The sequence below is a fragment of the Streptomyces doebereineriae genome (assembly GCF_031845645.1).
GTDB classification, from domain to species: Bacteria; Actinomycetota; Actinomycetes; order Streptomycetales; family Streptomycetaceae; genus Streptomyces; species Streptomyces canus.
Genome location: NZ_JAVREZ010000018.1, coordinates 1 through 114,836 on the forward strand (window position 1 = coordinate 1; position 114,836 = coordinate 114,836).

Here is a 114,836-nt window from a genome sequence, read left to right on the forward strand (position 1 = left end):
CCAGCACCCTGGCGGGCGGCGGCGCCCACGAGCCGATCACCCTGGGCATCTACCACTACATCGGCAACAACAACCAGCAGTGGAACGCCATCATGGCCACCGCCGTCGTGGCCTCCCTGCCCGCCGCGGTCATCCTCGTCCTCGCCCAGCGCTACGTCGCCGCCGGCGTGACCGCCGGCGCCGTCAAGGACTGAGCCCCTCACCCGCCACAACGAACCGGCCAGTTGTCGGTCGGCTGCTGGCCCCCCTGCTCCAGAAACGAGTCACGCCACCATGACCGCCGCCCCGACCGGCCCGCCCTTCTCCGTCCACGACATCCCCTTCAGTACGCAGGGAAGTTGGTTCGGCATCTCTCCCGTGCTCGCGGAGAAGACGCGCGCCGAGGACCTCCACCTCGTCTCGCACCAGAACGGCATGCACGCCGTCCTGCGCCTCGTCCCCCTCGACGCGGCGACGGGCGACCGCGCCGAGACCCGTGTCGAGGCGACACCGGGCCTGCTCACCTGGACCGGCGCGCACGGGCACATCGACCTCGCCTACGAGTCGCCGGACACCATTCGCGTGCACGGCGTAGGGCTGAGCCTGCGCGTCACCGCGGCGGCGAAAGCCCTGACCCCCTTCAGCGGGACCTACCTCTACCGCGACCCGGTGGATAACGCGCATGTGTTCACCTCCTACGAGACGGGGCGCCGCTACCGGATCACCGTGCTGTCCGGCACGGTTGCCGACGTGTCCGGTTCCCAGTCCCTGGGCGGCGGGGAGCGCGGTCTCACGGTCACCGCCGCGGCCGACGGCTCGTGGGAGGTGGCGGTCGAGGAACTCGACAGTGCGCGACTGCCTTTCCGCTCGTCGGCGGCGTTCGGCGAGGTCATCAAGGCCGCGCGGCAGTCGTTCGCCGAGTTCGTCGACACGGTCGCCCCGTGGCGTTCGGCCGCCACCCCGGCCGCCGAACTCGCTGCCTATGTGGTGTGGTCGGCGACCGTGCGTCCGACGGGTCTGGTCACCCGGCCGGCCGTGCTGATGTCCAAGCACTGGATGGACAAGGTGTGGAGCTGGGACCACTGCTTCAACGCCCTTGCCCTGGCCCCCGGTTGCCCCGGGCTCTCCTGGGACCAGTTCTCGCTGCACTTCGACCACCAGGACGACAGCGGCGCGCTGCCCGACTCCGTCACCCACTCCGAGGTCCTCTACAACTTCGTCAAACCCCCTATCCACGGCTGGGCCTTCGGCCACCTGCGCCGACGGCTCCCCGAGCCGCTCACTCCGGCGCAACTGACCGAGGCGTACGACAGACTGACCCGCTGGACGGACTTCTGGCTCACGGCACGCCGCGCCCCCGGCGCCGTGCTGCCCCACTACCAGCACGGCAACGACAGCGGCTGGGACAACGCCACCACCTTCGACCCCGGACACGTGGCCGTCAGCGCCGACCTCTCCGCCCTGCTGATCCTCCAGCTCGACGAACTGGCCCGGCTGGCCGGCGAACTGGGCTTCCCGGACGACGCCCGGCGCCGCACCGAGACAGCCGACGCCATCCAGGTGGCCCTGCTGGACGAGCTGTGGGACGGCACACGGTTCCTGAGCCGCCCGGCCCACGGCGGAGCCCCCTCCCACAGCGCCAGCCTGCTCGACCTGATGCCGATCGTGCTCGGCGACCGCCTGCCCGACAAAGTCCGCGACCGGCTCGCCGAACAGATCGAGGCCCACCTCACCGCGTTCGGCCTGGCGACCGAACACCCCGACTCCCCTCACTACGAGCCCGACGGCTACTGGCGCGGCCCGATCTGGGCCCCCGCCACCGTCCTCATCGAGGACGGCCTGCGCCGCGCCGGGCACGAACGCCTCGCGGACGAGATCAGCGCCCGCTTCCGAACCCTGTGCGAAATCTCCGGATTCGCCGAGAACTTCGACGCCCTGACCGGTCAGGGCCTGCGCGACCGCGCCTACACCTGGACCGCCAGCAGCTATCTGCTGCTGGCCCGCGACCACCTTCGCCGCGCGGACACCGGAACCGCCCCCACCGTCGCCTGACCCGCGAACGACATCCCACCCAGACGTCCGGCACGGGGGCCGGCGCAGCACCAACCAGCCGCCCAACTCTGAAGGGACACGAGTACATGCCAAGAATCGGGCAAAGACGCTCGACCACGGGACGCCTTCTCCACGGCATCGCCAAGTCGCTGCTCTCGCTGACCGTCATAGCCGGCGCCACCACCGTGATGGCGACGCCGGCCTCCGCAGCCACCCCCACCCTCACCGTCGACCTGGGCACCAGCACCGGAGCCTTCCGCGGCGGTGCCTCCGGGGCGCTGTACGGCCTGTCCGCCCCGGAAGTACCGACGAACAACCTCATCGAGGGGATGGGGCTGCAGACCACCAACACCAAGTACCAGGACGGACAGCAGCACACCGGTTCGGACGCCCTGGAGGTCGCCAAGCCCTTCGTGGACAGCGGCGGCAAGGACGTCTTCATCTACATGACGGACGTGTACCGCAGGTGGCCGTACGAGCGGGCCAGCTACGCCGAGTACCAGGCGAACATGAAGGCCCAGGTCGAGCAGGCGATGGCCAGCCCGTACAAGGACCGGATCGTCTTCGTGCCGTACAACGAGCCCGACGGCAACTGGTTCACGGGCCTGCGCACCAACGGAGGGTCGCAGGCCGCGTTCAACGCCGAGTGGAAGCAGACCTACGACTTCATCAAGGGCATCTGGCCCGCGGCGCGTCTGGCCGGGCCCAACAACTCCAGCTACACCAGCTCCGCCCTCAACAGCTTCCTCGTCTACTGCAAGGCCAACAGCTGCCTGCCCGACGTGGTGACCTGGCACACCCTGGGCAGTCCGGCGGCCGTACGCAGCACGGTCGACAACTACCGCGCGCTGGAGACCGCGGCGGGGATCACCACACCGCTGCCGATCAATCTCAACGAGTACGCCTACCGGTACCACCTCACGGACCCCGGTCAGATGGTGCAGTGGATCGCGGCCATCGAGGACGAGAAGGTCGACGGCAACCTGCCGTACTGGAACATCAACGGCCACCTCGGCGACTCCGCCGCCGGCCAGAACATCCCCAACGCCCAGTGGTGGCTGTACAACTGGTACAGCTCCATGAGCGGCAATACCGTCAAGGTCACCGGCGCCGCGAACAACGACGCGTACACCCTCCAGGGCCTGGCGAGCCTCGACACGGCCAAGAAGCAGGCCCGTGTCATCCTCGCCGGGGGCGGCACCAGCGGTGATTCCAACACGGTCATCCAGAACATCCCCTCCTCGGTCTTTGGCAGCACCGTGCACGTGAGCGTGTTCCAGGACCGCTACAGCGGCTACATCGGCGCGGCGGCGACCCCGACCCGGCTCTCCGACGCCGATGTCGCCGTGGGCTCCGACGGCTCGATCACCCTCCCCATCACCCTCGACGCGATGTCCGCCTACCAGGTGATCGTCTCCCCTGGCGGCACCGGCAGCACCACCGCCTCCGACAGCACCTGGTCGGCGTCGTACGAGGCCGAGAACGCCACCCTCAGCGGCAGCGGCTACAACATCAACACCGAGGGCACCACCGGCAACGTCGCCAAGTTCGCCACCTCGGGCACCAAGGACGTCGGCGGTCTGCGCACCGGCTCCACCACGGTGATCTCCTTCCCCGTCTCCGTTCCCACCACCGGTGACTACAACCTGTCGGTGTTCGGCAACAGTTCCACCACGTCGAGCAGCGTCAAGGGCCCGACGAACGTGTACGCACGGGTCGACGGCGGCGCCTCGACCCGGATCGACATTCCGGTGGGCTTCCAGTGGGTGGTGTGGGGTCACGACGACGCCACGGTGCACCTCACCGCGGGCAGCCACACCATCACCCTGGCCACCACCGGTGACAACGGCGCGGCGACGATCGGCGACGCCATCATCGACAAGATCGACCTGCAGTACAAGGACGCCGCCGTCCAGGGAACCACGCTCCACGAGGCCGAGCAGGCCGTTCTGTCCGACAGCGGCACCGCCACCTACACCTCCCAGGGCCAGTCCGGGGCCGGTGCGGTGAACCTGACGAGCGGCAAGTCCGCGACGTTCTGGGTCTACTCCGCCCGGGACGGATACGCCGACCTGGCATCCCGCTTCCGTAACACCGGCCAGGCCACCCTGACCGTCAACGGACTCACCGCCGACGACCAGACGCTCTCCGGCGCGACGCCCACCGCCTGGTCCACCTCCACCAACCGGGTCTACCTGAACTCCGGCATCAACAAGGTCAAGGTGACCGGCACCAGCGGCACCCTGGCCCTGGACGACGTGGCCGTCACCCCGTTCAGCGCCACCGACGCCGTCACCACCGGCAACGTCGTCACCTACCAGGCCGAGAACGGCACCCTCACAGGCACCGCGGCCGCCGACACCACCTACAGCCAGGCCAACGGCGGCGTCGTCGCCGGCATCGGCAACGGAACCGCCAACTCCCTTACCCTCAATGTCGACGCACCCACGGCCGGCACCTACGCCATGACCGCGCGCTACGCCAACAACGAGATGCTGACCCCCTACTACGGCAACCCCGACATCATGGTCGAGCACGCCGACGTCAGCGTGAACGGCGGCTCCGCCAAGCGCGTCAACTTCGCCAGCACCCTGCACTGGAACCAGTTCGCCACCCACACCGTGCCTGTGACCCTCGCCAAGGGCGCCAACACGGTCAAGTTCACCGCCTCGCAGCTCTACAACTACGACGGCACCACCATCGGCCTGGTCTACTCCGGCGGCGGCAGCGACGTCGGAAAGGCCCTGCGCTCCAGCTCCGCGCCCCATCTCGACGAAGTCTCCTTCGCCCCGCAGAACCCGCATATCGGCGCCTCGACCGGCTTCTCCTCCACGGCCGTCGCCCAGCACAGCTCGCTCTGCCTCGAAGACCCCGGCCAGTCCACCGCCGACGGCACCCAGTACCAGCAGAACACCTGCGGCACCGGCCAGGAACAGGTCTTCGACTTCCACCCCGTCAGCGGCACCACCGACACCTACACCGTCGTCAACCACTCCAGCGGCAAGTGCCTCGACATCTCCGCCTACTCCACCGCCAACGGGGCCGCCGTCCAGCAGTGGACCTGCCACGGAGGCACCAACCAGCGGTTCAAGCTGAACGCGGTGACCGCGCTCGGCAACAGCCACGACTACCAGCTCGTCGCCGTGAACAGCGGCAAGTGCGTCGACGTCAGCACCATCTCCACGGCACCCGGAGCCCTCGTCCACCAGTGGACATGCGACGCGGCGAGCGCCCTGACCACCAAGAAGAACCAGATCTGGCGGCTCACCGGCAAGGACTGAGCGGCAGCGGATCCCGCTGAGACTCCGGCACACGTCGACAGAACAAGCCCCGCTCTCCTGCAGGGCCCCGAGAGAGGGCCACGCCACACGGTCGTGGCCCTCTCCGCGTGCGTACCAGAGTCCCCAGCCCCGCGGACCACCTGGAGAGTTGTCTCTGACGGCGCGTCTACGTGACTGTGAGGGCATGCGACTCGCCTGGATCGGATGTCTGACGCCCAGACGAACGCGTCCCGCCGAGCATCCAGTCGCAGCACACTCATGTCCACGGCCTTCTGGCTGGTCTCACATCCTTTGAGTTGCACGATACAACCTTGACAGTTGCTTCGTACAACTCCATGATGACGTCATGACAGCACAGGACGAGGCTCTTGATGCGATCCACGAGGCGATCATCCTGTTCTCCCGCAATTCCCGGGTGCGGGCGAACAACATGTACGACGACTTGCCCTTCGTCGCGTACACGATGCTGTCGTACGTGCGCACCTTCCCCCTCCCTACCGCCTCCGACCTTGCGGAGCGGTACGGCCTGGAGAAGTCCACGGTCAGCCGTCAGCTGTCCCAGTTGGAGGAGGACGGCCTGCTGCGCCGGGTGGCCCATCCGTCGCGGCCCAGGACCAAGTTGCTGGAACTCACCGACACCGGCCGCGCCCGCCTGGCGCGCGTCAGGCAGCTCCAGCGCAAGGGGCTCGAGGAGCGGCTCGGCCAGTGGCCGGACGAGGACGTCGAGACGTTCAGCCGCCTGCTCCACCGGTTCGTCACGGAACTCGACTGACGTCCAGGGTCCCCTCCCTGAACATCACTTGCGGCGCCGGACCGGTGCAGCCGCTCGTACTCCACAGCCCGATGCACGCAGGGGGCTCGGTCTCGCATGCCCGCCCGGCAGCAAGGAGTGATCCATGACCGTCTCGTCCGTCTCCGCGATAGAGGAAGAGGAACGGCGCATCGACGCCGCGCTGGATCTGGAGAATCACAACAGGGACAGCGTGTACAACGTTCCGGGCTACCGGCCGGTGCGCAGGGAACTGGCCCACGCTCCGGTCCGGGTGAGCGGTGAACTGCCTGCCGACCTGGACGGCGCGTACCTGCGCAACGGCACCAACTCCCAGTTCGACAACGGCCGTATCCGGCTTCACGCCTTCTCGGGCGCCGGAATGATCCACCAGATCCAGATCTCCTCGGGCAGTGCCACGTATTCCAATTCCTACGTCCGCACTCCTCGGTTCGAGGCCGAGCGTGCGGCCGGCCGGGAGTCGTACCCGGAGTTCTCCGACCTGGTCTCCGGCAGGCCGGGCGCGGACCGGATCGCCCTGACGGAGGAGAAGATCCGCCAAGGTTTGATCCCCGCCCTCGGCCCCCTCGAACGGACCCCGGGCTCGACGTCGGTCCGGTACCACCACGGGCGCCTGTACTGCCTTCAGGAAACGGGTTACGCGTTCGTTCTCGACACGCGCGTCGAGGACGGCCGTCTGATCGTGGACGGCCGCGGCCGGCTGGAGACGTGGGCGGGGGAATGGGAAGGCCCGTTCTCCGCGCACCCGCGCATCAACCCGGACAACGGCGACGTGTACAACCTCAGCGTCGAGCCGTCCGGACAGATCATCGCCGGACTGCTCCACAAGGGAGAACTCGCGGCACAGCAGGTCGTGCACCGGCAGACGCCGGACACGGGCGAGATGGGCTGGCTGCACGACTTCTTCCTGACCGAGAACCACCTCGTGTTCGCCGACATCTCCGTCCGCCGGGATCCCGGCGGACTGCTCGGCCCCGAAGGCAGCGTCTTCCGCCACGATGCCGGCCACCGGCTGCGGTGGGGCGTTCTCCCCCGCGACTTCGGACCGGACACCGAGGTGCGCTGGTTCACCACCGGCCAGGCCGGCACCGTCTGGCACGTCATCAACGCCTGGGAGCGCCAAGGCCCGCGCGGCTCGCGGGAGATCGTGCTCTACTCCCCAGTCTTCCCGTCCTATCCGTCGAGCGTTGCGATCCACACCCCTGAGGAACCGCCCGCCCAGGTCAGGACCTGGGTGCTGGACCTGGACACCGGGGAGGTCACCGACGACCGGCTGCTGATCGACCACGGTTACGAGCGGCCCAGCCTCAATCTGAACCACGTCGGACGGACCAGCCGCTACTGCTACCTGCTCGACGAGCACGGTGACGGCTATATGGGCAAGGGGGTCCTCAAGTACGACCTCGTCGAGGAGAAGGAAATCGGCTACCTCGACTACGGCGACATGTACGGCGGTGAGGCCCTGTTCGTTCCCAGGCCCACGGCGAGCAGCGAGGACGACGGCTACCTCCTCGACCTGCTGATGGATGACCACCGCGCCGAACTCGTCGTCATCGATGCCCGGACCATGACCGAACTGGCACGGCTGCATCTGCCGCAGCGGGTGCCGTTCGGTGTCCACGCCGGCTGGCTGGACAGTGCGGAGATCGCCGCCCTCGCCTCGTAGCCGGCGAGCACGAGACATCGCCGACGACCGCCCCCGCAGGATGAGATGAACGGAGAGCCGCATGCGACTCGGCACGCACACCCACCGGTTGAGCCAAGGCCAGGGCCCGGGAGGGCCGGCGTGGACGTCGGACCGGTGGTGAGCGCCGTGCGGCTGTACGCCGAGGACCTTCGCCCCGGAGTCGTGTTCGACCTGGGCAGCGCCAAGGTCTCCAAGGAGGAGATCCTCGATTTCGGCCGTCGATTCGACCCGCTGCCGCTGCACACGGATGAGGCCGCGGCGGCCGCAAGCCGTTTCGGGGGCATCATCGCCAGCGGTTTCCACACCCTGGCGGTCCTGCAACGCCTCCTGGTGGACGCGGTCTTCTCCCGCGCCGCCGTCATCGCCGGTCGGGAGATCACATCCCTGCGCATGCGGGCGCCGGTCCACCCCGGGGACGTGCTGCACGGCTCGATGGAGATCGTGGAGGTACGCCCCCGCCACGACGGCACCGCCGTCGTCCGCAGCCGGGGCGCCCTCACAAACGACTCCGGCACCGTCGTCCTGGAACTCCAGGGAGAAACGCTCTGGGAACACCGCCCACCGGGCGGGAGAGAAGGCCGCACGGTTTGACACCCAGGACCCCCCGCCGGCCGCTCGCGACCGCACCGAGTGCCGCCGAAGGCCTCACAGACCCCCGAGAAGACACTGAGCGGAGACGGACATGCACGTCGGCGTGCACATCAACCGGTTCGACCACCCCGAGGGCGGTCGTGCCTTGGCGGCAGAGCTGGCCGCCGCGGGAGCGGCGGCGGAGGCTGCCGGCGTCAACCGGCTGTCGGTGATGGACCACTACTTCCAGATGGAGTTCAACGGCGGCGCCGAGGCACCCATGCTGGAGGCCTACACGGCCCTCGCCTATCTGGCCGCCCACACCTCCACGGTGCGACTGGGCGCCCTGGTCACCGGAGTGACGTACCGCCACCCCGGATTGCTCGCCAAGATCGCCACCACGCTCGACGTCCTCTCCGGCGGCCGGGCCACCCTGGGCATCGGAGCGGCCTGGTACGACCGTGAGCACCACGGCCTGGGCGTGCCCTACCCGCCGCTCGCCGAGCGGTTCGAACGGCTGGAGGAGACCCTGCGGATCTGCCTGCAGATGTGGGACCCGGACGACAACGGGCCCTTCGAAGGCCGCTACTACCAGCTCGCCGAAACCCTGTGCGTGCCGCCGCCGGTCAGCAGCCCGCACCCGGAGATCATGATCGGCGGCGGTGGGGAGAAGAAGACACTGCGGCTCGTCGCCCGGTACGGCGACGCCTGCAATCTGTTCGCCACCTCACTCGAAGACGTCGCACACAAGCTCGACGTACTGCGCGGCCACTGCGACGAGGCAGACCGCGACTACAACTCCATCCGCCGGACGATCACGTACTCAGGAGCGGCCGCCACCGAGGAGAACCTGGACGGCTTCACCCACGACATCGAACCGTACGCCGAGCTCGGCATCGACACGGTCATCATCTCGCCGCATCTGGGCGCCACGTCGCGGTGGATGGAGACCTTCGCAGCTCCGGCCGTACGGCGACTGACCGAACTAGGCTGAAGCGGCCCGAGAAGCGGCCGTCCTATCCCTCTCGGACGGCCGGTCCAGGGCCGGGAGCGCGCCCCGGCAGAGCCTCTTGCCGCGCCAGTCCGAGCGCGTCGGTCAGATCGACCGGGACACCACACCTGTCAGCGCACTGGCCACTGTCGAGCGAGTCACCGGCGGACAAGCCGGCCAAGGATGCCGCCGAGGTCGAGGGACGGGCCGACGCACTCCTGCGGCAGGTCCGCATTCACATTGAATCTGCAGAATCCGCGACTTGATGAGCACTGGCACCTGCGGAAACGGTTGACTACGCCGACCGGGCCGACCGTGCAGAAGCCGCCGTGAACCATCGTCCTGCCCCGTCCGTGACAACGACGCGAACAGCGGGCGGCGCGAAGCCGGCCGGATCCGGTGAGGACACGCGCACGTGAGCCTACCCCTGAAGACCTGAGCGCCAAGGCGACGCACTGCCCGTCACCCCACGCCTCGCCCTCGACATCTCCAAAGCGATCGTGGGGGATCGACTTCACTGACCAGTCGGGTCTTGCCATCGGATATCGAGCCGGTCGCGCAGGATGTCGTGGTCGTCGCCTGTACGGAGGCTGGACGCTGGAGTGGGCTGGGCGTCAGTGGCGAATGCCGGCGGCCACCAGGTCCGCGACGACGGCCTGGGGGTGGGGGCCGGTGACCAGGGCCTCGCCCACGAGGACCGCGTCCGCGCCGTGGTCGGCGTAGGCGATGAGGTCCCGCGGGCCGCGTACCGCGGAGGCCGCGACCTTCACGATGTGATCCGGGATCGCGGGGACCACTCGGGTGAAGGTGTCCCGGTCGACGTGAAGGGTCTTCAGGTCGCGGGCGTTGACTCCGATGACGCGGGCACCGGCGTCGACGGCGCGGGCTGCCTCCTGCTGGTCGTGTACCTCGACGAGCGGGGTCAGGCCGATGGCGTGGGCCTGCTCGATCAGCGCGACCAGGGTTGGTTGGTCCAGGGAGGCCACGATCAACAGGGCCAGGTCGGCGCCGTGGGCGCGAGCCTCCCACAGTTGGTAGGCGGTGACGATGAAGTCCTTGCGCAGCAGTGGTGTGTCTACGGCGGCGCGGACGGCCGCAAGGTCGGACAGGAAGCCTTTGAAGCGGCGCTGTTCGGTCAGGACCGAGATCGCTGCTGCGCCGCCGGCCGCGTACTGGGAGGCCAGCGCGGCCGGGTCGGCGATCGCGGCGAGCGCGCCCTTGGCCGGGCTGGACCGCTTGACCTCGCAGATCACGCGGACGCAGTCGCCGCGCAGGGCGGCCACGCCGTCCTTCGCCTGAGGCGCGAGGGCGGCGAGTTCCTTGAGCTCGTCGAGGGGCACCTTGCCCATGCGCTCTTGAAGATCCTCGCGGACCCCGGCGACGATCTCGGCGAGTACGTTCAAGGTTCAGCCTCTCCTGTGCATGCCGCCGACAAGGCGGCGGGAAAGTCGATCGTGCGGTACGAGGCGCATGCTACCGGCGGCCGCAATTGCGCCCGCCGTGTGTCTCGCGTACGCGAGCCCTTCGTCAGCCGACTCACTGAGGATCCGCCATGTCCGTCTGAGAAGCCGGGGCAATCCGGCACGTCGGGGGCGGGACATCATCTCCTTGTCGGTGATGAAGGGGGCTGGCCGATGCGAGTGGTGTCGGCGGCTTGCTGGAGGAAGAGGCGGCGGCGTTGGCGCGCGAGAGGCGGATGCCGCCCTTGTTGCCGGCGGCGCGGACGTTGATGGGGGCCGCGCGGGGGGCGTTGAGGCCACCCACGGCATCGCACCGAACGTCTGGTGGCGGCACCTCTACCTCATGCTCGATTCCGTGCCGAGCGGGCCCACCCGCTGCCGGAACCGCCCATGACCCCCAGCCAGGTCTACGCCGCCATGCTCCGCCTCGGCGGCACCGGCGCCTGCACAGCGACCTGACCGCAGCGGCGGACGGCTCTCCGCGATCACGTGGCCCTCGTTGGTGTTCCCGGCAGGATGGAGGCCCCAGACGCGGTGGCCGCCGCACCGGCCCCGTTCGGGGCGGCTGCGCCGACGGCTACGCTCGGCGCCGAGGAAGGCACGCGTCGAGGCTGAGGATCCGTCATGACCACTCACACCGCCCAGGCCGGCGCCGCGACGGTCTCGCAGCGGTTGGCCCGTTGGGTCACCGACCTGCGGTTCGAGGACTTGCCCGAGGATGTAGTTGATCGGACGCAGATGCTGATACTCGACCAGTTGGGGCTGCAGATACGCGGTGCGACCCTGCCCAATGTGCAGCCGGTGCGGCGCTTGTCCGAGCTGGCGCCCGGACCTGATCAGTCCACCGTCACCGGTGCGGAGCGGCGCACCTCGCCCGCCCAAGCGGCGTGGGTGAACGGAACGCTCGGCTCGGCGTGTGAGTTCGACGACGCCCACGAGCTGGCCTGGCACACTTCCTCGGCTGTGGTTCCCGCCGCGCTTGCCCTGACTGAGCGCGATGGCGCGTCGGGCCGGGACCTGCTGGTCGCGGTCGTCGCCGGGGTGCAGGTGATGTGTCTGCTGGGGGCGGTGGCCAGCCAGGGCATGCTCCGCACCGGGTGGCACGGTTCCAAGGTCATGGGTGTATTCGGCGCCGCCGCCGCGGCAGGAAAGGTGCTGGACCTGGACGCGGAGCAGTTGGCCCACGCTTTCGGCATCGCGGCCAGTGACGCGGGCGGGACCATGGAATACGACCGCTCGGGCGGTGAGGTCAAGCGCCTGCACGCGGGAGTGGCGTCCCGCTCGGGCACCGAGGCGGCGCTGCTGGCCCAGGCGGGCCTGACCGGTCCGGCCGCGATCCTCGAAGGTGATCGTGGGATCTTCGCCATGTTCGCCGGCACCGCCGACACCGCCCCGCTGGAGCGCGGCTGGGACCGCTGGCACATCCTGGACACCGTCTTCCGCTTCTATCCGACGGTGGGCACCATCCACGCCCCCCTTGACCTGGTCAAACAGTTGCGCGCCGAGCACGGCATCGAGGACTGGCGCACCGTCACCACGATCCGGGTCGGCCTGGCGGATGTCGTCGTCGGACACGGCGCCCACATCACCCGCCCCACCGACGCGATCTCCGCACAGTTCTCACTGGCCTTCAGCACCGCCCTGCAGCTCGTCACCGGCCGCAACGCCCCCCAGGACTACATGGATCCCCGGCGATGGAACGATCCGGAGATTCTGGCGGCGGCGGACCTGGTGCAGCCGTACGCCATCGCCATTCCCGCGGGGGACTCGTTTCTCAGTTCCCGGGTCGAGATCACGCTGCACGACGGGCGTTCGTTCGAGCGCTACCAGGCGGGCTTCACCGGCCACCCGGCCCGCCCGGCGACCAGGGCGGACGTCACCGCCAAGTTCCGCGACAACACCGGCGGCGTCATAAGCGATGCCAGGGCCCAGGCCGTGATCGACGCCGTGTGCGGGCTGGCCGGCACCGGCCAAGTCCGCAGCCTCGCCGCGCTGCTGGCCATGTAACGCGCAAGTGCCACCGCAGACCCCCCGAGGCAGAACGCACGCCGCGGGGAGGCCTTGGTGGTGGGCGATCGATGGCGTCGTGCCTGCTACGGCGACACCGTGATGGCCCGGCCCGGGCAGACGAAGGCGGCCTGTTGGACGTCTGGTACCAGTTCGTCGGACGGTTGGGCGTCCAGCAGTACGACGATGCCGTCCTCCTCGCGCTGGTCGAAGACCTCCTCAACGGCCAGCACGCACTGCCCTGACCCCACGCACTTGTCCTGGTCGACCGCTATCCGCATGTGTCTTCCTCGCTCCTTTGTCGCCGTCTCACTGCTGCCGGAACCGGCCGTCACGACGGAGTCACCACTCAACCGGCAACTCGTAGACGCCGTAGATCAGCCCGTCCCGCTTGAACTGCACCTCGTCCAGGCCGATGGCCAGGCGCAGGGTGGGGATCCGGCGGTAGAGGGTGCCGTAGACGACCTGCAGTTCCAGGCGGGCCAGCGGCTGGCCCAGACACTGGTGCGGGCCGAAGCCGAACGCCTGGTGCCGTCGGGCGTCACGGTGGATGTCCAGCCGGTCGGGTTCGGGGAAGAACTCGGGGTCCCGGTTGCCGATGTCATTGGCCAACACGATGCCCTCGCCCGCGCCGATCGTCTGGCCCGCGATGTCGATGTCCTCAAGGGCGATGCGCCGCCGCCCGGAGTGGACGATGTGCAGGTACCGCAGCAGTTCCTCGACCGCCCCGGCCACCAGCTTCGGACCCTCGGTGGCCCGCAACTCGGCGAGCTGGTAGGGGTGTTCGAGCAGCGCCAGCGTGCCGAGCGTGATCATGTTGGCTGTGGTCTCGTGCCCGGCGATCAGCAGCAGGAAGCCCATGGAGGCAAGTTCCTGGCGGGTGATGGCGCCGGTGGCGACCTGCTCGGACGCCAGCCTGGACAGCATGTCGTCGCCAGGGTGGAGTAGCTTGTCGCCGACCAGCTGCTCCAGGTATTCGACCATCCGGCGCTGGGCTTCAAGCATCTTCTCGGGTGCCAGGCCCCGCTCGGTCAGGGCGGCCGTGTTGCTTTGGAAGAAATCGTGGTCGGCGTACGGGACGCCGAGCAGTTCGCTGATGGCGATCGACGGCAGCGCCAGAGCCAGGGTCTGGACCAGATCCGTCGGACACGGACCAGCCAGCATGTCGTCGATCAGGCGGTCGGTGATCTTCTGGATCGTCGGGCGCATGGCCTCCATCCGCCGAGCGGTGAAGGAGCCGGTCACCATGCGACGTATCCGGGAGTGCTCCTCGCCGTCCATGGTGAGGAAGGTCCTGGTCTTGTCCCGGGTGTCGCGAATGCTCTCGGATATGTGCGGGAACCCCGCGCGGCGGCTGTCCGCGCTGACCCGCGGGTCCGCCAGCAGGTCCCGCAGATCGTTGAACCGGGTGACCAGCCACGGGGTACTGCCGTCCCACAGCCGTACCCGGCTCAGCGGCGCCTGGTCCTGCAGCCGCCGCAGCTCAGGCGGAGGGTCGAACGGGCAGCCGTCCGCCCTGGGCATCGGAAACGACGGTACCTCGGCGGCTCCCCCGCCCGATATCTCCGCCACTGTGTTCGCCATGTCCATCCTCCCGATCTCGTACCGCCCGATCCACCCGACGATCGCGCCGCGCGGGCAGCCGACCCGGACGCGCGGGCATCCTCCAACACAGGGCCGCCGACAAGTAGTTGCCTCAGCCACCCAGTTGATCCTGCGGACCTTAGCCCTTCCGGATCGCCCCTGCCCACGCCCGACCGGAGCAGCCGATGACCGGGCCGTCACCTATCGGCAAATTCCAGGTTGAACCGGGCGCCGTGCGGCAATCGCGCGCGACAGTGCCCGGCGTGGTCAGCTCAAGGACGCACGGAACCCCGATCACTTCGTGAAGGCTTCCGCGCGGTCGAATCCGTGCAGCAGCCGCTCGTGCCGCTCAGTGACGGCATCCCTGAACTCGGGGTGGGTCAGGATGTACGGCTCGTCGGCGACGACCGCCTCCAGCACGCGCAGGCCCACCTCAAAGGGATCCATTCCGGCAGGATTCGCCGACTGCCCGCTCACATCCGACGGCGGGGTGTCGGAGTCCGGCAACCCCCGCACGGGGCGCGAGGTGCGCCACAGCCGCGACCGGACACCGCCGGGGCACAGAACGCTGACACCGATCTGCTCCTCGGCGAGCTCGGCACGCAGCACCTCGGAGAGCCCCACGACGGCAAACTTGGTTGCGCAGTACGGCGCCAGCGCCGCCATACCGACCAGCCCTCCCATCGAGGAGGTGGTGACGATATGGCCGCCGCCCGCCGCCCGCATGGCGTCAAGGAAGGTATGCACCCCGTTGTAGACGCCGGTCAGATTGATGCCGATCATGCGATCCCACACCGCGGGGCCTATTTCCTCGAAGCGCATGCCGAAGGTGCTCGCACCGGCGTTGTTCACCAGCAGCTGCACCGGGCCCATCTCCTCGGACACCCGGCCGGCCGCACGGGCCCACCCCTCTCGGTCCGTGACATCGAGCGGAACCGCAAGAACGTCAGCGCCGGCATCCGTCAACTGCGCTGCAGAATCCCCCAGCTCGCGTTCGTCAATGTCCGAGAGCACGATCCGCATGCCCGCCTGCGCACACGCGCGGGCAATTCCCAGTCCGATCCCACCAGCCGATCCCGTGATGAAGGCGATCTTTCCCGACAGCTCATCCATGCGCTCATCCGCTCCGTTCGTTCACGCGCCCGCTCCCACGGGTCGAGGGCCTTGCTCCAGTGAGTGTGGCGGCCCCCTCGGCGGCGAGGTTGAGCGCGATGTCGATGATCATGTCCTCCTGGCCGCCGACGAGCCGCCGTCGGCCGCATTCCATGAGGATGTCGCGGACGTCGACGCCGTATCGCGCCGCAGCGTTCTCCGCGTGCCGCAGGAACGACGAGTAGACGCCGGCGTAGCCGAGGGTTAGGGTCTCGCGGTCCACGCGCACTGGGCGGTCCTGGAGCGGGCGGACGATGTTGTCGGCGGCGTCCTGCAGCTTGAACAGGTCGCACCCGTGATTGAAGTCCGACAGGTTGGCGACCGCGACGAACGCCTCGATCGGGCAGTTGCCCGCACCGGCACCATGGCCGGCCAGGGAGGCGTCGACGCGGTGGACGCCGTTCTCGACCGCGACGACCGAGTTGGCGACCGAGAGCGAGAGGTTCTCGTGGGCGTGGATGCCGATCTCGGTGGCCGGGTCGAGGACGTCACGGTAGGCGCACACTCGGGCGGCGACGTCGTTCATGGTCAGCCGGCCGCCGGAGTCGGTGACGTAGACGCAGTGGGCGCCGTATGACTCCATGAGCTTGGCCTGCTGCGCGAGTTCCTTCGGCGGCGCCATGTGGGAGAGCATCAGGAAGCCGGAGACGTCCATGCCCATCTCGCGCGCTGCGGCGATGTGCTGGGCGGAGATGTCGGCCTCGGTGCAGTGCGTGGCGACTCGCACGGAGCGCACACCCAGGTCCCACGCCTGCTTCACCTCGCGGATGGTGCCGACGCCGGGCAGCAGCAGCGTGGTGAGCCGGGCGTTCCGGAGCACGGATGCGGCCGCCTCGATCCACTCCCAGTCGGTGTGGGAGCCGGGCCCGTAGTTCACCGACCCGCCGGCGAGGCCGTCGCCGTGGGCGACCTCGATGGCGTCGACTCCGGCCTCGTCCAGGGCGACGACGATGCGCTTGACGGCCTCGGGGGTGATCCGGTGGCGCACGGCGTGCATGCCGTCGCGCAGAGTGACGTCTGGATGAATATCCGCGTGGTGCTCACTTGGCCTCCTTGGCGGCGGCGATGCGTAGCGCGACCTGGATACCGGCGGAGGTCATGATGTCGAGGTTCCCGGCGTACGCCGGGAGGTAGTGCGCGGCGCCCTCGACCTCGAGGAACACCGACACCTGATGGGTCGGCCGCTCCGCGGGATCCGGGTGATCTGGACCTGCTGCTTGAGCCGGTAGCCCGGGACGTAGACGGCCACGTCGGCGACCATCTTCTCCACCGAGCGCAGGATCTCCTCATGCACCGCCATGTCGGGGGTGTTCACCAGGGCGAAGACGGTGTCGCGCATGATGAGCGGCGGCTCGGCGGGGTTGAGGACGATGATCGCCTTGCCTCGCTGGGCGCCGCCTACCTGGACGATGGCGGCCGAGGTGGTCTCGGTGAACTCGTCGATGTTGGCCCGGGTGCCGGGGCCGGCGCTCTTGGAGGCGATCGAGGCGACGATCTCGGCGTAGGGCACCGGGACGACGCGGCTGATGGCCGCGACGACCGGGATCGTCGCCTGGCCGCCGCAGGTCACCATGTTCACGTTCGGGGCGTCGAGGTGCGCATCGAGGTTGACCGCGGGGATGACATAGGGCCCGATGGCCGCCGGCGTCAGGTCGATGAGGCGCTTGCCGAACGGCTGGAGCCTGCGCGCGTTGTGCTCGTGCGCCTTGGCCGACGTCGCGTCGAAGACGATGTCCATCTCGTCGAACTCCGGCAGGTCGATGAGGCCGTCGACACCTTCGGGGGTCGTGGCGAAACCGAACCGCTTCGCCCGCGCGAGCCCGTCCGACTCGGGGTCGATGCCGACCATGGCACCCATCTCCAGGCGCCCACTGGTGCGCATCACCTTGATCATCAGGTCGGTGCCGATGTTGCCCGACCCGATGATGGCGACCTTCGCCTTCCCGCTCTTGCTCATCTTCTCGCTCTCGCTCGACTGCTTGGTGGACTTCACTTGCCGAAGTGAACGCAGACCCTGCCCAGCCCGGTGAGGGTGGCGGTGACGGTGGCACCTGGCTCGACCGGGCACATGGGGCCGAGGGCCCCGGACAGCACGACCTGGCCGGCTCTCAGCGGCTCACCGAACTCGCGGGCCTGCCGCGCGAGCCAGACAACGGCGTTGATCGGATCGCCCAGGCAGGCCTCGCCCGAGCCGGTGGAGACGACCTCGCCGTCGATCGTCATCTCCATGCCCACCTCCTTGGGCTCGGCCTCGGCGAGGGTCCTGCGGAGCGGACCGAGGACGTACGCGCCGGCGGAGGCGTTGTCGGCGACGGTGTCACCGAAGCTGATGTCCCAGTTCGCGACCCGGCTGCCGCAGATCTCCAGCGCCGGCACGGCGTAGTCGATCGCGGCTCTGACCTGCTCGGCGTCGAGCGGGCCGTCGGCAAGGTCGTCCTTGAGCACGAACGCGACCTCGGCCTCGACGCGCGGCTGGAGCACCGAGTCGTACGGCACGGTGTCGCCGCCGGAGTAGGCCATGTCGTCGTAGAGGATCCCGAAGTCGGGCTGGTCGACGCCGAGCTGCTGCTGGACGGCCGCGGAGGTGAGTCCGATCTTGCGGCCTACGACGGTCGCACCGGCGGCGATGCGCTCGGCTGAGAGCCTCAGCTCGGCCTCGCGGTAGAGGAGGTCCTCCACGTCGCTGCGGGTGAGCGCCGCCAGCCCGGTCTCGTCCAGGGTGAGGGGCATGGCTTGACTCCGTTCATGCGCCACTGCCACTCGCGCCAGAAGGCGCGGATCTGCTCCTCGTCGTCGTGGCGGGCGCGTCGGCCCATGCCAGCGGATCTGCTCCTCGTCGTCGTGGCGGGCGCGTCGGCCCATGCCACGGGAGATGTCGCTCCACTCGACGCCGCCGCTCCGGAAGCCCTGCTGGCAGGATTCCAGGGCTTCGAGGTCGTCAGCGAGTCGGCCAGACGCTCCAGCGCCGCGGCCCGTAGCTCGGGGAGCAGGCTGGCCCAACCGCCGGGTGCGTCCACCGCACGACGGGCGGCCGCGACAGCCCGGTCCACATCGGTTTCGGTGGCCTCGGGGACGCTGCCGATAATCCGTTCCGTCACCGGCGAGACGACCTCGATGCGACGTGACGGGATGGCCGGGGACACCCAGCCGTCGAGGAGGAGGGTGTCATGGTGCTGGCTCGTCACCGCGATGCCTTTCTGGACGGGACGGGATCAGGAGTGGGAATAGTGGCGAACGCCGCCGTCCTCGTCGACCGCACTGAGGGCGCCGCGGTCGACGAGGACGTCGAGGTGGGAGCCGATCTCGATCACGGCCAGGCCGCGGTGGACGATGTCGAGGTCGTCGAGGTGCAGCTTCCGGCGGGTCCAGGGCAGCGTCGAGGCGACCTCGCGGCCCGTGCGGGCGCCGGCGCGCACGGCGTTCAGGGTGCGCTCCAGCCGCTCGTCGTGGTGACGGAGCAGCTCCTTGACGCGGCCTTGTGTGCTGGCCAGGACCTCGCCGTGCGCGGGCAGCAGCGTCGCGTCGGGCTGGGCGAGGAGCTGCTGGAGGGAGTGCAGATAGCTCCCGAGCGGGAGCTCCTCGGGCAGGGACTCGAACCTGACGGATGGTGTGATGTGCGGGAGCGGCCGCGACCGCGAGGGAATCCTCCTCTCCTCTGCCCAGGGTGACGCTGAGGCCGAGCTCGTGCCGCAGCTGAATGGCGAGGTAGTAGTGGTCGAGGTGGGAGTGGGTGACATGGACGGCGCTGATGTCCGCGAGGCAATGGCCGATGGCTGCCAGTCCGTCGACCAGCGCTCGGTGGCACACCGGGTCCGCCTAGCCACCGTCGATGAGCACGACGCCGTCGGCGTCCTCGACGACGTAGACATTGGTGGCCCGCAGTGCGGGGTCCGGGATCGGCAGAGGCAGGCGGAAGACGCCGTCGGCGACCGGGCAGGGGCCCGACTCGGCCCAGCTCACCGGCCCTGCCACTCGGGCACGCGCTTCTCGGCGAAGGCCCGGGCGCCCTCCTTGGCGTCCTCCGAGGCGAAGACCGGCTCGACGATCTTTGCCTGACGGCCCCAGAGATCGTCGGCGGGCCAGCCACGGGACTCGGTGATGACCCGCTTGGACGCGAGGGTGGCGAGTGGGCCGTTGGCGGCGACCTTGCTCGCCAGCTCGTGGGCGGCGTCGAGGGCTCCGCCGTCCTCGGTGAGGACGTTGACCAGCCCGAGCTGGTGGGCGCGCTCCGCGTCGAGGAGATCCCCGGTGAGCGCGAGCTGCATGGCGACGTTGGCCGGGATCTTCTGTGGCAGCCGGAAGAGGCCGCCTGCTGCGGCGATGAGTCCACGTTTGACCTCGGGGATACCGAGCTTCGCCCCTCGGCCCGCGGTCACCATGTCGCAGGCGAGGACGACCTCGCAGCCCCCGGCCAGGGCGTAGCCCTCCACGGCCGCGATCAGCGGCTTGGCCGGCGGGCGTCTGGTCAGGCCCGCGAAGCCGCGGCCCGGCAGCGACGGGCGCTCGCCGCGCAGAAATCCCTTGAGGTCCATACCGGCGCAGAAGTTCCCGTCGGCGCCGGTGATGACTCCGACGGCGAGGTCGTCGCGGGCGTCGAGTTCGTCGAGCGCCTCGGCACAAGCCACCGAGACGGCCATGGTGACGGCATTGCGGGCCTCGGGGCGGTTGATGACGATCGTCATGATCCGATCGGTGATGTCGACGAGCACCTCTCTCATGCCGGAGACAGTAGGGAGGCCCCGCGCTTCCGCCGCCGGTCCGTTCCACCATCCGGCACCAGGTTCTCCCAGCCCGATCCGCCGACCGATTTCGAGCGTCGTTCCGGGCGCCGATTCGGCGGGCGGCTGGAGAGCCGGCGTCCCTCATGCGCCGCCCGGACGCAGCCCGCAGCCGCCCGGTGATCCGGGCCCCAGCCGGTATCTGCTCGATCAGCTCGGTGAACGACCATCGTGGACAGGCCGTCTCACTGCACCACCAGAGCGCTTGTGCAAGACGAACTCCAGCCCGCTCTCCGCGTAGGGCAGATCATGTGGCCGGGTGGTCATCCAGCCCTTCACCCGGGAGGCGAAGTCCGCGCAAGCCTGGCAGGCCCAGGCCGAGGCATCCGCCGTGGCCAGGTGGACCCGGCGCCCACCCTCCCCGCACCGCTCGACCCGCATGACGGACACCCGTCGAAGTCCAGCAGCAACGTCGCATCGTTGACCAAGCCCGTGGCTCCCAAACGATCATTCTGCGTAGAGAACAGAAATGATCACCCAGGACCACGGGCGTCCTGCGCCCATGGCCCACCAACAGTCCTACCCATCAAATGCCGTGACTGCCAGTCAGTGCACACGAAAGGCACACCGCTCAAGTTCGACGACCCGCCAGGGAGGCTCAGTGGGCGGGCCGGGAGGGGGGCTTTCAGGTACGAAAGGCTGCGTTGCAGATCTGAGAGCCAAGAGCGCGGCGAGCCCGGCAGCACCGGCGCCTGTCATCACGACGAGGAGCTCAGTAGTAAATGGGACCGGGAACTCCTCCGCCGACCGCGACGGCGCCGTCAGCCGTCAGCCGTCAGCCGAGGTGGAATCGCGCGAAGTCGTCAGCCGAGGGCGAGCCGCGCCGGACCGAAGAAGGCCGGCGGGCCTTCTTCCATATCGATCCCGTGGAAGCGGTGTGGGCAGACAGGTGGGCCTGATGTGGCGGACGGGCCTCGGGTTCACTCCCCACCGGACGGGGCTGGCCGGAATGCGGCCTTAGGGAGAACTCTTCGGTTCCCGTCGGTCCTGAGGAGGGGCCCCCTAGCGGTCTCCCGGCTCGCAAGACATCTGTCTATGCGTGGTCGGCGTCACTCGCGAATCCGGCCAGCACGAGCGCGATCGCGGCGTCCACCTCGGCCGTGAACATCCCGTGCGGCGCAGCCTCTTGGGGCAGCCATCGCATGACTGCGCCCTGGAAGACGTCGTAGAGCACGTCCACGGCCAGGGCGGGATCGGCAGAGGGTGTCGGTGTGTTGTCCGGCCGCTCTTGCAGGCAGTCACGCAGCCAATCACGCAGTTCCGCGGAGAGCTGCGAGCGGTGGGGTGATACGCCGTATCCGCGCAGCAGTCCGGTTGTCATCTGCCGGGTCTCGTCCCAGTTTCGCTCCGCCGTGAGGGCCAGCTCATGGAAATAGGCCCGGACTCGGTCAGCGGCAGAGGTGATGCGGTCGACGTCGCGCACCAGGGCGAAGGCCGATTCCCCGCCTCGCACTGCCCACTCAGTGGCGATGTCGGACTTCGCAGGGAAGTGATTGAACGCGGTCCGCCGTGACACCCCGGCTTCTGCCGCGATCTCGTCCATTGTGGCGGCGTCGTAGCCGCGCGAAGCGAACACCTTGATCGCTGCCGCGTAGACGCGCTCCCGGTTGGCCTGGGCATTGCGCGTCCTCCCGTCCTGCTTCTCGCCCTCCGTCTGCCTCATCTGGACATTGTTGCACTTCCGTGCAACCATCGAGTTAGTTGCACTTGAGTGCAACTAGATTCGAGGGAGAACGCATCATGGACAAGGTCAACGGTTGGGTGGACATACATGCGCATTTCACCCCACCGACCACGGCGGAGGAGCGTGAGACCCAGTGGCGACAGCTGAGGGATGCGCACCTCCTGGCGCCCGAGCCTTACCACTGGCGACCTGAGACGATGCTCGCCACGATGGATCGCCTGGGCGTCGCCGTGCAGATGCTCAGCCCGGTACCCGTCGATTCCCCACTGCCGCAGCTGCGCGCCTGGAACGACTACGGCGCCCAGCTCGTCGCCGACCACCCTGGCCGCTTCGGCCTGCTCGCCGGCCTACCCACCGACGACCCGGACGCGGCTCTGGCCGAGATCGCGCGCGGCGACACGGAAACACACCCCGACGGCTACCTGCTGACCACCCGTCGGTCAGGTGTCCCGCTCGGAGACCCGCGTCTGGCGCCGGTGTGGGAGGAGCTCGACCGGCGCTCGGCCGCCCTGTTCATCCATCCGAGCGCCGTGCCGCCTCCGTTCCGGCAAACCTCTGTCCTGGTCGAATTGCCCTTCGAGACCACCCGGACCGTCGTGGACCTCCTCTACACCGGATTCTTCCGCCGGTACCCCCGCCTCACGGTCGTCCTCGCCCACTGCGGCGGCGCCCTGCCCGCGCTCTCCGGTCGCCTCGGACTGCTCGGTGCGGAGGAGTACGTATTCAACCCACTGGGCCTGACTGCCGATGACATCCGCACCGACCTGGCGAAGCTCTACCTCGACACCGCCGCGTCCGGCACAGACGCCAACCTCGCCGCAGCAGTCACGATGGTGCCCCGCGACAATCTCGTCTACGGCGCCGACGCCGGAGTCCCCTGCTCGAACGAGAACAACATGAAGCGCAACATCGACGCGCTCCGGAACTCCCACGTCCTCACGCCGCGAGAAGTCGATGCACTCGGCCACCGCGCCTTCGACCTCTTCCCCGCAGCCGAGCAGCGCCACCGCGACGCCATCGCAGCAGCCTGACTTGAACCGCACCCGCGACCGGGAGCAGCTACGCCCTATCTGAGAGACAAACTCAAGCAGCGCAGCGCCGACGAATGGTTCGCCCTCCTCGCCACAGCCGGCCTGCCCTGCGGCCCCATCACCGCGGTCAAAGACGGTGGTGATGGGGCCGGAAGATTCGGCCTCGCCGCCGTGGTCGAGGTCGGCGAGGACACCGACATGGTCCTGTCCATCCGCCATCCGATCTCCCTCTCCGGCACCCCCAGCCGCTACTGCTGCCACCACCCACCGCACAGGCCATGGAGCCCGGACCATGCCGCCGGATCGTGCCAACCCGGCAGCCAAGGGGTCAGGAACAGGACCGGCTAGATCAGAGAGACCGTCGACGCCAAGGCCAGATTCCTCCAGGAATAGCTGGCGCAATGACGCCCGCGGACAGGGCGCAGGACGCTGCGGTCGCAGTGCCGCTGCGTGTCGTGCTCGGCACCCGGGACACCATCACCCCGCTGGCCTCGTCCGCCGAGCACTTCAACGACGTCCCGGTACCGAGGCCCGTGACCTGGATGTCGTGGAATTCCCCGCGGACCACTTCGAACTCGTCGAGCAGCACCGCGACGAGGTCGGGCGCCTGGTGGCGGAGTGGTTCGACCGGCACCTCACAGCCGGCCCGGAAAGTTCGTGATCGGCTGGTCGTCGTGATCGACGGTGCCGCGTCCGGTGCCGACCGGACAACTCATCTCTGGTGCGAACGGAACGGCCTCGGCGAGGGAGCCCTCGCCGAGGCGTTCACCGGATCTCGACACCCGTTCCGCTGATCATGATGCCGCTTCCGCTTTCGGGCGGGATGTCGATCGTGATCGTTGACGGCCGCCCCATCTCCAGACCTTGTTCGATGGTTATCCGGGCTGGCGGGGACACCAGCGACAGGGCTCTCAGGTATCCGCCGAAGGCCGCTGCGGCAGCGCCCGTCGCGGGGTCTTCGTAGAGGCCGCCCGGGGGGAAGGGGTTGCGCGAGTGGAATCGCGAGTCGGACTCGCGCCAGATGAGTTGGACCGTGGTCCAGTCGCACCTGGCCATCACCGCTCCGAGCGCGTTGAAGTCGTAGTGCAGATCGGTGAGCAACTGCCTGGCTCGCACTGCGATCACCGGGTGGAGGTTTCCGGCGCTCGCGATGCGCGGTGGGAGCGTCTCGTCGAGGTCGTCGCGGCTCCACCCGAGCGCGGCGAGAGCCTCGTCCAGGTCCGCGTCGACGAAAGACGTCACCTGCGGCGGGACACTGCGGAACATGGCGGCGAAGCCATGCCCCGACTTCACCATGTCGACGACGACCTGGCCGGCTCGTGTTTCGAGGATCAGCCGGCCTTCCCCGTGCCGTTCGGCATGGGCGACAGCGAGAGCGATCGTCGCATGGCCGCAGAAGGCGACTTCGGCGAGCGGGGAGAAGTACCTGATGCGGCGATGATGAGTTGGCCCGTCGTCGAAGAGGAAGGCGGACTCGGAGTAGCCGACCTCAGCGGCGATCGCCTGCATCGCCTCGTCGTCGAGGCCGTCCGCCGTGAGAACGACTCCGGCCGGGTTTCCGCCGTCGGCACCGTTCGTGAACGATGCGTACCGCAAGACATCGACAGGGTTCTGGCGAGCAGTCACAGTGATCCGATCGTTGAGAGGTTGTGGTTCGTCAGTTGCACGGCCCCGTGCTTGGGATGGGCGTGCTTCAGGACCGGACGGCAATCGCTTGCATCTCGATCTTGATGCCCGGGATGGCGAATGAGGTGACGACCGTCGTTCGGGCGGGACCGGGAACCGGCCAGACCGCGGTGTACACCTCGTTCCATTCGTTGTGGTCTTCGGCTCGTCCGATGTACGCCTCGACCCGAAGGACGGAGGCGGCGGAACCGCCCGCCTCGGTCACGAAGGACAGCAGCTGCGCAAGCGCCGCCTGTGCCTGGTCGCGGAAGGACGGAGGCGGCACGTCCTGGAAGATGGCCGGGTCAACAATCCCGGAGGTGACGATGAGGTCCCCGGCACGTACGGCACCCGGGAGGTGCGGTGCCTGTCCGGTGATGTGAGTCAGGTCAGCCATGCTGAATGATCTCCGTTCGTCGTTGCAGTGGTCAGTAGGTCAGAACGCGAGGTCGGTGTGGTGTGGCCAGCCCTTCGGCGCCCCACTTTTCGCGCATCGCGTGCGTCAGCGGCCGTTGGTGCCGCTATTCGTTGTGGCGGTGTCCTTCGGTACGGCGGGCCTGCCTCACGGTGGTGCGCGAGAATCTGGGCGCGGGCGCGGGGCTGTGGCCCCCGCTCTGTGGCAGATGCACCTAGCGCGCACGAAGATGGGGGTCGGCCACCGCTTCGCTCCAGGTGAGCACGGGAACAGCGCATGCGTCTGTTCCCTCGAACACCGCGTCCCACTCGCCACGGGTACGTGAGCGGAACCGGGCGGTGAACGCACTGCGCATGCTGGGCCAGCCGACGCGGTCGTACTGGCGGCCGGCCCAGTGGGGCAGGTCCAGCAGCCTGACCAACTCGGCGTAGAACTGGGGTTCCAGCGCGCCGACGCTGTACCAGCGGTCGTCCAGCGTCTGGTAGACGCTGTAGAACGGCGCGCCGCCGTCGAGGAGGTTCGTGCCCGCTTCGTCGCTCCAGCTGTTTTCCCTGCGCTTCTCCCAGATCATGGCGGCGAGATGGGTGACGCCGTCCACGATGGCCGCGTCCACGACCTGGCCCTCGCCGGTGGCACGGGCGTGGTGAAGGGCGGCCAGGACGCCGACGAGGAGGTAGAGGGAGCCTCCGCCGAAGTCGCCGAGCAGGTTGAGCGGAATCTGCGGCGGCCCTCCCGGGCTGCCGATCGCCGCCAGTGTCCCGGTGAGGGCGATGTAGTTGATGTCGTGGCCGGCGGTCGAGGCGCGCGGGCCGGATTGTCCCCATCCGGTCATGCGGCCGTAAACGATGCGCGGATTGCGGCAAAGGACCGCGTCCGGTCCCAGGCCGAGCCGCTCCATCACACCGGGCCGGTAGCCCTCGAGGAGGATGTCCGCCCGCTCGGCCATCCGCAAGACCGCCTCGGCGCCTTGTGAGTCCTTCAGGTCCACAACGATCGAACTCCGACCTCGGTCGAGCCCGTCGGTGACCGGGGAGGGCCGAGGCCGCTCCACCCGCACGACATCGGCGCCGAGTTCCGCGAGGAACATCGCTGCCATCGGAGCGGGTCCGAGTCCTGCCAGTTCGACGACGCGTACACCGGCCAGCGGACCGCCAGATGGCTGCGGGGCGTCTGTCTCGAACAGGGCGTTGCTTACGGGCATATCGGTTTCCTCGACATGGTGGGAGGTGCGGTCATGCAGAGCCGTTGCAGGTCGCGCCAGGCGATCGGGCGGAGCCAGCCGTGGACGTCCGGCGCGGCACCGGTCCGCAGATCGAGCAGCGCCTGCCGCAGCGCCATGGAGACGGGGCCGGCGGCGCCATTGCCGATCGTCCATGATCCGTCGGTGGACCTGACCTCACCGACTGGGATGATGATTGCTGCGGTGCCGCACGCGAAGACCTCGGAGGCCGAGCCGTCTTCGTTACCACGTCAGCGCGCGAGCATGCGACTGATGACGAGTCGCTGGATCTGGTTGGTGCCCTCGAAAATCTGCATGATCTTGGCCTCCCGCATATAGCGCTCGACGGGGTAGTCCTGTGTGTAGCCGGCTCCGCCGAGGACCTGGACGGCGTCGGTGGTGACCTTCATGGCGGCGTCGGTTGCCACGAGCTTGGCGACCGACGCCTGGCGGCTGTACGGTCGTCCGCTGTCGCGGCGACGGGCGGCATCGAGGTAGGTGGCACGTGCCGAGTCGACCGCCGCGGCCATATCCGCCAGCAGGAACCCGAGTCCTTGGTGATCGATGATCCGGCGGCCGAACGTAGTGCGCTCGTTGGCGTACTCGACGGCGGTGTCGAGGGCGGCCTGCCCCAGCCCCGTGGCACACGCAGCGATGCCGAGGCGGCCGGAGTCCAGGGCGCTGAAGGCGATGCCCAGGCCCTGGCCCTCGGCACCGATCAACCGTTCGGCTTCCAGCTCTGCGCCGTCCCAGTAGGCGGTGGTGGTCGGGATGGCGTGCAGGCCCATCTTCTGCTCGGGAGGGCCGAAGGCGAGCCGGTCGTGGCTGCCAGGGGCGAGGAATCAGGAGATGCCCTGCGGGCCGACCCCGGTGCGCGCGAACAGCGCGTAGAAGCCGGCTCTACCGCCGTGTGTGATCCACGACTTGGTACCGGAGATGGTGTAACCGTTGGTGAACTTGACGGCTTGGCAGGTCAGCGCGGCGGCATCGGAGCCGGCGTGCGGTTCCGACAGGCTGTAGCCGCCGATGAGGCGGCCGTCGAGCATCTGTGGCAGCCACCGTTCACGTTGCTCGGCGGTGCCGTAGCGGTCGAGGGGGAAGCAGGCGAGGGTGTGGACGCTGGTGGCGACGGCCACCGCGGCCCAGCGTGCGGCGAGTTCCTCCAGGACCTGGAGATACACCTCGTACGGCTGACCACCGCCCCCGAACTCCTCGGAGTAGGGCAGGCCGAGCAGACCCGCGTCGGCCAGGACCTTGAACACCCCTTCCGGATACGTCTCGTCCCGCTCGTGTCGGTCGACGTGGGTTGCGAGGTGCCGGTCCGCGATGGCCCGGGTCAGGTCCAGCAGGTCCTCGGCTTCCCGGCTGGGCAGGATCCGGTCGGGGGTCACGACGTCGCTCCCTGGATGGTGTGCGGCTGGGCGGTTGCTCTGTTGCCCGGCCCGACCGGGCTGCGTCCCGAGACGAGGGCTTCCCATGCGGCTCGGGCCTCGGCGCGGTACCGGACGGCGCCGGCGAGTTTGATGTCCTCGTAGCCGCGTACGAGGCCGGGCAGTGCCGCGAGCGCGGCAACCTCTTCGCTGTTCTCCGGTGTGAGGTGGGCGAGCGCTGTGCGCATGAGGTCGCGGTACTCGACGATGAGTTGCCGTTCGACGCGGCGCACCGCGGCGTAGCCGAAGACGTCGAAGGGGGTGCCACGCAGCCCTCGGGTCGCGTGCAACGCGCGGAAGACCAGAGTGGCGGTGCGGCGCAGCCGGATCTTGCGCTTGACGCCGAGGGCGCGCAGGACCGGCGGGTGCAGCAGGACGGACACGCGCGCATCAGGGCCGAACTCCCGGTCACGCCGGGACTTTTCCGCGCGGTCCAGGTGGAGTCGCGCCACCTCGTACTCGTCCTTGTAGGCCATCAGTTTGTGCAGGTTCTCGGCGTAGGCCACAGCGATCGGGGCGGCGGCGGCGCCGGCCCTCGCAGTGGCCTCCGTGCTGACATACCGCACGTCCTCGGCGTACGTGTGGGCGTAACCGGCGTTCTGGAACAACGTCAGGTCCGCGATGCGCGTGGCCAGCATCTGGCGCAGTTTCCCGTCGTCGGGGGTCGCGTGCGCGGCGAGCGCGGCGGACGCCTCGTCCACCGCCACCACCGCCACGGCCGGAGGGACGACCGCCGCGAGAGTCGCCTTCCTGTCGACGACCGCGGCCCGACCCCAGCGGAACGCCATGAGGTTCGTCTCCACCGCGGCGCCGTTGAGCCGGATGGCCTGCTCCACTGCCCCGGCGCTGACCGTGAGGCAGCCGTGCTGGAAAGCGGCGCCCACCAGGACCATGTTGGCCGGCATGTGGTCGCCGAACAGGGCCTCGGACAAGGCGAGCGCGTCGAGGTACACATTGGGGCCGCTGGTCGCCTCCTCGATACGGGTCACCGCGTCGTCGGGGGACCCGGGTACCGCGAGCTGGTTGGTGACCATGGCGGCACTCGGGACGAGCGCGGTGTTGACGACGGCAACGCATCGGCTCGGGTGTGCTGTCGCCAGATGGTTCTCCGTGGCCACTCCGAGCAGGTCGAAGCCGATCAGGACGTCGGCGGTGGCCCGGGAGGCGCGTACGGCGCCGGAGATTGGACTCCTGGAGATGCGCAGGTCACTGACCACGGGCCCGCCTTTCTGCGCCAACCCGATCTGCTCCAGGCCGGCGGAGTACCTGTTGTCGAGGTGCGCGGCCATCTGCAGGATCTGCGAGACGGTCACGACACCTGTGCCGCCGATGCCCGGCATGCGCAGCAGTACCTCGTCCTCATCCGCGAAGCGAGGGGCTGGCTCGACGAGTTCGACGGGCAGTGCAGGGGGTTCGAGCCGGCGCGTGCGCTTCGGCTCGATCAGCAGGAAGGACGGGCAGTCCCCCTTCAGACAGCTGAAGTCGGAGTTGCAAGAGGACTGGTGGATGCGCGTCTTGCGGCCGAACTCGGTGGAGACCGGCTGCACGGACAGGCACGTCGACTTGTCACCGCAGTCGCCGCAACCCTCGCAGACGCGCTCGTTGACGACGACCCGCTCGGTCGGGATCGGCAGCTTGCCGCGCTTGCGCAGCCGACGTTCCTCTGCCGCGCAGCGATCGTCGTGGATCAGTACGGTGACGCCGTCCACCGCACTGAGTTCGGCCTCCACGACGGGCAGTTCGTCGCGGTGCCGGACGGAGGCGATCGGGTCGAGCCGCAGCCCTCGGTACGCACCGGTGTCATCCGTCGTGATGACGACCCGGCGTACGCCTTCGAGGGCGAGCCAGCGGGTGAGCACCGGAACGTCGAGCCGTCCCTCGGCGCGCTGGCCACCGGTCATGGCGACCGCGTCGTTGTACAGCAGTTTGTACGTCATGGTCACCCCGGCGGCCACCGCGGCCCTGACAGCCAGCGAGCCGGAGTGGTGGAACGTTCCGTCACCGAGGTTCTGTACAAAGTGCCGGTCGGAGGTGAACGGCGCCAGCCCGATCCACTGTGCGCCCTCGCCGCCCATCTGCGTCAGGCCGATCTGCCTGCCGCGCCCCTTCCCCTCCAGAGCGATCATCGCGTGGCAGCCGATGCCCACGCCGACCAGCGTGTCGTCAGAGGTGCGGGTGGAGATGTTGTGCGGGCATCCCGAGCAGAAGAACGGCGTGCGTGCCGCCACCAGGGGAAGCGCGAGCCGGGACGGCCGACGCGGCGCGAGCGCCTTCAGGTGCACGGCGGCGGCTCGCGGCATGCGGTCCCCGCCCACATGGGCGGCCACCGCTCGCGCCACCTCCTCGGCCCCCAGGGCGCCGCGCGCGGTCAGCAGCGGTCGCCCGGTTTCGTCGAAGCGCCCCACGACGACCGGGGCCCCGGACCGCCCGTACAGCGCTTCCTTGAGTCGGCCCTCGATGAACGGGATCTTGTCCTCGACCACCAGGACTTCCTTCAGGCCCTCGGTGAGCGCCGCCAGATCGGCCGCGTCCAGCGGGAACGGCATGCCGATCCTGATCAGCCGCAGGCCCAGGTGCTCCATCTCCGGCTCGCCGATCCCCAGGTCGCGCAGGGCCCGCACGGTGATGGCGTACTGCATCCCCGAGGCGAGGATGCCGTGTGTGGCGTGGGCCGCGTCGAAGGTGACCCTGTTGAGGCGGGCCGAGCGAGCGTACTCGCGGGCCAGGCCGAGCCGACGGGTCAGCATGTCGTGTTCGGCGTCGACGGCCTTGGGCCCCACGAGCGCGCCGCCGATGGTGCGCGTGCCCGCCGCCGGCTCGGGGATCTGTCCCACCAGCCCCGCGACGTCCACCGTGGCAGAGGCGTCGGCGAGGTCGGCGACGATCTTCAAGCCGGTCCACAGTCCGCTGGTCCGTGACATCGCCACGGCGTGCAGGCCGTAGGCCACGATGTCCGCCACGGAGCCCGGGGCGAGCAGCGGCATCGACAGGCTCTGTGCCATCGGCTCGCAGGAACTCGGCACCGTCGAGGATTTGCTCGCCGGATCGTCACCGATCCAGGCGACGGCGCCGCCGAGCGGGCTGGTCCCGGCCAGCGTGCCATGCCGGATCGCGTCCGCGGCCCGGTCCAGTCCGGGGTTCTTGCCGTACCAGAAACCCGTGACGCCTTCATGCCGACGGCCCGGCAACTGATCGAGGAGTTGCGTCCCGGCCACGGCGGTGGCGGCGAGCTCCTCGTTCAACCCTGGCTGGAAGACCACACCCGCAGGCTTGAGATACCGGGCCGCGCGGTTCATCTCCAGATCGAGCGTGCCGAGCGGCGATCCCTGATACCCCGAGACGAACACACGGGTGTCGAGTCCGCGGGCGGCGTCCAGACGCCTCTGCTCCAGGGCGAGCCGTACCAGCGCATGGACTCCGGACATCATCACAAGGCCGTCCGTGGCCGTGTACCTGTCGTCCAGGGACACGGGAGTGGGTTCGATACGCAACGGAACCTCCCTCATCAGAGGCGCGAAGGACCGGTCACGCGACGAGACGACCGGGGAACGCGCCCAGCACACCAAGATCGCGTCAGTCGACGCAAGTACCTGTAGACAGATCGATGGCAATACGCAAATAGTTGGCGCAAGAGCCGCTCTAGGCGCTGATAAGTTGCGGCATGGTGGGTGAACCGGAGGGTGTCCAATGGCAGCGGAAATCGACGAAACCGACAGACTGCTGCTCCGCCTGCTGCGCGCGGACGGCCGCCGGACGTACTCCGAGATGGCCCCGGAGGTGGGGTTGTCGGTCGCCGCTGTGAAGCGCCGGGTCGATCGGCTCCGCGACATCGGGATCATCACCGGATTCACCGTGCAGGTCGACTACGCCCGGCTGGGGTGGGGCATCGAGGCATTCATCGAGCTGTCCTTCCTCGGAAGCACAACTGTTGACGCGATGGTGGACAGCGCCAGCGCGATGCCCGAGGTCCAGGCCGTGCACACGATCGCCGGCGACCCCGACGCCCTCGTCCTGCTGCGAGTCCGTGACATCGCACACCTTCAGCAGGTGATCGACGCCTTCCGCCGTGGTGGAAAGGTCACAAGCACCAAGACCCTGATGGTCCTGGGGTCATGGTCTCGGGACTCCTGAACCATCCACGGTGAAAGCGGTGCAGTGACCGATCATCTTGTTGCGGGCGACTTCCAAGGTCGCGAACAGGATGGTGGTGCCGGCGCGGACGTGGCCGTCCAGGTTCCCACCCACCGCACGCACCGCGCGGTGTGTGCGGTGGGCCCGGATCTCGCGCCACCTCAGCGACCGGCTCATCGGACCCCCTCATATGCGCGCGGCGCCCTCACCTGGCCTTCGCCGCAGGTCAGTTCAGCGTGCTCAGAGGGTAGGCGCACAGATCGCCTGCTCGACGCGTCAGAACGCACTCACAGCAGTGGGGCCCGCGCAGCCTCACATCCGGGCTCCGCACGTCGACCTCACAGCCCGGCGCGGTCGGGTCGAAACCATGCTCGACCAGCCAGCGAACCCCCAGCAGGCTTCGCAACGACCACCACGCGCGGATCACATCAGGGCCGACGTCGGCTCCGTAGCCGGTGACGACATCGCCGAGGTGCTCCTCGTGTCCGAGCGTCAAGGTGGCGAGGTCGAACAGGGCAGCACCCTGGCCCGCTTCGGACCAGTCGATGATGCCGGTGCCGTCCGGCCGGACCTTGCTGACGCGGTCGGCAAGCGGGAGGGTGCCGCCGTTCGGGGCCCGCAGCGTGGAGCCGAGGTCGGCGCCGTGATGTCGAACGGCCGCGCTCCAACGTACCGGCGGCCGCCAGGCGTTCGGCATCGGCGGGAATCAGGTCCTCTCCGGGCAGTACGGATACGGCGGGAGCCGCGCCGCCCGGACGGGGCGCGGGGGATCCGGTCACCGGTGGTGAGGGCGACCGTTGTGGCCGCAGTCTTCCCCGCCTCGGCCTGATGCTCCACCGGAGCCGACACCGCCGCCGGGCCCGACGGCCCATGCGACCGTTCCTGGCGCGGCGACGGTGCCGGCCGCCACGTCTGGGGGTACGGGGTCATCCCCCATCTGACGGATATGTGAAAGGCCTGCTCCTTCAAGATGCGGCCTACGCGCCCGGAACTGATGGACCGTCAACTAGTCTATGAAGGGAGGCCTTCGGGCCATCGGGGGCCGGTCAGGTCAGGAGCTCGATCGCGTCGTACGACACGCCGGCGCTGAGGTAGGCGGTGCCGCCGGAGCCGCTGACGATGTCGAGGGTCACCTCCTGGTAGGCGTCAGGGGACTTGACCCAGGCGCTCGCCGGGACGGCGTAGCTGTAGGTGTGGTTGTTGCCCCGGTAGGAGCCGACGGTCAGGGATCGGGTCGTGGGCTCCTTGGCGGGCGCGGGGAGGGCCGAGACCCAGTCGTTGACCCGGACTCGCGGCCTGCCGTTCGCGAACGCCGTGGTGATGCCGATGTTGAGGGTGTGGCCGGAGGCCAGCTGCTGGGCGGTGAGCTTGAAGCGGATCTTCAGACTGTTGTTGATGTCCACCCACTGATAGCAGGGGAAGTCGTCGACCTTCGAGGTGCCCACGGTGTGGGCGGCACCGGCCCAGGGCCTGGCCCGGGTGTCGGAGGGGTGCATGGTGGTCATCAGCGAGGCGTTCTTGAAGCCGCGTGGTGTGCCGCTGAAGTCACCGATACGCCAGATGGCCGGCTTCCTGCTCGGGTCCGCGCCGATCGTCAGGGTGTGGAGCGGGGTCGTCCGCCCTGCGGTGACCGTGACACGTGTGGTGTGCACCGCCAGTTCTTCCTTGTAGACGGTGAGCTTGTAGGTGCCGGGCAGCATGTACGGGGACTTGAAACGCCCGGTGGCAGGGTCCGCCTCGATCCAGTACTGCGCGTCGGCGCTGGAGAACCCGACGGTGTATGCGTACGCCGAGTCCCGCCCGGCGATGCCGACACCTGCGACCCGCCCGCGTCCGCTCCGGCCGACCCAGCCGGCCAGGCCCAGGCCGTCAACCCAGGAGGTGTCGATACGGTCGTGGCGCAGCGCGGGCGAGGGCGCAGAGCCGTCGGTGAAGGCCAGCACGTACGGGCCCTGGAGGCCGAAGCGCATCGGCTCGGTCTGGTTCTCGCCGTAGTAGAGGATCTCGTAGAGGCCGGCGCCGTCCTCGTAGTGGTGGCGCATGAGAGAGCGGTAGAACGGGCCGCCGGACGCCTTCTCGTGGTTGCTGCGCACCATCCACATGCCGACCTTGCCGTCGCTCCAGCCGACGTGGTCGTAATCGATGACACGCTGGTTGGAGTAGTGCTTGGAGCGGGTGGTGCCGTTGGGCTTGCGGCGGACGTCCTGTGCCTCGATCACGGTGTCGGTGCGGGCGTCCCAGGAGTCGGGCAGGTTGTTGGGGAACAGTCCGGGCCTGACGCGGACGATGTAGCGGGTGGCGGTGATGGAGGAGTCCGCCTTGTTCGTCCACATGTAGACGTTGTTCTCACCCCGGCGGGCGGCGTAGTAGTGGTGCATCGTGCCGTGCACGACCGTGACCAGGATCGTGCCGCCGGTCTTGCGGATGCTCACGGACGACGTTCCCAGGCCCGTCTCGACGTGCGAGTTCCGATTGCCGTAGCCCTGGTACTCGGTGCCCTTGTACATGAGCGAGGTCAGGTCGCCGTTGCGGCGGTCGACCTTGAAGACGAGGCCGGCGCCGGTGGTGACCACGTACACGCGCCCGTCGTCGCGGTATCCGAAGGCCGCGGCGGCCGCGTCGGCGCCTGTGACGAGCGGCCCGGCGATCGCCGCGCCCCCGGCGAGGGCGAGGCCGCCGACGGCGGTTCGGCCGAGGACGGTCCGGCGGGTCAGGTGTCGGCGGGCGTGCTGAGGCATGGGTGTTCCGTTCGTGAGTTCGGGAGTTCGTTGTTCGGTGTTCGTGCATGAGGGGATCCCGACCCGGCGGGATCCAGGCGTACAAGGGTGAGCGCGTCGGGCGCTCAGAGGGCGGCGCGCAGGTGGCTCGGGGCGTCCGAGGTGGCGGGTCCGTTGTCGAAGGCCGGGGCGGTGCGCCTGACCCGCTTGCAGTCGGAGGGGTGTCCGCCGGGGATGGTGTGGGTGGTGGCGGCTTACGCGCCCAGGCGGAGCGAGCCGGACGGCCGTACGGTCTGGTGCTGGGCGCGCTTGCCGAACGCGGACAGCCAGGTGGTGACCGTCCTCTCGGGGACGGTCACCGTCAGGGCCCCGGCGGCGGGGACGGCCACGTCGCCGCGGTCGAAGGTCACCCGCAGTCCGCCGTCGGCGGTGAAGGCCATGTCGTCCAGGACGGCGGCGCGGGAGGCCGCGTCGGTGAAGACGTCATCGAGGGTGGCGGCGTCCACGCCCTCACGCCCCTTGAGCCGCGCCTTCAACGCGGTGACGAAGGCATCCCGGGAGCCGTCGGCGACGAGTCCGAGAGCCGCGCGGTACGCGCCGGCCCTCCCGTCGTACCAGTACGTCCTGGCCGACAGCCCGGACCCGGCGGCGCTCCGGTCCAGGGTGGTGAGCCGGACGCCGAGGACGTCACCGGAGGCGACCAGGAAGCGGTGGCTGATGTCGAGCTCGATGCCTTCCCCGCCGTCCAGGCCGTTCGCGCACGCCGTCGAGCGGAAGGTGGCCAGACGCCGCTCCACGTCCTTCTTCATCGCGGCCGTCATCGCTTCCGCGCCGGGCACGTCCGGATAGCTCGTCGCGAAGGGGCAGGAGCTGTTCTCGCTGTTGTCGCTGACAATGCGCAGCCCTTTGATCTTCGATGGGTCGACGCCGTGGACACGCGAGGACGCGGTGCTCGAACCGGACCGTGCGCTGACGGTCGCGGTGTCCGGGACAGTGGAGGAGGCGGACGCGTAGCTCGCGGTGAGGGCGAGGGCACCGAGGACCATGAGAGTCGGGACCAGAGTGTGAGTGCGCATGGGACCAGAACCTGTCTGAGGGGTTGGTGGGACGCCGTCGACGGCGCGTCGCGGTCGTTCTGGTCACCGATCGTTCAGGTGAGAGGCGTTTTTCAGCGACCCACGCGGGCGCACTGAACAATCCAGGCCCTGGATTCCTGCCGCGATTTCGGGCATTTCGGCCACCCCGGGGGCTGGTGGAGCTGTGCGCGACTGCCGGGGACGGTGGCCGGGAGACGCCGGACGCCTCCCGGCCATGGTGAGGTGTCCCCGGCCGCCCGGTCAGCGCTGGAAGGGCATGGTCCAGCAGTTGGACGTGGCCGGTTCGCCCTCCAGACGGTCGGTGAGCCAGGAGATCGCCGTTCCCTGGTCGGTGAGGAGGGGGGCGAGGTGGTTGGTCAGGATCCTGTCGCCCAGGTTGGGAAGCTCGATGGCGTCGTAGGTGATGTTGCCGCCCTTGCGGCACCAGTCCAGGGCCAGCTGGCGGGCCTGGGCGTGCGGAACGATGTCGTCCTGGACGCCGGTGGCCACCCGGACCGGGCCGACCGGCTTCAGCGTCCCGATGCGCTGGTCGTCGAGGACGGCCTGGGCGCGGGGTTCGGCTGCGATGATCTCGGCGACGGACTTGCCGCTGGTCGTCCACGCCGTGCTCCGGGTGAAGCCGTAGCGGACGACGGACTCGCCGACGCACATGGTCGACGCGTCGGCGAGGGCCTTGCGCCCGGCGTCGTTGAGGTTCGCCGCGGCGAGGCTGCGCATCTCGGGGTAGGACTGGACGAAGCCGTTGATCGCCCAGCCCAGGGCGCTGACCAGGGCGCTCCCGTCGATGCCCTTCATGACGGCGGTCAGGTCGGCGGGCGGCGCGCCCGCGTAGGTGCCCGCCAGGTGGACGTCGGGCGCGTAGGTGGGCTGGAGTTCGGCCGCCGCCGCGGTGGCGCCGCCGCCCTCGCTGTAGCCGTACAGGCCGATGCCGGAGCCGGAGGTGAGGGACGTGCCGGGGAGGGCGCGCGCCGCACGGACGGCGTCCAGCACGGCGTGCCCTTCGTCCAGGCGGTTGACGTAGGTGTGCAGCCGGTCGGTGGCACCCAGGCCGGCGTAGTCGGTGACGACGACGGCCACTCCGGCGGCGAGGAGACGGTAGACCGCCAGGTTGTCGTAGCCGACGGACAGGGTCTCCCCGCTGACGGTGAGCGGGTGTTCCAGGGCGTACGAGGGCGCGCACTGGTCGCCCTGGCCCATGGTTCCGGAGGCCACTGCCACCAGCGGGCGGGGTCCGTCGCCCTTCCATTGTGCCGACGGCTCGATGTAGGTGCCGGTCACCGCGACGGCCTGGCCGCTGGAGTCGGTGGACTTGTACATCAGGCGGGTGGCGGTGCCCGGCAGGGGGCGGCCGTCGAGGCCGGGCAGCGAGAGCCCCAGGGGGAGGGGTTCCTGACGGATCAGGGTGCCGTTGGCGGCGGGTAGTTGGGCCGGCGGGTTGTAGAAGGCCGGGATGGTGACGCCCCGGGACACGACGGGTTCGGTCCCGGTGGCGTCGGCCGGGGTCGCGGTGATGCAGATGCCGGCCGCGGTGGCGATCGCGGCGGCGGTCAGGCGGTTGAGCGTGGGACGCGGACGGCTTCTATAGCGGCTCAAGTTCACTCCTCGCGCTGCTTCGTTGCAGTTGCGCGAAAAACTAGCAGTGGTAGTTACCTCTGGTAACGATGAGTGGGTTACGGTCCAGTAACTATGTGCCGGCGCAAATGTGAGTCGGCGCTGCTCGGCGGAGACCGAGGTGGCGTAGATCGGTCACGTACTTGGCGTTGTGTTTCCGGCAGGCCCGCAGGGCGGTCTCGAAGCGGATGAATCAGGTGTCGTGGCCCTCGACGCGGTGGATGGTGCGGCCGGCGTCGATGAGCCAGTCGACGAAGGTGTCGAGCGGGAGGCCGTCGTCGTGGGGTGGACGCGTTGTACGTTCGGTAGCCGCCGGTATGGCCCGCGCCGAGAGTGTTGACGGCCCGGGCGATGGAGTCGACGGGCAGACCTTCGCAGTGGGCACGCGGGCAGTTCCCCTGATCGTCGGTGTGGTAGAAGCAGGCCGTGCGATGCCGGTGGTGACGAGGCTGAACAGCAGGCGGGTGAACAGGTCGGGCACCTTCAGCTGACCGGCGTGGCGGCGGTGGGCGAGCAGCATGCCCGAGGGCAGAGGGCTTCGAGGCGGTCGCCGTAGCGGTCCTTGAGCCGGGGGGGCAGGTCCTTGCGGATCTCCGACAGCAGGCCGTTCTCCACGCTGAACGGCTCGGTCTCGACCAGGAAGTCGCGGGGGATCTCGTACGACTCCAACTCGGCCTGTCGTGCGACCAGTTGCAGCGATTCGCGCAGCACCCAACTGAGCTCGTCCCGGTTCGCGGCCCGCCTCACCGCCTCCTCGGTGGGCACGATCACGGCGAGCAGGTAGTCGCGTTCGCTGTTGCCGTAGATGTAGATCTGCCGGACGAGCGAGCCGGTGACGAAGACGCGCTCCAGTCGGGAAAGGATGACGAACTCGCCCTGGGGCCGATTCAGGACGTTGTCGCGGCGGTCGAGGTATGCGAGCTGGTCCGGTCCTGTCTCGGCCATGGTGTCGCCGGTCCGGTAGAAGCCGTCCTCGCCGAAGACCGCGGCCGTCGCCTCGGGGCGCTTGTAGTACCCGGGAGTGATGGTCTCGGTCCTGAGCAGCAACTCGCCTCGCGGGTACGGCCGGTCCGTGCTGAGGTAGCCGAGTTCGGGCACGTCGACGAGCCTGTACTCGGTCGCCAAGGGCCGAGTCGATGAGGACGACACCGGTCTCGGTCGTCCCGTACCCGTCGCGCAGGGGCAACTCCAGGCAGGACTCGACGAACCGCTTCAGCTCCGGCGAGAGCGGCGCGCTGCCGCACGACACCTCTCGCACCCGGTCGCCGAGAAGGCGCTCGCGCAGATCCTCCTTCACCGTGGTCTCCAGAGCCCCGGTGCCGGTGAACTCGCCGACTCGCGCGACCAACTCGCTCTGGTACTCCTGGAAGAGCATGTCGCAGATGCGCGGCACCAGCAGCAGCCGGGTCGGACGGGCCGGCCCTCGAACAGGGACGACATGTCGCTCTTCGTGGTGCAGCAGGCGGTGCCGCCGTGTCCCAGCGTGCTGTAGAGCAGTGCGCGACCCGCCGTATGACTCAGGGGGAGGTAGTTCATGGTGGGGGAGGGCGCTTCCCGTGCCGGGAACCAGCCCGCCCAGATCCGCCGGAGCATGCGCTCGACCCTGGCGAGGGAGTCGACCGCGGTCGGGCGGGCGTCCGCCCGTACCGAGTCGTCGACACCATCCGGCCCCCATGGCGGAGACCTGACAGCTTGCCGACGGTCCCGCCCGGCGGTCGACACGCCCGCCACCGGGACCGGTTCGAGGGCCGGCCCGGCGACGGGCGGTGCAGGCGGTGAGGGTCAGGTCAGGTCAGCGTCCACTGCTGGTTGGTCTGGCCGTTGCAGGTCCACAGGACGAGCTTGGTGCCGTTGGCGGTCGCCGCTTCCGCGGCGTCGAGGCACAGTCCCGACAGGTCGTTGGTGATCGTGCTGTCGGAGTGGACGGTCCACTTCTGGTTGGTGCCGCCGGTGCAGTCCCAGATGATGACCTTGGTGCCGTTGGCGGTGCCGTTGTTGTCGGCGTCCAGGCACTTGTTGCCGTAGACGACGAGCTCGCCGCGCGAGGTCTGCGTGAAGGTCTCGTTCCGGCCGCCGAAGCATTCCCACAGGATGGCCTGGGAGCCGTCGGTGATGGTGTTCTTCTCCAGTCCGGCGCAGCGGTTGGAGGCGGCGCCGACGAGGGCGACGCCGGTGGTGCCGGGGATGCTCTGGACACGGATCGCGTCGATGTCGGGCGCGGTGGCGCCGGAGAGGGCCGCGAAGCGCACGGTGTTGGTGCCCTTGGCCAGGTGCGCCAGTACGGACACGGTCCGGTACGTGGAGGCCGAGCCTGTCGGCGGGAAGGAGACCACGGACGTGTACTGGCCGTTGACCTGGATGGTCGCCTTACGGGTCGTGCTGCCGCTGTTGGCGTAGGTGATGTCCACCAGCTTGGTGCCGGCCGCGCCGGTCGTGACCGCACCGAAGGCGGGTGTGGTGGCCGTGGTGGTGTCCTCGTACGTCGACCCGGACGCCTCCGTGCCGGAGACGGTGAGCAGGACGGCGGCGTCGCCCGCGAGCGCCAGCAGACGCTGAAGGTCGGCGGTCGCTACCCGGTAGGCGTTACCCAGCTTCAGCACCTTGCACGGATACTCGCCCCGCCTCGCCAGACCGTGGCCGGCGCTCTCCCGAGCAAGGCACCCTGTCGATCATGGCTGGCGGTGAACCTAGCGCGTACGCGAGGGTCCGGCCGCTCACCCCCGACGACTGTGCCCCTGGCCGATGTAGACGGCCGGGGCACAAGCATGTCCCGAAGGGTGGCGCAGCAATGAAACCTCTGTTCCCCCATCCGCCGAGGCGACCGCGCCCGGCTTCAAGGCCGCTGCATGCTCTGTCGTGCTCGCTCCCGGTGAACCGGGATCATGCCGTGTACTGACGTCGAGTAGATCCACGGCCGTTCGACCAGGCGCGGCCGAAACTGATGCGTTCGGCTCCCACCCCCCACCAGTGGTCGGACCTCAGAACTGCACGTCGGCCAAGAAGTCGTCACACAGCGGCGATCATGCCAGGCCGAACCAGTGGCGCGGGGAGGGTCCTTCGGACTGGGCCGACGGCCCGCCGTGGGGAGTTTCGGCGGGCCGTCGGCGAGTCGGTCGTTCGGTCAGGGGGCGATGTCCCACTGCTGGCAGGTGTTGTCGAGCTCCTGCCACTGGCGGACCGCGGTGCCGTTGGCCGTTCCGCAGCTCTTCACGTCGAGCACCATGCCGGTGTAGGCGTTGCTGATGGTGTAGTGACTGCCGACGGCGGTGACGTCCCACTGCTGGCAGAGGTTGCCGAGCGAGGCCCACAGCTGGACGGCCGTGCCGTTGGTCCGCGCGCAGCTCTTGTCGTCCAGAACTGTGCCGCTGTTGACGTTGGTGATCGTGTAGTGGCCGTTGCCCGCGCTGGTGAACTTCCACTGCTGGCAGGTGTTGCCGAGCGGGGCCCACTGGTCGATCAAGGTGCCGTTGGTGGTGCCGCAGTTGATGGCGTCGAGGACCTTGGAGCTGTTCACGTTGGTCAGCTGGTAGGCGGTGCCGGTGACCGGGAAGGTCGCGGTCGGGGTGGTGTAGCCGACGGAGGTGACGTTGGCCTGTACGGCGTTGTCGGTGGCGTCGGACGGGTAGCCGGAGGTCATGACGCCCTCGAAGAAGGATCCGGCCGAACCGTTGCTGTTGTCACCGCCGGTGCCCAGGACGATGGCGCCCTCCAGGCTCATCGGGGTGTATCCGCCGAGGTTGGGCAGGGCGCCGTCGTACCAGGTGGTCAGGCTGCCCGATTGGGCGTTGCCACCCTTGATGGCGTAGGTGGTCTTGCCGTTGTTCTTCTCCAGGGCGGTGACGAACTCACTGGAGTTGCCCTTGTTGCTCGAGTTGGCGCCGTTGCCTCCGAAGAAGAGCCCGTTCTCCAGGTCCGCCTCGACCCAGGGGCCCGATCCGGCGCCGGAACACGAGAACCAGCACTCCGTGCCGAAGTTGATCGCGTCCATGTGGCCGTTACCGGTGTCGTTGCCGGACGTCTCGGCGTTGCCGTAGTCGAAGCAGCACCGGTTGTTGACGTGGTGGCCGCTGGTCACCATGTAGGCGCCCTCGGGGGAGCTGCCGGTGGCGATGCCCGTGGTGCTGTTGTCGCGGTAGCCGACGCCGGCGTTCACCCAGATGCCGTACGCCTTGTGGCCGCCGACCGTGACCGGCAGGGCGTCGGCGATCGCGCCGACGTCCTGTCCGCCGTTGCCGCCCGGCCCCTCGATGGTCAGGTCGTTGTGGTTCGAGCTCTGGTCGTAGATCTCGGTGATGATGCAGGTCGTACCGGAGCAGAAGGAGTCCTGGGCCGCCGCGTTGGCGTAGCCGCCGGTGCTGAGGACGCCGATGTTCGTGGTGGCGGAGTCCGAGGCGCGCTTGACCTGGTAGAGAGAGCCGTTGTAGGAGGCGTAGAGCGCCCGCGTGGTGCTGTGCGCCGCGGCGCAGGGCGTCCCGGCCGAGGCGTAGATGTCGCAGGGCAGCGACGAGGCGGCCTGGGCCGTGCCCGCGGTGCCGATGGCACCGGCCAGGATGCCGGCGAGTAGTGCGAGGACCGCGCCCACCACCCTCAGCCGGAATCCTTTCAGATGTCTGGCTATCACTGTGAACCTCTTCCGTCTTGGGTCCTTCTCTGGCCCAGCGCCGCGTGCGCAGGGAGCAAGGGGGACGTCGACCCGCTCAGCAAGGGGATTGTGAGCGCTAACAATTGGAGTTCTCGGATGCCGCCACTCATCCGAGCTGTATGGGACGGGGATACGGTCGGCCTGCCGGACGGTCCCTTGGAGCTGGACCGGGGCGTTGTGACTGCACCGTTCTCGCGAGGTCGATGATGATCGACCGGTCTCGCGACTCCGTCTTTTTACGCCGGGATGAACAGCCGGTCAACACTGTTGAACAGTCAAAAGTGTGGAAACAAAGGTCATGCACTCCTATGGCTCCGATGCCCGGTCGGCAACGACCCCACTGCGCCAGGAGCGACGGATGAGCAGGTCAGTGAGGTTCTGCGGGGCCTGACAACGCGGTTAAGGAATCCGAAAGAGAGCGGTTGGAGCGCCTTGCCCCTCGGAATGTGTGCGCTAACACTTCCCCACGACGCGCCCCTCCCATCGGAGAAGGCGCCGGATCGGATACATGATGATGCGTGAGGAGGTGGAGCACGGAAGCGGATCGTGCACCGGTGATGGCGGACGTGGCCCGGGTCCCGGGCGTCTCGCACCAGACCGTCTCACGGGTCCCCAACGACCACCCGAACGTGCGGCCGACCACCCGGGACCGTGTCCTCGCCGCCGTCCGCGAACTCGGCTACCGCCCCAACGCCGCCGCCCGCACCCTGGCGTCCCGCCGCACCCGCACCCTGGGCGTGATCAGCTTCAACACCACGCTGTACGACCCGGCTTGCATGCTCTGCGGCATCAACAGGCGGCCAGACAGCACGAGTACTTCGTCACCGTGGCCGCGATCGGCACGCTCGACCGGCGTTCTGTGCTGGACGCCGTCGACCGGCTTCGGGACCAGAACGTGGCGGGAATCATCGTCATCGCGCCGCAGACCGCCGTGGTCGGCGCACTGGCGAACGTGCCGTCGGAGGTGCCCCTGGTCGCGGTCGGCTGCGGCACCCACACCGCCCTGGCCTCGGTCGCCGTGGACAACGAGGCGGGTGCCGAACTCGCCACCTCCTACCTGCTCGACCTCGGCCATCGCACGGTGCACCACCTGGTCGGGCCGCGCTCCTGGCTCGACGCGCAGGAACCCCGAGGCCGGATGGCGCAACATCACCCAGTACAACCTGTCGCTGCCCTGGTCGACAACCCGCTGTTCGAGACGTCGATGCGGATCGAGCACCGCACCAACGCCGCCGAGCAGGCCATGGCCGCCGCGCGCAACCTGCTGCACCCCGGACAGGCACGGCCGTTCACCCCGGTCCCGTACTTCTGGTCCGACCAGCACGAGACAAAGATCCAGGCATTCGGCTACCTCCGCGGCCACGACACAAAGCCCATCTATCCCGATCTTCGCGCAGCGGCCACACGTACAACCGAGATCCGCTACGCATGGGGCCGTCCCATCGACCAGGTCTTCCTTGTCCGTGCCACCGAGCCAGCAGAGCCTTGGGCGGTTGCCACCGTCGAGGGAGCCGTCGGGGCCTCCGCGATCTGGTGGGAGGGCTGGGCCTGGCAACGGCCGATGCCGGGAACCCAGTGCCCTCGCCCCACGGGCCCTGAGCGTCGGGCCCATGTCCACTGGCAGCTCTTGCACAGGCGGTGGCGTTCACCTGGCCTACGAAGCGGGAGAAATACCAGTTCAGAAGCGGTTCGTCGGTCGTGCGTCCAGCCTGGCCGACGCCCAGCGCGCCAAGCGAGCTTCATGCGGGACGGCCTACCTCTCCTCCTCGAGTTGGTACATCCGGCTGTGCGCGCCTCGGATTCCGGTGACCGTCACGCTGCTACTCGGACGGCAGGTCAGCTTTGGAGCGGCTGCGGAATGATGCGAACGGAAACCCGCTCGGCTCTATGACGGGTGCGCCCGGCGACTCCGGCGGCGTAATGGCGCCGCTCGGGTCGACGAGCTGGAGTCTGCTCGGCTCAAATGTCTGCGCGGTGGGGCAGCGGTTGCACAGGCGGAGCTGACGGAACCCTCACGGGTAGCCGGGTGCTGGGAACAGGCGGAAAAACCATCAACGCCCGTCGAGTACCGGCCACTGTGCCGGCTGGCGCCTTGGTCGCGCTACGGCGTTGGTCCACCGCGTTTCCGAGGCTGCTGCTGTGCGCCGGGTGCGCCACGACTGTACCCCCTGAAGCGGCCTGTCAATGCGGAGGTCATAGTGAAGGCCGACCGTTCCCGCTGGTCAAGGGGTTGCGCCAGAAGCAGGCCATCACGTTTGAGTAACGCAAGGCAGCGGGCGGGACGGACGGCTCACACGGCCGCCCGGCGCGGAATCGCCTTTTCGGCAGAGATATTGACGCTCGGCGGGCCTGGCCATATTTTCAGCCATTGAACGAAGAATCGAACTCTGTGCGAAATCTCGGACGCTCGAGTGATTGAGGCACGGCACCCTCATGGAACCGCATAAAGGCGGACCTCGGGCCGACGCCGTCTCTTTTGGTGAGCCCCCGCGTCCCCAAAAAAGGCCGGTTCGCACGCCGGGCCCAGAAATCACAAAAGCTAACGCCAGGACGGTTGACGCCACCGTGGCCAGACCCTAAATTCTGATCGATTTTCCGAACTTTGTTCGAAATGTCGGCCATGTCAGGTACTCCCGCACGTCACCTCGGAGCACAAGATGAGCGCAAACCCCCAGTTGTCCCGTCGCACCCTCCTGGGTATGACCGCCGCCGTCCCCCTCGCCCTGACCCTCGGCGCGGGCACCGCCCACGCCGCCGACTCGGCGTACGCGATGGTCTACTTCACAGAGACGAACAACCGCGGCAGCGGCACCGACTACAACCTGCACCTGGCCGTCAGCCCCGACGGGCTTGAGTGGACACCGCTCAACCAGAACAACCCCGTGGCCACCCCCACCGAGGGCGCCCTCGGCCTGCGCGACCCGTTCGTCCTGCGCAAGCAGGACGGCACGTTCGTCGTGCTCGCCACCGACCTCAAGGGCACCAACTGGAGCTACAACAGCCAGTACATCCACGTCTGGGACTCCGCCGACCTGCGCACCTTCACCGGCTACCGGCGGATGAAGCTGCACGACATGGAAACCCACAGCTGGGCACCCGAGTCGTTCTGGGACGCAGGCCGCGGCCAGTACGCGGTCATCTACTCCTCGGTGAACTCCAGCGGCCACAACGTGATCATGGTCAATTACACCAGCGACTTCGTCACCGCCTCCGCCCCGCAGGTGTTCTTCGACCCCGGATACGAAGTCATCGACGGGGACATGGCCCTGGGCGTCAACGGCTACAACTACCTGTTCTTCAAAAAGGTCGACAAGCTGGTCGCAGCCCGATCCACCACCCTCGACCCCGGCAGCTTCACCGAGTTCAGCACCAACGAAGGCGCCTCACACAACGGCAACACCGAAGCCCCGACGATCGTCAAGTCCCTGGCGTCCAACACCTGGTACCTGTGGGGCGACAACTACAGGCCCAACGGCGTCTTCTACGCCTGGCAGTCCACCGACCTCGCCTCGGCCACCTGGACCCCCCTCGACCAGAAGACCTACACCCAGCCGGTCAACTCCAAGCACTGCGGCATCACGCCGATCACCACGACCGAGTACAACAGCCTCCTCGCCAAGTGGGGCACCCCGGCCTGGAACCGGCTCAAGTCCTACAACTACCCCAACCGCTACGTCCGCCACTCCAGCTTTGTGGGCCAGATCGATGAGTACCCGATCACGCCGTACACGGACTCGCTGTGGACCCTGGTCCCCGGACTCGCCGACAGCTCCGGGGTCTCCTTCCGTTCGGTCAACTACCCGACCCGTTACCTCCGGCACATCAACTACGGGCTCCAACTGGACGTGAACGACAGCACCTCGCAGTTCGCCGCCGACGCGACCTTCTACCGCGAAGCGGGCCTGGCGGACGCAAGCTGGGCGTCGTTCCGGTCGTACAACTACCCGACCCGCTACATCCGCCACTCGAACTTCATGCTGCGCATCGACCCGATCACCACGACCACGGGCCGACAGGACGCCACCTTCCGGGTCGGGTACTGACCATGGAAGGCACCCCTGTCCCGTAGTACACCTCCGCGCGGAACCGGGCCGGACGCGTCACCGTACGCGTCCTCGCCCCCGACGTCTGCCCCGCTGGCCAGGCAGACGTCGGCGCCGCTGTCTACCGAGCCGGCCGTCACCACCAGCCAGATCGGGGTCATCCCGCCGTCGGTGGGCCGGGCGTCCTGGAACAGTTGCTCCGACAGCATCGACTTCGACGTCGAGATGCAGCAAACGGACGCTCTGGTCTCCTCCGGCATGGCGGCAGCGGGCTACCAGAACGTCAACCTCGACGACGGCTGGTGGCAAGGCGACCTCACCGACGACGGCACCATCGCCGCGACGAGGCCCTGTGGTCGGCGGCATGGAGGCCGTCGCCGACCACAGCCACAGCAAGGGCCTGCTTGCCTGCATCTACACCGATGCCGGCAAGCAGGCCCTTGCTGTGGCTACTACTACCCCACCACCCGACCCGCGGCCCCCAGCACCGGTATGGAGGGCCACTACCAGCAGAACCTGGAGATCTTCCAGGTTGGGGCTTCGAATAGGCCGCGACTGCCGTCACCGGCCGGAAGCCGGTGCTGTGGTTGTGCGAGTGGGGCGCCGGACTGCCGTGGAACTGGGCACCCGGTCACGAAGTACCAGCAGAGCGAAGCGGTGATGGCTCCGAGCAACGAGCAGCTCAGCAGCGACGGGTTCCTCGAGGTGGAGGACCGGACGGTCCCGGGTCCGCAGGGTGAGTCCGGCCTCTCACTGCTCATCTGCCGACCGACAGCAGCCGCCGGGCCGCACCCGGTCATCGACGGCATCCTGGACTGAGCGCAGGCGCTGGACGCGGTCATGGTGTCGGTGAGTAGCGGCCGGCGCCGGAGCCCGCACCAGGCGCCGGTGGTCGACGTCTACGCCGGTCTGCTGTGGACGGCGGAGCACGCCGAGGTGATCGGCGTGACGCCGAGCGCATCGTAGTCGCCGACTCCAGTGCGGGCGGCGGCCTGACCGCCGTCTTGGCGCTACTCACCCGGGATGGGCAAGGCGACAGCCGATCGGTCAGGTCCTGATGTGCCTCATCATGGACGACCGCAACGACACCCCGTCCACCCACCAGATGACGGATCTCAGCGTGTGGGACCGGTCGGCCGACGAGACCGCTCAGACCGCGCTGCTGAGCGAGCGGCGTGGCGGAGCGGACGTACCCGCGCATCCGGCACCCGCGCGCGCCTCGGATTTGTCGGGGCTGCCGCGGGCCTTCCTCGATGTCGGAGATGTCGGATCGGCGGAGACACCCCGCGACGAGACCGTCGCGTACGCCTCACGCATCTGGCAGGCAGGAGGCGCTGACGGTGGACAAGGGCGGCCTCCGGCTGCCGTACGGCAGCCGGAGGCCGTTCTGCCCGTCGAGCCCCGCCCACCGCGAGGCCGCCCTGCGCATCACGGGCGCGCCGGCCGAGCAGTACGCGGGCCACCCGGCGGTGGCGATGTGGCACGTCCACAACGAGTACGGCTGCCACAGCAACGCCTGCTACTGCGACACCAGCGCGACGGCGTTCCGAGACTGGCTGCGGGGCGGGGAAGTACGACAACCTGACCGCGCTGAACGACGCCTGGAGCACCACCTTTCGAAGCCAAGTCACCCGGCACACCGAAGTCGCCTTCGCCGGCGCCATCAGCGGCAGGCACAACCTGATGGCCACCGTGATCTGCCATGTTGGGGCCGGCGTGCGAGCACGCGGCTGTCCTCGGCGGCCGGGAGAGGAAGGATCCAGCCGTGGCGCTTCTTGGTGCCACCCATGTGGTAGCTCCCCGACGCCGGAAGCTGGTAGGCCCTGGAACGGGAAGGATCGGTCGTCAGACCTGCATGTAACCGCCTCCGGAGGCGCACTGGTCCAGGTAGAAGGCCCACTCGTTGCGGTCACTGAACTTGCCGAAGCAGGCCCACGTACTGCGGGTGCCGCCCAGGGGTGAGAGCCGGGGGACGGGGCTGAAGCCCGGTCGCTGCCCCCAGGACGGCACCACGCGCTGCAGGACTGCGCGCCTGCCGGGGAATTGGGTGTCAGCGGGTCGATCCCCGGCCCGTGGCCGGTGCTGTGCGAGAGGTGGCCGGGTGTCTCGGGGGGACCCGTGACGGCGGCTCCGCCCGGTGCCTGGTCATCACGTACGTGACCACTCGAAGCTGGCGGCGGTGTCACAGGTGCGCTGTTCGAGCAGGGCGCCGTTTACGGTCGAGGCGCCGACGACGGTGACGCACTTGCCGCTGTGGCGGGCCTTGAGCTGGTGGTATCCGTCGCCCATGTCGACCCACTGGAACATCTGGTTGGCGCCGGTGCCGCAGGGGTACTGGATGAGGGCGGCGCCGTCGGCGGTGGACCTGCCCGCCACGTCCAGGCACTTGCCACTGTTGAGGCTCTCGATATGGACGTAGCCGTTGCCCATGTCGGCGAAGCGCCACTGCTGCCAGGGCTTGCCGTTCGAGGTGTATTGGCCAACCTTCGCGCCGTCGTCGGTGTTGGGCAGCTGGACGTCCATGACCTTGCCGCTGTTGCGGTTGGTCACCCGGTAGTACGTCACTACGGGTTCGCCGGACGGAACGGTCAGCGCGGTGCCCGTGGCCACCGGGACGCCGAGGTTCGGAGATCCGTCCGCGTTCCACGTGATCTTCTGGATCCGCGTGGAGCGGGTGGTGTAGCAGCCGTCGGTGGACGCGGGGTTGGCGTGGTAAACGATCCAGTCCTCGGTGCCGTCGGGGGACTTGAAGAAACCGTTGTGGCCCGGACCGTACACGCTGTTCGCGTCATTGCGCTGGAAGACAGGCTCCGAACTCTTCACCCAGTTACTCGCGACCAACGGGTCGCCGCCGGTGAGGGTGAGCATGCCCAGCTTGTAGTCGGGCGTCGAGCACAGGCTCGCCGAATAGGTGATGAACGTCTTCCCGTCGTGCTGCAACGCGACCGGGCCCTCGTTCATCTTGGTGCCCACTGTCTCCCAGGAGTAGGTCGGGGAGGAGATCTGCGTACGAGATCCGGTCACGGTCCACGGATCGCTCAACGCGACGATGAAGGTGCCCACGGTGCCTTGGGTCCGCAGCGGCGTCGGCACTCCCGACCAGATGAGGTACAGCTGGCCGTTGATGGTGACCACGCTGCCGTCGATGCCCCACCAGTCGTTCGCACCGAAGACCATGCCCTTGTACGTGTACGGTCCGAGCGGGTCCAGGCCGGCGCTCTCCAGCACGTGCACGCGCTGGTCGTTGGCGGCACCCGTACCGGCGGAGTAGTAGATGTACCAGCGCTTGCCGTTGGGGCCGTCGAGCAGGTGCATCTCCGGAGCCCAGATGGAGTGGTCACGGCCCGTGGCGTGGTCGCTGAACACCGGCACCGGCGAGGCCTGCTTCAGCGCCTCGATGGTGGGCGCTTTCCGCATCGTCAGCGGCCCGCTGTACGGCGTCGTCATCAGGTAGTAGTTGCCGTTGTAGTAGGTCATGTACGGGTCCGCACCGGAACTGTTGAGCGCGTTGGTGAACGTCGCCGTGGCCGCCTGCGCACCGGACGCGGCCACCACCGTCCCGACCGTCACACCGCCGATGACAACGGCGAGCGCCGTCAGCGTGGCCCACAGCCGGCAAACGGGAGAAGAACGTCTCCACACCTGCATGCCTGAAATGGTCATGTCTTTAATCCCGGTTCGCGTCGAGGAGCGTGAGTGTCGTGTTCGGGTGAATGCGAGGCCATACAGGGCGGTACACCCGGGCACCGTCGGCCCCGACATGGCGTGAGACATGGGTCGCGTTTTCGCCGCTCGTGCGGCCGAGGAGGCGGCGAGGAGGGCTCAACGGGCCCCATTTTGTTCGACATTCCGGATACCGTCCGGTGAGTCGGCCAGACGCTATAGGGGGCCGCGAGAAGGTGTCAAGACGCCGGACCAACTTGGCCGTGCGCGTCGGTGACGAGCTCGGCAAGGGGCCGGTAACTCGATCCGGACGGCCACGAGTCGCCGTGTCCTCGCTGGTCACCGGACGGGGTGGCCCAGGGCGAAGGTCCGCTCAACGTCGTTCAGGCCGTCGTGGATTCCGGGTGCGTGCGCCCGGAAGGCGAAGTGAGCGGCGTCGAGAAGAGGAAGTCCGCGGAGTCCGACGGACAGTGCTCGGGGACGCCCCGCACGACGCGGTCCACGATGTCGTACGAGTACAGGTGGCCGGTGCCGGTGCCCCGCAGGGCCTGGAGAATCCAGATAGTCGAACAGCCGTGGAATGTGCCGATCTCCACCACCGTCTTCGGTCGGGTTTCGGGCAGCAGGGTTGGGTGACCTCTGCCTCGACGGCCTGCATGACCGTACAGACGGCGGCATGCGGCCACCATCTGCGGATGAGCGTCACGCCTTCGCTCGTACCGCGTCGTCCACGGGACGGTCCCCCACCGCCGAAACCGGCAACCGAGACCGCCTGTCCCGCCGCGAGCGGGTACTCGCGGCGGGACGGGCGCTTCCGGTGCGGCTCAGCCGAGGGTGAGGACGGTGACGGAGTAGGCCGGCACCGAGCTGACGCCACTGATGGATGCCGTGCTCGGAGTGATCTTGTCGGGGTCGGAGATGGAGTTGGTGTCGGTGCCGCTCGCGGAGGACAGGGTGGTGGCGGTGCCGGTGGACGGCAGGGTGCCGGCGCCGGAGAGATTGACGTTGACGGTCTGGGCCGCGGAGGACGGGTTGACCAGCGTGATGTAGATCTTGCCGGTCGAGGAGTCATTCGTCACCACGCTGTTGACGGTGTCGGTGCCCGCGAAGGAGGAGGGAAGGACCTGGTCGCCGTGGCTGTCGGCCAGCATCTTCTGCACGTAGTAGCTCGGTGAGACGTAGCTGTTCAGCGCGTTGAAGCCGATGAGGTTGGTGCCCCATTTGTAGCTGCTGACGTGTGTCCGGCTGGTGACGCTCGACCGTTCGTCGGCCGGGGACGGCCTGGCCACCAAGTCGTACTGGTACGAAGGCGCCGCCCAGCAGTACCGGACGTCTGCCGGGCTCATCGCTGACGGCTCGCGGGACGCCTTCGTCGCGGCCGTGGAGAAGGCCCTGGGGCACCGGGAGGGGGTCACCGCCGACTCCCTCGACTCGTCGCTCGGCGACCGGGAGTACCGCGATACCTACCTGGACGACATGAGCTTCACCTCCGACGGAGGCCTGAAGGTGGACTTCGACCGGGACACCGTCGGCGTCGCCGCGGCCGGCCGTATCTCCGTCACGCTCCCCAAGGCGACCGTCACTCCGTTCCTGTCCGACTTCGGAGGCCGGGCCCAGCGCCAGACCGTCGACCCGGACGGCAAGCTCGACCTCGGTGCCACCGACACATCCACCCAGACGGTCACCGCGCAGCCGGACCCGGGCACGGACTCCACGGACTGCTCCGAGGTCAGCATCGCCCTGACCTTCGACGACGGTCCCGCCGTCCCCTACACCGGAACGCTGCTGAAGTACCTCGCCCAGTACAAGGCACGCGCCACCTTCTTCGTCGTCGGCCAGAACGTCGCCCTGCACCCGGAGGTCGTACGGGCCGAGGCGCAGTCCGGCCACGAGGTGGGCGACCACTCCTGGAACCACCCGGTCCTCACCAACCTGAGCTCGGCCCAGGTCCGCTCCCAACTGGACCGCACCAACGCGGCGATCAAGGCGGCCACGGGCAAGGAACCGACGCTGTTCCGCCCGCCGTACGGGGCGATCGACGGCAAGGTCCGGGCGGTCACCAGCCTCTCCCCGGCGCTGTGGACCATGGACACCGAGGACTGGAAGTACCCGGACGCCGCGAAGGTCGCGCAGAGCGTCATCAGCACGGCCAAGCGCAACGACGTCATCCTGATCCACGACATCCACCCCACCTCGGTCGCCGCCGTTCCCGAGATCCTGCGCACCCTCACCGCCCAGGGCTACCACTTCGTCACGGTCAGCCACCTGCGCGCGACACTCTGAGCCGCGGCAGCCTCGACCGGCGCCACTGGAGGACCTGCCCGACCACTCCGGAGATCAAGGACCCCAGCGGGACCGACCGCGCTCTCGTGACGCTCAGGACCCCGGGCGAGGGGGAAGGCCGCACAGGAGCGCCATCAGGACGGCCGGGCGACCCCTCCGCCAATGCGCTCTGAACCAGGCCGGGCAAAGGCGACGAGACGAGAGTTGCACGACACAGCCTTGACAGTTGCTTCGTACAACTCCATGATGGCGCCATGCCTGCACGGGACGAACCCCTCGACGTGATCCACGAGGCGATCATCCTGTTCTCCCGCAATGCCAAAGCGCGGGCGAACAACATGTACGACGACCTGTCCTTCGTCGCGTACACGATGCTGTCGTACGTGGGCTCCGTCCCCCAGCCGACCGCCTCCGACCTGGCGGAGCGGTACGGCCTGGAGAAGTCGACCGTCAGCCGACAGCTGTCCCGGCTGGAGGAAGACGGCCTGTTGCGCCGGGTGGCCCATCCGTCGCGGCCCAGGACCAAGTTGCTGGAACTCACCGACACCGGTCACGCCCGCCTGGCCCGCGTCAGGCAGCACCAGCGCAAGGGGCTCGAGGAGCGGCTCGGCCGGTGGCCGGACGAGGACGTCGAGGCGTTCGGCCGTCTGCTCCGGCGGTTCGTCACCGAACTCGACTGATGTCCGGCCGCGCCCGTCCGGCGGAGGAGGTCAGGGCGGCCATCAGCGACTGCACGAGGAGACGAACGGAGACCCGCATGCGACTAGACATGTACATCCACGGGTTCACCCCGCACCAGGGCCTGGCCGGGCCCGGTCTCGCGCCGGGCATGCCGGGTCATGGCCGCGAGGTCGCAGGGCCCGCGCCGCAACGGCGGTGAGTACCGTGCTCTTTGCCGAGGACCTTCGACCGGGGACCGTGTTCGAGCTCGGCAGCACCAAGGTCTCCAAAGAGGAGATCCTCGATTTCGGCCGCCGATTCGACCCCCTCCCCCTCCACACGGACGAAGGCGCGGCAGCCACGAGCCGTTTCGGGGGCCTCATCGCCAGCGGATTCCACACCGCGGCCCTCCTGCAGCGTCTCCTGGTGGACGCGGTGTTCTCGCGCGCCGCCCTGATCGCCGGCCGGGAGCTCGGCCCCCTGCGCATGCGGGCGCCGGTGAGGCCCGGTGACGTGCTGCACGGCAGGATGGAGATCGTGGAGGTCCGTCCCCGCGACGACGGCACCGCCGTCGTGCGCAGCCGGGGCACCCTCACCAACGGCTCCGGCACCGTCGTCATGGAGGTCCAGGGCGAGACGCTCTGGGAGCACCGGCCGGCGGGCGGGAGTGAAGGCGGGGCGGCGTGATGGGCCGGCATGCCCCCGGTGGACGCGACGGGTCGGGCGCCCCTGTGCCGTCCTGGTCGGCCCGCCGTCGAGCAGATGGGCGACCTTGGCCACGGCCGCTCGGTCACGAGAGGGCGAAGGCGTGCGCGGCACGACGTCGTAACTCATACTCCGGAGCGGCCGCCACCGAAGAGGACCTGGACACCTTCAGCCGTGACGTCGAGCCCTACGGCAAGCTCGGCATCGACACGGTGATCATCTCGCCGCACCTGGGCCCCACATCGCAGTAATGGAGACCTTCGCCGCCCCGGCCATACGACGACTGGCCGAACTGGGCTGAAGCGGCTCTGGAAGCCGGCCGCCTCCTCGCAGGCGGTCGGCCCTGCACGTGACACCGGCGCGGATGCCCGAGGCCATGGAACGGGCCCAGCGGACACGGCTCGGCATCCCGCTGCTGACAGCCGACGACTGCATCCACGGCCACTCCTTCTGGCCGGGCGCGACCATCTTCCCGACCCAGCTGGGCATGGCATGCACCTGGGATCCCTCCCTGGTGCACCGGGTCGCCCGAGCGTCCGCGACCGAGATCGCGACAACCGGCATCCACGGGACGTTCTCCCCGGTGCTGTGCATCACCCGGGACCTGCGCTGGGGCCGGATCAACGAGACGTTCGGCGAGGACCCGTTCCTGATCGGCGAACTGGGCCGGCGATGGTGCGCGGATACCAGGGTGAGGGCCTGAGCGACCCGACAGCCGTCCTGGCATACGCCAAGCACTTCGCGGGCTACTCCGAAACCCTGGGCGGCCGCGACGCCAGCGAAGCCGATCTCAGCCCCCGCAAGCTGCGCTCGTGGTTCCTGCCCCCGTTCGAGCAAGCGGCCCGGGCCGGCTGCCGCGGCTTCATGCTGGGCTACCAGTCGATCGACGGCGTGCCCATCACCGCGAATGAGTGGCTGATCAACGACGTGCTCAAGGGCGAGTGGGGTTTCACCGGCACGCTGGTGACCGACTGGGACAACGTCGGCCGGATGGTCTACGACCAGCGCACCTGCGCCGATTACGCCGAGGCGGCGGCGGTCGCCGTCAACTCCGGCAACGACCTCATCATGGCCACGCCACAGTTCTTCGAGGGGGCGCAGGAGGCAGTCGCCCGCGGACTGGTCGAGGAGAAGCAGATCGATGACGCGGTACGGCGGGTTCTGCGGCTGAAGTTCGAACTCGGACTCTTCGAGGACCCCCGTGCCCCCGACCCCGAGCGGCAGGCGCAGGTGATCGGCTGCCGAGAACACGCCGGCCTGAATCTCGAGACCGCCCGACGTTCGCTGGTGCTGCTGCGCAACGAGGGGACACTGCCCCTCGACGGCGGGCTGACCGCGGACGCAACCGGACGCGCCGCAAGCCAGGGCACCCCGCGGACGATCGCGGTCATCGGCCCCAACGCCGACAGCCCGGAGGCCATGCTCGGTGACTGGGCGGGCGCCACCGGCCAGGTCCCGTGGATGCCCGGAGGTCACCCACGGGAGTTGGTGGAGACGGTGCTGGACGGCCTGCGCGCCGTCGCCCCCGCCGACTGGGCGATCACGTACGCCCGCGGAGCCGACATCGAAAGCCCCGCCTTCGACCCCGAACAGTGGGTCGTCGGGCCCGACGGCCAGCCGCAGCCCCCCGTTTTCACCCCTGCCCCGGTCGACGAGGCACAGCTTCGGGAGGCCATCGCCGCCGCAGAGGCCGCCGACTACGCCGTCGTGGTCGTGGGGGACACCATCGCCCTGACGGGCGAGGTGCGCTCCACGGCCACCCTCGACCTCCAGGGAGGCCAGATCGCGCTGCTGGACGCGGTCGCCGCCACCGGCACCCCCATGATCGTGATACTGATCCAGTCCAAACCGAGCACCCTGCCGGACTCGGCTCTGAACGCGGCAGCACTCATCGAGGCGTTCAACCCGGGCATGCGCGGCGGCCGCGCCATCGCCGAACTCCTCCTCGGCCTCACCGAACCCAGCGGCCGGCTCCCGGTCTCCTTCGCCCGCCACGTCGGACAGCAACCGGTCTTCTACAACCAGGTGCGCGGCCAGCACGGCGACCGCTACGCCGATCTCACCCAGGACCCGCTGTTCGCGTGCGGTGAAGGTCTCAGCTACACCACCGTCACCTACTCCGACCTCACCGTGCGGGAGGAGGACGTCCCCGGCGACGGCACCGTCGACGCCACGGTGCGGCTCACCAACAGCGGCAGCCGCCCGGCACTGGAAACGGTCCAGGCATACATCAGCGACCTGACGACCAGCGTCACCTGGGCCGAGCAGGAGCTGAAGGGTTTCACCCAGGTCGAAATCCCTCCCGGCCAAAGCCTGGAGGTCACCATCAGCATCCCTGCCTCGCAGTGCTCACTCGTCACCGCCGACAACCGGCGCGTAGTCGAACCAGGCGAGTTCGCCCTCCGCGTGGGCCCCAGCTCACGACGGGAGCAGCAGCTGAGCACGGGGTTCCGCATCCGGGCCTGAAGACCACCGCCCAGCCCCTAGGCACCGCTGGGCGGGGCCCCTGTCTGACATACCGAAAGGCACACGTGTGTCCGCTACACCCCGCGATCCGCACTACCCCGTCGTGCACCTGCGCCCGCCCGTCAACTGGATCAACGACCCCAACGGGCTGGTCTTCCACGACGGCCACTACCACGTCTTCTACCAGTACAACCCGTACGGAGCGACCCACGCGAACATGCACTGGGGCCACTTCCGCAGCCCTGACCTGCTGACCTGGGAGCCGCTGCCGATCGCCCTGGCCCCGACCCCCGCTGGCGTGGACGCCGACGGCTGCTTCTCCGGCAACGCCGTCTCCGAAGGCGACCGCCTCGTCGCCTTCTACTCCGCGCACCGCGAGGACCGCTCGCCCCAGCACCAGCCGGTCACCTGCGCCGTCTCCCACGACGACGGCCGGACCTTCAGCCCGCGGGGCGAACTGCTCATCCCCGAGCTGCCCGAGGACTGCACCATGTACCGCGACCCGTACGTCTGGCGGGACCGCGACGGCTGGCGGATGCTGGTCGGCGCCGCCCTCGCGGACGGCCGCGGCGCAGCCCTCCTGTACGACTCGCCCAACCTGGAGACCTGGACCTACCGGGGGCCCTTCGCGGCCCGCGAGAAGGAGCCCATCAGTGGCATCAGCCTGAACACCGGCGAGGGCTGGGAATGCCCCCAGTACCTCCCCGCGGCCTCGGGACCCGGCGCCCTCATCGTCAGCGCCTGGAACCTCGACGACGGCCCGCAATGCGTCGAGGCCCTCATAGGTGAGGAACACGGCGACGTCTTCGAAGCCGGCCCGCCCGTACTCGTCGACCACGGCCCCGACTGCTACGCACCCGCCCTGCTGCGCGCGCCAGGCAATCGGTGGCTGCTCTGGGGCTGGTCAGGGGAAGCCCGCGACGAAGCCTGGGCCGTCGCAGACAGATGGTCCGGCGTCCTCACTCTGCCCCGCGAGATCCATGTCGACGACGGCACGCTGCGCCAGCAGCCCGCCACCGAACTGCTCGCCCTGCGTGGCGGGCACATCATCCACGCCACAGGTGCGACGCACGACCTGCAGCCGGTGGACCTCGGCAGCGTGAGCCGCGCCTTCGACCTGACGGCGCGCCTGGAGCCGACCGGCAACGCCTGTCTGCGGCTGCTCACCATCCCGGACGGCTCCGAGTACCTCGACATCCGCCTCGATGTCGATGCGGGCGAACTGGTCGTCGACCGTGACCACGCCTCACTGGACCCCCGGGCCCGCAGCGGCTCCTACCGGATGCCCTGCCCAGCCGACCGACCCATCGACCTGCGCGTGGTCGTCGACCACTCCATCGCCGAAATCTTCCTGACCACCACCGGACAGGTCCTCACCCTGCGCTTCTACCCAACAAGACAGGGTGCGTGGCGACTTCAGGCCCACAGCACGCCGGGTACGCCCCTCAACTACGCGATCGACGTGTGGGAGCTGCACCCGCTCGTGATCAAGGAGCCGAGCCCCGGCGTCGCAACGCCGGCGCCAACGTCGCCATAGGGGCTGGCTCTGCCCCCGATACTCCCCCTTATTGGCGGGCGCCAGAGGCTTCGCCAGTCCAGTGCGGGGCTTCGGCCCCGCCGCACGAAACCCTGGGACCCCGATGCCCACCTTCGCGAACAGCACATGCTCTGAATCAAGGCGACGACCTGACGCACTCAAGACGGGACCGCCGCCAGATGGCACCTGTTCACGGACTCGTGCCCTCGGCCACGGGTGTGGGCTCCCCTCCCGGACGCTCAAGTTGCCGTCAGCGTGCGCCTTCGGAGGCGGTGCCGCGGCCCCAGAGTTCGGCCACGATCGTGAGACTGAACGGCTGGCCACAGGGTGCGAGACCTCAGGGAGCCGCAGGTCACGTCCGCGCCGTCGGACAGGCGGAGCCACTTCGAACTGACCGCAGCGCGTCTCCTACGGCAGGGAACGGGTGAGCCACACCAGTTCGCCACTGTCTTCGGTCGAGACGTGGTCGCGCTGGAACCCAAGCTTTTCGAGGACGCGAAACGATGGCGCGTTCCAGGGACGCACCGTCGACCAGAGCCTTTTCCGCCCAGTCGCGAACGCCGCGTCGAGCACCGCGGACGCCGCCTCGGTGGCATAGCCCTGTCCGTGCACGTGCCGGAACAGCTCGTAGGCGATCTCCGGCTCGTCAACGGAAGCCCGACCGACAGTGAGCCCGCAATACCCGATGAAGTCGCCCACATCGCGGCGGATGACGGGCAGCAGAGCGATCCCTGTCAGTGCCGACGCAGCGCGCTGATTCTCTATCATCCGCCGGTTGTCCTCGATCGACGGCATGCCACCACCCCGTTCGGCGACGAGCACACGATGGGCGTCGACATCGGCCTCGGTCCACGGACGCAACGTCAGCCGAGCGGTATCGAGTTGAAGCGTCATCGGCGAATACGGCATGACGACACTCTATCGACGCCGCTCCCGAAGCCGGAGCAACTGAGACGGACGGCTGTGGTCTGTCTCAACCGAGCCCACGCACCTCACCAAATCCAGTTCACGCAGGTCAGCGGGACGCATCAAAAGCAAGCGGGTTGAATTCGTAGCCGCCGTGAGTGCCCACCGTCGCCGACCAGTACAGGCCGGATAATTCCGCTGCCCGCGGTACGAGGCGAACTCCCGCACCGGACACACGTCCTCGACCCGAGCGGACGCCCTCACAGCAAACCACCCGCCAGCCGCGTCCCCAACCTCACAGGGCAATACATCTAGCTCCTCAGAAGTGGGTGGCGACCCCGAAGACTCGGCGGAGTTGAGCCATGTCATGTCGATCGCGGTCCGTGGGCTCGTATCCCTGATGGAAGTAGACCTGCTGCTCGGCAGACAGACACGGGACATCCATCCCCTCGATGGTCCCCGTCAAGAAGCACGAGGAGGGATAGACGAAAGGACCCTCCGGTTCGGGTGACGCCTGCACCGCCGAGCCGTCACCTCCAAAGACGAGAGGATGAAGGTCGATCTCTCGGCCATCCGGAGCCGTGACGACGAATCGAATGGGCCTCCAGCTCAGGCTCTCCACGAAACCCGCCTCAAAGAGAGCTGCCACCACAGCAGCCTCCTGGTCCTGCCGATGCATCAGGTCCAAGTCGCGATGGTCTCGGGTCTGTTCGCCGATCAGAGCATCGATCCCCCATCCTCCACCGATCCAGACATCTACCTCTGCCCGTCGCAGCAGAGCCAGGACAGACAAAACGTCTTCAGCCGTCATCACGCGACGCAGGCTAGAACCGATCACCTCGGACAGCGAACGAATTCCTCAACGGCTGCCAAGCCCGGTCAGGACCGTCCTCCCGAGCCAACAAGGAAACTGCCACCTTCACTGAGAACGCTGGAGGCCAGCGTCTCAGCATCCTGACGGAGCCAGCTCAGGGCCCACCGACCCCGACATGATCGACGAGACGCGTCCCCGGAACCGGTGAACCGGTAGCTGAGACGACCTCCCAGACGCCCCTATGACGGGGGGACAGCGCATGCCCGTGGCTCGCCTGCCATCAGCGTGCGGACGCGGCCCCCGTCTATGCCGGACCCGCGCCGGAGCAAGCCGACGGGGTCCTCAGGTGTCACGAGCGATCACAGGCGAGTCACCAACCCCGCGACGCACTCACGTCACAGGGCTCTGACCTGGACTTACGCGCTCACCTTGGATCAACTGGACGCCCGTGGATGGTTTCTACGACATGTGCCATGTGGTACCGCGGCCCACTCGCTAGCACCACGTACCCCTCATCAAGATCCGGACCAGGTGCGGACCTACCCAGCCTGGCACTCGACGTTTCCACTCTTTATCGCAGGTCAGGAGCGAGGTCAGGCGTGTACCACCAGCAGACCAAGTATCTGCTGGGCCGAACGCGCACCACGCGCAGGCGCAACACCTTGTCCTTGCCCGCAGAGCCGAGTGGCAAAGCCGGGTCGGCCTGTCACTCAGTTCGCCTACCGCGCAACGGCCCTGAGCCGATCAGCCCCACGATGTCCGAGTTCAACGGAGTGTAGTCAGCACCAAGTCAGCACGGGAGGGGTGAGCACAGGTGATGACGTGGGCTTTTAGCCAGCACCAAACCAGCACGGGAGTCAGCACCACACCGTCAAATCACCCTGAACTGCGCGTCCCGGACGGCACTCGTTTCGACCACCATCGCTCCCCTGAACCGCCTTTCCACGAGCCGGCATGGTGGCCGCACGCATAGCGAACCCTCGAACTATGTTGCCCCGCCACATGTGCGCCTGACCTGCGGATTCCTACGGTGTGGCGACACGCAAACGTCCCCGTCACACCCCAGGAAGTGGTGCCGATGTCGTCGCCCGCAACCGCTCCACCGGCCCCGAACAACCTCAAGCGCATCGTCGCCGCCAGCCTCATCGGCACCACCATCGAGTGGTACGACTTCTTCCTCTACGGCTCCGCGGCCGCCCTGGTCTTCAACAAGCTGTTCTTTCCCGACTCCGACCCGCTCGTCGGCACGCTGCTGTCCTTCCTGACGTATGCCGTCGGATTCGCCGCCCGTCCGCTCGGTGCCCTGGTGTTCGGGCACTACGGCGACCGGCTCGGACGCAAGAAGCTGCTGGTGCTGAGCCTGCTGCTGATGGGCGGGGCGACCTTCGCGATCGGGCTGCTGCCCACGCACGCGACCGTCGGCACGGCCGCTCCCGTGCTGCTGACCGTGCTGCGCCTGGTCCAGGGCTTCGCGCTCGGCGGGGAGTGGGGCGGAGCCGTACTTCTCGTGTCCGAGCACGGGGACGCGCGGCGGCGCGGCTTCTGGGCCTCGTGGCCGCAGACCGGCGCGCCGGCCGGACAACTCCTCGCGACGGGTGTGCTGTCACTGCTGACCGCCGTACTGTCGGACGCCGCGTTCGGCAGCTGGGGCTGGCGGATTCCCTTCCTGCTCTCCGGCGTCCTGGTGTTCGTCGGCCTGTGGATACGGCTGTCCGTCGACGAATCCCCCGTGTTCAAGCAGGCGTTGGCGCAGGCGGAGGCCCGCAAGGCGGCGCGGGACGGCGCGCCGGAGAAGCTGCCGATCGTCTCCGTGCTGCGCCACCACTGGCGCGACGTGCTGGTCGCGATGGGCGCACGCATGGCGGAGAACATCAGCTACTACGTCATCACCGCGTTCATCCTCGTCTACGCCACCACATCGGCCGGAGTCTCCAAGCAGACCGCCCTCAACTCGGTGCTGATCGCCTCGGCCGTGCACTTCGCGGTGATCCCCGCCTGGGGAGCCCTGTCGGACCGCGTCGGCCGGCGCCCCGTGTACCTGCTCGGCGCGGTCGGCGTGGGGCTGTGGATGTTCCCCTTCTTCTGGCTCATCGACACCGGCGGCTTCGGCAACATGATCCTCGCGGTGACCGTGGGACTCGTCATGCACGGCGCCATGTACGCGCCCCAAGCGGCCTTCTTCTCGGAGATGTTCGCGACCCGGATGCGGTACTCCGGTGCCTCCATCGGCGCTCAGTTCGCCTCCGTTGCCGCAGGTGCCCCGGCACCTCTCATCGCCACCGCTCTCCTCTCCGACTACGGCAGCTCCACCCCGATCGCCCTGTACGTCATCGCCGCGGCCGTCCTGACGGTCGTCGCCGTGGGTGTCGCCAAGGAGACGCGCCACCGGGACCTGGCCGACGCCGAGTCGGCCACCGAGCCGGAGCCCGCGGCCAAGTCCTCCGCCGCGGACGCCCGGACCGCCTGAATCCCGGGCGGTGCCCGACCCCGCCGGCCCCCGTACGCGCTGCGTGCGGGGGTCAGTGCCGCGTCGGCGCCGACAACCGGTGCAGCCTCAGCGCGAGTTGGATCTCCAACGCGCGGGCGGGGCTCTGCCAGTCCTCACCGAGCAGGCGGCCCACACGCTCCAGGCGCTGGGCCACGGTGTTCACATGGACGTGCAGTTCGTCCTTGGTGCGGGCCGGGCTCATCCCGCACGCGAAGTAGGCGTCGAGGGTGCGCAGGAGATCGGTGCCCCGCCGGTCGTCGTACGCGACGACCTGACCGATGGTCCGGTCGACGAAGCCCGCGATGTCCCGGTCACCGGCGAGGAGCAGCCCGAGGAATCCGAAGTCCTCGGCGGCGGCACCGTCCCCCGAGCGGCCCAGGAGGCGCAGCGCGTCTAGGCAGCGGCGGCCCTCCTCGTAGGCCGCGGCCACGGCGTCCAGGTGGACGGCGAGATCGCGGACCGGGGCCGAGGCGCCCACGGTCACCGCCTCGTGGACGGCTGTTCCGAGGTGTCCGGCGGTGCGGCGGGCCAGTTCGGTGGCCGTGTCCCCGGCGGTGAGGGGCAGCAGCAGGACGGTGCCGCCGTCGCGGGCGGCGGCCAGGCCGTGCCGGGTGGCGGCGAGGTGGGAGGCCGCGGACCACAGGCGTCTGCGGGCGGCCGCCTCCTGGTCGGCGTCGGCCGCGGTGGCGTCGAGACGGGCGGCCAGCACGATGTGGGTGGCGTCGAGATCGGCGTCCAGCCGGACGGCACGTTCGCGCAGCAGACGGGGATCGCGGTCGCGCGCGTCGAGCAGGTCGTCCAGGAGTTCGCCGCGCACCCGCTGTTCGGCCTCGGCGGCGGAACGCCTGGCCAGCAGGAGCAGAGAGGTGACCATCGCGGCGCGTTCCAGGGTGCGCTGGTCGACGGGGTCGAGTCCGGGGTGGCCGCGCATCACGAGGGCACCCAGGAGTTCGCCGCCGGCGGCGACCGCGGCGATCCAGTCGTCCTTGTGCCGCACGGCGTGGCCTTCGGCCCGGGAGGCCTCCAGCGCCTCGGTGGGTGCGACCTCGGAGAACTCGACCGTGCCGTCGAGGATTTCGGAGACGGCCGCGGCCACGTCGTGCACCCCGCCGCCACGCAGCACCAGTTCGGCGAGCCGGTCGTGGACGTCGGAGGCGCGCTCGATGACGCCGCTGTGATCCCGGATGATCTCGTTGGCCCGCTCCAGCTCGGTCAGGGCCGAGCGGGTCTCGGTGAGCAGGTTCGCGGTGTCGATGGCGGCCGCGGCCAGCGCGGCGAAGGAACCGAGGAGCGCGATCTGCTCCCGCTCGAAGACCCGGGCACGCCGATCCGCCGCGAACAGCACCCCGATGACGTGGTGCCCCAGCGTCAGCGGCACGCCGAGGATGGCGACCAGGCCCTCATCGCGTACGCCCGCGTCGATGGTGAGGGTGTGCTGGAAGCGGTCGTCCTTGAAATAGTCGTCGGTGACATAGGGACGGGCGGTCTGGGCGACCAGTCCGCCGAGCCCCTCGCCCATACCGAGCCGCAGCTGCTGGAAGCGGGCGGCGACCGAGCCCTCGGTGACCCGCATGTAGGTGTCGCCCCGCGCCGGGTCGTTCAGGCTGAGGTAGGCCACGTCCGTGCCGAGCAGGGACCGGGCGCGCTGCACGATGGCCCGCAGCACGGCGTCCAGGTCTCTGAGCCCGGCCAGGTCATGGGCGGTCTCGAACAGGGCGGACAGCTCGGCCTCCCGCCTGCGCCGGCCCTCCAGCTCGGAGCGCACCCGCAGGGCGACCGCCTTGGCCGCTTCGAGCGCGGCGATCCGCTCGGCCGGCCTTCCCTCGGCGCGGGCGATCAGCACCGGCTGCTCGTAGGCGTCGGCGGACGCGCCCCTGGCGAGCAGCTCGAGGAAGGGTGCCTCGGCACTGCCGGCGGGGAGCTCGGCGGACTGCAGATGATCGCTGGACATGCCCACAGGATTGCTCATCGCACGCTCACCCCGTCAGGCCTGTGGAAAACTCCGGGCGGGGCGGCGTGCGGCCGGATGCCGGTCAGTGCGCGGTCCAGCCGCCGTCGAGGACGAGCGACGTTCCGGTGACGAAGGACGCCGGCGGGCCGCACAGGTACGCCACGGCCTCGGCGACCTCCTCCGGCTCGATGAGCCGCTTCAGCGCGCTGTCCTGGAGCAGCACCTCGGACACCACCCGCTCCTCTGGGATGCCGTGCGCAAGGGCCTGGTCGGTGATCTGCCGCTCGACCAGTGGGGTACGCACATAGGCCGGGTTCACACAGTTCGAGGTCACTCCGTGGGGGGCGCCTTCGAGGGCGGCCGTCTTGGACAGACCCTCCAGACCGTGTTTGGCGGCCACATAGGCCGCTTTGTAGGCCGAGGCCCGCAGGCCGTGGACCGAGGACACGTTGACGATCCGCCCCCACCCCTGCCCGTACATGTGCGGCAGGGCGCCGCGGATCAGGCGGAACGGCGCCTCCAGCATCACGGTGAGCACCGTGTGGAACACCTCGGGCGGGAACTCCTCGATGGGGCGCACCAGTTGGAGGCCGGCGTTGTTGACGAGGACGTCGGTGCCCGCGGCGGCGTGCTCGGCGGCGTCCAGGTCGGTGAGGTCGAGGACCAGCGGTTCGACAGTGCCCGCCAGCCCCGCGGACCGCTCGGCGAGCGCGTCCAGACCGGCCGCGTCCCGGTCGACCGCTCTCACCTTGGCTCCGGCCGCCGCGAGCCGCAGCGCACAGGCGCGGCCGATGCCGCCGGCCGCGCCGGTGACGAGGGCGGTGCGGCCGCCGAGGTCGAGCGTGGAGGCGTGGGGGCCCGGGAGGGCGCTGCTAGCGGTCATGCTCCGATCCTAGGGAGCGCCCGACCCTCACCACATGTGGTCACACCCCATACTTCACTCGGAACTCGTAGAGTCGAACCATGTGGGTGCGTCGGTCAGCGCCTGCTTGATCCGCTGCAGCCCGAACTCGTTCAGTTCCGGGAGGGCGTCCACCGCGAACCACCCCACCTCCAGCGACTCGTCGTCGTTGACCCGCGCCTCGCCGCCGACGGCCCGGCAACGGAACGAGATGTCCATGTACTGGCAGGTGTCGCCGTTGTCGTACGTCACGGGCTTGAGCGCCTGGACGACGATCACCCGCTCGACGACGCAGTGCACTCCTGTCTCCTCCTCGACCTCCCGCACGGCACAGGCAGCGGGCTGCTCCCCCGGTTCCGGGATGCCTCCGATCAGCGACCACTTGCGGTTGTCCGAGCGGCGGTTGAGCAGCACTCTGCCCTCGTCGTCGAGGACGACGGCACTGACGCCGGGGAGCCAGAGCAGTTCATGACCGATGGACCGGCGCAGGGTGCGGATGAAGTCAGGAGTAGCCATGTCTCCGACCCTAGCCGCGACGCCCTCGCACTCCGGCGCCGATCGCCCAGCCGAGACCGCCCGCGGCGACCAGCACAAGGGCCATTTCGGGCAGGATGCCCCACCGGGTCGCCGGGGTCTGTGTCGACCGCAGCGGCACCTTCTGCACCAGCGAGTCGGCCACGAACATCCCGGTCCTCTGAGTGATCTTCCCGTCCGGCATGATGATCGCGCTGACGCCGCTGGTCACCGGCACGGTGACAGTCCGGCTGTGCTCCACGGCACGCACCCGGGACATGGCGAGCTGCTGGTAGGTCATCTCGCTGCGGTCGAAGGTCGCGTTGTTGCTCGGCACGGAGATCAACTGCGCGCCATCGGTGACCTCGGAGCGCACGGCCCAGTCGAACGCGGCCTCGTAGCAGGTGACCAGACCGACCTTGGCGTTGGCCATCTGGAACACGCCCGGCTTGGTGCCCCGGCTGAAGTCCTGGTGGACCATGGTGGTCCAGTTCTTGTTGATCGCGCCGACGAGGGAGCGCAGCGGAAGGTACTCGCCGAACGGCTGGATCTGCCGCTTGTCGTAGGTGTCGGTGGGGCCCTTGGCCGGGTCCCACAGGATCTGCTCGTTGTAGAGCTTGCCGTCCCGTTCGACGACGCCGCCGACGGAGATCGGCGCGTCGATGGCCTTGGCCGCCTGCTCGATGACCACGGCCGCGTCCGCGTCGGTGAAGGGGTCGACGTCGGAGGAGTTCTCCGGCCACAGCACGATGTCGGGCTTCGCGATCTTGCCGGCCTTCACCTCGGCGGCCAGCCGCTCGGTCTCGCGCGCGTGGTAGTCGAGCACGGCCCGCCGCTGGGCGTTGAACTCCAGCCCCGCGCGCGGCACGTTGCCCTGGATGGCCGCAACGGTGACGGTGCCGTCCTCGGCCTTGTCGCTCACCAGCGTCCGGGCCGCGAGCGCCCCGACCACCGGGACGGCCACGCTCAGCAGGGCCACGGCCGCGGCCGGACGTCGTACGGCACCGGTCCCCCGCCGCTCCACGACCAGCCGAACGATCTCGTACAGGCCGAACCCGCACAGGACGACGGCGAAGCCCAGGACGGGCGTGCCGCCCACCGCGGCGAGCGGCAGGAAGACGCCGTCCGCCTGTCCGAACGCGATCTTGCCCCAGGGAAAGCCGTTGAACGGCGCACGCGCGCGTGCCGCTTCTCCGGCGATCCACACGGCCGCCGCCCACACCGGCGAGCCTGGCAGCTTCGACACCGCGGCGACGCCGACGCCGACCAGCGCGACGAAGACCGCCTCGACCGCGACAAGCGCGATCCAGGGCACGGGGCCGACCTCCACACCGGTCCACACCAGCAGCGGCAGCAGGAAGCCCAGGCCGAAGAGGTAGCCGAGACCGAAGGCCGCCTTCCAGCCGCGGCCCCGCAGCACCCAGCCGAAGACGGCGAAGGCGGGCAGGGCCAGCCACCACAGGGTGCGTGGCGGGAAACTGACGTACAGCAGCACTCCGGAGAGCGCCGCGGCGGCGGCCGGGACGAGACGGCGGAGCCGGGCGGCCCAGCGGGAGGCGCGCGCGGACTGCGGTTCCAGCTGGTCCGACTCGTCCACGGAAGTTGCGGTGACGGTCACTCCGGGAGTGTACGGCCGTTGACCTTGGCGTCGACAGCGCGGTCCGCGTGGTGACCGTGGCCCGTGGCCGGGCGCTGAACCGTGAGGTGGCCGGGCAACCCCGCGCAACTCGTCCACAAATCACCCATCAGCCGTTACCGTGTGCCGGAGTCCCTGTCGTACGGGCCGATTGCGGGCGGGCGGCGAGGACCACAGGTCGGGGGACCGGGGTTTCGGGGGGCGGGGTGGGTTCCACGGGGATGACGTCTGTGGCCGGTTCTACGGAGGACGGCGACAGACGAAACGTTTCCGACGCGGTGGGCGTGCTGGTGCTCGGAGCCAGTACCACCTGGTCGCTGATCACCGCCGCCGCGCACGACGGCCGTCCGGAGGGCGTCCTGCTCGCCTTGCTGGCCGTGGCCGCGGGGTATGCCGCCGGTCGGATCTCGGGGGCGCTGCTGCCGGTCGCCGCCCCCTGCGCCGCCGCGTTGACCGGACTGGGCCTGGCGGTGGGGCTCCCCCACCTCACGCCGGGCCCCGAGATCGTCGCACCGCTCGGTCACGCGGGCGCCATGGCCGCCCTGCTGACGCTCGCCACCGGCGCCGCGTGCTGCGCCGCCTGGACCACCGGATCGCCCGCCCTGCGGCTCCTCCTGCGTCTGATGGCCGTCGGCATCGCGGCGGCCTCGGCCGCCCTGGGGTCGACTTCCGGGTTGGTCACCTGTGGGGCGGTGCTGCTGTGCTCCCTCGCGGCGGGCCAGATGAACCACCGCGGTCCGGGCATCGCCGGTCTCCTCCTCGCCGCGACCGCGGTGACCGGCCTGACCTGGGCGGTGGCCGGGAACGCGGTACCGGAGGGACTCGCCGAGTCGCTGCGCGGCCGGCTCACCCCGCACCGCATCGGCCTGTGGCACGACGCTCTGGGCCTGGCCCGCGAGAACACCGCCCTCGGGGTGGGACCGGGCCGCTTCGGTGAGCTCAGCACGACGGCGGCCCAGTCACTGCTGCCCGACGGCAAACCTCACTCGGCACCGCTTCAGATGGCCGCCGAGCAGGGGCTGGTCGGGGTACTTCTGCTGGGGGCGGCCTTCTGCTGGCTGCTGTACGCGTTGTGGCGCTCTCCCCGCCCCACGCCTGTCGTCCTCACCGCGGGCGCGGCCCTGACGGCGCTGGCGGCGATCGCCGCGGTCGGCAACGCGCTGAGCTTCACGATGGTGTCGGTGGGCGCGGGGCTCCTGGCGGGTCTGGCGACGGCCCACCCGCTCACCGAGGAACCGGCCCCGAAGTGACCGATCGGCCTGTGCTCAGGCTCGCGGAGCCGTGGCGCCGGGCCGCAGCCGGTCGCGGATGACGCGTACGGCGGACTCCGCGTCGTCCACGGTGATCGTGAACGTATGCCCGTCCCACAGTTGGAGGACCACACCCTCGCCACGGCGTACGACGACTGCGGTCCCCTTCTCGGGGCGCCACCGGTAGCCCCAGCCGCCCCACTGGCGCGGGTTGACGTGGGGGGCGAACTCGGCACCGGCGACGTGCGCCAGCGGGATCCGCCGGCGCGGCACGCCGATGTGGCCGCAGCGCACCTCCAGGCACTCCATGTCGACCTTGAGGGCGACATGGACGAAGCCGAGCGTGAGGAAGAGGACCAGCAGCCCGGCCGCGATGCAGCCGACCACGGACATGACCAGCGGGGCGACGCCCGAGGTCCACGCCGAGTCGACGGCGAGCTCGACGCCGAGCGCCACGATCGCGGCGCCGCCGAGCGCCAGCAGCCACTGGACCCGGTTGGAGGCTCGTCCGGTCCAGACGTCGGTGTGGTGCGAGGTCTGCTCGCCGTGGGGGTGGTCCCTCATGCCTACGAGGTTACTCAGGTTTCGCCATGCGGCTACCTCGTCGCGCAGAGTGACTGCTCCGGGTGGGGCTCTCCGGCCGCCCGCAGCGGTCAGCGAGCGGGTATCGCCGTGTACAGGAGCCGGCCTTCCGCGTAGGCCAGGGCGGGCGTGGGCAGGGCGCTTCCCTCGCGTCCGCTCAGCAGCACCGTGAGGGTGCCGGTGGCCGCGGCCTCGGGCGCGGGCTGCTCGCCGATCCGGCGCAGCGCCTGGGCGGCGACCGCTCCGGCGGAGCCGTGCAGGACGAGCGGCGGACGGCCGGGACGCTGGACGGCGGCGCGGATGCGCTCGGCGACCAGTTCGTAGTGGGTGCAGCCCAGGACGACGGTTGTCACGTCCTCGGGGGTCAGGGCGGCGGCCGCGGCGACGGCGGCGTCGATGGCGGCCTCGTCGGCGTGCTCCACCGCCTCGGCGAGGCCGTGGCAGGGCACCTCGGTGGCCGGTACCCCGTCGGCGAACTCGTCGAGGAGGCCGCGCTGGTAAGGGCTGCCGGTGGTGGCGGGCGTCGCCCAGATGGCGAAGGGGCCGCCGCCGGACGCCGCGGGCTTGATCGCGGGGACCGTGCCGATGACCGGTAGATCCGGCTCGAGGCGGGCGCGCAGGGCGGTCAGGGCGTGCACGGTGGCGGTGTTGCAGCCGATGATCAGGGCCTCGGGACCATGGGCGGCGGCGGCCTCGGCGAGGGTCAGAGCGCGCCCGATGATGTCGTCCGGCGTCCGGGGGCCCCACGGCATGCCGTCGGGGTCGAGGGAGAGCACGAGATCGGCGTCGGGGCGCAGTCGCCGTACCGCGGCGGTGGCCGCCAGCAGGCCGATTCCGGAGTCCAGGAGCGCGATCTTCACCCGGCCACGATAGACGATGTGCCCTTGAGCGCCTGTGTCGTGGGGCAGACTGCGCGCGTGAGCGCCATCGCGTGGACCGCCGCCGTATCCCTCGCCGCCTGGCTGTGGCTGCTGCTCTGCCAGGGCTTCTTCTGGCGCACGGATGTCAGACTCCCGCCGGAGCGGGATCCGCAGGCCTGGCCCTCGGTGGGTGTGGTGGTGCCTGCTCGCGACGAGGCCGAGGTGCTGCCCGCGAGCCTTCCTTCTCTCCTGGCCCAGGACTATCCGGGCCGGGTGGAGGTCTTCCTCGTCGACGACGGCAGCACGGACGGCACCGGGGAGCTGGCCCGCGAGCTGGCGCGCCTTCGGGGCGGGCTGCCGTTGACCGTGTCCTCGCCGGGCGAGCCGCCGCCGGGATGGACGGGCAAGCTCTGGGCGGTGCGCCACGGTATCGGCCTGGCACGCGCGCGTGAACCCGAGTACCTGCTGCTGACGGACGCCGACATCGCCCACGAGCCGGACAGCCTGCGGCGGCTGGTGGCCGCCGCGCACGCCGGGGGCTTCGACGTCGTCTCGCAGATGGCCCGGCTGCGGGTGGAGAGCCTGTGGGAGCGGCTCGTGGTGCCGGCGTTCGTCTACTTCTTCGCGCAGCTGTATCCGTTCCGCCGGATCGGCAGGAAGGGGGCTCGTACGGCTGCCGCGGCGGGCGGCTGCGTCCTGCTGCGCGCCGAAACCGCCGAGCGTGCGCGGATCCCGGACGCCATCCGGCAGGCCGTCATCGACGACGTGGCCCTCGCGCGAGCCGTCAAGGGCGGGGGCGGCCACATCTGGCTGGGCCTCGCCGAGCGGGTGGACAGCGTGCGCCCCTATCCCCGGCTGCACGACCTGTGGCGGATGGTCTCGCGCAGCGCCTACGCCCAGCTCCGCCACAACCCCCTGGTGCTGCTCGCAACGGTGGCCGGGCTCGCGCTGGTCTATCTGGTGCCGCCCGTCGCCGTCCTCACGGGTCTGGCTGCGGGGAGTACGGCGACCGTGGTGCCCGGTGTTCTCGCGTGGCTGGTCATGACGGGGACGTACGTCCCGATGCTCCGCTACTACCGGCAGCCGCTGTGGCTCGCTCCTCTGCTGCCGTTCACCGCGTTCCTCTATCTCCTGATGACGGTCGACTCGGCGGTGCAGCACTACAGGGGGCGCGGCGCGGCCTGGAAGGGCCGGACCTACGCGCGCCCGGACGCCGTCGCGGGCGAGGAGGGGTGAGGCCTCATTTTCGGCCCGGAGTCCAGTTCATGCCCCAGCCGTAGACGTGGTCCACCGTCCGCTGCGGGCTCACCCCACGGTCGGGCACCAGATAGCGGGCCTCGCGCTGGACGACCAGGTCGTCGCCGGTGTTGGTGATCAAGGCCAGTGCGCACACCGTCGAGGGCACCGTGCACTCGTCGAGGGAGAAGTCGATCGGGGCGCCGTACTGCGGCTGAAGGGTGACCGTGGCGTGCAGGTCGGCGAAGGAACGGGCCCCCTCGTAGATGGTCACGAAGACCAGGATGCGCCGGAAGTCCCGCTTGTGGTCGAGGTTCACGGTGAGGTTCTCGCCGCTCGCGAGGGCGCCGGTGCGGTCGTCGCCGTCGAGGTGGATGTACGGCGGCTGGTGCAGGGCTCCATAGGCGTTGCCCAGCGCCTGTACGACCCCCTTGCGGCCGTCGGCGAGCTCGTAGAGGGCGCACAGATCGAGGTCGAGGTCGGCGTGCATGGCCACCGCGCGACCGCGCTTGCTGCCCCAGCCCGAGAACTGTTTGCGTACCTGCCAGTTGAGATTCACGCGCATCGCGCCCGAGGTGCCGCCCTGTTTGGCGAGGGAGACCGAAGGAGCCGACTTGGTCAGGGTGACTTTGGAGAGGCGGACCGGTTGCGCAGCGGGAGCGGGCGGCTGGGCCATGGGGGCTGCCTGCTGGGGTTCCTCCACGGTGATACCGAAGTCCGTTGCCAGACCTTCCAGTCCGCTGTCGTAGCCCTGACCGACGGCGCGGAACTTCCAAGCGCCCTGACGGCGATAGAACTCCCCAAGAACGAAAGCGGTTTCCACAGTCGCACCCGCGCTGTCGAACCGCGCCGCCACCGTGCCCTGAGCGGCGTCCCGTACTTCGATATAGAGGTCCGGGATTTGAGCGAAGGTCCCGCCGTCCGTCGAGGCGGCGAGTACGACGGTCTCCACCGACGGCTCCACGCGCGCGAGGTCGACGACCAGCGTGTCGGTCACCCGGCCGCCGTCTGTCCGTTTGCCCTCGTGGCGGACCGCTCCGGAGGAGTGCTGCGGCTGGTTGTAGAAGACGAAGTCGGCGTCGGAGCGGACCTTTCCGCCGACGAGCAGCAGGGCCGAGGCATCCGCGTCGGGGACTCCCGGTCCCGAGCGCCAGCCCAATTCGACGCGCAGTGCCGTCGTGGGCACCGGAGCGTTCGACCCTTTCGACATTGACATGTCCGCCCCCATCAGGTGTCGGCAGTCCAGGACGCGCCCCGGCGGCCCTTCGAGTTCTACCCGCTCAACCTATTCCCCCGGGACAGCGAACTCCCATCCCACGGACAGGAAGATCGCCGGTCAACCGCCGGTAACCCGCCGGGAACTCGGCCTTTACACGGATCGGACCTGGATTGGCGTCCTTTTTTGCCGAGTTCGCTCGCATTGGGGATCCCACGTCACAGCGGACACGGAAAACAACCCTCTTATCGGTCTCCCCAACCAGCACATCGTGGGCTTAACTTATGTGCCATGACCTCCCCCCGCTCCACTTATGGCGGCGGCTACTACTCCGCCTCCTTCCCGGACACTCCGATCTACGACTCGCTCGTGGCCGAGCGGGGCACCCCGCAGATCGCCCCGATCCGGGTCCCTGCCGCGTACGACGTCCCGGCAAGCAACCTGCCCGCGCTGTCGTCCGGACTGCCCGCTCTTCCCGCGGGTCCCTCCTACTCCTCCTACGGCTACCCGCAGGCGCAGCAGCCCTCTCCGCTGCAGCAGGCGCCCGGGGCGTACATCCCGCAGCAGGCGGCCGCGCCTCGCGGTTATCCCGGGCCGCAACAGCAGCAGCAGCCGCGTCCGGCCGGTCCCGGCATGGGCACGGGCTACGAGGCGATGCGCCCCGCGGCTCCCCGGCCCGCTCCGGCGGCTCCCTACCAGGACCCGTACAACAACCAGCAGTACCGCGGGTACTGATTCCCCTCCCGGGCTGTCGGTGCCACCTGGCACGATGGCCTCATGGGGAATGCGCAGCTGCTGTCGATCCACGTCCATCCGGTCAAGGCGTTCCGGGGTCTGACACCCCGGGAGGCCGAGGTGGAGCCCTGGGGGCTGGCCGGAGACCGGCGCTGGGCCCTGGTCGACGACGGGGGAAAGGTCGTCACACAACGCCAGCAGCCGCGCCTCGCGCTGGCCGCCGCCGAGCTGCTGCCCGGCGGCGGCGTCGTTCTGTCCGCGCCCGGCATGGATCCACTGACCGTGCCGGTCCCCGCGTCGGCCGAGACCATCACGCTGGATCTCTTCGGGGACAAGATCGAAGGGGTACCCGCCGCCGACGCGGCCGCGCACGCGTGGTGCAGCGAGTACCTCGGCGCTCGGACCCGCCTCGTCCACATGGACGATCCCGCCACCCGCCGCCCGGTCGAACCCGAGTACGCGCTGCCGGGTGAGACCGTCACCTTCGCCGACGGATATCCGCTGCTGCTCGTCTCCGCGGCCTCCCTCGACGCCCTCAACGCCCTGATCTCCGAAGGCCGGCACGCGGCCGAGGGCCCCCTGCCCATGAACCGTTTCCGGCCGAACGTCGTCGTGGGCGGCACCGACGCCTGGGCCGAGGACGACTGGAAGCTCCTCGCGATCGGGGACGTGACCTTCCGGGTGGCCAAGATGTGCGGGCGATGCGTGGTGACCACCACCGACCAGGCCGCCGCCGTCCGCGGCAAGGAGCCCCTGCACACCCTGGGCCGGCACCGCCGCTTCGGCAGCAAGCTCGTCTTCGGACAGAATCTGGTGCCCCGGTCCCGCGGCACGATCCGGGTCGGCGACCCGGTCAGGATTCTCGAATAGGCGGGCAGTGGGTCGGCGCGGCGGCGGTGGACAAAGTTCCGTCAAAGATCGACCCGGGCCCCGGCCACGGGAACACCGCCCGGGGGCCTGCACGTTGGGACTTTCATGAGGAGTTCATGAGAGGACCCGGCCGCAGGTGATTTCGCTCTCTCTTCGGCCGGTCCCGCGCGTGAACGACTCCGCCTGGGGTTATCACGGAGCGGGAAGGGGGTGCGGACGGTGCGAGCGATCAGCGGACTCTGGCGTTGGCGGCGCAACCCGCTGCGCCGTGGGACAGACCTGGCCGAGGCCTGGGTGGGCCTGCTGGCCCTGCTGCTGATCCTGGTCGTCGGACCGGTGATCGGGTCCGTCACCGGGGGTGTGGCCCAGGACGCGCTGCAGCGGTCGGTCCGTGAGCAGCAGGAATCCCGTCGGCTGGTGACGGCGACCGTGATCCGCAAACTGGACCGCTCGCCGCTGGACGCCGACCCCGAGGCCGCCTCGGGCCGGGATGTGCGCAGCCGGGTGGTGGCCGACTGGACCGCGCCGGACGGCACCCCGCACAAGGGCACGGTGATGGCCGCCCTCCAGACCCCGCACCGCGGCGACCACTTCAGCCTGTGGACGGACCTTCACGGACGCATAGCGGCCCGGCCGCTGGACTCCGCGACCGCCACCACCCATGCCGTCCTCGCGGGCACAGGAGCGGCACTGCTGACCGCGGGCCTGATCGAGGGCGGCAGGCGGCTCGCCGTCTGGCGCATGGTCCGTCGCCGGTACGCCCGTTGGGACCAGGCCTGGGACCGCGCGGGCCCGGACTGGGGCCGGGCCGGCACCGGCAGCTGACGGCCTTACGGCTCTGGTCAACCCATCACCCGCGCGCACGCTACGGTGGACCGGCCGAGGTTCTTCGGCAGCACAAACGCGCGTACGTCGAGGTGGGGGCACAGCAACGCCATGGCACAGGGCACGGTCCAGGTGACGCACACCGGTACATCGCGGTGGCGGCGCCGCACGGGTGAGTACGCGTCCCTCGCCGCCGCCCTGGAGGCCGCGGCCGACGGCGACGTGCTCACGGTCGCGCCCGGCACCTACCGGGAGAACCTGGTCGTGCAGCGGGCGGTGACCCTGCGCGGCCCCGAAGGTTCGCCCGGTTCCGTGCGCATCGCGCCCCTGGACGGGGTGCCGTTGACGGTCCGCGCCTCCGCCGTGGTGCAGGATCTGCACGTGGAGGGCCAGGACGCCGCCGCGCCCGCCCTGCTCGTCGAGGAGGGCACCCCGGAGCTCGCCGACATCCGGGTCGTCACCCGGTCCGCGGCCGGCATCGAGGTCCGCGGCGGAGCCCGCCCGACCGTGCGGCGCTGCACCGTCGACAACCCGGCCGGCATCGGCATCGCCGTACTGGACGGCGCGGGCGGAGTCTTCGAGGAGTGCGAGATCGTGGCGGCCGGCCAGTCCGGCATCGCGGTGCGTGGGGGCGCCCACCCCCGCCTGGAGCGCTGCCGGGTCCACCACACCTCCGGCGCGGGACTGTCGGCCACCGGCGAGAACTCCGCGCTGGAGGCCGTGGGTTGCGAGGTCTACGAGGTCCGCGGCAGCGGCGTGCAGATCACCGGCCGGGCCACCGCCCACCTCACCGACTGCGATGTGCACCGCACCACCGGAGACGGCGTCACGCTCGACACCGACGCCGTGCTGACCCTCGCCGACTGCCGTATCCACGACATCCCGGAGAACGCGGTCGACCTGCGCTCCCGCTCGGTGCTCACCCTGACCCGCACGACGGTCCGTCAGTTCGGGCGCAACGGCCTTTCGGTGTGGGATCCGGGCACGCGCGTGGACGCCAACCAGTGCGAGATCTTCGACAGCACCGGCGACTACCCGGCCGTCTGGGTCAGCGACGGCGCCACCGCCGTACTGGACTCCTGCCGGGTGCACGACGTGCCGGACGCCCTGTTCGTCCTGGACCGCGGCTCCCGTGCGGACGTCGTCGACAGCGACATCTCCCAGGTCCGCAACACGGCCGTGTCGGTGAGCGACGGCGCCACCGCGCAACTAGACGACTGCCGGATCCGGGATGCGGCGACCGGCGCCTGGTTCCGCGACCACGGCAGCGGCGGCACCCTCAACAACTGCACCGTGGACGCCACCCAGACCGGCGTGATCGTCACCAAGGGCGCCGACCCGACGATCGAGCGCTGCACGGTCGAGTCCCCCGCCGAGGCGGGCTTCTACGTGTCGGCGGGCGGCCGCGGCAGCTTCCTGAACTGCCGGGTGACGGGCAGCGGCGGGTACGGCTTCCATGTGATAGACGGCTGCCGTACGACGCTCAAGAAGTGCCGCACCGAGCGCTGCGCGCGCGGGGGCTACGAGTTCGCGGACGCCCCGGACGCGGCCGCCGGCGCGGGTCCTGTCGTCGAGGACTGCACCAGCGACGAGAGCGGGGGGCTGACCCCGCCCGCGGCCCACGAGACCGCCGTACAGACCGAGTCCCGATCGACCGGCCTGCTGGGTGCGATCCCCGGGCAGCGGATCACCGAGCAGGAGCCGCTGGTCGTCCCCGCGGAGCCGGAGAAGCCCTCGCGCACCTCGAAGGCCGTTCTCGGCGAACTCGACGCGCTGGTGGGCCTGGACAGCGTCAAGCGCGAGGTGCGAGCGCTCACCGACATGATCGAGGTGGGCCGGCGCCGCCAGCAGGCGGGCCTCAAGGCGGCGTCCGTCAAGCGCCACCTGGTCTTCACCGGCTCCCCCGGCACCGGCAAGACGACGGTCGCCCGGCTCTACGGCGAGATCCTCGCCTCCCTCGGTGTCCTGGAGAAGGGCCATCTCGTCGAGGTGTCCCGCGTCGACCTGGTCGGCGAGCACATCGGTTCCACCGCGATCCGCACCCAGGAGGCCTTCGACAAGGCGCGCGGCGGAGTGCTGTTCATCGACGAGGCGTACGCGCTGTCGCCGGAGGACTCGGGCCGGGACTTCGGCAAGGAAGCCATCGACACGCTGGTGAAGCTGATGGAGGACCACCGGGACGCGGTCGTGGTGATCGTCGCGGGCTACACCGCCGAGATGGAGCGGTTCCTGTCGGTCAACCCCGGTGTGGCCTCCCGCTTCTCACGGACCATCACCTTCAGCGACTACAACCCCGAGGAACTCCTCAGCATCGTGGAGCAGCAGGCCGAGGAGCACGAGTACCGGCTGGCGCCGGGTGCCGCGGAGGCTCTGCAGAAGTACTTCACGGTGCTGCCCAAGGGCCCCGCCTTCGGCAACGGCCGTACCGCGCGCCAGACCTTCGAGGCGATGGTGGAGCGGCACGCGAGCCGGGTCGCCCACGTGGACGACCCGACCACGGACGACCTGACCCTGCTCTACGCCGAGGATCTGCCCGAGTCGTCCTGAGACCGCGGACCCGGTACGTCCGGCTGCAACCGGCCCAGCAGTTTCGCCCGTTCCTCGGCGAAGACCGGGTCGGCCTGGTAGTCGGAGTGGCCCAGGATCTGCGCGGGCAGCGGATGCAGATCGGTACGGCCGTAGGCGAGGGGGTCCTTCAAGGGTTCCCGGTCCACCTCGGGGCCGCAGTCGCCGGGCAGCCGCACCGGGCCGCCGATGGGGTCGGTGAGCCGGTAGAGGTTGCGCCAGCAGTCCACGTCGTGGTGCAGCGCGGTGAGCGCGGCCGGACCGAAGTGGGCCGGGAACCAGCGGCCGTAGAGACGCTCCAGCGGAGAGCCGTAGGTCAGCAGGGCGACCCGCTTGCGGACGGCCGGCTCCAGCTGCCAGGCCGCCGCGGCCGCGAGCACGCTCCCCTGGGAGTGGCCGGAGATGACCAGTCGGCCGCGCGTGGCCCGGGTCCAGGTGGCGATCCGCCAGGTCAGGTCCGGTACGGCGCGCTCGGCGTAGCAGGGCGGGGCGAAGGGGTGGGCGGCGCGCGGCCAGAAGGTGCCCACGTCCCAGAGGATGCCGATGGTCCGGCGCGCGGAGGGGTCCTTGTAGGCACGGCGGCCCCAGGTGACGAACAGGATGAAGCCGAGTCCGATCAGCCAGGAGCCGAGGGCCTGCGCGGTCTCCGCGGCGCTCTCGACGAAGGCGTACGCCCCCTCGGCGGCCTTGCCCGGTGTCTTGCGGGAGGTCAGGGCGCCCACGAGCGCTCCGGCGCCCAGGAGCAGGGTGCTGGCCGACGTCACCCCGATCAGACGGGGCCCCCGGTCCGTCAGCGCCGCCATCGCACGGGTGCGGGCGATACGGCGGGTCCGTGCCGCGTCCTTGGGCTCTGCGGGGTACTCGCTCTCCACCGTGCCCAGTTGGGCCCGGCCGGAGCGCAAGGTGCGCCGGCCGAGCCAGGCGCAGTGCCCCAGCAGCACGACGAGGACCAGCGGGATCACGGAGGCCTGCCAGGTCAGCAGGACCGGCGGCCCGAGGATGGTCGCGCCGGTGCCGTCCAGCCAGTCCGCCACGCGCTGCGACACGCCGCCGGACATCACACCGCCGAGGGCGCAGGCCAGCATCGCCACGGCCGGTCCGCCGAGGCCCCGCATCGCGGAGCGGGGGTCGGGATGCGTGCGGTACAGCAGGTGGGCGACGGCGGCAAGGGCGATGATCAGCAGGCCCTGCACGAAGGCGATGCCGCCGAAGGTGGCGTCCCCCGACAGCCTGCCGTGCGACTCCCACCCGGGCCGCGCCCACCCGGCGTACACCGCGGCGAGGGCGAGCAGGACAAGCGCGGCGAGCGGCAGACGTCGTACGAGGTGCTCGTCGAGGTGCCGGTCGAGATACCTCTCGCTGCGGCCGCGACGGCACACCACCCAGACGACGGCGACCCCGCCGGCGACGAGACCGGTCTCCAGGATCCGGCCGAGCGTGTCGAGCAGTGCGGGGCCGCCCGGTGCGCGGTCGAAGCGGGCCGCCGTCGAGCTGACCGCCGCGGCGATCGTCAGCAGGCCCGCAGCGGTGTGCGCGGCCCGCAGACGGGCGACCAGGCGGCGGCCGTACCAGAAGCCGGGCCGGCCGAGCGCGGTGCGGCCGTTGTCCTCCTCCGGGTCGCCCTCGCGGGACATGGGCTGTTGGGACTCGTAGGCGCTCCAGGTGCGATGGGACAGGTACCAGAGGAGGCCGGTGAGCGCGGCCGGGACCAGGGCCGCGAGGGCGAGGCGGCGGCCCGGCCTGCTCCACCAGCCGCCGTCCGACACGTCGGGCGACAGGAAGCCCAGCCAGGAGTGCGACTCGGCACACGCGCGCGTGCCCGCGCACTGCCAGGCCGCGAGGTCCAGGGCGACCTCGCAGGCGGCGGCGACCAGCAGAACGGTCAAGGTCAGACCGGCGAGTCGTACCAGGAGGCCGTAGAGGCGCACGGTCCTTTTGCGGCCGCGTGCGGTGGGGCGCATCCAGTGGGCGAGGTTGACCACCATGAACGGCAGCAACAGCAGCCACAGGGCACGGGTGCCGTTGCCGGAGGTGAGGTTGCACCAGACGTACGCCTCGGGCACCGGGCCGGTGCGGCCGTCGCGCGGTCCTTTCTCGGCGTCGACGTCGTCGGCGCGCCGGAAGACGGCCGCGATGTCGTCGCCGGTGATCCGCACCGTGCGCGGATCGTCGAGCATCTTCTCCGGCGTGGTGCCGCCCACTCCGTGGACCAGGAGTTCCAGGGCGGTTCCGGATTCTTCTGGCCGGGCGGCCGAGCCGTCCCCGCCCATGGTCGTGACAGGTTCCACTGTGGTCGCACTTCCCCCGTGACGCGCTCTCGGCATCTGTCCGTGCGGACACCAGGATCTCCGGTCTGCGCGGTGCGCACACCCCTCGTCACGGAATCTCCCCGATCCGGGTGACAGCCGGCGCCCGGGTGTCACCCCGCTGGCAGGAGCGCGACGGGGCGGTCGGTGGCACTTCCCGCCGGGGCCCGTGCGAGTATGGGACGTCCCGCGCACCAGGGTCGGGCAAAATGTGCTTGTGGGAGAGGGTGCGCAGGGCATGTCGGACGGCAGGCGAAAGGACCGGAGCGTACGTGAGTGAGAATCAGAACCTCCTCGCGGAGCAGCGGCGCGCCCTGATCCTGGACGAGGTCCGGCGCCGAGGCGGGGTGCGCGTCAACGAGCTGACCCGCAAGCTCGGCGTGTCGGACATGACGGTGCGGCGTGATCTGGACGCCCTGGCCCGCCAGGGTGTGCTGGAGAAGGTGCACGGCGGCGCCGTCCCGGTGGTCGAGGCGAGCACCCATGAGCCGGGCTTCGAGGCGAAGTCGGGTCTGGAGCTGACCGCCAAGGAGGACATCGCGCGGTCGGCGGCGGAGCTGGTGGCCCCGGGCACCGCGATCGCGCTGTCGGGCGGTACGACGACGTACGCGCTGGCCCATCATCTGCTCGATGTGCCCGATCTGACCGTCGTCACGAACTCGGTGCGGGTCGCCGACGTGTTCCACGCGGCGCAGCGCACCACGGGCCCCCGTCAGGGCGCGGCGACCGTCGTGCTGACCGGCGGTGTGCGCACCCCGTCCGACTCGCTGGTGGGCCCGGTGGCGGACCAGGCGATCGGGGCGCTCCACTTCGACGTGCTCTTCCTCGGTGTGCACGGCATATCGGTCGAGGCCGGACTGTCGACGCCGAACCTCGCGGAGGCGGAGACCAACCGGCGGCTCGTGCAGTCGGCGCGACGGGTCGTGGTGGTCGCCGACCACACCAAGTGGGGCACGGTGGGTCTGAGCTCGTTCGCCTCGCTGGAGCAGGTCGACACGCTGGTCACGGACGCGGGGCTGCCTGCCGGGGCGCGCGCGGAGGTCTCCGAGCATCTGCGGCGGCTGGTCGTGGCCGGTGAGTCCGTTGACGGTACAGACAGCTGACTGAGCGTCAGTTAGGGTGACACTTCCCGTTCGCCACCTGGGGGGTGTGTCCATGGTTCACCAACTGCGTGAGGTGGGGCTCGACTTCATCGGGACCGCGCCGGTACGGCTGGTGTTCGCTCAGCAGATGTCCGCCCCGCCGGAGGCCGTTCACCGGGCGCTCGCCGAGGACGTACCGGGGTGGGAGGAATGGTTCTCCGCGGTGACGCTGGCCCGTTCGACCGGGGACGGCTCGACCCGGGAGATCCACCTCAAGGGCGGCGGGCGCTTCCAGGAGACGGTCCTCGCGGCGAAGGCCCCCGAGCTGTACGCCTACCGCGTCGACGTGGCCAACGCTCCCGGTGCCCGCGCCATCGCCGAGGAGTGGCGGCTCACTCCCGCCGGGGCGGGCACCCATGTGCGCTGGACGTTCGCCGTGGACGGCACGGCGGCCTTCCGTGTCGTAGCAAAGCTCGGGCGCGCCGGCCTGGGGCGGGCCTTCCGGGACGCGGTCCGGACACTGGACCGACGGCTCGCGGCGCAGGGGTCCTAGCGGGGGCGTCCCCCAGGGCCCCGGCCCGGCTCGCTTGCCGGTGACGGACCGCGCAAGGCCGTCGGGAACCGCCTGCACCTCACCAGGCGGCCAGCGACCGATCAGCTGTGTGAACGACCCTGTGGTTCAGTACAACTAGGACCTGCCGGAAGAGACCTGGCCGGGCCAGACCCCCGTCTCCAGCAGTGAGGCGATCGCCGTTGTGTACGGCTCGATGTCCAGGCCTTGCTCGGCCAGCCACGCGTCCGAGTAGTACTTGTCCAGGTACCGGTCGCCGGGGTCGCAGAGCAGGGTGACGACGCTCCCCCGGCGTCCTTCGGCCACCATCTCGGCGATGATCTTCAGAGCGCTCCACAGTCCGGTGCCGGTCGAGCCGCCCGCCCTGCGGCCGATGGTCCGCTCCAGTGCGCGGACGGCGGCCACGCTGGCCGCGTCCGGGACCTTCATCATGCGGTCGATCGCCCCGGGCACGAAGCTGGGCTCCATGCGCGGCCGGCCGATGCCCTCGATGCGCGAGCCGCAGTCGCACGTGACGTCCGGATCGCCGGTGGTCCAGCCCTCGAAGAAACAGGAGTTCTCCGGATCGGCCACACAGATGCGGGTGTCGTGCTGCATGTAGTGGACGTACCGGGCGATGGTCGCCGAGGTGCCTCCGGTGCCGGCCGTGGCGACGATCCACGCGGGCTCCGGGAAACGCTCCAACTCCAGTTGGCGGAAGATGGATTCGGCGATGTTGTTGTTGCCGCGCCAGTCCGTGGCCCGTTCCGCGTAGGTGAACTGGTCCATGTAGTGGCCCCCGGTCTCCACCGCGAGGCGGGCGGACTCCTCGTACATCGTGCGCGGGTCGTCGACGAAGTGGCACCGGCCGCCGTGGAACTCGATGAGGCGGATCTTCTCGGTGCTCGTCGTGCGCGGCATGACCGCGATGAAGGGCACGCCGATCAGCTTGGCGAAGTACGCCTCGGACACGGCCGTGGAGCCGCTGGACGCCTCGATCACCGGGCGGCCCGGTCGGATCCAGCCATTGCACAGGCCGTAGAGGAAGAGCGAGCGGGCGAGCCGGTGCTTGAGACTGCCGGTCGGGTGGGTCGACTCGTCCTTGAGATACAGGTCGATGCCCCACATCTCCGGGAGCGGGAAGCGCAGAAGGTGGGTGTCGGCCGAGCGGTTGGAGTCGGCCTGGACCTTGCGGACGGCTTCTTTGAGCCAGCCGCGATAGGCGGTGTCGCTGCGGTCTATATCGAGGGTTTCGCCGGTCCGGGTCTGCTGAGGGGTGCTCACGGCGGGCTCCTAACACTTCGCGCCGACGGCGCGTCGCGCGGCCGATGGTTCGATCATAGACACCTTCCGCACGCTTCTCACCTGCATAAACACACCTTTGAGAGCCTCAAAGACACCCTGGGGTCACCACGGAACGCGACCAAGGGGGCGCATTCGAACGAGTGCTCCGGGCGCCCCGGGCGAGATGTCATGCGCACTGGTGCTGGACGCCCGTGGCGGGCAGACTGCACCGGACGGGACGGACGTCTCGCACGGGGGCGCACACTGGATCACGACAGGAGCCGGCTCTCTCGGCCCACACGGGAGCGACGGGCCGGCACACCGACGCGCACAAGGGGGCGGGGCGGCATGGCGGAGCCGGAGTTCACGGCTACGGGCGTGCGGATCGGGAAGAGGTTGCGCTCGCTCACCCGGGCCGGTCAGGTCCGGATCAACGACGGCAGACTGGAACTGCTCACCAGTTACGGCAGCGAGATCGACAGCGCACCCGTACAGGCGGTGCGCGCCTCCAAGCCCTGGTTCGCGGCGGACGACCGGGCCCTCGCGGACCTCAACGGCAACCGGTATCTGCTGACCCTGGGCGATCACGACCCCGCTCCGGGCGAGCCGGGGCCGCCCGCCGCACGCCGGTTCATCGAGGCCGTACGCAGGGCTGCCGGGCGTAGCGGCTGAATCACCGCGAGTTGCGGTACCGCACCTCCTGAGTCACGCTGATCTCACATCACTCTGGGTTAACCGGCGATCACGCTGCGAACCAGCCCGCCGGGCACGACAGCAGGCGGCCGTTGCACGCAGGCACCTGCTGGATCGATCCGAACTCCGTGTTCTTCCGGACCTCACGTCGGGGAGTCGCAGCCGTGATCAGTTATCCGAGCAGGCACTGCACGGTGGAGCTTCAAGCCCTGCCGTCGCGGATCGGCCAGGTCCGCAGAATCCTTTCCGCGCAGTTGCGGTACTGGCATATGGATCCCCTCATAGACCGGGCCGTGCTCGGTGTGACGGAGCTTTTGACCAACGTCCACCGCCATGCCCAGCCCGACAAGACGTGCACCGTGGAGATCGAGCTGTTGCTCGACCGGCTCACGGTCTCGGTGCACGACCACGACCCGCGTCTGCCGGTCGTGGCCGACATCAAGGACACCGAGCCGCTCGCCACGTGCGGGCGAGGGCTCGCGATGGTCGCCGCGGTCAGCGAGAGCTGGGGCGTTCGGCCGGACGGCGAGTCGGGGAAGGCCGTGTGGTTCACCCTGCCGACACCCTCCGCCGCGCGGCCACAGCGGCGAACCGTCCTGGACAAGACCGCGCTCAGGTACGCCGAGGTGCGGGTCGACGGCCGCAGGCCCGAACACGCTCCCGCCCGGTCCGCCGTTGCCGGCTGACCGGGCGGTGACGACTCCTCTTTACGCTCGTTCGCCCGCGGGGCGCTTTCAGCCGGTGCGGGGTCGACGATCGTGCTCGGTCCTTCGGCCTTGCACGGGTTCGTCGTCCCGGCACCGGCGCGCCCCTCCGGCTCACTCGCGGCCGGCGCGCCGGCGCAGTGGGCATGGATGGCCCGTCACTCGGTGGCGATCGCCCGCAGTACATCCAGACGGGCCGCGCGCCGGGCCGGGCGCAGGCCTGCGAGGGCTCCCGCGGCGAGGCCCACCAGGGCCACCACCGCGAGTTGCAGGGGTGGCATCGCGAAGGCGAAGGCGCTGTCGCTCGCGCCGTCCGAGGCCTTGACCAGGACCCAGCCGAGGAAGGCGCCGAGGGCGAGTCCGCCGACCGTGCCGAACGCGGCGACCAGGACGGACTCCCAGCGGACCATGGCGCGGAGCTGGGACCGGGTCTGGCCCACGGCCCTCAGCAGACCCAGTTCCCGGGTGCGCTCGTGGATCGCCAGGGTCAGCGTGTTGGCGATGCCCAGCAGGGCGATGAGGACCGCGAGGGCGAGCAGCGCGTAGACGAGCGTGAGCATCATGTCGATGCCGCCGGCCGAGGACTGCGCGTACTCGTCGCGGGTCTGCACCTCGGGATCGCCGTACCGCGCCGCCACCTTCTCCACCGCCGCCTTGCCCGCGCCGGTGCTCACACCGTCCTTGAAGGAGACCGCGACGAGCGTGTCGGAGTCCTGCGTGCGGTGCGGGGCCCAGGCGGCGCGGGTGATGACGTAGTCCCCCGCCAGCTCGGACTGCCCGTAGACCGCGCGGACCGTGAAGGTGTCCTTCGCGCCGTCGGTGAAGGTGAGCCGGGCCTTGTCGCCGGTGGTGAGGCCCTGCTTCTCCGCTTCCTTCCCGGTGATGGCGATGCCGTCGGTGCCGAGGTCGCTCAGGGAGCCCCGCACCGTGCCGAGGTCGAAGGTGCGCTGCAGTGCGAGCGGGTCGGTGACGGTCAACGCGCGCCCCTTGCCGTCGACTTCCGCGACACCGCGACCGAGGCCCACGGCCGTGTCCACCTCGGGCAGTTGCTGGACCGCTCCGGCGAGCCGCGGGCTGAGGCCGCTGCCGCCCGCGCCGAACGACGGGGTGCTGACGGCGACATCACCCGCGAAGGACCGGGACACGGTCTGGTCCATGGTGGCCTTCAGGGACGCTCCGAACACCGTGAACAGGGAGACCACAGACACGCCGATCATCAGTGCGCTCGCGGTGGCGGCCGTTCGCCTGGGACTGCGCAGGGCGTTGCGCCGGGCGAGGGAGCCGGTGACTCCGCGGAGCCGGTCGAGGGGGCCACCGATGACCCGTACGGCTGTCGTGGAGGCGACCGGGCCGAGGACCACGAACGCGGCCAGGGCCGTTACGGAACCGGCTCCCGCGAGCCAGATGGACGGCGAGACCAGGACACCGGTGAGCGTCACGGCCACCGCGAGTGCCGCCAGTCCCCCGCCGATGACCGCTCGGACACGGGATGCGCCCGACTGGTCGACGGCCGTCTCGCGCAGTGCGGCGAGCGGCGCGGTGCGGCCCGCGCGTACCGCGGGCAGCAGCGCGGAGCCCAAGCAGACGATGATGCCGACCGCCAGCGGCAGCACCATCGACAGCACACCGATCACCAAGTCGCCCTCGGGGAAGGGGAATCCGATCGCCGGGAACAATGCCTGGAGCCCGGCGGCGATGCCGATGCCGCCCGCGAGGCCCGCGGCCGACGCGGTCACCGCGACCACGCTCGCCTCGGTCAGGGTGGATGCGGTGACCTGACGGCGGGAGGCACCGAGAGCCCGCAACAGGGCGTTCTCACGGGTGCGTTGGGCGACGACGATCGCGAAGGTGTTGTGGATGGAGAAGGTGGCGACCAGGAGGGCCACGCCCGAGAAGACCAGCAGGAAGGTCGTGAAGATGTCCAGGAACTGGCTGGAGATCATATCGGTGTTCTCTTCGGTCGACTCCTGACCGGTGATCGCCTCGACACCCCTGGGCAGCACGGGAGTCAAGCGGTCGACCAGCTCCTGCTGACCGACGCCCGGACCCGCGCGCACCTGGATGCTCGACGCCTCCCCGGGACCGGCCGTGAGGTACTTCTCGGCGTCGGACAGGGTCATGCCGGTGAAGGTCACCTGGGCCATGCCGTCCTCGCCGCCGAAGGTCGCGAGGCCGACGATCGTCACCTCGACCGGGTCGGGAGTACGCAGGATCGTCGTATCGCCGAGCTTCAGATCGCCCCGGTCGGCGGTGCCGCGGTTGACGACGACCTCGCCGGACTTCTCCGGCGCACGGCCTTCGGCGAGTCGGTAAGGGTTGAGCTCGGGGTCGTCGATCCAGTTGCCGGCCAGGGTGGGTGGGCCCTGGCCGCCGATGGGCTTGCCGTCGGCGCCGATCAACTGGCCCGCCCCCTGGATGTCGGGGGCGGCCGCCGCGACACCGGGGACCTGCTCGACGGTCTTGACCAGGTCGGTGTCGACCGGCTCGCGCACCCCCTCGCTCTCCCCCGGCGTGGTGATGGCCTCGGCACTGCGGACCACGGCGTCGGTGCCGCTGGTCGCGTTGCCGAACATGGTGTCGAAGCCGGCGCGGAGCGTGTCGCCCATGACCAGCGTCCCGGCGAGGAACGCCACGCCGAGGAACACCGCGAGGAAGGTCCCGGCGAAGCGCCGCTTGTGGGCGCGCAGGGAAGTCATGCTCAGCCGTACGGAGGCGTTCATGAGGGCACCTCGAAGGCCTTCAGGCGGTCCAGGACCCGGTCGGCGGTGGGGGATTCCATACGGTCCACCAGGCGCCCGTCGGCGAGGAAGACGACCTCGTCGGCGTGGGCGGCGGCGACCGGATCGTGGGTGACCATGACGACCGTGCGGGCTGTCCGGCGCACGGTCCTGCCGAGGAGGCCGAGGACCTCGCCGCCGGAGCGGGAGTCGAGGTTCCCGGTGGGCTCGTCGGCGAAGACGACGTCCGGACGGCCGGCGAACGCCCGGGCCACGGCGACGCGTTGCTGCTGTCCGCCGGACAGCTCGGCCGGCCGGTGCCGGAGCCGGTCACGCAGGCCGACGACCTCGATCAGCGCGTCGATCCACTCCGGATCACCCTTGCCTCCCGCTAGGTCCAGGGGCAGCCTGATGTTCTCCTCGACGGTCAGCGTCGGCACCAGGTTGAACGCCTGGAAGACGAAGCCGACGCGGTCCCGGCGCAGCAGGGTCAGACGGCGGTCGTCGAGCGAGCCGAGGTCGGTGTCGCCGATGTAGGAGGCGCCCTCGGTGAGCGTGTCGAGGCCGGCCGCGCAGTGCATGAGGGTGGACTTGCCGGAGCCCGAGGGCCCCATGATCGCGGTGAAGCGGCCGGCCGGAAAGTCGACGCTCACCCCGTCCAGGGCCCGCACCCCGGTGTCGCCGCTGCCGTACACCTTCACGGCGTCGACGACCCGGGCGGCCGGCAGCGTCCTCGTCGAGGCGGTCGTGGCGGTCATGCCGCACCGCCCTTGCCCGCCGTACGGCCGAACTGCTCGTCCAGGACGGACAGCCGGCGCCAGTACTCGTCCTCGTCGATCTCACCCGAGGCGAAGCGGCGGCCGAGCATGGCGATCGGTGAGTCGCCGGAGGGGCCGGCGTCGGCCATGGCGCGCCACGGTCCGCGGCGGCCGCGCCAGACGGTGCGGCGCAGGACGGTGACGACGCCGAGCACGACGGCCGCCCAGATCAGCGGGAAGAAGAGGATCCACGGGCCGGGTCCGCCGTCCCAGTGCGCGAGTGTCTGCATCTTGAGTCATCTCCTTGGTGGGGTCTTGTCGTGATGACTCGAGACTGGCTCCGGAGAGGGGGCCGGGTCGTCGTACGGGCAGCGGCTGTGCGGGTACTTCCCGGGGAGTACGAGAAGGCCTCGACTTCTGTAACTACTAGTATGTACAGTGCGTGCATGAGCACCTCGGACCGACTGATCGAGTCCACCCGTGAGCTCCTGTGGGAGCGGGGCTATGTGGGGACCAGCCCCAAGGCGATCCTGGAGCGCGCGGGTGCCGGACAGGGCAGCATGTACCACCACTTCAAGGGCAAGCCCGACCTCGCCCTGGCCGCGATCCGGCGTACCGCCGAGGACCTGCGGGCCACCGCGGAGGGAGTACTCGGCGGGTCCGGCTCGCCGTACGAGCGCATCGAGGCGTATCTGCGGCGCGAGCGGGACGTGCTGCGCGGGTGCCCGATCGGCCGGCTCACGATGGACCCGGACGTCATCGCCAGCGACGAACTGCGCGCGCCCGTCGACGAGACGATCGACTGGATCCGTGAGCGGATCGCCGGGATCGTCGAAGAGGGCAAGGAACAGGGCCAGTTCGCGTCCTCGCTGGACGGCGAGGAGATCGCGGCGACCGTTCTCGCGACGGTCCAGGGCGGCTATGTCCTCGCCCGCGCGTCCGGCTCGCCCGCCGCGTTCGACACGGGCGTGCGGGGTCTGCTCTCACTGCTCACACCACCATCGCCGTAAGGGAGTCGACCCACGTGCAGATCACCCGACAGCGCCCGGAGACCCGGCAGGGTCCGGCCGAGAACTTCACGGGGACGGTGTGGCTCGACGAGATCGCCGCGCCCGCCTCCCCGTCCCGGCTGCGGATGTTCAACGTCCATTTCGCGCCCGGCGCGCACACCGCGTGGCACCGCCATCCGCACGGCCAGGTGCTGCATGTCCTGGAGGGCGAGGGGCTGGTGCAGCGCAGGGGCGGTGCCGTCGAGCCGATCCGCGCGGGTGACACCGTGTGGATCGAGCCGGGCGAGTGGCACTGGCACGGGGCCGGGCCGCGCACCTTCATGACCCATCTCGCGGTCGTCGAGGCCGCCGAGGACGGCACGACCGCCGACTGGGACGCGCACGTCGCCCCCGAGGACTACTCCGCCTGAGGAGGCATCCGATGCACGCCATGCAGTACGAGCTCACCCTGCCCGCCGACTACGACATGGCCGTCGTCCGCGCCCGGGTGGCCCGGATCGGGCATCTGCTGGACGACTGGGAGGGGCTCGGCTTCAAGACGTACCTGATGCGCGAGCGCGGGGTGAACGGCTCGCCCGTCAACCAGTACGCCCCCTTCTACCTCTGGGACACCGTGGAGGGCATGAACACCTTCCTCTGGGGAGGCGCCTTCCAAGGGCTCAGCAACGACTTCGGGCGGCCGTCGGTGCGGCAGTGGACAGGTCTGTCGTACGAGGAGGGCGGCGCCGTCGGCTCCCCCGCCAGCTCGGCGGTCCGCAGGCGTCAACCGGTGCCCGAGGGGGTGGAGTTGGCAGAGGTGATGGGGGACGCGGCGGATGAGGTGGAACGGCTGGCGGGGGAGGACGGCGCGGTGTTCGCGGCGGCCGCCGTGGACACGGCCCGCTGGGAACTCGTGCACTTCTCTCTCTGGACCCACGAAGCGCCGAAGGCGGACGGTGATCTGTTCGAGGTACTGCACGTGTCGGCGCCGGGACGGGAGCGGCTGCCTCGGGGGCGTCAGTGGTGAGCGCGGTCGCGGTCCGTACGGTGGCCGGGGATGTCCCCGCCGAGGAGCTCGGTGTGTGCGACGCGCACGACCACCTGTTCTTCGGCAGTCCCCAGCTGCCGGGGCAGGAGCTGCGGAGCGTCTCGGCGGCGCGGGCCGAGCTGACGGCGTTCGCCGCGCAGGGCGGTGGCGCCGTGGTGCAGTGGACGCCATACGGGCTGGGGCGGCGGGCCGACGAGTTGCCGGCGCTGTCACGGGAGACCGGCGTGCGGATCGTCACCGCGACCGGGCTGCACCAAGCCGTCCACTACGACGCCACCACCCTCGCCGGGTTGCGCGGCCGGCTGGCCGATGTGTTCGTCGCCGAACTGACGGAGGGCATCGGGCCGTCGGGGGTCCGCGCGGGGCTGATCAAGGTGGCGGGCGGCTTCCACGCGCTCGACGCGCACGCCCGCTGGACGATGACCGCGGCGGCCGAGGCCCATCACGCGACGGGGGCGACGATCGCCGTCCACCTGGAGCTGGGGACCGGTGCGCTGGACGTACTGGAGCTGCTGTGCGGGGAGTTGGGGGTGCCGCCGCAGCGAGTGATCCTCGGGCACCTCAACCGCTCCCCCGACTTCACGGTGCACCGCCAGGCCGCGGCGTCGGGCTGCTATCTCGCCTTCGACGGGCCCTCGCGCGCCAACCACGCCACGGACTGGCGCATGCCCGACGCGCTGCGGGAGCTCGCGGACGCGGGGCACGGCGACCGGCTGCTGCTCGGCGGCGACACCACGACCGCGGCGGCCCGCTCGGTCAACGGCGGCCCTGGGATGCCGTATCTGCTGCGCCGGGTGCGGCCGCGGCTCACGGCCGACCTGGGTGAGGAACTGGTGCGGCGCATCCTCACCGACAACCCTGGCCGAGCCCTGGCCGTGGAGTGGCGTCGACCGTGACGCCGCTCAACGGCAGAGCGCGTCGATGTCCTCGGAGAAGGTCGGGAACTCCGCCTGGGCGGTGGTGACGATGTCCCGGGTGGTGCGGCGCGGGGTGGTCGCGTGGCGTTCGGCGAGGGCGGTCAGCGTCGCGCTCGGACGGCCCTCGTACTGCTCGAAATCCACGACCTCCAAAGGCCCGAGGCCATCGGCGAGCACCCACAGGAAGTCGGACAGGTTCGCCGCCACCACACCGCGCTCGCCCTCCGAGCCCAGGAACACCACGGGCTGCTCGACGAGGGGCCGCCCCGGCCGCACGCACCACAGGGCGGCGAGGCCACCGGTGCCGTCCTGTCCGAAGACCCGGTAGGCGTCGCCGTCCAGTCGGTGGTTGCCGGTCCAATGGCGCAGCCAGTCGGTGGTCTCCTCCGCGGAGTCGAAGGTGTCGTACGGCTCGAAGTCGACGCCCTCGCCGTCGTCGTAGTCGAACTCCACCCGGGCCACGTCGGCCAAGGCGGGCGGAAAGGCGCGGTCGCCCTCAGTCGTCTCGATCACGCCCGGCAGGCTAATCGCCGCCACTGACAACGGCCCTACACCACCGAGATGTCCACGGAGGGCCGCAGTTTCGCCGCAGCGGCCAGCGCCTCGTGCGCGGAGTGGCTCACGAAGGCCCTCACGAGGCTCTCGTCCGCCGGGAGTTCGGCGGCCGGGTAGGCGATCTGTTCGCAGGCGGCCTGGAAGCGCGGCCCCCAGCGGCGCGCGCCGAGGCGGGCCGTGCGGGAGCAGTTGTCGACCATGTGGGCCACGTCGCGGGCGTGCATGTAGGGCAAGAGGGAGTCGACGGCCTCGATGACGGACTCGTTGACGATCTCGGACCAGGGGTGGCCGCGCTCGGCGAACTCGTCGATCTGGGCGACCATCGTGGCGACGAAGACCCCGGCGGTGAACGGCTCGACGGGCAGTTCGCGTTCGCCCCGCCGCGCCCGCACCTTCTCACCGACGCCCCACATGGGAGAGCCGCCGATCTCACTCATCGGCCGTGCCCCGAGCCGGCGTTCCGCCAGGACCACGCTGCGCAGCTCGGTTCCGTCGGCGACCTCGTCGTAGATCTCCGCGACGATCTCGCGAGCGGGTCCGTACGTGGCCGTGTACGCCCGGTCGAAGGTCTCCCGGCCGGACGGAGACAGGCCGTCGCGGACCGCCCGCAGGCCCGAGTGCGAGATGGTGCGGGCGATCGGCCCGGTGACGTTCTCGCAGGACCTCTCGTACGCCGTCGCCTCGTCGTCCCCGGCCAGTCGGTACCGCGTGTACAGCGTCTCGACGATGCCGTGCACGGCGCCGAGCAGGATCGCCCGCTCGCCGACGATGTCCGAGAGGTACTCGCTGTGCAGCGTGGTCCGGAAGGTGTACGGCGATCCGAGCGCGACCGACCAGCCGAGCGCGAGGTCGACCGCCCGGCCGTCGGGGTCGGCGTGCACGGCGAAACTGCTGTTGATCCCGGCGCCGTTGACGTCGGCGCCCTGCTGGTAGAGACGGCGCACGGAGTCGCCCATGCCCTTGGGGCACACGGCGATCACGGGGTGGCCGGCGGGGAACTCGCCGCCGGTCTCCCGGAGATGGCCGAGCAGGAAGCCGTGCGAGAGTCCGATGGCCGCGCCGGGCTTCAGCACCGCGAAGATTTCCGGGTGGTGGGCGGCGAGCGCCGCGTCCGCGATCAGCAGCACGACGAGGTCGCTGTCGGCGGCGACCGTGAGCCAGTCGCCGAGCGTGCCGTCCTCCTCGGTGAAGCCGTGGGTGCGCGCGTCGGCGGCCGAGCGGGAGCCGGGGCGCAGGCCCACGGCCACCCGGATGTCGGTGCCGGCGAGGGAGTCGCGCAGGTTGAGCGCCTGGGCGCGGCCCTGCGGGCCCCAGCCGAGCACGCCGATGCGGCGGACCCCGGCGAAGGCCTGGGGCAGCAGGGGGAACAGGTGCCGGCCGCCGCGCAGGACGGTCTCCGTGCCGCCGGGGACGTCCATGGTTTCGAGGGCGAAGACGCCGGAGGTGTACGTGGTGGAGGTCATGGTGGAGTTGTAGGCTCCGGCCGAGCATTGCAGCAAGCGCAACTTTCGCAGCGCACTGTTGCGTGAACTGAAAGGCCGAGGTCACATGGACGATCACCGGGAGCTGCGTCTCTTCGTGCATCTCGCGCAGACACTGAACTTCGGCCGGACCAGCCTCGACTGCCATGTCAGTCCGGCCACGCTGACCAGGACCGTGCAGCGGCTGGAGGCGGGCCTCGGGCATCGGCTGTTCGACCGCGGCCCGCGCGGGGTGTCGCTGACCGCGCAAGGGCACCGCTTCCGCGCATACGCCGTCCAGGCCCTGGAGTTGTGGCGCGCCTACCGCGAGGAGCACCCGGACCCGGCCGAACTGACCGGCCGCCTGGCGGTGTTCGCGACGGTGACCGCCTGCCAGGCCCTGCTGCCCGACCTGTTGGCGCCGTTCCGCGCGGCCCATCCCCAGGTGCGGCTGGACCTGCGCACGGGTGACGCGGCGGCCGCCCTGGCCCGCCTTGACGAGGGCGAGGTGGACGTGGCCGTGGCGGGGATCCCGGCGCGGCTGCCGGAAGGGTTGGTGAGCCGGACGGTCGCGGTGACAGACCTGGTCCTCGTCACCGCGCGGGACCGTCCGGACCCGGACCTGGACGGGCCGTTCGTCCTCCCCCACCGCGGGCTCGTCCGCGAGGCGGCCGACCGCTGGTTCCGCGCCCGGGGCACGGTCCCCGACGTGGCCTGTGAGCCGGACGGTCACGAAGGACTGCTGACCCTGGTCGCCCTGGGCTGCGGCACGGGCGTGGTCCCCCGCCTCGTACTGGAACACAGCGCGGTGCGCGAACGGCTGTCGGAGGTGCCCGCCGATCCGCGGCCCGAACGCTTCGCGATCGGTCTGTGCGTTCGGCGGTCCGATCTGCGCCGACCGCTGGTGGCGGCGCTGTGGAGCCTGACGGTGCCGCCGGATACTCCTACCTGACACTGACCTGCTCGACACTGATGGGAAACGTATGCGCGTCGTCGTCATCGGCGGAAGCGGCCACATCGGCACCTTCCTCGTCCCCCGCCTGGTGCGGGCCGGCCATGAAGTGATCAACATCAGCCGTGGCACCCGCACGGCCTACACCGAGGCTCCCGAGTGGCAGCAGGTCCGCCGGGTCGTCGCCGACCGGCAGCAGGAGGACGACGAGGGCACCTTCGGTGAACGGGTGGCCGACCTGGCCCCGGACGCCGTGATCGACCTGGTCTGCTTCACGCTGGAAGCGGCCACCGCACTGGTCGAGCGGCTGCGCGGCGAGGTCGGGCACCTGCTGCACTGCGGCACCGTGTGGCGTTTCGGCCCCAGCGACAAGCTGCCGATCTCCGAGACCACGGGCACCGCGCCCATCGGGGAGTACGGCATCCAGAAGGACCGGATCGCCCGGATGCTGAAGGAGGAGACCGCTTCCGGGGGCCTGGTGACCACGTCCCTGCACCCCGGGCACATCGTCGGTCCGGGCTGGCACCCGATCGGTCCGCTGGGAAACCTCGACCCCGCGGTCTGGTACTCCCTCTCGGCCGGACAGCCGCTGCCGGTCCCGGGGATCGGGGTCGAGCTGATGCACCATGTGCACGCCGACGATGTCGCCCAGGCCTTCGAGCGGGCGGTCGAGCACCGGGACGCGGCGGCGGGAGAGGACTTCAACGTCGTCGCCCCCACCGCGCTGAACGTCCGCGGGTACGCCCGCATCGCCGCCGGCTGGTTCGGTCGGACCGCGTCGCTGGAGCCGGTGACCTGGGAACAGTTCCGCCGGACCACGGCCCCGGAGCATGCCGAGGCGAGCTGGGAGCACCTCTACCGCAGCCAGTACCTCACCATCGAGAAGGCCAGGACCCTCCTCGGCTACACGCCGCGCTACGAACCGGAGGCCGCCGTACTGGAGTCGGTGCGATGGCTGATCGACCACGAGGAACTGAAGGTGGCCGGCCCGCTCGGCGTCTGACCGGACGCACGCTTCTAAGCCCTGTCGTCACATTCCCGTCGTCCGCCCGGAGGGCGGGCCGCGCGGCGGCGATGGGGGCCCCTCCCGCGCGGGCTTGGGCGAGCGTGCGATCGCAAGGCGCCGGAGCGCCGTCGTGGCGGAGCCACGTCGGCGGTTCGGCAACGCGGCGAGCGCACGTGCCAGGCGACGCGCGGCAGGCGGGGATTTGACGGCCGGGCCTAGGCCCGGTCGGCGTCCAGGCGTCCCACCCGGGCCACGTTCTCCCGGTCCTCGGCGTCCTCGCTCGCCCCGGCGGTGAACCAGGCGTCGAGGATCTCCTTGAGGAGTGGCTCGGAGGTGAGGCGGAGGCTGAGGGCCAGGACGTTGGCGTCGTTCCAGCGGCGGGCGCCGTCCGCCGTGTAGGCGTCCGTGCACAGGGCGGCCCGTACGCCCGGGACCTTGTTCGCGGCGATGGAGGCGCCGGTGCCGGTCCAGCAGCACACGACGGCCTGGTCGGCCGTCCCCGCGGCCACCTCACGGGCCGCGGCCTCGGAGCAGACGGCCCACTGCGGGTCGGCGCCGGGGCTCAGGGCGCCGTACGCGACCACGTCGTGGCCTCGCGCGCGCAGCTCGTCGACGAGGGTGCGCGCGACTGGTTCGTCCATGTCCGAGGAGACGGAGATCCGCATGTCACGAGCCTACTCGGCGGCTCGCCCAACGGACGACGGGATCCAGGTAGCCCACGTGCGGACCGGCGAGGTCCGGAAGTTCGGCCGGTGAGCCGACGAGGGCGAGCTGGTCGAACTCCGGCGCGCGTCCCCGTGCCGTCTCCGCGGCCACCAGCGCCATGAAGCTTTCCTGCAGGAAGGATGCGGGCAACGGCGGCGCCAGGTAGTGGACACCGACCTGTCCGTCCTCGCCGTGCGTCACCAGACACCGGGTGAGATGGGCGGCCGGGATGTCGACGCCTGTCTCCTCGGCCAGCTCCACGGCCGCGTGGCGGCGCAGCGCGGGCTCGTCCAGGGGCTCGTCGCCGGTGGGCGGTTCCACCGATCCGCCGGGGAGCTGCCAACGGCCGGGCGCGGCGGTGGACGAGGACATACGGCCCACCAGCACGCGTCCGTCGTCCGCAGGCTGCACCACGCTGACGAAGAGGGACGCCAGGGCGGTGGCACCCGGGACGCGGCGCAGGGCGAGGTACCGATAGGTCACCCGGGACCAGGAGACGAGCAGGTCGTCCGGGGCCTCCCGGGAGAGCCCCGCGCACACCGCCACGGGACCGTCGAAGAGGGCCGGGTTGGCCAGGACGGCCTCGCCCCACTCGCGGTCCATGGCCGTCCGCACCTCGGCCGGGACCACCGGGGGCGCCACCTCGACCAGGCGCAGTCCCCCGGACTCCAGCAGGTCAGGCATGGGTCAGTACCCCCAGCGGGTCGTCCAGCACCGGCTGCCACGCCAACTCGGCCGCCCCGACCAGGCTGTTGTGGTCGAGGGTGCAGGCCAGGATGGGAACGCCGCCGCTCTGCCCCCACAGGCTGCGGTCGGCGACGACGGCGCGCAGACGCGCGGGGTCGGCGTCCAGCAGGGTGCGGTGGAGGCCGCCGAGGATGATCCGGTCCGGGTTGAGGATGTTCACCAGGCCCGCGAGGCCGAGGCCCAAGCGGTCGATGAGCGCCTCGGCCGCGGTGCGGACGGCGGGATCGTCGTAGTGGTGCCGGACGAGGTCGTTGGCCTGCTGGAGCAGGGAGAGCTCGGGGCCGGGGGCGAGTCCCGCCGCCGTGAGGAACGCCAGCGGGTCCGCCTCGACGTCCAGACAGCCCCGGCTGCCGCAGTGGCAGGGACGGCCCTCGGGGTTCACGGTGAGGTGGCCGACTTCCAGGGCCAGGCCCGAACTCCCTGTGTGCAGACGCCCGTCGAGCACGAGCGCGCCGCCCACGCCCCGGTGTCCGGTCGCCACGCACAGCAGGTCCCGGGCGCCGCGGCCCGCGCCGTGCCGGTGCTCGGCGAGCGCGGCGAGGTTGACGTCGTTGGCCGCGAAGGCCGGTCCGGTGATGCCTGCGGCACGCACGCACTCGTCGAAGATACGGCGGACAGGGGCGCCCGCGGGCCAGGCGAGGTGCAGCGGGTTGAGGGCGAGGCCGTCGGGTTCGGCGACCGCGGACGGCACGGCGAGCCCGGCGCCGACGCAGCGTCTGCCGGTGGTGCGCAGCAGGTCGGCGCCCGCCTCGACAACGGAGCCGAGGACCTTCGCCGGGTCGGCGTCGACCGTCTCGCAGCCGGGGGCGGTGGCGACGATACGACCGCCGAGACCGACCAGGGCGGCCCGGAAGCCGTCGGCGTGGACCTGCGCGGCCAGCACGACGGGACCGTCCTCGGCGACCGAGAGGCGATGCGAGGGCCGGCCCTGCGAACCGGCGGCCGCGGTGGGCCGGGCGTCGACGCGGATCAGCCCGAGCGCCTCCAGCTCGGCGGCGACCGCGCCGGCCGTCGCCCGCGTCACCCCGAGTTCGGCGGTGAGCACGGCCCGGGTGGGCGCGCGGCCGGTGTGCACGAGCTCCAACGCGGGCCCGAGCGCACCGCGCCCCCGGTCCAGCCGCGTCCTCGAGGTGGTTCCTTCCCCCGCCGGCCGGGGGTCCGCCTTGCCGCTCATGAGGGCGAGTCTCCCATGATCCGTTCGCTATGGAGCTCAGAGCCCGCTGACCCGCAGCGTGATGTTCAGCCGTCCCGTCAGCCCCAACTCGGGCGGCGCGGTGCCCGGATGCACACGGGGGACCCCGTGGTAGGCGAGTCTCGACGGGCCACCGAACACGAACAGGTCACCGCTGCGCAGTTCGACGTCCGTGTAGGGCCGGGTCCGGGTCTCGGGGTTGCCGAAGCGGAAGACGCAGGTGTCGCCGAGGCTCAGGGAGACCACGGGCGCGTCCGACTTCTCGTCGCTGTCCCGGTGCATGCCCATGCGGGCGTCGCCGTCATAGAAGTTGATCAGTGCGATGTCGTACGGCGCCTCCGGCGGACCGAGTGCGTCGCGCACCGCTTCCCGGCCCAGCTCGCCCAGCCACTGCGGGAAGGGCTTCACCGGTGCCCCGTCGCCGTCGACGACCGTGCGGGCGTAGGCGTACGGGTACCAGTGCCAGCCCAGGCAGACCTGCCGCGCGGTCATCGTGCCGCCGCCCGGGGTGCGGACCGTGCGCAGTCCGGCGGGCGGGCGCGCCCACTCCCGGCAGGCCTCCAGCAGGTCGCGCTGCCGCCCCGGCTCCAGCCAGTCCGGGACGTGCACCGCACCCGGCGCGACCTCCGCACGGGGTCGGGGGAACAGCTCGGCATCCATGGGTTCCATCCTGCCCGAGCGGGCCTGAGCTGCGACTCCGATAGCCTGGACGCACGATGGACGACCGTATGACGACCCCCTGGGGCGAGCTCGCGCTCACCCGTTTCCCCGAGGACCCGCGTGACCTGCTGCGCGCCTGGGACGCCTCCGACGAGTATCTGCTGAGGCATCTCGCGGCGGAGGGCGTGGCCCTGTCCGGCACGGTCGTGGTGGTCGGAGACCGCTGGGGCGCACTGGTCACCGCGCTGGCGCCGCACCGGCCGGTCCAGATCACCGACTCCTTCCTCAGCCAGGAAGCGACCCGCGCCAACCTCGAACGCGCCGGCGTCGAGCCCGGCGCCGTCCGGCTCCTCACCACACAGGACCCGCCGCCCGGTCGCGTCGACGTCCTGCTGGTGCGCGTGCCGAAGAGCCTGGCCCTGCTGGAGGACCAGCTGCTGCGGCTGGCGCCCGCGGTGCACGAGGGCACGCTCGTCGTCGGCACCGGCATGGTGAAGGAGATCCACACCTCGACGCTCCAGCTGTTCGAGCGGATCCTCGGGCCGACCCGCACCTCGCTGGCCGAGAAGAAGGCCCGGCTCATCTTCTGCACACCGGAGCCGTCGCTCGAACGGCCCGCCAACCCCTGGCCGTACGGCTACACCCTTCCGGACGGCATCGGTGCCGCCTCCGGGCGTGCCGTCGTCAATCACGCGGGCGTCTTCTGCGCGGACCGGCTCGACATCGGCACCCGGTTCTTCCTCCAGCACCTCCCGAAGAGCCGTGGCTCCCAGCGGATCGTGGACCTGGGCTGCGGCAACGGCGTCGTCGGTACGGCGGTGGCCCTGGCCAACCCCGAGGCCGAGATGCTGTTCGTCGACGAGTCCTTCCAGGCCGTGGCCTCGGCGGAGGGGACGTACCAGGCGAACGGCGTGCCGGGGCAAGCGGAGTTCCGGGTCGGGGACGGTCTGGCGGGGGTCCCGGCGGGCAGCGTCGATCTCGTCCTCAACAACCCGCCCTTCCACTCCCACCAGGCGACGACCGACGCGACGGCCTGGCGGATGTTCACCGGAGCGCGCAGGGCGCTACGGCCCGGCGGCGAACTGTGGGTTGTCGGGAACCGCCATCTCGGCTATCACGTGAAGCTGCGGAAACTGTTCGGCAACAGTGAACTGGTCGCCGGAGGACCGAAGTTCGTGGTGCTCAAGGCGGTGAAGGAGCCGGGTGTCTGATCCCTCGGTGCGGGCCTTCTACGACGCGCTGGCCCCGGACTACCACCGGATCTTCGCGGACTGGGATGTGAGCATGGCGCATCAGGCGGCTGTGCTCGGAGCGCTCGTGCGGGAGGTCCTGGGGCCGGGGCCGCACCGCGTCCTGGACTGCTCGTGCGGCATCGGGACCCAGGCGATCGGACTGGCCCTCGCGGGGCACCGCGTCGTCGGCAGCGACCTCAGTCCGGTGGCCGCCGCACGCGCCGCGCAGGAGGCCGCGGCTCGCGGGGCAGGGTTGCCGGCCGCCGCCGCGGACATGCGACGGCTGCCGTTCGTGTCGTCCGTCTTCGACGTCGTCGTCTGCGCCGACAACTCCCTGGCGCATCTGTTGACGGCCCCGGACGTGGAGGCCGCGCTCGCGGGCATGCGCAGGGTTCTGCGGGACGGCGGTCTGCTGGTGCTCACCCTTCGGGACTACGACGAGATCCGGCGGACCAGGCCCGGCGCCGCGCCTCCGCAGGTCTCCGAGGACTCCGGCGGCCGGCTGATCACCTTCCAGCTGTGGCAGTGGCACGAGGACGGCGAGCGCTACGACCTGGAGCACTTCCAGCTCGCGGACGGCGGTGGGGACGACTGGGGCGTCCGCGTCCGCCGTACGACCTCCTGGGCCCTGACCCGTTCACAACTGACGGAGTTCGTGACCGCGGCCGGTTTCGCCGAGGTGCGTTGGCATGATCCGGCCTCCAGCGGCTTCTACCAGCCGGTCCTCACCGCCCGAGCAGCTGGATGATCCGCCGGGCCGCCTCGGCCATGGCGTCGCGCCCGACACTCAGGTAGGTGCGGGAGTCCACCGCCTCGGGGTGAGCCGCCAGGAACTCCCGGATCGCGCCGGTCATGGCGATGTTCAGCGCGGTGCCGACGTTGACCTTGGCGATGCCGCCCGCGACGGCCGCGGTGAGTTCGTCGTCGCGGACTCCGGAGGAGCCGTGCAGGACGAGGGGGACGTCCAGGGTGGTGGTGAGGCGTTTGAGCAGGTCGTGGTCGAGGGTGGCGGTGCGTTCGGTCATCGCGTGGGCGCTGCCGATGGCCACGGCGAGGGCGTCCACGCCGGAGTCGGCGACGAAGGCGCGGGCCTCGGCGGGGTCGGTGCGGGCGCCGGGGGCGTGGGCGTCCAGCGCGGGCCGGCCCTGTTTTCCGCCCACTTCCCCCAACTCGGCCTCGATCCAGAGCCCTTGGGAGTGCGCCCAGTCGGCGGCCGCCCGGGTGGCGGCGAGGTTCTCGGCGTAGGGCAGATGGGCCGCGTCGTACATCACGGAGCCGAAGCCGGCGTCGGCCGCCTGGCGCAGCAGGTCGTCGCTCCGGACGTGGTCGAGGTGCAACGCGACGGGAACGGCGGCGCGTTCGGCCGCGACGACGGCGGCGCGAGCGAGCGGGAGGAGCCGGCCGTAGCGGAACTTGACGGCGTTCTCGCTGACTTGGAGGACGACGGGCGCGCCCAGGGACTCGGCGCCGGTGATGACGGCCTCGACGTGTTCCAGGGTGATGATGTTGAAGGCGGCGACGGCGGAGCGGGCGGTGGCGGCGCGGGTGACGAGCTCGCCGGTGGTGACCAGGGGCACGACGTCTCCTAGGGGCGGGCGAGGATCACCGAGCGGGTGAGGTGGCGGGGCTGGTCCGGGTCGAGGCCGCGGGCCCCGGCGACGGCGACCGCGAGGCGCTGCACGCGGACCAGTTCGGCGAGGGGGTCGAGGGTGCCCGGCACCCACAGTCCGCCGGTCTCGCGGACCTGTTCGGCCAGCCCCTCGGGTGCCGCGCCGAGCATCCAGGTGGCGGTGCCGTGGGTGGTGATGCTGATGGGGCCGTGCCGGTACTCCATCGCCGGGTAGGCCTCGGTCCAGGCGAGGGAGGCCTCGCGCATCTTCAGCCCGGCCTCGCTGGCCAGCCCCACCGTCCAGCCCCGGCCGAGGAAGGTGAACTGCGTGCACTCGACGAGGCCTTCGGGCAGGGGGGTCGTGAGTGCGGTGCGGGCGTCGGCGACGACGGCGTCGGTGTGCAGGCCCAGGTGGGCACGGAGCAGAGTGAGGGCGGTGGTCGCGAACCTCGTCTGGACGACGGAGCGTTCGTCGGCGAAGTCGAGGACGACGACCTCGTCGGCGACGGCCATGACGGGGGTGGCGGGGTCGGCGGTGAGCGCGGTCGTGCGGGTGCTCCCCTTCAACTGCCCGAGCAGGTCGAGGACTTCGGTCGTCGTGCCGGAGCGGGTGAGGGCGACGACACGGTCGTACGAGCGGCCGCGCGGGAACTCCGACGCGGCGAAGGCGTCGGTCTCGCCCTGGCCCGCGGCCTCCCGCAGCGCCGCCACGGCCTGCGCCATGAAGTACGACGTGCCGCATCCGACGATCGCGACCCGCTCCCCGGCCGCCGGGAGCGCGCGGGCGTGGCCCGCGGCCTCCGCCGCCGCCCGGGTCCAGCACTCGGGCTGGCTGGTCAGCTCGTCCTCGACATGAGTCATGCCGTACCTCTCCGTCACTTTGATTGCTCTTGCAAGATATAGCCATCTTTCGAGCACAATCAAGCATACGCGGGCAGGAATGGTGCCGCGGTGCGAGGGCTGTTCTCGTGACACCCGCGGCCGATCCTGCATAGGGTGATCCGCAGGAGGCTGCGATGAGCGGATCACCCAGGGATCACACGGGCTACCTGCCGATCGCCGAGCACGGTCTGATCGGCGACCTGCGCAGCGTGGCACTGGTCGGGACCGACGGCACCATCGACTGGTACTGCTGCCCGTCCTTCGACGCGCCGAGCGTCTTCGCGTCGATCCTGGACGCGGAGCGCGGCGGCTGCTTCGAGCTCGCGGCGACCGTGCCGGCGCGCACCAAGCAGTTCTACTTCCCCGACACCAACGTCCTGATCACCCGGTTCTACACCGAGGACGGCGTGGGCGAGGTCCAGGACTTCATGCCGGTCGACGGCGACACGGTGGAGACCGAGCGGCACCGGCTGATCCGGCGGGTGGTGTGTGTGCGCGGCTCGATTCCGTTCCGGACACGCGTGGCCCCGCGTTTCGACTACGGCGCCCAGCCGCACACGCTCCGCATGGTCGGGGACGTCGCGGTCTTCGAGACCCCCAAGCTGTCGCTGGGCCTGACCGCGACCGTGCCGCTGGAGACCGAAGGCCCGGACGTACGCGCCGACTTCAAGCTCTCCGAGGGCGAGTCGGCGGTGTTCGCGCTGGACCAGGTCGGCGGCGAGGTGACCCCGCGCCGGTGTGCGCGCACCGAGGCCGAGGAGCAGTTCAACAGCACGGTCGCCTACTGGCGGCACTGGCTGTCCGCCTCCAAGTACCGGGGCCGCTGGCGGGAGATGGTGCACCGCTCCGCCCTCACCCTCAAGCTGCTCACCTACGCGCCCACCGGCGCCATCGTGGCCGCTCCGACGACGAGCCTGCCCGAACAGCTCGGCGGCGAGCGCAACTGGGACTACCGGTACGTGTGGGTGCGGGACGCCGCCTTCTGTGTGTACGCACTGCTGCGGCTCGGCTTCACCAGCGAGGCCGAGGCGTTCATGGACTTCCTCATCCGGCACGTCAGTCCGGACGGCCACGGCCCCTCCGGGCCGCTCCAGATCATGTACGGCATCGACGGCCGTACCGATCTGACGGAGCGTGAACTCGACCATCTGGAAGGCCATCAGGGCTCCGCGCCGGTCCGGGTCGGCAACGCCGCCGCCGACCAGCTCCAACTCGACATCTACGGCGCCCTGATCGACTCGATCTACCTGTACGACAAGTGGGCCAAGCCGATCTCCAGCGACCAGTGGGACGACGTGTCCGCGCTGGTGGACTGGGTGTGCGAGAACTGGGACCAGCCCGACGAGGGCATCTGGGAGACCCGCGGCGGCCGCAAGAACTTCCTGTACTCGCGGCTGATGTGCTGGGTGGCGATCGAGCGGGCGATCCGCATGGCCAACCGGCGCGGGCTGCCGGCCGACCTGAACCGCTGGCGGGAGTGCCGCGACACGATCTACCGGCGGATCATGAAACGCGGCTGGTCGGAGACCCGGCAGGCGTTCGTCCAGCACGAGGACGGCGATGTGCTCGACGCGGCCGTGCTGATGATGCCGCTGACCAAGTTCATCGCGCCGACCGACCCCAAGTGGCTGTCCACGCTGGACGCGCTGACCGAGGAGCTGGTGTCGGACTCCCTCGTCTACCGCTACGACCCGACGGCGAGCCCCGACGGACTGCGCGGGGACGAGGGCACCTTCTCCATCTGCTCGTTCTGGTACGTCGAGGCGATGGTGCACGCCGGCCGGATCGACGAAGCACGGCTGGCCTTCGAGAAGATGCTCACCTACGCCAACCATCTGGGTCTGTACGCCGAGGAGATCAGCAACACCGGCGAGCAACAGGGCAACTTCCCGCAGGCGTTCACCCATCTCGCCCTGATCAGCGCGGCCTTCAACCTGGACCGGGCCCTCGGCTGAGGAATAGCCGTCGGCCGATCCCACGTTGCAGCCGGCATGACGACGAACGCGCCACGGCCCGAGGTCCTGCGATACACCGCCTTCTCCACCAGTCCCGAGGGCGGCAACCCCGCCGGCGTCGTCCTGGACGCCACAACCCTGGACGACGGCGACATGCTGGCCATCGCCGCCGAGCTCGGCTACTCGGAGTCGGCGTTCCTGACCGCGCCCCCGGAGGGCCTCGAGGGGCCGGAGGGACGGACCTTCACCATCCGTTACTTCAGCCCCAAGGCCGAGGTGCCGTTCTGCGGCCACGCCACCGTCGCGACCGCCGTCGCGCTGGCCGAGCGGATCGGCCCGGGGGAGCTGGTGTTCGCCACGCCCGCCGGCACCGTACCCGTGTCGGTGGCCGAGGAGGACGGGACGGTCAGGGCCACGCTGACCAGTGTCGAGCCGCACGTCGAGGAGGTCGCCGAGGCCGACCTCACGGAGGCGCTGGCCGCGCTCGACTGGCCGGCCGCCGATCTCGACCCGGCGTTTCCGCCCCGGATCGCGTTCGCCGGCGCCCGTCACCTCGTCCTCGCGGCGGCGACGCGCGCACGCCTCGCGGATCTGGCGTACGACTTCCCGCGCCTCGAAACCCTGATGCACCGACTGGACCTGACCACGGTCCAGTTGGTGTGGCGGGAGTCGGCGACCGTGTTCCACGCCCGTGACCCGTTCCCGGTCGGCGGCGTGGTCGAGGACCCCGCGACCGGCGCCGCGGCCGCCGCGTTCGGTGCGTATGCCCGTGACCTCGGCCTGGTCCCGGAGGACGCCGTCCTCACCCTGCACCAGGGCGAGGACCTGGGCCGTCCCGGCGAACTCACGGTGACCCTGCGCGCGGGCGACCCCCGTGTCCGGGTCGGGGGCGCGGGGGCTCTCATCGGCCAGTGAGCCGCGGGGCGGGCTCGTACCTGAGCGTCAGTGGCCGTGCTCGCCCGAAGACTCATGGGGGGCCTCTTCGGAGGCCTCTTCCCCTGTCGCTGCTGCGCCCGCCCGGACCGTGAACGCGGCGGTGTGCACCTTGCCCTCGTGCTTGAAGTCGAGGAAGAGCCGGTAGGTGCCGCTGCTGGGCGCCGTGGCCGTGAAGGAGATGTCCGGGCCGGGCTCGGTCGAGCCGTCGCCGGGTGCACCGCCCGGGTGGACGTGGAGGTAGGCGAGGTCGCCGGAACGCAGGGCGACGAGGTGGCCGTAGGCGCCGAGATAGGGCTGGAGATCGGTGACGGGCCTGCCGTTGCGCGAGACCGTCAGCTTCAGCTCGCGGGCGGCGCCGGGGCGCAGGGCTCCGCCCAGCTTCACCTCGTAGCCCTCGGTCGTGGCGGTGGTGTCCGGCGCCGGCAGGCTCCGCGGCGCATAGGTGCCCGACACGGCCAGATCCGCGCCGAGGGTGAGGTTCTCGGCGCCCTTCTTCTCGGGGGTGAAGTCGGCGAAGACCCGGTAGCCGCCCGCGCGGGGCAGCGACACGGGGATGCTCCAGGTTCCGTCGGCGGCCCGGGTGGGGTGCAGATGGCGGTAGGTGTTCAGATCGCGTGAGGCGACGATGAGGTGGAGTTCCTTGTCGTGTTCCCGGCGGAAGGCGGTGACCGCGCGGCCGTCCTCGCCCCGGATGGCGAAGCGGAGGTCGGCGGTGCGTCCGGCCGCGAGTCGTGGGGTCCGCAGGTCGAGGGTGTAGCCGTTCTCGGAGATCTGGAGTCCCCCGGCCGGGGGCGACTCGTGGCCCGAGTGCCCGGAGCTCTCCGATTGCCCTGACTCGCTGTCTGTCGTGTGTGCGTCATGGCGGGCGGGCGTCTCGTCGTCGGTCACGGGGCCGACGCCCTGGCCCACGCCGTAGGCGGTGCCGAACGTCGCGGCCAGTGCGGCGGCGAATGCGGTGATCTTCAGTCCAGCGTGCATGGCCGGCTCCTCCACGTCGGTATGTGGCTCTCGATGCACTTCACCATACCCCTGGGGGGTATCAAGTCAACCTCTTCGATCGGCTTGCCTCGAATACCCATGGGGGGTATACATGAGTTGCGACCCACCATACCCCCGCCTGGTATCCACGAGGAGTAGTCATGACCACCACCATGACCACCACCGCAGCAGCCGAGACCGAGCTGGCCATCGGCGGCATGACCTGCGCCTCGTGCGCGGCACGCATCGAGAAGAAGCTCAACCGGATGGACGGGGTCACCGCCACCGTCAACTACGCCACCGAGAAGGCCAAGGTCACCCACGCCGTCGGCGTCTCGGTCCAGGACCTGATAGCGACCGTCGAGAAGACCGGGTACACGGCCCGGGAACCGGCACCACCCGAGCCGTCCGCTCCCGACGAGGAAGAGCCCGACGAACTGCGTTCCCTGCGCGAGCGGCTGGTGACCGCCGTGCTGCTGGCGGTGCCCGTCGTCGCGATGGCGATGATCCCGGCGCTGCAGTTCGAGTACTGGCAGTGGCTGTCCCTGACGTTGGCCGCGCCCGTGGTGACGTACGCCGGATGGCCCTTCCACAAGGCGGCGTTCACCAATGCCCGGCACGGCGCGGCCACGATGGACACGCTGATCTCGGTCGGTACGACGGCCGCCTTCGGCTGGTCGCTGTGGGCGCTGTTCTTCGGGACCGCGGGCACGCCGGGAATGAAGCACCCCTTCGAGCTGACGATCGCCCGCGGCGACGGCACCGGGAACCTGTATCTGGAGGCCGCGGCCGGGGTCACCGCGTTCATCCTGGCCGGGCGGTACTTCGAGGCCCGCTCCAAGCGCAAGGCGGGCGCGGCCCTGAAGGCGCTGCTGGAACTGGGCACGAAGGACGTCACCGTGGTGCACTCGAGCGGGCACGAACAGACCGTCCCGATCGCGGAGTTGAAGGTCGGCGACCGCTTCCTCGTCCGTCCCGGCGAGAAGATCGCGACCGACGGGACCGTCATCGAGGGCTCCTCCGCCGTGGACGCCTCGATGCTCACGGGTGAGTCCGTGCCGGTGGAGGTCACCCCCGGAGATTCCGTCACCGGCGCCACCCTCAACGCGGGCGGACGGCTCGTCGTCGAGGCGACCCGGGTCGGCTCCGACACCCAACTGGCCAGGATGGCCAAGCTGGTCGAGGACGCCCAGAACGGCAAGGCGGCCGCTCAGCGGCTCGCGGACCGGATCTCCGCGGTGTTCGTGCCGGTCGTCATCGCGCTCGCCCTCGGCACCCTGGGCTTCTGGCTCGGCAACGGCGCCGGTACGGCCGCCGCGTTCACCGCCGCCGTCGCCGTCCTGATCATCGCCTGCCCGTGCGCCCTCGGGCTCGCCACGCCGACCGCTCTGCTGGTCGGGACCGGGCGCGGCGCCCAACTCGGCGTCCTCATCAAGGGCCCCGAGGTCCTGGAGTCCACGCGCAAGGTCGACACCGTCGTCCTGGACAAGACGGGCACCGTCACCACGGGCCGGATGACCCTGCTGGCCGTGCACCCGGCGAACGGCACCGACGAGGCCGAAGTCCTGCGGCTGGCGGGCGCTTTGGAGCACGCGTCGGAGCACCCGGTCGCCCGCGCGGTCGCCGACGGGGCGATGGAGAAGCTGGGTTCTCTCCCCACGCCGGAGGACTTCGCGAACGTGCCGGGGCTCGGGGTGCAGGGCATCGTCGATGGTCATGCCGTGCTCGTCGGCCGCGAGCGACTGCTCGCCGACTGGTCCTTGGAGCTGCCCGAGGAGCTCCGACGGGTCAAGTCGGAGGCGGAAGCCCTCGGTCGTACGGCGATCGCGGTCGCCTGGGACGGCGAGGCGCGGGCCGTGCTCGAAGTCGCCGACGCGGTCAAGGACACCAGCCGTGAGGCGATCGTCCGGCTGCGCGCGCTGGGCCTGACGCCGATCCTGCTGACCGGTGACAACCGGGCCGTGGCCGAGTCCGTGGCCCGGGAGGTCGGCATGGACGCGGAAACCGTGATCGCCGAGGTGCTGCCGCAGGACAAGGTCGACGTCGTCAAGCGGCTTCAGGCAGAGGGCCGTTCGGTCGCGATGGTCGGTGACGGCGTCAACGACGCGGCCGCGCTGGCTCAGGCCGACCTGGGCCTGGCGATGGGCACCGGCACGGACGCCGCGATCGAGGCGGGCGATCTGACCCTCGTCCGGGGCGACCTGCGGGCCGCGGCGGACGCCATCCGCCTCGCCCGCCGCACCCTCGGGACGATCCGGTCCAACCTCTTCTGGGCCTTCGCCTACAACGTGGCCGCGCTGCCGCTGGCGGCGGCCGGACTGCTCAACCCGATGCTCGCGGGGGCGGCGATGGCGTTCTCGTCGGTGTTCGTGGTCGGCAACTCGCTGCGGCTGCGGTCGTTCCGGGCCGCCTGATCCGGCCGGCCGGGCGGGCAGGGACTCCGAAACCGGGAGCCCCTGCCCGCCCGTCTCTCAGCCGAACGTCTCCCTGGCAGTGAGCCGGACATGTACGGCGGTGAGCGCGAGCGCCAGCGGTCCGGGCACCAGGAAGGCCAGCGGCACCAGCATCCAGGCACACAGGGCCGCCGTGGCCGCGGCGAGCAGCACCAGGGCGCTCCCGCCGACATCCCGTACGGCGTCCCGGGCGGCCTCCCGCACGGCGGCCGGCCAGTCGGTGAGCGACTCGGGGCGGGCGCAGGCCCGCAGGCCCACCACCAGGGCGACCGCTCCGATGCCGGCGGCCACCACCGCGAACAGCGGCGCCGCCGGCAGCCCGGCCCCGGCGAGCGCCAGGTCCGCCAGGAACAACAGGGCGCCGGCCAGGGCGACGGCGCCCGCCCCCAGGTCACCGGCCCGCAGCCGACGCCGTAGCGTCGCGAAGTACCGTCCCGCGGTGGCCGGTTGCCCCTCCCCCGCGCCCCGCAGGACGGCGCACGCGGTCGACAGCGCGGCCGGGGTCGTCACCACGGGCAGGCAGACCAGGGCCGTTGCCAGGCCGACGCTCAGCATGTCGGCGAACAGGGTCATCCTGGGCCCGAAGACCTCGCCCGGTTCACGAGCACGCATCCCGCTCATCCCTTGAGTCCCGAGCTCGCCATGCCCTCCACCAGGAACCGCTGGAAGGCGAGGAAGAACAGCACGATCGGCAGCAGCGCGATCACCGACATCGCGAACATCGGGCCGAACGCCGACTGGCTGGAGGCGTCCACGAACGACCTGAGGGCGAGCGTGAGCGTGAACTTGTCCGGGTCGAAGAGGTAGATGAGCTGGCTGAAGAAGTCGTTCCAGGTCCAGATGAAGGTGAAGATCGCCGTGGTGATCAGCGCGGGCCTGGTCAGCGGCAGCACGATCTGGAAGAAGCTGCGGAAGGGTCCGCAGCCGTCGATGCGGGCGGCTTCCTCCAGCTCACGCGGCAGACCGCGCATGAACTGCACGATGAGGAAGACGAAGAACGCCTCCGTGGCCAGGAACTTGGGCAGGATCAGCGGCCAGTAGGTGTTCACCATGCCGAGCTTGTTGAAGATGATGTACTGCGGGATCAGGATCGCGTGGTGCGGCAGCATGATCGTGGCGATCATGAAGGCGAACATCGGGCCGCGGAAACGGAAGCGCAGTCGGGCGAAGGCGTAGGCGGCGAGCGAGCAGCTGATCACGTTGCCGAGGACCGCGCCACCCGCGATCAGCAGCGAGTTGGACAGCAGCCGCCAGATGGAGACGTCGTTGACGCCCTCGAAGGCGGTCTCGTAGTTCGACCACTCCAGGTGGCCGGGCAGCAGGTCGAGGCTGGCGATCACCTCGTCGGCCGGCTTGAGCGAGGTGGCGAGCAGCCACGCCAGCGGGTAGAGCATCACGAGCAGGGCGGCCAGACAGCCTAGGTGCAGGGCGAGCCTGCCCCAGCGAACGGGCTTGCGGGCGGCGGCAGTTGATACGGAGGTCATCGGTCCCCCTCGGAAGCGTAGAAGACCCAGGAACGCGAGGTACGGAACAGCACCGCCGTGACGACCCCGATGACCAGCAGCAGCACCCAGGCCATGGCGGAGGCGTAGCCCATGTGGGAGGCGACGAAGCCGCGGTCGTAGAGGTACATCGTGTAGACGAGCGTGGAGTCGGCGGGGCCGCCCTTGCCCGCGCTCACCGCGAAGGCGGGTGTGAAGACCTGGAAGGCCTGGATGGTCTGGAGGACCAGGTTGAAGAAGAGCACCGGGGACAGCATGGGCACGGTGACGGACAGGAACTGCCGCCATTTCCCGGCCCCGTCGACGGCCGCCGCTTCGTAGAGCTCGGCGGGTATCTGTTGCAGACCCGCGAGGAAGATGACCATCGGCGCCCCGAACTGCCACACCGTCAGCAGCGCGACGGCCAGTAGTGCCCAGCCGGGCCTGTTGACCCAGCCGCCGGTGCCGAACAGGTTGTCCACGGTGCCGCCGTCGTTGAAGACGGCTCGCCAGACGAGGGCGATGGACATGGAGGCGCCGAGCAGCGAGGGGGCGTAGAACGCGGACCGGTAGAAGGCCTTGCCGCGTTTCATGGACTTCAGGGCGAGCGCGACGACCAGCGCGAGGGCCAGTTGGAGCGGCACGGCTATGACGACGTACATCAGGGTCGTCGTGACGGATCGCCAGTAGCGCGGGTCCTCGGTGAACATCTGCGTGTAGTTGCGCAGGCCCACCCAGTGGGGCGGGTCGAAGAGGTTGTAGTCGGTGAAGGACAGGTACAGCGAGACGGCCATCGGCAGCAGGGTGAGGACGCTCGCGCCGAGGACCCACGGGGAGAGGAACACCCACGCGGCGCCCTGGCGTTCGCGCCTGGGCCCACGCTTCGTGGTGGGGGCGGTGGCGCGCTTCTCCCCCGTCGGTATCGCGGTGGTGGTCATGACCTCAGCTCCGCCTTCGCCTCGGTGACGTAGTTCTCGGCCGCCTCGCGGGGCGTCATGCGCTCGTAGGAGACCTGGTCGTAGTCACGCTGGAAGGTGGTCTGCAGGGCGTTGTCGCCGGAGGGCGGGGCCTGCGGCGGATCCTTCAACTTCCCTTCCAGGGACGCCTGGTAGTCGGCGACCGTCTTGTCGAAGTCCTTGAGGAGGGGTGCTGTCTCCTTGCGGATGGTCTCGTTGACGGGGATGCCGCGGGTGGCGCCGAGGATCTTCGCCGCGTCCTGGTCGTTGAGCAGGAAGTCGACGAGCTGGGCGGCGGCCTCGGCGTGGCCGGTGTGGGCGGAGACACCGAGGAACATCGACGGCTTGAAGTACTGCCCTGGCGTGCCGTCGGAGCCGGACGGCATGGGCGCCAGCGCGATCCCGGTCGGAATGATCGCGAGGTAACCGCTCGACGGAGCATCCCAGTTGTTGTCCGCGGTGGCCTTGCCGCGGCCGAGCGGGGTGTTCTCGACAGAGCCGTCGAGCTGGGTGGTCTGCTCGGCCGGGGAGACGGACTCCTCGCGCCTCAACTGGTCGGTGAACGTCCACCACTTGGTGAGGTCGTCGGCGGTGAAGCCCAGTCCGCCGCTCTTCGTGTAGAGGGCCTTTCCCTGTCCGCGCAGCCAGACCTCGAAGGCGTCCTCGTTCTGCCCGGGGTCGGTGGCGCCGGGTTGGCCGGTCTTCTTCTTGAGGGCGCGCATGGCGTCGGCCCAGTCGCCCCAGGTCCACCCCTGTTTCGGGAGCGGCACCCCGGAGGCCTCCCAGGTCTTGACGTCGTAGACGACGGTCTCGGTGCCCCGGCCCTGCGGGATCGCGTACTGGGTGCCGTCCACGCGGCCGGTGGCGAGCAACCCGGAGTCGATCTCGGAGGTGCGCAGCACGGCCTTCTGCTTCGCCAGGTCGAGCAGGACCCCGCCGGAGGCGTACTGGTCGATCTGGCGGTAGTCGAGCTGCATCACGTCGGGTGCGTCGCCGCCCGTGGCCTGGACGGCGAGCTTCTGCTTGTAGGCGTCGTAACCCGAGAACGACGTCTGCACCCGTACGTTCGGGTGCTGTTTCTCGAACAGGGCGACGGCCTGCTCGGTGCGCTCCGCGCGGTCGGGATTGCCCCACCACGTGTAGCGGAGCACGACCTTGCCGCCGCCGACCGATTCCCCGGATCCCCCGCAACCGGCCGCCAGCGCGCAGAGCGCGAGTGCGACGGCCGAAGCGCAGAACCCCTTTGTCCTGTGTCCGGGCATGCCGAGGTCACCTCATCCCTTCCTCGGACTTTCTATGGCCCCCCTCGGAACTCCCCCCAGAACAAACGGTGTTACTCGCCGCCGTACGGCAGCGTCGTCCCCGGCAGGTTGTACTCGTCCCGTCGGCCGCACATCCCGAAGCCGCCGAGCCGGGTCGGCGCGGCCTCGTGGGCGGTCGCCTCGCCGAGGTACGACGGTTCACCGGCCGCCAGCGCGTCGAGCTGGGCGCCGGTGCGCTCCGCGGTGGCCAGGGCCCCGGTCCGCCACAGCTCGCGCCAGGTGGGCACCTTGTCCCGTACCAGGCGGGCGGCGGCCCGCTGGAACTCCCGATACGGGCCGTTGTCTCCGGCGACCAGTGCCTCGCGCAGGCCGAGGTAGCCCTCGACGGCGAGGTCGCGGCGCCGGCGGGCGGCCGCGGCCGTCTCCGGTCCCGTACCGGGCGGGAGCCCGGCGGCCTCGGCATACCGCGAGGGGTCGGCGAGCACTTCCGGCGGGAAGGTGAAGACGGCGTCCCCGGCCTCGGGCAGACCGCTGTTCTGCATCAGCACGGTGATGCGCAGATCGCCACCCTGGACCATGCGGTGCACGGTGCCCGGTGCGAACCAGGCGATCGAGCCCGGCTCCAGGGGGATCTCCCGGTAGCCGTCGGGGCTCAGCGTCTGCACCGCGCCCCGGCCGCCGGTGACGACGTAGGCCTCCGTGCAGACCAGGTGCAGATGCGGGCTGCCGCCGCAGACGCCGTCGGCGGCCTCCCAGTCGTAGGCGCTCAGGTGGGACAGGCCCACGGCGCCCGGCAGCGGGTGGGGGAGGCCGGGCTTCACCAGGACAGGCCTTCCAGACACGAGGACACGCGTTCCTCGTCCCAGGCACCGTCGGCCACGACCAGCCGGTAGCGGTACTCGAAGGACTCCCCCGGCGGCAGCTCGAACTCCTCGAAGAACGCCCAGGAGAAGGCGACCGTCGGGAAGGGCTCGGAGCGCACGAACCAGTGCGACTCGTGGATGGCGTGCTGCGGGTCGAGGTTCTCGGGGGCGTGCGCGAAGACGAGCGTGGAGTGGGCGTCCACGTCGTCGTGCTCGGTGGTGAAGGCGAGCCAGGGGCTCTGGCTGCCCATCAGCTTGTCCGCGTCGCCGTCCGTGTCCGGGGCGAAGACCGACCCACCGGTGAAGTCGCGGGGGCCGCGCCACTGGAGTCCGGTGTAACCCGCCATCTCACGGCCCGCGGTGGTCGGGGATCCGAAGGCCAGCGGCTCGTCGCGGGTGTTGGTGAGGCGGATCGACCAGTCCAGCGCCCAGGAGCCGGCCTCCTCGTCGACCGAGTGGACGGTGATGCCGCGGACTTCGCGCGCCCACTCGCTGCCGCCGTTCTCCACCCAGGTGAGCTCCTCGGCGACGGTGAGCCGGTCGTCCTCGACCGACAGCACCGGGAAACCGTCGTGCCGCATCGAGCCGACGCGCTCCGGCAGGGGCAGATAGCCCTGCCCGTGGACATAGCAGTTGCCGCCCCAGAAGTTCTGCCCCGACAGATGACTCGCGGTCATCTGCAGACCCTTGTGCCAGCGGTGGTCGTTGGGACGGTAGCCGGTCACGGTGCGGCCGCCGAGGGTGCGCACCGGGTGCGCGTAGGGCTTCTTGGCCTCGAAGGCCTCGGGGTCGGGTCGGTAGACGTAGCGGAGGATCTCCGTGCCGTTCGCCGCCTCGACGGCGATGTGCTCGCCGTGGACGTGGCTGACGCGGATGCTCATGCGCGCTCCTTGGGGGCCCAGTGGGGGTGGTCGCCGTGCATGGCCGGGTAGAAGGGGTCGCCCGGCGCGATCTCGCCGGCATGCACGGGCAGGCCCGTGAACGCGGACTTGTAGAGCGCGGCGGCGAACTCGAGGGTGGCACGCGCGTCGGCGCCGCTGCCGGGCGGCCTGACACCGTTGTCGTACGCGTCGAGGAGCGCGCCGAGCTGGGCCGCGTGCGAGCTGGGCACGTCGGCGGCGGGCGTACGCCAGGCGTCGACGCGGTCGGCGGCCACGTGGGGGGCGGGTGTGTAGGTCCAGTCCTGGTTGCGGTGCCCGTACAGGTGGGTGAGTTCGACGGTCGCGTCGGCACAGTCGATGCGGATGCGGCTCACCTCGTCGGGTGACAGCACACTGTTGACGACGGTGGCGAGGGCGCCGCTCTCGAACCGGACGAGGGCCGTGGAGACGTCCTCGCTCTCGGTGTCGTGGACCAGCCGGGCCGCCATCGCGCGGATCTCCGCCCACGGGCCGAGCAGGTGCAGGAGAAGGTCGTACTGGTGGATGCCGTGGCCCATGGTGGGCCCGCCGCCCTCGCTGGCCCAGGTGCCGCGCCACGGTACGGCGTAATAGGCGGCGTCCCGGTACCAGGTGGTCTGGCAGTGCGCGACGCGGGGGGCGCCCAGCTCGCCGCTCGTGATCAGCTGGCGCGCGTGGACGGCGCCGGAGCCGTAGCGGTGCTGGAAGACCACGGAGGCGTAGGCCCCGGACGCCTCCTCGGCCGCCGCGATCTCGTCGTACTCGGAGAGCGACAGGGTCAGCGGCTTCTCGCACAGCACCCAGGCACCCGCCTTGAGGGCGGCCACCGTCTGCTCCCGGTGCAGCGACGGCGGAGTGCCGATGAGGACCAGGTCGGGGCGCGCGGCGTCCAGCATCCCGGCCATGGAGGTGTACCCGGCGACCTCGCCGCCCGCGAGTTCCCGGAAGGCGTCGAGTCTGCCCTGGTCCACGTCGACGGCGGCGACCAGTTCTGTGCGCTCGGCGTGGACCCTGAGCGCGGACAGATGGCTGCCGCTGACGATGGCGCCGGTGCCGACCACGGCTACGCGGCGGCGGGCTGGACGGGGCATACGGTCCTCCTCGGACGTCCGGCAAGGGGACGCTGACGTGCGGGGAAAGCGCTTGCTCTCCCGGAGTCGACCCTAGATCCCCGGCGATTGTCCTAACAAGACCCCGGGCGGTGATATCGGTGAACACGCCACGCACACAGCCCATTCACTTGCCGGACTCAAGTAATTCGAGCGTGCTCACCTCCGCACACGCCTTCCCATGCCCCGGGTGTGCGGGAGAGCCCAGGTCAGAGGGCCGCGAACAGGTCGTCGAGCGGGGCGGGGACGCCGTCGGGGTCGAGGGCCTCGACGAGGACGCGACCGTAGTGGATCTTGCGTCCCTTCTTCGTGCCGAGGAAGCGCCGCAACTGCTGCTGAGCGGTGCGGTCCCGCTGGGCGGGCTGGGACAGGAAGGTCTGCAGGGGCCGCAGGTCGCCCTCCTCGCGCACGAGTTCCGTCACCCGGGGCACACCCAGCGCGCGGATGAGCTCGTCCTCCAGGTCCGCCGCGCAGACGAAGTACCCGTCCGCTGCCGCGCCGGCCCGCTCCCAGCCCCGGGCGTAGAAGGGCCGTTCCCGCTCGTCGCACAGTCCCGTCAGGCGCAGGCCCAGGCCGGACGGGCCGAGAAGGCCCGCGAAACGGCCGACGCTCATCGCCCCGCCCATCGCCAGGACGCAGAGCCCCTCGGCGGCCAGGTTCCGGCCACGGCTCGCGGCCAGCGCGTCGACCGCCGCCACGTCGCTCGGCCCTTCGAGCAGGACGACGGTCCGGACGGACAGCCGTGCGGCCAGTTCGCGTGCCGGGTCGCCGGGGCCACCGGCCGCCCACGCCGTGACCGCGTCCCGGAACTCCCCCATGTCAGCCATGGGAGGAGTCTGTGCCCTCACCGGCCCCGGCGACAGGCAATTTCCGCCGGCCTCACCGGCCCGCCTCCCCGTGCGTCACCCGGATCTTGGACTGGCCGTGCGGGAGTTCCTCCCAGTCGTCCATGAACCGGGCCCGCAGTCCGTGCTTCTCGGCCAGCCCGACGAGCGTCTCGACGCGGTAGTAGAAGTCCTCCCGGAGCACATGGTGCTCCTCGCCCTCGGTGCGGTCGAAGGTGAAGTCGAACCAGCCGTCCGGGGTGAGCACCCGGCCGACGTTGGCCAGACACTCCTCGATCACCGGGAGCGGCGAGTGCGAGAAGACGCTGTGCGCGTGGACGACGTCGAAGTGGGCGTCCGGCAGGAACCGCAGCGTCAGGTCGCGCACCGGGGT

95 protein-coding genes and 11 pseudogenes (1 of these 106 running past the window's edge) are annotated in these 114,836 nt (G+C 70.2%); 44 read left to right on the top strand and 62 right to left on the bottom strand.

All coding sequences use genetic code 11. From position 1 onward, the window contains the following. The 7 genes and pseudogenes from RNB18_RS38170 to RNB18_RS38200 all read left to right on the top strand — a co-directional run. Window positions 1-194: pseudogene (locus tag RNB18_RS38170) on the top strand (carbohydrate ABC transporter permease); the annotation flags it as partial. Window positions 195-273: 79 nt separating this feature from the next. Next, entirely contained in the window at window positions 274-2,031 is a 1,758-nt protein-coding gene (locus tag RNB18_RS38175; RefSeq protein WP_311718687.1) for an amylo-alpha-1,6-glucosidase, read from the top strand. 86 nt (window positions 2,032-2,117) lie between these two features. Further along, window positions 2,118-5,312, top strand: coding sequence for an RICIN domain-containing protein (locus RNB18_RS38180; protein WP_311718688.1), 3,195 nt, complete (start codon window positions 2,118-2,120; stop codon window positions 5,310-5,312). A 346-nt stretch (window positions 5,313-5,658) separates the two neighbouring features. Further along, window positions 5,659-6,084 carry a MarR family winged helix-turn-helix transcriptional regulator gene (locus RNB18_RS38185; protein ID WP_266520882.1) on the top strand — a complete coding sequence of 142 codons (426 nt, stop codon included), beginning with the start codon at window positions 5,659-5,661 and terminating at the stop codon, window positions 6,082-6,084. A gap of 124 nt (window positions 6,085-6,208) precedes the next feature. Further along, the gene (locus tag RNB18_RS38190; protein WP_266520884.1) at window positions 6,209-7,768 is read left to right on the top strand and encodes a carotenoid oxygenase family protein; all 1,560 of its coding nucleotides are present in this window, start codon (window positions 6,209-6,211) and stop codon (window positions 7,766-7,768) included. Between the two features lie 120 nt (window positions 7,769-7,888). Then, window positions 7,889-8,380, top strand: coding sequence for a MaoC/PaaZ C-terminal domain-containing protein (locus tag RNB18_RS38195; RefSeq protein ID WP_311718689.1), 492 nt, complete (start codon window positions 7,889-7,891; stop codon window positions 8,378-8,380). A gap of 91 nt (window positions 8,381-8,471) precedes the next feature. Beyond that, the gene (locus RNB18_RS38200) at window positions 8,472-9,353 is read left to right on the top strand and encodes an LLM class F420-dependent oxidoreductase (protein ID WP_311718690.1); all 882 of its coding nucleotides are present in this window, start codon (window positions 8,472-8,474) and stop codon (window positions 9,351-9,353) included. A 611-nt stretch (window positions 9,354-9,964) separates the two neighbouring features. On the opposite strand, the gene trpC is transcribed toward RNB18_RS38200, so the two are convergent. After that, on the bottom strand, window positions 9,965-10,753 hold the full coding sequence (gene trpC / locus RNB18_RS38205) for an indole-3-glycerol phosphate synthase TrpC (protein ID WP_311718691.1): 789 nt from the start codon (window positions 10,751-10,753) through the stop codon (window positions 9,965-9,967). 681 nt (window positions 10,754-11,434) lie between these two features. On the opposite strand from trpC, the gene RNB18_RS38210 reads away from it, so the two are divergent. Beyond that, window positions 11,435-12,817, top strand: coding sequence for an MmgE/PrpD family protein (locus RNB18_RS38210; RefSeq protein ID WP_311718692.1), 1,383 nt, complete (start codon window positions 11,435-11,437; stop codon window positions 12,815-12,817). A gap of 86 nt (window positions 12,818-12,903) precedes the next feature. Here RNB18_RS38210 and RNB18_RS38215 read toward each other — a convergent pair whose 3' ends face one another. The 11 genes and pseudogenes from RNB18_RS38215 to RNB18_RS38265 form a co-directional block, all read right to left on the bottom strand. Further along, window positions 12,904-13,098 (bottom strand): ferredoxin, encoded by a 195-nt coding sequence (locus RNB18_RS38215; RefSeq protein ID WP_266520891.1) that lies wholly within the window; start codon window positions 13,096-13,098, stop codon window positions 12,904-12,906. Between the two features lie 61 nt (window positions 13,099-13,159). Continuing rightward, window positions 13,160-14,401 carry a cytochrome P450 gene (locus tag RNB18_RS38220; protein ID WP_311718694.1) on the bottom strand — a complete coding sequence of 414 codons (1,242 nt, stop codon included), beginning with the start codon at window positions 14,399-14,401 and terminating at the stop codon, window positions 13,160-13,162. A gap of 294 nt (window positions 14,402-14,695) precedes the next feature. Continuing rightward, a complete protein-coding gene (locus RNB18_RS38225) occupies window positions 14,696-15,514 on the bottom strand; it encodes an SDR family NAD(P)-dependent oxidoreductase (RefSeq protein WP_266520895.1) in 819 nt (272 codons plus the stop codon). A 4-nt stretch (window positions 15,515-15,518) separates the two neighbouring features. Beyond that, window positions 15,519-16,580 carry a 4-hydroxy-2-oxovalerate aldolase gene (dmpG, locus tag RNB18_RS38230; protein WP_311718856.1) on the bottom strand — a complete coding sequence of 354 codons (1,062 nt, stop codon included), beginning with the start codon at window positions 16,578-16,580 and terminating at the stop codon, window positions 15,519-15,521. 13 nt (window positions 16,581-16,593) lie between these two features. After that, window positions 16,594-17,510, bottom strand: a pseudogene (locus tag RNB18_RS38235) (acetaldehyde dehydrogenase (acetylating)). A gap of 32 nt (window positions 17,511-17,542) precedes the next feature. Then, complete coding sequence (locus tag RNB18_RS38240; RefSeq protein ID WP_311718695.1) at window positions 17,543-18,283, bottom strand: 2-keto-4-pentenoate hydratase; 741 nt, start codon at window positions 18,281-18,283, stop codon at window positions 17,543-17,545. Beyond that, the gene (locus RNB18_RS38245; RefSeq protein ID WP_311718696.1) at window positions 18,199-18,738 is read right to left on the bottom strand and encodes an aldehyde dehydrogenase family protein; all 540 of its coding nucleotides are present in this window, start codon (window positions 18,736-18,738) and stop codon (window positions 18,199-18,201) included. The genes RNB18_RS38240 and RNB18_RS38245 overlap by 85 nt, the downstream gene beginning before the upstream one ends. Before the next feature lie 27 nt (window positions 18,739-18,765). After that, a complete protein-coding gene (locus RNB18_RS38250; RefSeq protein ID WP_311718697.1) occupies window positions 18,766-19,290 on the bottom strand; it encodes an MBL fold metallo-hydrolase in 525 nt (174 codons plus the stop codon). A 79-nt stretch (window positions 19,291-19,369) separates the two neighbouring features. Continuing rightward, on the bottom strand, window positions 19,370-19,525 hold the full coding sequence (locus RNB18_RS38255; protein ID WP_311718698.1) for a hypothetical protein: 156 nt from the start codon (window positions 19,523-19,525) through the stop codon (window positions 19,370-19,372). Continuing rightward, a complete protein-coding gene (locus tag RNB18_RS38260; RefSeq protein WP_266520910.1) occupies window positions 19,510-20,271 on the bottom strand; it encodes a crotonase/enoyl-CoA hydratase family protein in 762 nt (253 codons plus the stop codon). The genes RNB18_RS38255 and RNB18_RS38260 overlap by 16 nt, the downstream gene beginning before the upstream one ends. A gap of 1,093 nt (window positions 20,272-21,364) precedes the next feature. Beyond that, a complete protein-coding gene (locus tag RNB18_RS38265) occupies window positions 21,365-21,994 on the bottom strand; it encodes a TetR/AcrR family transcriptional regulator (protein WP_311718699.1) in 630 nt (209 codons plus the stop codon). Window positions 21,995-22,071: 77 nt separating this feature from the next. On the opposite strand from RNB18_RS38265, the gene RNB18_RS38270 reads away from it, so the two are divergent. Both RNB18_RS38270 and RNB18_RS38275 read left to right on the top strand, forming a co-directional pair. Then, entirely contained in the window at window positions 22,072-23,046 is a 975-nt protein-coding gene (locus tag RNB18_RS38270; RefSeq protein WP_311718700.1) for an amidohydrolase family protein, read from the top strand. 401 nt (window positions 23,047-23,447) lie between these two features. Beyond that, entirely contained in the window at window positions 23,448-23,840 is a 393-nt protein-coding gene (locus tag RNB18_RS38275) for a hypothetical protein (protein WP_311718701.1), read from the top strand. On the opposite strand, the gene RNB18_RS38280 is transcribed toward RNB18_RS38275, so the two are convergent. The 5 genes and pseudogenes from RNB18_RS38280 to RNB18_RS38305 form a co-directional block, all read right to left on the bottom strand. Then, the gene (locus RNB18_RS38280) at window positions 23,812-24,642 is read right to left on the bottom strand and encodes a PhzF family phenazine biosynthesis protein (protein WP_311718703.1); all 831 of its coding nucleotides are present in this window, start codon (window positions 24,640-24,642) and stop codon (window positions 23,812-23,814) included. The two genes, RNB18_RS38275 and RNB18_RS38280, sit on opposite strands and share 29 nt — an antisense overlap. A 97-nt stretch (window positions 24,643-24,739) precedes the next feature. After that, complete coding sequence (locus RNB18_RS38285; protein ID WP_311718704.1) at window positions 24,740-25,108, bottom strand: RidA family protein; 369 nt, start codon at window positions 25,106-25,108, stop codon at window positions 24,740-24,742. A gap of 232 nt (window positions 25,109-25,340) precedes the next feature. After that, on the bottom strand, window positions 25,341-26,327 hold the full coding sequence (locus RNB18_RS38290; RefSeq protein WP_311718705.1) for a CaiB/BaiF CoA transferase family protein: 987 nt from the start codon (window positions 26,325-26,327) through the stop codon (window positions 25,341-25,343). A gap of 269 nt (window positions 26,328-26,596) precedes the next feature. Beyond that, window positions 26,597-27,736: pseudogene (locus RNB18_RS38300) on the bottom strand (acyl-CoA dehydrogenase family protein). Further along, entirely contained in the window at window positions 27,733-31,266 is a 3,534-nt protein-coding gene (locus RNB18_RS38305; protein ID WP_311718707.1) for an indolepyruvate ferredoxin oxidoreductase family protein, read from the bottom strand. Before RNB18_RS38305 ends, RNB18_RS38300 begins: the two are co-directional and overlap by 4 nt. A 196-nt stretch (window positions 31,267-31,462) precedes the next feature. Here RNB18_RS38305 and RNB18_RS38310 point away from each other — a divergent pair, with 196 nt between their 5' ends. Next, window positions 31,463-31,906 (top strand): Lrp/AsnC family transcriptional regulator, encoded by a 444-nt coding sequence (locus RNB18_RS38310; RefSeq protein ID WP_266520925.1) that lies wholly within the window; start codon window positions 31,463-31,465, stop codon window positions 31,904-31,906. Window positions 31,907-32,234: 328 nt separating this feature from the next. On the opposite strand, the pseudogene RNB18_RS38315 reads toward RNB18_RS38310, so the two are convergent. From RNB18_RS38315 to RNB18_RS38350, 9 genes and pseudogenes are all read right to left on the bottom strand, one after another. Further along, window positions 32,235-32,468, bottom strand: a pseudogene (locus tag RNB18_RS38315) (aminoglycoside phosphotransferase family protein); the annotation flags it as partial. Between the two features lie 484 nt (window positions 32,469-32,952). After that, window positions 32,953-34,644, bottom strand: a complete 1,692-nt coding sequence (locus RNB18_RS38320; RefSeq protein WP_311718708.1) for a rhamnogalacturonan lyase B N-terminal domain-containing protein — start codon at window positions 34,642-34,644, stop codon at window positions 32,953-32,955. A gap of 233 nt (window positions 34,645-34,877) precedes the next feature. Further along, a complete protein-coding gene (locus RNB18_RS38325) occupies window positions 34,878-35,699 on the bottom strand; it encodes a hypothetical protein (protein WP_311718709.1) in 822 nt (273 codons plus the stop codon). Window positions 35,700-35,960: 261 nt separating this feature from the next. Continuing rightward, window positions 35,961-37,313 (bottom strand): lipase family protein, encoded by a 1,353-nt coding sequence (locus RNB18_RS38330; protein WP_394817736.1) that lies wholly within the window; start codon window positions 37,311-37,313, stop codon window positions 35,961-35,963. A gap of 211 nt (window positions 37,314-37,524) precedes the next feature. Beyond that, window positions 37,525-37,851 (bottom strand): hypothetical protein, encoded by a 327-nt coding sequence (locus RNB18_RS38335; protein WP_266520931.1) that lies wholly within the window; start codon window positions 37,849-37,851, stop codon window positions 37,525-37,527. After that, the gene (locus RNB18_RS38340) at window positions 37,815-38,456 is read right to left on the bottom strand and encodes an acyl-CoA synthetase family protein (protein ID WP_394817737.1); all 642 of its coding nucleotides are present in this window, start codon (window positions 38,454-38,456) and stop codon (window positions 37,815-37,817) included. Before RNB18_RS38340 ends, RNB18_RS38335 begins: the two co-directional genes overlap by 37 nt. Next, a pseudogene (locus RNB18_RS53885) lies at window positions 38,419-39,006 on the bottom strand (AMP-binding protein); the annotation flags it as partial. The gene RNB18_RS38340 and the pseudogene RNB18_RS53885, both read right to left, overlap by 38 nt. A gap of 112 nt (window positions 39,007-39,118) precedes the next feature. Continuing rightward, window positions 39,119-39,856, bottom strand: a pseudogene (locus tag RNB18_RS38345) (ricin-type beta-trefoil lectin domain protein); the annotation flags it as partial. 596 nt (window positions 39,857-40,452) lie between these two features. Continuing rightward, complete coding sequence (locus RNB18_RS38350) at window positions 40,453-41,916, bottom strand: arabinofuranosidase catalytic domain-containing protein (RefSeq protein WP_394817738.1); 1,464 nt, start codon at window positions 41,914-41,916, stop codon at window positions 40,453-40,455. Window positions 41,917-42,530: 614 nt separating this feature from the next. Between RNB18_RS38350 and RNB18_RS38355 the strand changes: the two are divergent. The 5 genes and pseudogenes from RNB18_RS38355 to RNB18_RS38380 all read left to right on the top strand — a co-directional run. Continuing rightward, window positions 42,531-42,605: pseudogene (locus tag RNB18_RS38355) on the top strand (LacI family DNA-binding transcriptional regulator); the annotation flags it as partial. Between the two features lie 551 nt (window positions 42,606-43,156). Further along, window positions 43,157-43,343: pseudogene (locus RNB18_RS38365) on the top strand (NAD(P)/FAD-dependent oxidoreductase); the annotation flags it as partial. A 1,287-nt stretch (window positions 43,344-44,630) separates the two neighbouring features. Then, entirely contained in the window at window positions 44,631-46,016 is a 1,386-nt protein-coding gene (locus RNB18_RS38370) for a glycoside hydrolase family 43 protein (RefSeq protein WP_311718711.1), read from the top strand. A gap of 681 nt (window positions 46,017-46,697) precedes the next feature. Beyond that, window positions 46,698-47,349 (top strand): annotated as a pseudogene (locus tag RNB18_RS38375) (alpha/beta hydrolase fold domain-containing protein); the annotation flags it as partial. Next, window positions 47,345-47,642 (top strand): annotated as a pseudogene (locus tag RNB18_RS38380) (beta-galactosidase); the annotation flags it as partial. The pseudogenes RNB18_RS38375 and RNB18_RS38380, both read left to right, overlap by 5 nt. Before the next feature lie 219 nt (window positions 47,643-47,861). Here the strand turns inward: RNB18_RS38380 and RNB18_RS53890 are convergent. The 4 genes from RNB18_RS53890 to RNB18_RS38400 all read right to left on the bottom strand — a co-directional run bounded on the left by RNB18_RS53890 (window position 47,862) and on the right by RNB18_RS38400 (window position 50,968). Beyond that, complete coding sequence (locus RNB18_RS53890; RefSeq protein ID WP_394817739.1) at window positions 47,862-48,029, bottom strand: hypothetical protein; 168 nt, start codon at window positions 48,027-48,029, stop codon at window positions 47,862-47,864. Between the two features lie 135 nt (window positions 48,030-48,164). Next, window positions 48,165-49,664: a family 43 glycosylhydrolase gene (locus tag RNB18_RS38390; protein WP_311718712.1), complete on the bottom strand. Its 1,500-nt coding sequence runs from the start codon at window positions 49,662-49,664 to the stop codon at window positions 48,165-48,167. 398 nt (window positions 49,665-50,062) lie between these two features. After that, window positions 50,063-50,275, bottom strand: a complete 213-nt coding sequence (locus tag RNB18_RS38395) for a class I SAM-dependent methyltransferase (RefSeq protein WP_311718713.1) — start codon at window positions 50,273-50,275, stop codon at window positions 50,063-50,065. A 228-nt stretch (window positions 50,276-50,503) separates the two neighbouring features. Continuing rightward, a complete protein-coding gene (locus RNB18_RS38400) occupies window positions 50,504-50,968 on the bottom strand; it encodes an alpha-L-arabinofuranosidase C-terminal domain-containing protein (RefSeq protein ID WP_311718714.1) in 465 nt (154 codons plus the stop codon). Between RNB18_RS38400 and RNB18_RS38405 the strand changes: the two genes are divergently transcribed. From RNB18_RS38405 to RNB18_RS38430, 6 genes and pseudogenes are all read left to right on the top strand, one after another. Next, complete coding sequence (locus tag RNB18_RS38405; protein WP_311718715.1) at window positions 50,928-51,962, top strand: polysaccharide deacetylase family protein; 1,035 nt, start codon at window positions 50,928-50,930, stop codon at window positions 51,960-51,962. The genes RNB18_RS38400 and RNB18_RS38405 overlap by 41 nt on opposite strands. A 254-nt stretch (window positions 51,963-52,216) precedes the next feature. Next, complete coding sequence (locus tag RNB18_RS38410; protein ID WP_266523751.1) at window positions 52,217-52,642, top strand: MarR family winged helix-turn-helix transcriptional regulator; 426 nt, start codon at window positions 52,217-52,219, stop codon at window positions 52,640-52,642. A gap of 77 nt (window positions 52,643-52,719) precedes the next feature. Further along, window positions 52,720-52,842 carry a hypothetical protein gene (locus RNB18_RS38415; protein WP_266523753.1) on the top strand — a complete coding sequence of 41 codons (123 nt, stop codon included), beginning with the start codon at window positions 52,720-52,722 and terminating at the stop codon, window positions 52,840-52,842. A gap of 5 nt (window positions 52,843-52,847) precedes the next feature. Continuing rightward, window positions 52,848-53,309, top strand: coding sequence for a MaoC/PaaZ C-terminal domain-containing protein (locus RNB18_RS38420; protein WP_266523755.1), 462 nt, complete (start codon window positions 52,848-52,850; stop codon window positions 53,307-53,309). A gap of 355 nt (window positions 53,310-53,664) precedes the next feature. Continuing rightward, window positions 53,665-55,793 (top strand): annotated as a pseudogene (locus RNB18_RS38425) (glycoside hydrolase family 3 N-terminal domain-containing protein); the annotation flags it as partial. A 67-nt stretch (window positions 55,794-55,860) separates the two neighbouring features. Then, window positions 55,861-57,330: a glycoside hydrolase family 32 protein gene (locus tag RNB18_RS38430; RefSeq protein WP_311718717.1), complete on the top strand. Its 1,470-nt coding sequence runs from the start codon at window positions 55,861-55,863 to the stop codon at window positions 57,328-57,330. Window positions 57,331-57,738: 408 nt separating this feature from the next. Here RNB18_RS38430 and RNB18_RS38435 read toward each other — a convergent pair whose 3' ends face one another. Both RNB18_RS38435 and RNB18_RS38440 read right to left on the bottom strand, forming a co-directional pair. After that, window positions 57,739-58,239: a GNAT family N-acetyltransferase gene (locus tag RNB18_RS38435; RefSeq protein ID WP_266523758.1), complete on the bottom strand. Its 501-nt coding sequence runs from the start codon at window positions 58,237-58,239 to the stop codon at window positions 57,739-57,741. A gap of 316 nt (window positions 58,240-58,555) precedes the next feature. After that, a complete protein-coding gene (locus RNB18_RS38440; protein WP_311718859.1) occupies window positions 58,556-59,047 on the bottom strand; it encodes a nucleotidyltransferase domain-containing protein in 492 nt (163 codons plus the stop codon). Between the two features lie 1,081 nt (window positions 59,048-60,128). Between RNB18_RS38440 and RNB18_RS38445 the strand changes: the two genes are divergently transcribed. Continuing rightward, complete coding sequence (locus tag RNB18_RS38445; RefSeq protein ID WP_311718718.1) at window positions 60,129-61,517, top strand: MFS transporter; 1,389 nt, start codon at window positions 60,129-60,131, stop codon at window positions 61,515-61,517. Window positions 61,518-61,569: 52 nt separating this feature from the next. Here RNB18_RS38445 and RNB18_RS38450 read toward each other — a convergent pair whose 3' ends face one another. The 4 genes from RNB18_RS38450 to lnt form a co-directional block, all read right to left on the bottom strand. Continuing rightward, complete coding sequence (locus tag RNB18_RS38450; protein ID WP_311718860.1) at window positions 61,570-63,489, bottom strand: helix-turn-helix domain-containing protein; 1,920 nt, start codon at window positions 63,487-63,489, stop codon at window positions 61,570-61,572. An 82-nt stretch (window positions 63,490-63,571) separates the two neighbouring features. After that, window positions 63,572-64,372 carry a 3-hydroxybutyrate dehydrogenase gene (locus RNB18_RS38455; RefSeq protein WP_311718719.1) on the bottom strand — a complete coding sequence of 267 codons (801 nt, stop codon included), beginning with the start codon at window positions 64,370-64,372 and terminating at the stop codon, window positions 63,572-63,574. 54 nt (window positions 64,373-64,426) lie between these two features. Continuing rightward, window positions 64,427-64,906: an NUDIX hydrolase gene (locus RNB18_RS38460; RefSeq protein WP_311718720.1), complete on the bottom strand. Its 480-nt coding sequence runs from the start codon at window positions 64,904-64,906 to the stop codon at window positions 64,427-64,429. A gap of 10 nt (window positions 64,907-64,916) precedes the next feature. Beyond that, window positions 64,917-66,521 (bottom strand): apolipoprotein N-acyltransferase, encoded by a 1,605-nt coding sequence (gene lnt, locus RNB18_RS38465; protein WP_311718721.1) that lies wholly within the window; start codon window positions 66,519-66,521, stop codon window positions 64,917-64,919. 239 nt (window positions 66,522-66,760) lie between these two features. Between lnt and RNB18_RS38470 the strand changes: the two genes are divergently transcribed. Continuing rightward, on the top strand, window positions 66,761-67,789 hold the full coding sequence (locus RNB18_RS38470) for an O-antigen ligase family protein (protein ID WP_311718722.1): 1,029 nt from the start codon (window positions 66,761-66,763) through the stop codon (window positions 67,787-67,789). A gap of 15 nt (window positions 67,790-67,804) precedes the next feature. Here the strand turns inward: RNB18_RS38470 and RNB18_RS38475 are convergent, their stop codons facing one another. Then, window positions 67,805-68,353, bottom strand: a complete 549-nt coding sequence (locus RNB18_RS38475) for a hypothetical protein (protein WP_311718723.1) — start codon at window positions 68,351-68,353, stop codon at window positions 67,805-67,807. A gap of 89 nt (window positions 68,354-68,442) precedes the next feature. Further along, complete coding sequence (locus tag RNB18_RS38480) at window positions 68,443-69,231, bottom strand: glutamate racemase (protein WP_311718724.1); 789 nt, start codon at window positions 69,229-69,231, stop codon at window positions 68,443-68,445. Window positions 69,232-69,288: 57 nt separating this feature from the next. Here RNB18_RS38480 and RNB18_RS38485 point away from each other — a divergent pair, with 57 nt between their 5' ends. Then, window positions 69,289-70,467, top strand: coding sequence for a glycosyltransferase (locus tag RNB18_RS38485; RefSeq protein ID WP_311718725.1), 1,179 nt, complete (start codon window positions 69,289-69,291; stop codon window positions 70,465-70,467). 4 nt (window positions 70,468-70,471) lie between these two features. Here the strand turns inward: RNB18_RS38485 and RNB18_RS38490 are convergent, their stop codons facing one another. Then, entirely contained in the window at window positions 70,472-71,677 is a 1,206-nt protein-coding gene (locus RNB18_RS38490) for a TerD family protein (RefSeq protein WP_311718861.1), read from the bottom strand. A 297-nt stretch (window positions 71,678-71,974) separates the two neighbouring features. Between RNB18_RS38490 and RNB18_RS38495 the strand changes: the two genes are divergently transcribed. The 4 genes from RNB18_RS38495 (at window position 71,975) to RNB18_RS38510 (ending at window position 76,660) form a co-directional block, all read left to right on the top strand. Beyond that, window positions 71,975-72,418 (top strand): DUF6643 family protein, encoded by a 444-nt coding sequence (locus RNB18_RS38495; protein ID WP_311718726.1) that lies wholly within the window; start codon window positions 71,975-71,977, stop codon window positions 72,416-72,418. A gap of 42 nt (window positions 72,419-72,460) precedes the next feature. Then, complete coding sequence (locus tag RNB18_RS38500) at window positions 72,461-73,288, top strand: MOSC domain-containing protein (RefSeq protein WP_311718727.1); 828 nt, start codon at window positions 72,461-72,463, stop codon at window positions 73,286-73,288. 219 nt (window positions 73,289-73,507) lie between these two features. After that, window positions 73,508-74,113 carry an Rv1733c family protein gene (locus RNB18_RS38505; protein ID WP_311718862.1) on the top strand — a complete coding sequence of 202 codons (606 nt, stop codon included), beginning with the start codon at window positions 73,508-73,510 and terminating at the stop codon, window positions 74,111-74,113. Between the two features lie 111 nt (window positions 74,114-74,224). Continuing rightward, entirely contained in the window at window positions 74,225-76,660 is a 2,436-nt protein-coding gene (locus RNB18_RS38510) for a right-handed parallel beta-helix repeat-containing protein (protein WP_311718728.1), read from the top strand. Here RNB18_RS38510 and RNB18_RS38515 read toward each other — a convergent pair. After that, window positions 76,630-78,948 (bottom strand): hypothetical protein, encoded by a 2,319-nt coding sequence (locus RNB18_RS38515; protein ID WP_311718863.1) that lies wholly within the window; start codon window positions 78,946-78,948, stop codon window positions 76,630-76,632. The two genes, RNB18_RS38510 and RNB18_RS38515, sit on opposite strands and share 31 nt — an antisense overlap. 308 nt (window positions 78,949-79,256) lie before the next feature. Between RNB18_RS38515 and RNB18_RS38520 the strand changes: the two genes are divergently transcribed. Further along, entirely contained in the window at window positions 79,257-80,087 is an 831-nt protein-coding gene (locus RNB18_RS38520; RefSeq protein WP_057617769.1) for a DeoR/GlpR family DNA-binding transcription regulator, read from the top strand. 52 nt (window positions 80,088-80,139) lie between these two features. Next, window positions 80,140-80,619 (top strand): SRPBCC family protein, encoded by a 480-nt coding sequence (locus RNB18_RS38525; protein WP_311718729.1) that lies wholly within the window; start codon window positions 80,140-80,142, stop codon window positions 80,617-80,619. Between the two features lie 135 nt (window positions 80,620-80,754). Here RNB18_RS38525 and RNB18_RS38530 read toward each other — a convergent pair whose 3' ends face one another. Then, window positions 80,755-81,900 (bottom strand): L-cysteine desulfhydrase Cds1, encoded by a 1,146-nt coding sequence (locus tag RNB18_RS38530; protein WP_311718730.1) that lies wholly within the window; start codon window positions 81,898-81,900, stop codon window positions 80,755-80,757. A gap of 348 nt (window positions 81,901-82,248) precedes the next feature. On the opposite strand from RNB18_RS38530, the gene RNB18_RS38535 reads away from it, so the two are divergent. Together RNB18_RS38535 and RNB18_RS38540 are read left to right on the top strand one after the other, a co-directional pair. Continuing rightward, the gene (locus tag RNB18_RS38535; RefSeq protein ID WP_057617772.1) at window positions 82,249-82,572 is read left to right on the top strand and encodes a hypothetical protein; all 324 of its coding nucleotides are present in this window, start codon (window positions 82,249-82,251) and stop codon (window positions 82,570-82,572) included. A 185-nt stretch (window positions 82,573-82,757) separates the two neighbouring features. Beyond that, window positions 82,758-83,279 carry an ATP-binding protein gene (locus tag RNB18_RS38540; RefSeq protein ID WP_280855777.1) on the top strand — a complete coding sequence of 174 codons (522 nt, stop codon included), beginning with the start codon at window positions 82,758-82,760 and terminating at the stop codon, window positions 83,277-83,279. 176 nt (window positions 83,280-83,455) lie between these two features. Here RNB18_RS38540 and RNB18_RS38545 read toward each other — a convergent pair whose 3' ends face one another. Genes RNB18_RS38545 through RNB18_RS38555 form a run of 3 tightly spaced genes read right to left on the bottom strand, consistent with a single transcriptional unit; the run spans window position 83,456 to window position 87,062 of the window. Beyond that, window positions 83,456-86,017, bottom strand: a complete 2,562-nt coding sequence (locus RNB18_RS38545) for an ABC transporter permease (protein ID WP_311718731.1) — start codon at window positions 86,015-86,017, stop codon at window positions 83,456-83,458. After that, the gene (locus RNB18_RS38550) at window positions 86,014-86,772 is read right to left on the bottom strand and encodes an ABC transporter ATP-binding protein (RefSeq protein WP_311718732.1); all 759 of its coding nucleotides are present in this window, start codon (window positions 86,770-86,772) and stop codon (window positions 86,014-86,016) included. Before RNB18_RS38550 ends, RNB18_RS38545 begins: the two co-directional genes overlap by 4 nt. Continuing rightward, on the bottom strand, window positions 86,769-87,062 hold the full coding sequence (locus RNB18_RS38555) for an SHOCT domain-containing protein (RefSeq protein WP_059208665.1): 294 nt from the start codon (window positions 87,060-87,062) through the stop codon (window positions 86,769-86,771). The genes RNB18_RS38550 and RNB18_RS38555 overlap by 4 nt, the downstream gene beginning before the upstream one ends. 141 nt (window positions 87,063-87,203) lie before the next feature. Between RNB18_RS38555 and RNB18_RS38560 the strand changes: the two genes are divergently transcribed. Genes RNB18_RS38560 through RNB18_RS38575 form a run of 4 tightly spaced genes read left to right on the top strand, consistent with a single transcriptional unit; the run spans window position 87,204 to window position 89,705 of the window. Continuing rightward, a complete protein-coding gene (locus RNB18_RS38560) occupies window positions 87,204-87,782 on the top strand; it encodes a TetR/AcrR family transcriptional regulator (protein ID WP_311718733.1) in 579 nt (192 codons plus the stop codon). A gap of 14 nt (window positions 87,783-87,796) precedes the next feature. Then, complete coding sequence (locus tag RNB18_RS38565; protein WP_311718735.1) at window positions 87,797-88,192, top strand: (R)-mandelonitrile lyase; 396 nt, start codon at window positions 87,797-87,799, stop codon at window positions 88,190-88,192. An 11-nt stretch (window positions 88,193-88,203) separates the two neighbouring features. After that, window positions 88,204-88,788: a DUF4865 family protein gene (locus tag RNB18_RS38570; RefSeq protein ID WP_311718736.1), complete on the top strand. Its 585-nt coding sequence runs from the start codon at window positions 88,204-88,206 to the stop codon at window positions 88,786-88,788. Beyond that, a complete protein-coding gene (locus RNB18_RS38575) occupies window positions 88,782-89,705 on the top strand; it encodes a phosphotriesterase family protein (RefSeq protein WP_311718737.1) in 924 nt (307 codons plus the stop codon). Before RNB18_RS38570 ends, RNB18_RS38575 begins: the two co-directional genes overlap by 7 nt. 6 nt (window positions 89,706-89,711) lie before the next feature. On the opposite strand, the gene RNB18_RS38580 is transcribed toward RNB18_RS38575, so the two are convergent. Both RNB18_RS38580 and RNB18_RS38585 read right to left on the bottom strand, forming a co-directional pair. Then, complete coding sequence (locus RNB18_RS38580; RefSeq protein WP_311718738.1) at window positions 89,712-90,239, bottom strand: SMI1/KNR4 family protein; 528 nt, start codon at window positions 90,237-90,239, stop codon at window positions 89,712-89,714. A 35-nt stretch (window positions 90,240-90,274) separates the two neighbouring features. Beyond that, entirely contained in the window at window positions 90,275-91,744 is a 1,470-nt protein-coding gene (locus RNB18_RS38585) for a ketol-acid reductoisomerase (RefSeq protein ID WP_311718739.1), read from the bottom strand. Between the two features lie 85 nt (window positions 91,745-91,829). Between RNB18_RS38585 and ilvY the strand changes: the two genes are divergently transcribed. Continuing rightward, on the top strand, window positions 91,830-92,693 hold the full coding sequence (gene ilvY / locus RNB18_RS38590; protein WP_311718740.1) for an HTH-type transcriptional activator IlvY: 864 nt from the start codon (window positions 91,830-91,832) through the stop codon (window positions 92,691-92,693). 31 nt (window positions 92,694-92,724) lie between these two features. Beyond that, complete coding sequence (locus tag RNB18_RS38595; RefSeq protein WP_311718741.1) at window positions 92,725-93,696, top strand: NAD-dependent epimerase/dehydratase family protein; 972 nt, start codon at window positions 92,725-92,727, stop codon at window positions 93,694-93,696. 218 nt (window positions 93,697-93,914) lie between these two features. On the opposite strand, the gene RNB18_RS38600 is transcribed toward RNB18_RS38595, so the two are convergent. From RNB18_RS38600 to RNB18_RS38615, 4 genes are read right to left on the bottom strand one after another with little or no spacing between them, the layout of a single operon-like run. After that, on the bottom strand, window positions 93,915-94,364 hold the full coding sequence (locus tag RNB18_RS38600) for an RpiB/LacA/LacB family sugar-phosphate isomerase (protein WP_311718742.1): 450 nt from the start codon (window positions 94,362-94,364) through the stop codon (window positions 93,915-93,917). A gap of 1 nt (window position 94,365) precedes the next feature. Next, window positions 94,366-95,088, bottom strand: a complete 723-nt coding sequence (locus tag RNB18_RS38605) for an NUDIX hydrolase (RefSeq protein WP_311718743.1) — start codon at window positions 95,086-95,088, stop codon at window positions 94,366-94,368. Next, window positions 95,081-96,325: an ROK family protein gene (locus RNB18_RS38610; RefSeq protein ID WP_311718744.1), complete on the bottom strand. Its 1,245-nt coding sequence runs from the start codon at window positions 96,323-96,325 to the stop codon at window positions 95,081-95,083. The genes RNB18_RS38605 and RNB18_RS38610 overlap by 8 nt, the downstream gene beginning before the upstream one ends. Window positions 96,326-96,361: 36 nt before the next feature. After that, complete coding sequence (locus RNB18_RS38615) at window positions 96,362-97,003, bottom strand: alpha-ketoglutarate-dependent dioxygenase AlkB family protein (RefSeq protein ID WP_311718745.1); 642 nt, start codon at window positions 97,001-97,003, stop codon at window positions 96,362-96,364. Between the two features lie 68 nt (window positions 97,004-97,071). Here RNB18_RS38615 and RNB18_RS38620 point away from each other — a divergent pair, with 68 nt between their 5' ends. Both RNB18_RS38620 and RNB18_RS38625 read left to right on the top strand, forming a co-directional pair. Beyond that, the gene (locus RNB18_RS38620) at window positions 97,072-98,214 is read left to right on the top strand and encodes a methyltransferase (RefSeq protein WP_311718746.1); all 1,143 of its coding nucleotides are present in this window, start codon (window positions 97,072-97,074) and stop codon (window positions 98,212-98,214) included. Next, on the top strand, window positions 98,207-98,983 hold the full coding sequence (locus RNB18_RS38625; RefSeq protein ID WP_311718747.1) for a class I SAM-dependent methyltransferase: 777 nt from the start codon (window positions 98,207-98,209) through the stop codon (window positions 98,981-98,983). The genes RNB18_RS38620 and RNB18_RS38625 overlap by 8 nt, the downstream gene beginning before the upstream one ends. On the opposite strand, the gene RNB18_RS38630 is transcribed toward RNB18_RS38625, so the two are convergent. Together RNB18_RS38630 and RNB18_RS38635 are read right to left on the bottom strand one after the other, a co-directional pair. Next, on the bottom strand, window positions 98,961-99,812 hold the full coding sequence (locus RNB18_RS38630) for a class II fructose-bisphosphate aldolase (RefSeq protein WP_311718748.1): 852 nt from the start codon (window positions 99,810-99,812) through the stop codon (window positions 98,961-98,963). The two genes, RNB18_RS38625 and RNB18_RS38630, sit on opposite strands and share 23 nt — an antisense overlap. 8 nt (window positions 99,813-99,820) lie before the next feature. Continuing rightward, a complete protein-coding gene (locus RNB18_RS38635; protein WP_311718749.1) occupies window positions 99,821-100,705 on the bottom strand; it encodes an SIS domain-containing protein in 885 nt (294 codons plus the stop codon). A 155-nt stretch (window positions 100,706-100,860) separates the two neighbouring features. Between RNB18_RS38635 and RNB18_RS38640 the strand changes: the two genes are divergently transcribed. Together RNB18_RS38640 and RNB18_RS38645 are read left to right on the top strand one after the other, a co-directional pair. After that, entirely contained in the window at window positions 100,861-102,681 is a 1,821-nt protein-coding gene (locus RNB18_RS38640; RefSeq protein WP_311718750.1) for a glycoside hydrolase family 15 protein, read from the top strand. A 36-nt stretch (window positions 102,682-102,717) separates the two neighbouring features. Then, entirely contained in the window at window positions 102,718-103,596 is an 879-nt protein-coding gene (locus tag RNB18_RS38645; protein WP_311718751.1) for a PhzF family phenazine biosynthesis isomerase, read from the top strand. A gap of 27 nt (window positions 103,597-103,623) precedes the next feature. Here the strand turns inward: RNB18_RS38645 and RNB18_RS38650 are convergent, their stop codons facing one another. Then, on the bottom strand, window positions 103,624-104,595 hold the full coding sequence (locus RNB18_RS38650) for a hypothetical protein (protein ID WP_311718753.1): 972 nt from the start codon (window positions 104,593-104,595) through the stop codon (window positions 103,624-103,626). A gap of 173 nt (window positions 104,596-104,768) precedes the next feature. Between RNB18_RS38650 and RNB18_RS38655 the strand changes: the two genes are divergently transcribed. Then, a complete protein-coding gene (locus RNB18_RS38655) occupies window positions 104,769-107,009 on the top strand; it encodes a heavy metal translocating P-type ATPase (protein ID WP_311718864.1) in 2,241 nt (746 codons plus the stop codon). A gap of 57 nt (window positions 107,010-107,066) precedes the next feature. On the opposite strand, the gene RNB18_RS38660 is transcribed toward RNB18_RS38655, so the two are convergent. From RNB18_RS38660 to RNB18_RS38700, 9 genes are all read right to left on the bottom strand, one after another. After that, window positions 107,067-107,669: a hypothetical protein gene (locus RNB18_RS38660; RefSeq protein ID WP_311718754.1), complete on the bottom strand. Its 603-nt coding sequence runs from the start codon at window positions 107,667-107,669 to the stop codon at window positions 107,067-107,069. Next, window positions 107,666-108,532 carry a carbohydrate ABC transporter permease gene (locus RNB18_RS38665; protein WP_311718755.1) on the bottom strand — a complete coding sequence of 289 codons (867 nt, stop codon included), beginning with the start codon at window positions 108,530-108,532 and terminating at the stop codon, window positions 107,666-107,668. The genes RNB18_RS38660 and RNB18_RS38665 overlap by 4 nt, the downstream gene beginning before the upstream one ends. Then, entirely contained in the window at window positions 108,529-109,467 is a 939-nt protein-coding gene (locus RNB18_RS38670) for a carbohydrate ABC transporter permease (protein ID WP_311718756.1), read from the bottom strand. The genes RNB18_RS38665 and RNB18_RS38670 overlap by 4 nt, the downstream gene beginning before the upstream one ends. After that, complete coding sequence (locus tag RNB18_RS38675; RefSeq protein WP_311718757.1) at window positions 109,464-110,747, bottom strand: ABC transporter substrate-binding protein; 1,284 nt, start codon at window positions 110,745-110,747, stop codon at window positions 109,464-109,466. The genes RNB18_RS38670 and RNB18_RS38675 overlap by 4 nt, the downstream gene beginning before the upstream one ends. A gap of 71 nt (window positions 110,748-110,818) precedes the next feature. Further along, on the bottom strand, window positions 110,819-111,589 hold the full coding sequence (locus RNB18_RS38680; RefSeq protein ID WP_311718759.1) for a cupin domain-containing protein: 771 nt from the start codon (window positions 111,587-111,589) through the stop codon (window positions 110,819-110,821). Further along, window positions 111,565-112,491 (bottom strand): DUF6807 domain-containing protein, encoded by a 927-nt coding sequence (locus tag RNB18_RS38685; RefSeq protein WP_059210796.1) that lies wholly within the window; start codon window positions 112,489-112,491, stop codon window positions 111,565-111,567. The genes RNB18_RS38680 and RNB18_RS38685 overlap by 25 nt, the downstream gene beginning before the upstream one ends. Beyond that, entirely contained in the window at window positions 112,488-113,600 is a 1,113-nt protein-coding gene (locus RNB18_RS38690; RefSeq protein ID WP_311718760.1) for a Gfo/Idh/MocA family protein, read from the bottom strand. Before RNB18_RS38690 ends, RNB18_RS38685 begins: the two co-directional genes overlap by 4 nt. A 227-nt stretch (window positions 113,601-113,827) precedes the next feature. Continuing rightward, window positions 113,828-114,445, bottom strand: a complete 618-nt coding sequence (locus RNB18_RS38695; protein ID WP_311718761.1) for a TOPRIM nucleotidyl transferase/hydrolase domain-containing protein — start codon at window positions 114,443-114,445, stop codon at window positions 113,828-113,830. 52 nt (window positions 114,446-114,497) lie between these two features. After that, window positions 114,498-114,836, bottom strand: partial view of a class I SAM-dependent methyltransferase gene (locus RNB18_RS38700; RefSeq protein WP_311718762.1) — the 3' end only. The gene runs 447 nt beyond the window's last position; 339 of the gene's 786 nt are visible here — the last part of the coding sequence; its start codon lies off the right edge, out of view; the stop codon is at window positions 114,498-114,500.

Excerpts from the sequence above, each read along its gene's own strand:
- RNB18_RS38175 (WP_311718687.1), top strand. The coding sequence starts at position 274 with ATGACCGCCGCCCCGACCGGCCCGCCCTTCTCCGTCCACGACATCCCC.
- RNB18_RS38180 (WP_311718688.1), top strand. The coding sequence starts at position 2,118 with ATGCCAAGAATCGGGCAAAGACGCTCGACCACGGGACGCCTTCTCCAC.
- RNB18_RS38185 (WP_266520882.1), top strand. The coding sequence starts at position 5,659 with ATGACAGCACAGGACGAGGCTCTTGATGCGATCCACGAGGCGATCATC.
- RNB18_RS38190 (WP_266520884.1), top strand. The coding sequence starts at position 6,209 with ATGACCGTCTCGTCCGTCTCCGCGATAGAGGAAGAGGAACGGCGCATC.
- RNB18_RS38200 (WP_311718690.1), top strand. The coding sequence starts at position 8,472 with ATGCACGTCGGCGTGCACATCAACCGGTTCGACCACCCCGAGGGCGGT.
- RNB18_RS38210 (WP_311718692.1), top strand. The coding sequence starts at position 11,435 with ATGACCACTCACACCGCCCAGGCCGGCGCCGCGACGGTCTCGCAGCGG.
- RNB18_RS38215 (WP_266520891.1), bottom strand. The coding sequence starts at position 13,098 with ATGCGGATAGCGGTCGACCAGGACAAGTGCGTGGGGTCAGGGCAGTGC.
- RNB18_RS38220 (WP_311718694.1), bottom strand. The coding sequence starts at position 14,401 with ATGGCGAACACAGTGGCGGAGATATCGGGCGGGGGAGCCGCCGAGGTA.
- RNB18_RS38225 (WP_266520895.1), bottom strand. The coding sequence starts at position 15,514 with ATGGATGAGCTGTCGGGAAAGATCGCCTTCATCACGGGATCGGCTGGT.
- RNB18_RS38240 (WP_311718695.1), bottom strand. The coding sequence starts at position 18,283 with ATGCCCCTCACCCTGGACGAGACCGGGCTGGCGGCGCTCACCCGCAGC.
- RNB18_RS38250 (WP_311718697.1), bottom strand. The coding sequence starts at position 19,290 with ATGTCACCCACTCCCACCTCGACCACTACTACCTCGCCATTCAGCTGC.
- RNB18_RS38260 (WP_266520910.1), bottom strand. The coding sequence starts at position 20,271 with ATGAGAGAGGTGCTCGTCGACATCACCGATCGGATCATGACGATCGTC.
- RNB18_RS38265 (WP_311718699.1), bottom strand. The coding sequence starts at position 21,994 with ATGAGGCAGACGGAGGGCGAGAAGCAGGACGGGAGGACGCGCAATGCC.
- RNB18_RS38270 (WP_311718700.1), top strand. The coding sequence starts at position 22,072 with ATGGACAAGGTCAACGGTTGGGTGGACATACATGCGCATTTCACCCCA.
- RNB18_RS38275 (WP_311718701.1), top strand. The coding sequence starts at position 23,448 with ATGACGCCCGCGGACAGGGCGCAGGACGCTGCGGTCGCAGTGCCGCTG.
- RNB18_RS38285 (WP_311718704.1), bottom strand. The coding sequence starts at position 25,108 with ATGGCTGACCTGACTCACATCACCGGACAGGCACCGCACCTCCCGGGT.
- RNB18_RS38290 (WP_311718705.1), bottom strand. The coding sequence starts at position 26,327 with ATGCCCGTAAGCAACGCCCTGTTCGAGACAGACGCCCCGCAGCCATCT.
- RNB18_RS38310 (WP_266520925.1), top strand. The coding sequence starts at position 31,463 with ATGGCAGCGGAAATCGACGAAACCGACAGACTGCTGCTCCGCCTGCTG.
- RNB18_RS38320 (WP_311718708.1), bottom strand. The coding sequence starts at position 34,644 with ATGCCTCAGCACGCCCGCCGACACCTGACCCGCCGGACCGTCCTCGGC.
- RNB18_RS38325 (WP_311718709.1), bottom strand. The coding sequence starts at position 35,699 with ATGCGCACTCACACTCTGGTCCCGACTCTCATGGTCCTCGGTGCCCTC.
- RNB18_RS38335 (WP_266520931.1), bottom strand. The coding sequence starts at position 37,851 with ATGCTGCTCGCCCACCGCCGCCACGCCGGTCAGCTGAAGGTGCCCGAC.
- RNB18_RS38370 (WP_311718711.1), top strand. The coding sequence starts at position 44,631 with ATGAGCGCAAACCCCCAGTTGTCCCGTCGCACCCTCCTGGGTATGACC.
- RNB18_RS38390 (WP_311718712.1), bottom strand. The coding sequence starts at position 49,664 with ATGCAGGTGTGGAGACGTTCTTCTCCCGTTTGCCGGCTGTGGGCCACG.
- RNB18_RS38410 (WP_266523751.1), top strand. The coding sequence starts at position 52,217 with ATGCCTGCACGGGACGAACCCCTCGACGTGATCCACGAGGCGATCATC.
- RNB18_RS38415 (WP_266523753.1), top strand. The coding sequence starts at position 52,720 with ATGCGACTAGACATGTACATCCACGGGTTCACCCCGCACCAGGGCCTG.
- RNB18_RS38435 (WP_266523758.1), bottom strand. The coding sequence starts at position 58,239 with ATGCCGTATTCGCCGATGACGCTTCAACTCGATACCGCTCGGCTGACG.
- RNB18_RS38440 (WP_311718859.1), bottom strand. The coding sequence starts at position 59,047 with ATGACGGCTGAAGACGTTTTGTCTGTCCTGGCTCTGCTGCGACGGGCA.
- RNB18_RS38445 (WP_311718718.1), top strand. The coding sequence starts at position 60,129 with ATGTCGTCGCCCGCAACCGCTCCACCGGCCCCGAACAACCTCAAGCGC.
- RNB18_RS38450 (WP_311718860.1), bottom strand. The coding sequence starts at position 63,489 with ATGTCCAGCGATCATCTGCAGTCCGCCGAGCTCCCCGCCGGCAGTGCC.
- RNB18_RS38455 (WP_311718719.1), bottom strand. The coding sequence starts at position 64,372 with ATGACCGCTAGCAGCGCCCTCCCGGGCCCCCACGCCTCCACGCTCGAC.
- RNB18_RS38460 (WP_311718720.1), bottom strand. The coding sequence starts at position 64,906 with ATGGCTACTCCTGACTTCATCCGCACCCTGCGCCGGTCCATCGGTCAT.
- RNB18_RS38470 (WP_311718722.1), top strand. The coding sequence starts at position 66,761 with ATGACGTCTGTGGCCGGTTCTACGGAGGACGGCGACAGACGAAACGTT.
- RNB18_RS38475 (WP_311718723.1), bottom strand. The coding sequence starts at position 68,353 with ATGAGGGACCACCCCCACGGCGAGCAGACCTCGCACCACACCGACGTC.
- RNB18_RS38490 (WP_311718861.1), bottom strand. The coding sequence starts at position 71,677 with ATGTCGAAAGGGTCGAACGCTCCGGTGCCCACGACGGCACTGCGCGTC.
- RNB18_RS38495 (WP_311718726.1), top strand. The coding sequence starts at position 71,975 with ATGACCTCCCCCCGCTCCACTTATGGCGGCGGCTACTACTCCGCCTCC.
- RNB18_RS38500 (WP_311718727.1), top strand. The coding sequence starts at position 72,461 with ATGGGGAATGCGCAGCTGCTGTCGATCCACGTCCATCCGGTCAAGGCG.
- RNB18_RS38510 (WP_311718728.1), top strand. The coding sequence starts at position 74,225 with ATGGCACAGGGCACGGTCCAGGTGACGCACACCGGTACATCGCGGTGG.
- RNB18_RS38515 (WP_311718863.1), bottom strand. The coding sequence starts at position 78,948 with ATGGGCGGGGACGGCTCGGCCGCCCGGCCAGAAGAATCCGGAACCGCC.
- RNB18_RS38525 (WP_311718729.1), top strand. The coding sequence starts at position 80,140 with ATGGTTCACCAACTGCGTGAGGTGGGGCTCGACTTCATCGGGACCGCG.
- RNB18_RS38535 (WP_057617772.1), top strand. The coding sequence starts at position 82,249 with ATGGCGGAGCCGGAGTTCACGGCTACGGGCGTGCGGATCGGGAAGAGG.
- RNB18_RS38545 (WP_311718731.1), bottom strand. The coding sequence starts at position 86,017 with ATGAACGCCTCCGTACGGCTGAGCATGACTTCCCTGCGCGCCCACAAG.
- RNB18_RS38550 (WP_311718732.1), bottom strand. The coding sequence starts at position 86,772 with ATGACCGCCACGACCGCCTCGACGAGGACGCTGCCGGCCGCCCGGGTC.
- RNB18_RS38555 (WP_059208665.1), bottom strand. The coding sequence starts at position 87,062 with ATGCAGACACTCGCGCACTGGGACGGCGGACCCGGCCCGTGGATCCTC.
- RNB18_RS38560 (WP_311718733.1), top strand. The coding sequence starts at position 87,204 with ATGTACAGTGCGTGCATGAGCACCTCGGACCGACTGATCGAGTCCACC.
- RNB18_RS38570 (WP_311718736.1), top strand. The coding sequence starts at position 88,204 with ATGCACGCCATGCAGTACGAGCTCACCCTGCCCGCCGACTACGACATG.
- RNB18_RS38585 (WP_311718739.1), bottom strand. The coding sequence starts at position 91,744 with ATGACCTCCACCACGTACACCTCCGGCGTCTTCGCCCTCGAAACCATG.
- ilvY (WP_311718740.1), top strand. The coding sequence starts at position 91,830 with ATGGACGATCACCGGGAGCTGCGTCTCTTCGTGCATCTCGCGCAGACA.
- RNB18_RS38595 (WP_311718741.1), top strand. The coding sequence starts at position 92,725 with ATGCGCGTCGTCGTCATCGGCGGAAGCGGCCACATCGGCACCTTCCTC.
- RNB18_RS38600 (WP_311718742.1), bottom strand. The coding sequence starts at position 94,364 with ATGCGGATCTCCGTCTCCTCGGACATGGACGAACCAGTCGCGCGCACC.
- RNB18_RS38605 (WP_311718743.1), bottom strand. The coding sequence starts at position 95,088 with ATGCCTGACCTGCTGGAGTCCGGGGGACTGCGCCTGGTCGAGGTGGCG.
- RNB18_RS38610 (WP_311718744.1), bottom strand. The coding sequence starts at position 96,325 with ATGAGCGGCAAGGCGGACCCCCGGCCGGCGGGGGAAGGAACCACCTCG.
- RNB18_RS38615 (WP_311718745.1), bottom strand. The coding sequence starts at position 97,003 with ATGGATGCCGAGCTGTTCCCCCGACCCCGTGCGGAGGTCGCGCCGGGT.
- RNB18_RS38620 (WP_311718746.1), top strand. The coding sequence starts at position 97,072 with ATGACGACCCCCTGGGGCGAGCTCGCGCTCACCCGTTTCCCCGAGGAC.
- RNB18_RS38635 (WP_311718749.1), bottom strand. The coding sequence starts at position 100,705 with ATGACTCATGTCGAGGACGAGCTGACCAGCCAGCCCGAGTGCTGGACC.
- RNB18_RS38640 (WP_311718750.1), top strand. The coding sequence starts at position 100,861 with ATGAGCGGATCACCCAGGGATCACACGGGCTACCTGCCGATCGCCGAG.
- RNB18_RS38645 (WP_311718751.1), top strand. The coding sequence starts at position 102,718 with ATGACGACGAACGCGCCACGGCCCGAGGTCCTGCGATACACCGCCTTC.
- RNB18_RS38650 (WP_311718753.1), bottom strand. The coding sequence starts at position 104,595 with ATGCACGCTGGACTGAAGATCACCGCATTCGCCGCCGCACTGGCCGCG.
- RNB18_RS38655 (WP_311718864.1), top strand. The coding sequence starts at position 104,769 with ATGACCACCACCGCAGCAGCCGAGACCGAGCTGGCCATCGGCGGCATG.
- RNB18_RS38660 (WP_311718754.1), bottom strand. The coding sequence starts at position 107,669 with ATGAGCGGGATGCGTGCTCGTGAACCGGGCGAGGTCTTCGGGCCCAGG.
- RNB18_RS38665 (WP_311718755.1), bottom strand. The coding sequence starts at position 108,532 with ATGACCTCCGTATCAACTGCCGCCGCCCGCAAGCCCGTTCGCTGGGGC.
- RNB18_RS38670 (WP_311718756.1), bottom strand. The coding sequence starts at position 109,467 with ATGACCACCACCGCGATACCGACGGGGGAGAAGCGCGCCACCGCCCCC.
- RNB18_RS38675 (WP_311718757.1), bottom strand. The coding sequence starts at position 110,747 with ATGCCCGGACACAGGACAAAGGGGTTCTGCGCTTCGGCCGTCGCACTC.
- RNB18_RS38685 (WP_059210796.1), bottom strand. The coding sequence starts at position 112,491 with ATGAGCATCCGCGTCAGCCACGTCCACGGCGAGCACATCGCCGTCGAG.
- RNB18_RS38690 (WP_311718760.1), bottom strand. The coding sequence starts at position 113,600 with ATGCCCCGTCCAGCCCGCCGCCGCGTAGCCGTGGTCGGCACCGGCGCC.
- RNB18_RS38695 (WP_311718761.1), bottom strand. The coding sequence starts at position 114,445 with ATGGCTGACATGGGGGAGTTCCGGGACGCGGTCACGGCGTGGGCGGCC.